The sequence below is a fragment of the Rhizobium sp. BK418 genome (assembly GCF_004341105.1).
Taxonomy (GTDB): domain Bacteria; phylum Pseudomonadota; class Alphaproteobacteria; order Rhizobiales; family Rhizobiaceae; genus Rhizobium.
The window spans coordinates 518,366-631,517 of record NZ_SLZK01000004.1 but is presented as its reverse complement, the minus strand read 5'-3'; the positions used below and the strand labels follow the sequence as shown (position 1 = coordinate 631,517).

Genomic DNA, 113,152 nt, shown 5'->3' with positions numbered 1-113,152 from the left:
ATCGGCGTCATTGGCGGCACGCTCTCTCACGGCCTCCTCGGCCTGTTTCTTGGGCCTGTCGTCCTCAGCGTCTTCTACGAATTGTTGAGAGCCTGGGCCTGGCCGCAGGCGACCACAGAACTCGAAACCGAACACATCGGATAAATACTGGCAGGTTCATCGGCTGGTACAGTAGACGACGACTTCCTGCTCTATTTCGCGGCAGAGCTGCTCATATTCTGAAATCAGCCTGTCTTCCCTCGGTCTTTGAGTCCGGAACCTGTCCAACGCATCGACCGCAAGATCATAGGCCTCGAACATCTCGGCGAGCGTATCGTTGGTTATCTCCGCCAGAAGATGACGGATATCCGGAAGCCGCAACATCAGTTTTCTGCGGCCGCGTTCTCGGCTCATGGGTAGCTCCGTATTCATAGCAAGTCTGCAATACGAAGACGGAAGGGAACCGGATTGTTCCCCGCACGGTAAACTATATGTTCCGGTTTGGGCGCCCAAAATGCCAGATTCGTCTGAGATGACGGGGCGCATTTCAATTCCGGGCCGTTGAAGAGGGCACCCCTTTCAATGAAGATTGGAAGGGTCGCATCGTTGATTTTGCCATGTGCGCCAATGGGTCGGGTGAATGTCCAGCATCTCACCGGTCACGGCGTTGGCCCATCCGCCGGGCAGACGCTGGCAAGGAAAAACCAGGGCATGGGTGCCTTCGTCGTCGATGACGGCGAGTTCTATATCCTCTCCGAACGGAGCTGTAATGACCAGCCGCCACATCACCGAACCCTCCCCGACGATGCACCGACCGGCAAGAGGCCATTGTTTCGGTATGCCAATTGGTCTGCCGACGTGGCTTCTCCTGCCAGCACTCTTCGGATGTTGCATTCCGCTATTCCTGCCTTGGCGTCATACCAGCGATCATGAACTCTCTTCGCAGTGAACCCAGCGTAGCGGGCGATCGCTCATTCAATGTAGAAAGTCAGATTGCCGTTGCGGGCACGCGTCGCCCATTCGATATCGTTTGGTGTCAATTTCCTGGCCTTCAATTGCTGAACGAGCCACGGGTTGGAGCGGATAGCTGCCCGGATTGCCTTCACATGTTCATCACTGCCCGGCGAAGGCACCGAACCGATTTCATGTGCGGTATGATAACTGACGACCGAAAATCGCTTGCGCTGATAGCTGTTGATGTACTCCGGCAGGTTTTCTGCCCAATTCATGCGCCGGTATTCCTTGCGGGCCTCCTCGGCGGCGACGGGCAGCACCAGCGGCGCAGCGGTTGCGATAGCAATAGCAAGCGCAAACTTCCTCATCTTTCAGCTCTCTCAAGTGGCCGTATGGCAATTGTGCCACAGAGTAGCGGAACGAAGAGCCGGAGGCATTGAGCGGGATCAATGGTGAAGGGACCGGGCCAAACGCTGCCCGGTCGATCTTCGGCAGGTCGGGTTGTGGGAAAAGACCAATAGAGCCTACGCGATGCTACTCCGAGCTACCGTCCAAAGGAGGTAAACTCTCGCTATTGTTGAGAAGGAAAAGGTAGTCAAGGCACTGGACCAGTTCTGAAGGGGCGGAGGAGACCATCATGTCCACCAAGATGGAGGCGGCGCCGCATGTTGCCAAATACGGCTCCATCGTTTCAAGCCTGACGGGACGAAAGTCGTTCATCGGATCGCAAATGGCGCGCCACGAACCTGTGCATGCTTTGCCCCAGGAGGAGAACGGGCCACAGATGAACTGGATCCGTCAGCTCTATGAGCACATGCCCGACGCTGTGTTTTTCATGAGTAGCAAGAATAGAATTTCAGCGTGCAACAGGGCTGCGGTGACCCTGTTCGGCTACGAGGAAGAAGAATTGCTCGATGGCAAGATCGACCTCGTCTGGTCCTCGACGCCGGGCGTCCAGCTCAGGGGACGCTGGGCGGACCGGGGTGCGGTGCGCGCTGGCCTAGCAACGACCAAAGCCGGTGTTCAGTTTCCAGCTTCCCTGACCGTTATCCGGGAGCAGGACGAAAGAGAACCCTTTGCTGCGGCGATCTTCGAGGACTTCCGAACGGAGCGCGAAACATTGCAACAGGTTCAGGAGCTTCAAGGTGAATTGGCGCGTCTGGCAAGAATAGTCGCGCTCGGGGAGATGACCGCGACGCTTGCTCACGAATTGTCCCAACCGTTATCTTCGATCACCGCTTACTCGGAGGGCTGCGAGCGCCTTGTGACAGACGACCGCCGCCGGCACGGCGGAGAACTTCGCGAAGCCTTGTCCGAAATTACGCATCACGCCTTGTGGGCAGGAACGATCGTCCAGAATATCAGGGAATTCGCAAGGTACGGCACCGTCGACAAACGACTGGAAGCAATGCACACCTTGATTCCCGACGCAACGACACTTGCGCTCGCCGGAGCATTCCGGAAGGGCCTGCACATCGATCTGCAACTCGAAGCAGAGCGGGACATCGTGCTTGCAGACCGCGTCCAGATCATCCAGGTGTTGACGAACCTTATTCGCAATTCCGTGGAGGCGACCGATGGCGTGGAGCAACCGTCTATCGAGATCCACACCAGAATCGATGATTTCTCGCAACTGATTGTCGACGTGTCCGACAATGGCTGCGGAATTGCCACCGAGATCGAAGAGGCGTTGTTTCGCCCGTTTGTGACTAGTAAACCGCGCGGACTTGGCATGGGCCTGGCGTTGTCCAAACGCATCATCGAAGCGCACGGAGGCCACATAAGGGCGCGCAAGGGATTGCAGTGCGGTGCAATCCTATCGTTTTCGCTTCCGCTGGTGGAGGCTGCAATCAATGGCGAATGACCTTACAATCCATCTCGTCGATGACGAGGAATCGCTCCGGCGATCTTTAACGTTTCTGCTGGTATCGGCAGGCTTTGCGGTTCGCGCACATAGTTGCGCGAAAACTTTTTTGGATCTTCTACCGCTGTCAGGACGAAGCTGCCTCGTTACCGATCTAAGCATGCCCGATATCCATGGCATCGAATTGCTTCGACGATTGAGGCGCGTAAACGCAGACGTGCCGGCGATCATCATTACCGGCCAGGGAGATATCGCGACGGCGGTTCAGGCGATGAAGGTTGGAGCATCCGATTTTCTGGAGAAACCGATCGACGAAGAGACCCTGATTGCAGCCATCAATGGAGCAATGAGGCAAGGGTGGTGCGGCAGCGCCGTGACCGATTGCGAAAATGCTGCGGCGCGACTACGCCAGCTCACGGACCGCGAACGCCAGGTCCTGTCCGGCGTGCTCGATGGCTTACAGAACAAAATGATAGCCTATCATCTCGGCATCAGCTCGCGCACCGTGGAGGTCCATCGCGCCAATGTGATGGCCAAGATGGGCGCGCGCAATCTGGCGGAACTCATGCGAATGGCCATGACCATCGATACCGCGGCGCAACCGTTTGAAACCGCAAAGACTTTGCCGGCCGGCAGTTCGGCCATTTATCTTCGATAATTCTAATACACGCCTTGCAACCTCAGGCTCGTGGGATATGATAGGTTATAAAGGTCTTAAATGATTGCGTGCTCTTGTCGTAGGGGCGGTCATGAGGAGCGCAAAGGTCAGTGCTTTCAGTAGGCTTGGGCCGACGGCTGACGAGATCTGCCGGCAGGTAGAACGGATTCTTACAAGCGAGGAATTTCACGCGCCGAAACGCGGACGAAGTTTCCTGGAATTCGTCGTTAAAGAGACGCTTGCAGGTCGATCAGGCTTCCTGAAGGCATTTACGATCGCAAATGTGGTTTTCGGTCGGGAAGCTTCGTTCGACCCGCAGAACGATCCGGTTGTCCGGATCGAAGCAGGCCGAATACGAAAGGCGCTTGAGCGTTATTATCTCGTCGCAGGCCAAGAGGACGACGTCGTCATCACGGTGCCCAAAGGCGGATATGTCCCGCATTTCGAATATGCGCGGGGTGCCCCGGCCCCACTAGATCCGGTAGAGATCCTGGACAGGGCACATGACGCTGAATACGAAGCTCAGGATCATTCGCTTCCGAAAACGCATCGTCCGGGATTGGTCACCCTTTTGGGTCTCGGGGCTGCGCTCGCAGTCGTGCTGGCTCTTTTTATCCTCGCACTCACGCACGCATTGTCTTGGCGTGACGCTTCGACCGCGGTCGTGACGCCAACACGTCCTGGGCCAAAGGTGTTCATCGAATTTTTCACCGAAAGCAGCTCTGCTGACGCCGGCTTGGATATTGCACGGGGTCTCAGGGACGACATTATCGGGCGGCTTGCCCAGTTCGACGACATCGTCGTGGTCGCCGATCCGCTGCGTGGCGAGCACGGCGCCTCTGCCGATTACGCATTGCAGGGCAATGTCCAGCTCGATGGAAGCAGGCTGCGGGCTGCTGCCAGACTGGTGCGCCAATCGGATGGAGTCGTCATCTGGGCCGATAATTTTGATGCCGATCTTCAAACTCAAAACGAGCTTGCGATTCAAGGCAATGTCGCACGGCTGATCGCCGATGCGATCGCACAGCCCTATGGCGTGATCTTCCAGACCCACACGGATAAGCCAGCGAGACCGGCACAGACGGGAGACCAGACCGCCTATATCTGTATGCCTGCCTATACCAGCTATCGCCAGACCATGACCGCGCAAAGTCACAGTGCGGTACGCGAATGCTTGCAACAAGCGACGCAGCGTTTTCCCGATGACGCAGTGTCCTGGGCGTTGCTGTCCACGGTCTATCTCGACGAGATCAGATTCCGCCACGCGCTGGGTATGTCATCGTCAACCCTGCCTCTCGCACTGGCGAACACTGCGGCGGAGCGAGCGATATCGCTTGCGCCGGGAAATCCCAACGTGCTGCAGGCACAGATGCTAGTGAACTTTTTCAGCGGAGATATCGACGAAGCCCTGAAGGTAGGGACCGCAGCCTACGCCGCAGACCCTGACAATGTAGAACTCGCGGGCGAATACGGTTTTCGCCTGGCGATGTCAGGGAAATGGCAATCGGGCTGCGAGTTGCTGTCGGTCGCCCTCAACAAGGGTATTGGCGCCAGAGGTTATTATGAGATCGGCATGGCTTTGTGCGCCTTCATGAAAGGCGATATCGAAGAGGCTGAGCAATGGTCTAGGCGGTCCGATCTCGACAACAATCCCATGCATCGCCTTGTGCTTCTATCCATCCTCGGAGCAGCCGGGAAGATGGGCGAGGCCATGCAGCAAAAAGATTGGCTCAATATCCACGCGCCCGTTTTGATGGCGAATATCCGTCAGGAGGTTTCGCTCCGACTGCCACGACCAGAGGACCAGGAACGCTTCCTGAACGGACTGCGTGCCGCGGGACTGGTCATCAGCGCTGTGTCGGCAAGATAAAAGCTATTGACCGGCGCCGACGTTATTCAGCCTGTGGCTGCTCGATACCTCCATGGCGATTTGTGCTGCGAGCTCTTCTTCAACATCAAGAATGGCATGGCCGCGCAGGTCTCGATCATATTGATTTGCCCAGACAACTGCACCGTCAGCGCCGTTTATCAGGCGGACATGCAGGTGAAGGATCGCGCCTTCGACGAGCACACTTCCTTGCAGGTTGAAAAGTAAGCCGGACATTTCCACGCTGGACCTGCCCGGAGCAATCACGATAAGATTCTCTATCTTCATGAGCTTTGCAATCAACTGATCGGCCAATCCCTTCACGAAATCAGCTCCCTGCGCAGTGCCCCCAAGGACGGTAAAGGGATCGACAACAATCGTGATCTTGCTCTTCACCGCTGATGTAGCCGGCGCCGGTAATGGTTTTGGTGGAAAGAGATAGGCCTCAAGCGGACGGATAAGGGCGAGTATGGCAATTGCCCCGAACAGCGCGACGACACCGATCGGCAACAGGAGATCCCGATAGCGCACCGGTCGCTCCTGCTTAAGGGACCATCGCTTAGTCTTGTGGTTCTGCGGGATGGAAACTTCGTCTGCAATCGAACTGTCTTCTTCCACTGAAAAGTGCGGCGCATAGCCTCCTTTGGGAATTGTAATCTTAATGTGATCACCACGGCCGCAGACGAGATAGTATCGTTCGAGCGCGCGTCGGATCCGCCCTGCTTCAATGCGGACAACCGGATCACTTTGAGCATCGAAGGAGGCATCGCGTCCAAACACCGCCTGTGCAATCGTATAGGCCTTGAGCTGTTCGCCACGGCCTTCAAGCGTCTCTTCAACAATATATTGCAGGAAACGGCGGCCGCGCTCGGGGGCAAGGAATTCAGGACTGGCGAGGATAAGGTCAAGCTGCGCACGCACGCCCGCAGGATCTTGAAATGCGCGGCTGTCTCCTCCTTCATCCGATGCCATCAGACCTCCCGCGATACATCGTGTCGCTCTCATCAAGGAGAATGGACCTTATACACCGGTCGATGAGCCCGAGCTTCAGTAACACTACGTAAGGGGTATATCGAATACCGGCGCGGCCTGCGATTGCTTATGCTGCGATATGGATTGAGGGCGACGCGTATGCTTCAAAACCAGACGATCGTAAAGCAAACGACAGTTGAGGGCCACCGCCATGGCCACATTGCCGGAGCGGCCAGGGATCAATCAATCCGGCTCAAGCCCGACGAAACGATATATAGCGAAGGCGAACACGCTCTTGCGATCTACCAGGTCGAAGCGGGCGCGGTGCGGATCTACCGCCTCACGGCACGCGGTCAGCGATATATTTTATCCTTTTGCGGCAAGGGCGAATGGTTTGGACTCGAGACAGGTAATGTGCGAACCGATTTTGCAGAAGCCGTCTGCGAAACCTGTATCAGGCCCTTTCGCGCCGATCAGGACACAGTTGTCCCCATAGACCTTCTCCATATTGCTCTGACGAACCTCGCAAAGGCACAGCACAAACAGCTCGTCATCACCGAGCAAAGCGCTCTGAAGCGCGTTGCTGCCTTTGTCAATGAAATGGCCGATCGTCATCCCCGAGATTGCGAATTCGATATGATGATGTCGCGCAGCGATATCGCCGACTATCTTGGGCTTACCGTCGAAACCGTCGCCCGGTGCTTCACGAAACTCCGCGAAAAACGCATCCTCCGCCTGAACGGCAAACTGCAACGCGTCGTTCGCCTTCTCGATCACGATGCACTCATCGCAATGACGATCTAGCGGCAGCAAATTCCAGCAGAATTGATCGTGTAAAAAGAGGAATTGAGCAATGAGTTACGTATCCGGTCGCATTTCAAACGGATTGACCAAAATGCTCCTTGCAGGCCTGGTCTCGCTGGCGGCGGTTCCGCTCACCACCCTCCAGGCGCAGGACAATCCGTTCGATCAATTTCCATTGCTCATCCAATGCAAATACAAAGATACCTATCATGCCTTCTACATATCACGTATCTCCGCGGACGGTGTCGCGACCTATATGGCATCTGAACGGATTGCCGGCACGATCACCCTGGATGGCCACGCGAAGGCAACCGGCGGCGCGGAGGGCGGCAGCTGTGTCGGCAAGACCCTAGAAGAGCTTCGTGCATCCGGCCAGGCCTTTGACTTTAAACGTTAAGTGAGGACGAGGCCTAACGGCAGGTCGCTCGAGCGGATAAGAAACACCGCGCCGGTTCGATCAGTTTAGCCCTTGGTTGCCCCTGCAGTCAGCCCGCCGACGAAAAGGCTCTGGAAGAACAGGAACAAGAGCGCGATCGGGAGCGTCATCACCATGGAGGCGGCCATGACCGCTCCCCAATCGGCCGGCGTCGTATGTGTGAGAATGATACCGTCGACGGCCCCCTCCTCGACCAGATCCCGCACGGTTGCGAGTGGATCATCTGCCTGAAACTGCGGTGCCGCCGTGGTATGATAGTCACTTTGCTTCATCGCGCCACAGTGCGCAGTGTCACCCGCTGCATGCCCCTGCGGGATGCCGCCAGTTTTGTTCGATCCGCCACGCAGTTTTCCTCCAGTTCGCCGGACGACGCCCATTCCGCAACACCGCAATGTCTAGCCTATCATACGAGTTGCGTGCAAAGGGTGTTGCCAGATCCACGCCAGCGGGCGGGATTGGGGAAAACATCAGCGTTGATGGCGACAGCTTCCGCTAGCCACGCAACCGCCGTTCCCGTAGAAGCGGATAACCATTTGGTTATTTCGCAACCGCTGAGGTGTTCACCATGAAATTCTACAAGCTTCCGCAAGCCGACCTCGATGTGTCGAGCATCATCCTCGGAATGATGCGGATCGCCAATATGAGCAACGGCGAAATCCAGCAGCTGGTCGGCGCCGCTCGCGACGCCGGCGTGACGTTTTTCGACCATGCGGACATTTACGGAGGCGCACCGCATCGCTGTGAAGCCCGCTTCGGCGAGGCTATTTCGCTCACCGCCGCCGAGCGCGAAAAACTCCTCATCCAGAGCAAGGTCGGCATCCGCAAGGGATTCTTCGATTTCTCTGCCGAACATATTCTGGCCTCGGTGGATCAATCGCTTGCAGCGCTGAAAACCGATTATCTCGACGTGCTTCTGCTGCATCGGCCGGACACGCTTGTCGAACCCGAGGAAGTCGCGGCAGCCTTCGACACGCTTGAATCTGCCGGTAAGGTCCGGCATTTCGGCGTCTCCAACCACACGCCCGGTCAGGTCGAACTGCTCAAGACCGCAGTCAAGCAGCCGCTCATCGTCAATCAGGTGCAGCTCAGCATCACCCATGCGCCGCTCATTGCCTCAGGCATTGCCGCCAATATGGCCGGGCTCGACCAGTCGGTCGACCGCGACAACGGCCTCCTCGATTATTCCCGTATCAACGGCATGATGCTGCAGGCATGGTCGCCTTTCCAGAAGGGTTTCTTCGATGGCGTATTCCTAGGTGACCGCGAGAATTTTGCCGATTTGAACGACGCCATCGACGAGCTCGCAAAAGCCTATGGCGTAACCCCGACGGGCATTGCCGTCGCGTGGATCACCCGCCATCCTGCAAAGATCCAGGTCGTCCTCGGCACCACGAAGCCGGAGCGTGTCGCCGAAGCCGCCGCCGGCTCTTCTGTCTCGCTCACTCGCGAGGAATGGTATCGGCTGTTCAGGGCTGCAGGGCACACGCTGCCCTGACCTGCCGCTATGATACGGTCGCCTGATAACCAGGCGGCCGCCACTGCAGCTGCCGGCATTACGCTAAGTCGTTTTTAGCGAGACGAGGCAAGCTCAAACGCAGAGCCGCCGCTCGAGGCTGGCGATGTCGGATTGGCTCAAGCCTATCTTCGTGAGATAGGAATCAACGCCGCCGTAACGTCTGGCAAGGTGGCCGAGTGTGCGGGCCATGCTGTGCGGCGCCGACGCAAGGACTGCGTCCGCAAGGTTGGAAGGTATGCCGCGCGCGACCGCCCGTGCGTGGAGGTCTGCAAGCAAGGGAGAGAATATCGATCCGGTCAGCGCGTAATCTTCAATGATAACAGCGTCGTCGACGCCGGCATGTGCGAGCATCAGAGCGGCAATGATACCGGTACGGTCCTTGCCGGCTGTGCAATGGAATAGGACGATCCCTTCCGGCGCATGTGCAATTGTCCTCAGCACTTTGGCGATTGCCGGCTGACAATTATCGAGCGCCTGGCAGTAGCGGTCACCCATATCGAAATGGGGTGATTGCGCCGCCATCATTTCGACTGGCGCCAATGCCGAGAATAGCGCAACATTGTCGTACTGAACCCGCGCATCATTCGTGAAAGGATTGGCCTCCCGGGCCAGTTCCTGCGGGTTGCGCAAATCGATCACAGTCGTCACCCCGTGAGCGATCAGTGCCTCGATATCGGCCGCGCTCAGCGCATGCAGAGCGTCGCCGCGCAGGACCGAGCGCCAGCGCGTCAGTCCACCGTTGCCGGCCGGATAACCGCCAAGGTCGCGCACGTTGCGGGCGCCGGTGAGCGCGATAAGTCTCTCATAATTTTGCATGATCAGCGGATTCCGGATTTCATGAAGGATTCGATGACGTGCCGCTGGAGAACGAGATAGATCAGCAGGATCGGCAGGCTGGCGAGCGCCGCGGCCGCCATCAGCGGCCCCCACAGATTGCCCTCCTGCGTCATGAACATCTGCAGGCCGATCTGCACGACAGAGTTTTCGGGTCTGCGTGACAGCAGGAGCGGCCAGAAATATTCGTTCCAGGCGGAGATGAAGGCGATGATCGAAAGCGAGGCGATCGGCGCCCCCATATTCGGCATAACGACCTGCCAGAGAATGCGAAAGCTTCGTGCCCCATCCATGCGCGCGGCTTCCAGCACTTCGGTCGGGAAAGCCCGTAAGGCATGATAAAGCAGAAGGATGGCAAAGGCGTGTGCCGCGTTCGGCACGACGAGCCCCGTCAGCGTATCGAGCAATCCAAGCCTGGAAGCGAGCACGTAGTTCGGGATCATGGTGACCTGAAACGGCACCAGCCAGGACAAGGCGATCAGACCATGGACAACGGCCGACAGCCGCATGCGCCACTGCACAAGCGCATAGGCGGTCAGCATGCCCGTAGTCACCTGCAGAAGGGCGGTCGCGGCCGCGACGACGGCCGTGTTGAAGAGCATCTGCAGCATCGGTACGCGCGTCAGCACGAACAGGTAATTGTCGAACGTCGGATCGGACGGCCAGAGCGCCGTCGAGAACATCTCGTTTTCCGGCCTCAGCGACGTAACGATCATCCAGTAGACCGGAAAGATCGAGATGAGCGAAAGAAGGATCATGATGGCGTGCACGCCGAACTTGCGGAGGAGCCCGCGGGACGGTGCCGATCGGCCCGGCCGGTGATTGCGGAGGGCTTCAGTTGTCATAGAAGGCAATCCTCTTCGTCAGCCACATGCAGAGAGCCGCAAGCACGGCGAAACCGGCAAAGGCGATCATGCCTGCAGCCGAACTCCAGCCGGTCGAAAGCGTTTGAAAGCCGTATTCCCAAAGCAGATAGAAGATGTTCGTTGTCGATTTGAGCGGACCGCCATTGGTCAGCACGTTGATATAGGCAAAGCTCCATTGCGCTCCGAACAGCACCGTCATCATCGAGAGCAGCAGGATGGTCGGCGACAGCAACGGCAGCCTGATATCGCAGATGATGCGAAGCCGGCCGGCGCCATCGATGCGCGCGGCTTCGATATAGGATGGGTTGATCCCCGCATTCGCGGCAGAAAACAGCAGGGTCGAAAAGCCGATCAGCTTCCATCCGGTGATCCAGGTCAGCGTCGGCAAGGCATAGGCAGGATCGGTCAAGAAGCCGATGCGCCCAAGCCCGAGACGTTCAAGGGCGAGCGTGACGAGCCCCTGGTCCTCGTTCAGAAGCCAGCGCCATAGAATGGCTGCGACAACCGGCGCGATGATCATCGGCACGAAGATCATCGCCCGATAAATCGTTCGGGCGCGGCCTCCGAGATCCTGAGTCCAGATTGCGACGAAAAGGGGAATGATCACCGACATTGGAAACAGGCCGATCGTATAGTAGAGCGTGTTCCAGAGGGCATTACGCATTTCCGGCAGCGCCAGCAGCCGCTGGTAATTCGCGAGCCCCACAAAACGTTGCGGCGATGTCGGCAGCATGTTCCACTGATAGAAAGATAGGCGAAATGTCTCGGCGAGCGGCACGTAGGTCCAAACCATCAGCAGGACGAGCGCGGGCGCCAGGTATAGCCAGGGTGAAATGGTGAAGCGTTCACGGGTGATCTGCGCTCGTGCCGTAGCCTGTTTCGTTGAGGCGGGACCCACCACCTCTGCCTGGATATCCGTCATTGGCGAAAGCTCCGATCGGTTGCCCATAGAGGGCGGCAGGTGTCGCCGCCCCCTCACCTTCCAAAGCAGGTTTACGGCATCAGGTCCTGCCCCTGCTCCTGCGCACCCTTCAGGGCTTCGACCGGATCACCGTTTCCAAAGACGGCTTCACGAACACCGTCCATCATCATCTTTTCGACCTGGCGATAGTTCGGTCCGGGAAAGGCGACATTGGCCGTCAGGCGGTCAAGCTGTTCGAGGTTGGCCCGGAACATCGGGTTCTCATTGACCCAGGGGCCAAGGTAGTTGGGGTCATCGACGATATCGAGGCGCAGCGGCAGATAGCCGATCTTGCTGGTGATGATCGTGTAGGCTTCCTTGCTCGTCAGATATTTGAGGAGCTCATAGGAGGCGCGCTGTTTGCCGGGATCCTTGCTGAAAACGAAAAGGGCGCTGCCGGAATTGGTCGGTGCCGTCGGCTTGTCGCCGAAGGAAGGCATCGGCGCAAGGCGCAGGTCGAATTTGCCCTGGGCTGACTTCTTGACGCTGGAAAGCAAGGCACTCGTATAGAGGAACATGCCCATGTTGCCGGCGGCAAACGTATCGGATGCGCTGGCCGGATCGATCTTGGCATGGGCGCCGCTGTCGACCATGCCACGCAGCATCTTGACGGCATCGGCCGCGTCTTTGTCGGCAAAAGTCAGCTTGTTGCCGTCGCGCACCCTGCCGCCATTCGACATGACGATCGACTGATAGACGAAGGTGCCGTCGGTTGGGCCGTAGGCGCCGGGGAAGAAGCCATTCTTGCCGGTCTTTTCCCTGATTGCCTTGCCGGCAGCGTTGACATCATCCCAGGTTCTGGGCGGTTTGTCCGGATCGAGGCCTGCCTGCTTGAAGAGGTCGGCGTTGTAGAAAAGGATCGGCGTCGAGAATGTATAAGCAAGGCCATAGGTCTTGCCGTCGACCTTGCCAAGCTCCAACCCCTGCGGGATCATGCCGGTAACCTGATCCTTCAGTTCGTTCTCATCGACCATATCTTCAAGGGCATTGGCGCCGAGGTCGCTGGCAATATAGATCAGATCCCTGAAAACCAATTGCGCCACGTCCGGCTGCTTGCCGGCGACGATATCGGCCTGCACGCGCGACATGATCTCATTGGACGGGACGGCGATGGTCTCGACCTTGATGTTGGGGAATTTCTTTTCAAAACCGGCAATCAGTTCCTTGGTCGCATCGGCCCCGGCGCTCGCCGAGGCGAGATTGTAGTTGTAGAAGCTGATCGTCACCGGCTTGTCGACGGATGCGGACATTCCGGCAAAAGCACCTAAAGGTAAGAGCGAGACGGCGGCGAGCGCTGCCGTGAATTTCAATGCAGTTCTGCGCAACATGTCTGTCTCCTGGGACTTATTCGGCGGCGACGGGAACAGCCCGCGCCAGCAGCATTTCAAGCGGATAGGTGTTGAGTTCGGCGCGATCGGACGGCAGCGGCACGAAGGCCATAGTGAGGCCGGACGGGCGGATCGTGCCGATACCAAAAGAGGCGCCGCGCACCATGCGCAAAATGTCGGTGCGCAGAATGTCGGTCGCAGCATGCTGGCCGGTGCCGACGACGACGGGGATGCCGTGCCAGACCGAGACGCGGTCGTGATGGATGTGGCCGCTGAGGATGCCGACGATATTCCGGCCCTTGAGCAGTTCGCGGAACCGTTCCGACTGTGGGAAATGAATGGTGCGCCAATGGGTTGTATCGGGTTCGTCACCCAGAGCCGGCGGATGATGAACGACGATGAGCTTTGGCAGGTCGGAATGGGTATCCAGCGTCGAAGCCAGCCAGTCAAATTGCTCCGGATCGATCGTGCCGCCAATCAGGCCCGGTGTCGAGGAGTCGATCGTGACGATGTGAATGCCGTCGACGACGTCGTCGTGATCATAAGGGGCGTCCGGATCATCCGTCGCGATGCCCATGCCCTCGTAGAAGCCGGGCCGCGTGTCGTGATTGCCAAGCGCATAGATGACGGGCACATCGATCCGCGCATCCATGATTTCTTTCAGACGGCGAAAGCTCTCCGCGTCGCCGCGATTGGTGAGATCACCGCTGGCGATCACGAATTGCGGCTTCGGCGTGACTGTGGCGACCAGATCGAGCACCTGGCTGAGCGTTTCGGTCGTATCGCTATAAAGATGGTCATCATCGGCGGTGCCGATGTGCAGGTCGGTCAGATGAATGAAGGTGGTATCGCGGCGCATCGGAAGGCTCCCTGACGGTTCTCCTAAGGGACCGATAGAGGGAGCGTGTTTCGCAGGCGTGACGGATTTCGAATGCTGTTCGAAACACGTTCGGACCGGATCAGCTGATGTCAGGAAGGCCGCCGGAACATCGGCGCAATGACCTCTACCATTCGCGCGATGACGAGATCGGGATTGTCGAGATCCATCTGATGGTTGGTGAGAACCTCAGTTCTCTGCCGGCTGCGGGTGACCTGTGAGCGAATGCCGAGCGCACAGTTCAGACGCCAGCCGATATCCACCTCGTCGAGCCAGGGCGCGATCCGCTTCAATTGCGGGATGAAGGCGCGGTGATGCTCGACATCCTCGATGATGCGACGGTAGAGAGGCGCGCTGTCACGGTGGGAATGGGCCATGTAGGTGAAGTGCGACAACACAGGATAGCTCGACGTCGGGTCGGTTGCCCAGCGGATCGATGGACCGACGAGAGCTGCTATCACCTCTTCGATATCGGGAGGATTGGGCGCCCGCCGATCGACGGCTTTCTGCAGCAAGCTGAGGCGCTCAGCGTTTAACCGGCGATAGACGCGTTCGGCAACAGCCGTGATCAGCTCCTCCTGGGATCCGAAATGATAGGCGATCGCCGAAGGCGTCGCCTGCGCCTGGATCGCAATCCGGCGCGCTGTCAGCTCTTCCAGGGCGTGCGCCTCGCAAAGCAGCAGCTCGCAAGCATCCATGAGGCGTTTTGCAGTGACGTTCGTTCGATTGGACATGAGGCGAGAACCTCCGCCCAATGGCGTAGGCCGCAAGTGTGTAGTCCAGATGACGCAGAGCGATGAAAATTCGGCGAATGCCGGTGTCGCCCTCAATATGAGGCCAGCAGGTTCTGCCCGAAATCCGGTTCGACGCCCAGGATCGGTGCGACGCGGCTGATAATGTCGTGCACCATCGGAGCTGCCGTATTCGTAGCGAATGTCAGCCCGTGCTGACCGGTCAGCGGTTCGTCTATGAAGGACAGCACCACATATTTCGGCGCATCGATCGGGAAGGCCGCCAGATAGGCGTTGAAGCTCAGCGTGTGCGAATAATGGCCATTCACGACCTTGTTCGCTGTGCCTGTCTTGCCGCCGACATGGAAGCCCGGTACGTCGGCGGTGCGTCCGGAGCCTTGTTCGCCGTTGAGCTTGAAGAGATAACGGATCGTGTCGCTGGTGCTTTTCTTGACGATCTGCTGTTCGGTCTTCGCTGCCTCTTCGGCCGTACGCGGCAGGAAGGTCGGCTCTATGAGCTCACCGCCATCGACAAGGGCGGCACCGGCAACCGCGGTCTGCAGCGGTGTGGTTGCCACGCCATGACCGAAGGAGATCGTAATCGAATTGATCTTCTTCCACACTTTCGGCTGTGTCGGCGTCTTCACCTCCGGCAGTTCGGTTTGCATCTTCGTCAACAGGCCGAACCGGGTGAGATAGTCCTTCTGGCGATCCATACCGACTAGGTCCATCATCCTCGCCGTGCCGATATTGGAGGAATAGCGGAAGATTTCCGGAATGGTCAGCCAGCGGCGCGGCACGTCATGGTCGTCGTGGATGGTGAAGCCGCCGTAGTGCAGCGGTCCGGTGGCGTCGAAACTGTCGGAGAGTTTCACCGTGCCACTGTCTAGCGCCAATGCCATCGAGAAGGTCTTGAAGGTCGAGCCCATTTCGAACGTACCGTTCGACATGCGGTTCAGCCAGCCTTCGCTGCCGGTTGCCTGCGGATCATTCGGATCGAAATCGGGGGCGGACGCCATGGCGAGCACTTCGCCGGTATGGACGTCGAGGATGACGGCGCCGGCAGCCTTGCCCTTGTATGTGGTGATAGCGTCGGTGACGACGTCGTGAACCGCATTCTGCGCTCGGATGTCGATCGACAGGCGCACCGGCTCCAGATTCTCGCGCACCGCAAGTCCGGTGGATTCCAAATCCGAAAGACCCTGCATGTCGAGATACTTCTCCATGCCGGCCATGCCCTTGTTGTCGATATCGACATAGCCGAGGATGTGGGCTGCCGTGCGCCCTCCGGGATAGAAGCGTTTCACCTCCGGGCGGAAGCCGATGGCCGGAAGGCCGAGGGCCAGAACGTCGCTTTGTTGCTTCGGCGTCAGCTGGCGGCGCAGCCACGTGAATTGCGAACGCTTGTCGGACAGCTTCCGATAGAGCGCTTTTTGGTCAAGCTCCGGGAAAAGATGTGTGAGCTTCTCGACCGCTTCATCCACATCGACCATATGGCTCGGCTCGGCAAACATCGAAACCGTGCGGATATCGGTCGCCAGAAGTTCGCCATTGCGATCGAGAATATCTGGCCGGGAGGCCATGATCGGATTTGGCGGAATGCTCGATGTCGTCGTATCGACGGCAAGGCCATAATAGATGAGCTTGCCGAACATTCCGAGGTAGACGATGCTGAGAGCACTCGCGAGCGTGACGATGCGGCTTCTCGCTTGCCGTGCCGTTCCGGTCTTGCGAGCGGCCCGCGTGAAGGGAGCAGATTCGAAGGTGAGCTTCACCAGCCGACCGCTTCTTAAGCTGATACTATGAATGATCGACATCGACACACACCGAGAACAGAACGCACCAGCGCATAATCCACTCGTCTGCATCGGCCATCGAAGGGGACATGTGCGAATTCAAAGTCCTGCTGCGGACCGAATTCTCGCGCCTCAGGCAGAACGTTCAAACCTCTCTCCATCTGGGACCTGGATGGTTAACAACGTCTTATTCTGCTGCGTGCATTTTGTCGCAGTAATCCGATTTGGGCTGCGCCACATTCGGTCGCGGATTTAAAACGATTTTAAAAATCACCTCACGAAACTAATCGATTTTAATTCTATCGTTAAAATTTTCTTGTTGCAGCGCAAAAGGATTCGCGCCTAAATCGCTCCGAAGGTCAATTTGCTCTTTGGAGGAACGCATATGACTGTGGCATTTCCGCTGACTGAAAAGCGCAATGTCGACGAACTTCTGAAGCACCTGATCCAGCACAATCTCTCTTATCCGGGAAACTGTGCCGTTTCGCTCAAGGCTCATGTCGCCCTCGTCACCTCCTCCCACTCCTTCGCGCTGGGTACGGCGCGCACGGCTTGGTAGCAATCAGAAGCCGGCTTATAGATTATCTATGCCGCGAGACCGCTGCGAACTTTAGGTGGCCAACGCACGGTAAGCTCCTTTCCACCCAATAACCATCAAAGCACTTAGGCTGCAGGCGTAATAGCAACTCGTTCTCGATCTTTTGGGGGATGAGAAGAGTTTTATATTGTCCTAAATCAGAAATCTGATTTACTGGCGCCGCGCTGCTTGGCTTTGAGGGGGATATGGCCGATGGTGTGGACCCGCAGGAATATTCTGGCTGGCGGATTGGCGTTACTTGGGGCAGGCGCGGTACAAAGGCCGGCTTTTGCTCAGGCAGCGTCCTATTTCGCTGGTACCGCTGTCGATAATGGCGTCACGTTCCGAGCAACGAACTTTGCCAAAATCGACAGGCAATGGCACCGCCAGGTGGTGAAATATTTCAGCAGCGAACCAATCGGCACCGTAGTTGTCGATACGCGGCACCATTTTCTCTACGTGATCATGGAGAACAAGACGGCCATCCGTTACGGCGTCGGCGTCGGCCGCGAGGGCTTCAAATGGTTCGGCCGCGCCACGATCGACAGCAAATCACTTTGGCCGCGCTGGACACCGCCACCGGAGATGCGCAAGCGCCACCCCGAACTGCCAGAATTCGTGGCGGGTGGCTCACCAAAGAATCCACTTGGGCCCCGTGCCATGTACTTGCACCGGGACGGCGTCGATACAGGCTATCGCTTCCACGGCACACTTGAGCCGTGGAGCATCGGCAAAGATGCCTCCAGCGGCTGTATCCGCATGTTCAATGAAGACGCCATCGATCTTTACCAGCGTTGCCCGATCGGCACCGCGGTACAGGTCTTGCCGCATATTGCCGACCAGGCGCCAGCCGCCGAGGTCAGCCAGGCAACCCCTGTCGAATGAGGAAGATCAACTTGATGTCTGTTAGGATCGGATATGCGAGGCGCCTTTGCGTCGCGGCGGCCATGTTTTTGACGCTCACAGCCTGCACCACCACGGATATCGCCTCCGTGGAAGAGCCTCCCGCGGCGCCGTTGACTGGCCAGACCAATGATCCCGCGCCCGGTTTTGAAAACGTCAAGGCTGGCAGCGAAGAGGACTTCATCCTCAACGTCGGCCGACGAATCTACTTCACGCAAGATTCCGCCAAGCTCGATTCCGTTGCCATGGCGACGCTGGATAATCAGGCTGCCTGGCTCAACAGAAATCCGGCCTGGCTGATCAAGCTGCAGGGATTTGCTGACGATACCGGTTCAACATCGAAGATGAAGACGCTGTCACAACAGCGCGCCGACGCGGCAATGGCCTATCTGGCCTCGAGGGGCGTGGACCCGAAACGGATGTGGGCCAAGGGTTACGGCGAGGACCGAGAAGTCCGCGACTGCACGGAGCGTTCCTGCAGGGTACAGAACCGACGCGTCGTCGCCAATCTGCGCATGGAACGTGATGCGACCTGATCGCCGCTTATAACATCGATCGCTGAGAAACTCCTCCGACCTCCGCCGTCCTTGCACACGTCCGTGGAATGGAAACATGTGTTCCTGCTCGATCGAGGTAAAGCACCCTACTCCGCCTCATCAATATTGATGAAGTGAAGCAGCCGACCTCCATCTTCCTCAAGGCTCCGTCAGACTGCACACTGGTGTTGCGGCGCTGGACTCTGCGTCCGTCGTCCGCGCAACGCCTAAGGCATTGAACTTGTATCCGCTTAAGGATGCTTTGCAGGCTGGACACGTAGATGAAGTTATCGTACCGCGTTCCTCACATCTTCTTTCGTGCGGCGTTTGCCATCAGTGCTCTCGTCCTTCTTGCCGGGCCTGTGTCACCGGCTCTCGCCGACGACACTCCCTTTGCTCCTCAAACGAAAATCCGTCTGACGATTGCCCAGTGGATGCCATCCAAAGGCCAGTTTGAACGATGGGATGCGATCGGCGGCGAATACACCGTCTCGGATGAGGGCGCAGTCTTTTTGCCCTTCCTTGGAGCCCTTCCCGTCGGCAAGCTTGATAATGCCGGCCTCGCAAACCAGATTGCCACGCGTCTGCAGGAAAAGATCGGACTGATGCAGGCACCTGTGGTGATGATCGAAATTCTCGAATATCCGCCGATCTATGTCGTGGGAGACGTAGCCAAGCCGGGAGAGTATAAATTCCGCCCCGGCCTTACCGTCCTGCAATCGCTCGCAATGGGCGGCGGCCCGCTCCGCGCCAAAGGCGAGCAACAAACGCAGTCGATCAGGCTCGCAGGCGAATTACGCGAAACCGATCACTCGATTTTGCGCAGCGCCGCAAAGCTGTCGCGGCTCCAGGCGGAGATGGACGGAGCAAAAGAGATAACCTTCGACCGGACGGATGGCAGCGACCAGCAATATGCGGCGGGGATCTATAACGAGGAACGGGTCATTTTCCGGGCTCGAGCGAGTGCGCTGGAGAGACAGTCAAAGGCACTCGTGGAACTGCGTGACCTTCTGAATACCGAAATTTCGACGTTGGAAGAAAAGCAAGCGGGGGCAGACGAAAATATCAAATCCGTCGAGGACCAACTGGTCAGCGTTAAGACGCTCGTCGAGAAGGGCCTTACGCTCTCGTCGCGGCAAATGGACCTGCAACGGCTGCTGACGACCTATCGCGCTGACAAGCTCGACCTCGTCACTGCGATCATGCGGGGCCGTCAGGCCATCAGCGAGACAACACGGAATCTCGAGGGGCTTGCTGATACGCGCCGAAGCGAAATCGCAACCGAAGCGCAGTCCGAACGGGCAAATCTCGATCAGCTCAAAATGAAACGGGAACTGACGCAGAAGCTGCTCATCGAGGGGCTCGCCACTAGCGCCGACGCTAAAAACCCTGGCGATGAACTCCCGCTTACCTTTACCGTAAGCCGGCGGAATGACGGACAGATCAAACAATTCCCGGCCTCGGAAACGACGGCGTTGGAGCCCGGTGATGTGGTGAGAGTGGTCCAACCTCATATTTTGGAAGGCTCGTCCGATCCTGACTCCGCCGAGTCTTCCGAACAACCTCAAGCGCTTGCGGATCGGGCCAGCCAGTGACCGGCGAAAGCATGTGTTGCAACCAACAACTTTGCTGCCAGCCTATGGCCAGGGATATCTAATGACCTTGCGCATGATACCTCCTCGTGGCCAGACCTATACCCAGATTCTCAAATCGACGATGCTGATGGGCGGCTCCTCGTTGATAAACGTCGCGCTCAGCATCATCAGAAACAAAGCTCTGGCAGTCCTGCTCGGGCCGGAAGGCGTGGGACTTATCGGCCTCTATGGATCGATCATCGATATGGCCCAAGCGATTGCTGGTCTGGGCGTGAGTAGCAGCGGCGTGCGCCAGATCGCCGAAGCTGCCGGCACCAGCGACGCAGACAGGATCGCACGATCGGCGACCGCGCTCAGGCGCATATCGATGGTACTCGGCCTTCTTGGTGCGCTCTTGCTTGCCGCACTGGCCTTTCCGGTCTCGAATTTCACCTTTGGCGACTCCCAGCATGCAGCAGGGATCGCACTCCTCTCTCTAGCCGTATTTTTTCGGGTGGTCTCCGCCGGACAAACCGCATTGATTCAGGGAATGCGGAACATCGGAAGCCTTGCCGTCATCAACGTGCTCTCGGGGCTCTTCGGAACCGTGGTCAGCATCCCGCTGATCTATCTGTTTGGCGCACAGGCCATCGGGCCGTCCCTGGTCGTGGTCGCGGCTGCTTCAATTCTTCCCACCTGGTGGTACAGCCGACGAATCTCCACGCATCGCCCAGCAATGTCGGCGCGCCAGTTCGGCCAGGAAGCGACCGCTCTGCTCCGGCTCGGCTTCGCGTTCATGGCAAGCGGGCTTCTGACCTTCGGGGCGGCATACGCCATCCGCATCATCGTGCTGAAGGAGGGGGGCGTTGCCGCGGCTGGATTGTATCAGGCGGCTTGGGCGCTTGGCGGGCTCTATGCCGGTTTTATCCTGCAGGCGATGAGCACGGACTTCTATCCGCGCTTGACTGCAGCCGCAGACAACAATGCCGAGTGTAATCGGCTGGTCAACGAGCAGGCGGAAATAAGCCTGCTACTGGCCGGGCCTGGTCTGCTCGCCACCTTGATCCTCGCACCGCTCGTGATGAGTTTGTTCTATTCTTCGGAGTTTCATGGCGCCGTGGAGCTTCTGCGGTGGATCTGCCTTGGAATGATGCTCAGGATCGTCGCCTGGCCGATGGGTTTCATCGTCTTGGCGAAGGGTGCGCAGACGATCTTCTTCTGGACGGAGGTCGCAGCAACGCTGGTGCATGTGGGGCTGGCATGGCTCTTTGTGTCAAAATTTGGCACGCCAGGGGCCGGCATGGCTTTTTTCGGCCTATACGTCTGGCACAGTATCCTGATTTACGTCATCGTCCGCCGGTTTACCGGCTTTCGCTGGTCGCCCGCCAACCGGAGGCACGCGCTTCTGTTCCTGCCGACGTCGGGATTGGTATTCGCGGCCTTTTTGATCTTGCCGCCATGGTCGGCGATGGTGATTGGCTGCGTCGCCGTGGCTGCGAGCGGGCTTTACTCGCTACGCATGTTGGTCGAACTGCTTCCACCGGAGTCGGTACCCGCAATTGTCAGAGGATGGATCACGAAATCCGCATAAGAAAAGCGCGCATCAGATGATGCACGCTCCTTCTGATGCGCTATCCATTTCCCGCGGTATGCAGGTATCACTTCAGGCGGGCACGACGTGCTGTTCGGGCTGACGGACGACGCGGCCGGTGCTGACCTCGGCAAGGGCCTGACGCAACGCCTCGACGACCCCGATGATGTCGAGCTCCGTCATCTGGGCATAAAGCGGCAGGATGACGGTTTGCTGCTGCGCTGAGATGCTTCGCGTCAGGCTGGTGGCAGCGCGATGGGAGCCCTGATCGGCATAGGCGCCTTCCAGATGGATGTTCATCACACCGCGTCGGGTCGATATCCCTTGATCGAGCAGGACCTGCATGACCGCCCGTTGGTCGATTTCGTCAGACAATCGCACACAAAAGCTTTGCCAATTGCTGCGAGCCCAGCGGGGTTCGGTCGGGATCGACAGACCGGGGATCGTGGACAGCCGCTCGCAATACTGTTCGGCAAATCGCCGCCGCTGCGAAATCAGTCCCGGCAGCCGCCGCAATTGCTCCCGTCCGACGGCAGCCTGAAGGTCGGTCATGCGGTAATTGTAGCCCAGCTCGTCGTAATCCTCGAAGATAACCTGCTTCGAACCGTGCCGGACGGTATCGGTGACGCTCATTCCATGCTGACGCCAAAGCCGGAATTTCCGGTCGTAATCGGGATTGGCCGTGGTCAACATGCCGCCATCACCGGTCGTGACAACCTTGCGGGGATGGAAGGAGAAGCAGGCAATGTCGCCATGCGGCTTGCCGATCTTTTCCCAACGCCCGTCCCATAGGATTTCGCTTCCCGTCGCGCAGGCCGCATCTTCGATAACCGGAATCGAATGACGCTTGGCGATCTCCACGATCGTGCGGAGGTCGCAAGGCATGCCAAGCTGATGCACGCACAGGATCGCCTTGGTGCGCGGCGTGATTGCCGTCTCGATCAGGCTAGGATCGATATTGTAACCATCCGGCTCGATATCGACGAAAACAGGCACTGCATTGCAGTATCGAACAGCGTTCGCGGTCGCGATAAACGAATGGCTGACCGTAATGACTTCGTCGCCGGCACTGACGCCGACCGCCATCAAGGCGAGATGAAGCGCCGTCGTGCAGTTGGAAACGGCGCAAGCGTGCTCGGCGCCAACGTAGGCCGCGAATTCCTTCTCAAAGGCCGCGACTTCCGGCCCCTGCGTCACCCATCCCGATAGTATGACGCGGCGCGCGGCCTCAGCCTCCTCCTCTCCGAGGACGGGCTTTGCGACGGGAATTGTAGATAGCAGCGGGCTCATGCGGCCTGGCCTCCTGCCGCAGCAGTCTTCGACTGCCACCATGCGACGAGGTCACGAAGCCCCTGCTCCATCGATATCTCCGCCTTGAAGCCCAGGAGCCTTTCGGCCTTGCTGATATCGGCAAGACGACGGGTGACACCGTTGACGGCGCGCGCCTCCTTGTGCTGCGGCTCAAGCGAGGATCCCATGATGTTGCTCAGCATCTGCGCGAGTTCCAGCAGGCTTATTTCCCTGCCGCTCGCGACATTGAACACCTCGTCCGTGACGTCGCTCTTCGCTGCCAGCATGTTTGCCCGGGCGATATCGCGTGCGTCGACGAAGTCCATCGTCTGGCTACCGTCTCCATAGATGAGGGGCGGCATTCCAGCCGCAAGGCGCTCCATCCAACGGATCAGCACTTCGGTATAGGCGCCATAAACATCCATGCGCGGCCCGTAGACGTTGAAATAACGCAGCGCTACGTAGCGCAAGCCATACATTTCCGCGAAGCTGCGCAACAGCCCCTCGTTGAACGTCTTGGCCGCACCATAGATCGTCCTGTTATTGTAGGGATGATGCTGCTCCGTCGTCGGAAAGCTCTCGGCGAGCCCCAGCACGGACGCCGAGGAGGCCGCGACAACCTTTGACACGCCTGCCTTGACGGCAGCTTCAAGGACATTGAACGTGCCTTCGGCCAGAACTTCGAAGGCAAGCCGGGGCTCTTCAGCACATTGCGTGATGCGGATAGCCGCTTGGTGAAAGACGATGTCGACGCCCTCGAAGGTCTTTGCCAGAAGCGCTCTGTCGCGGATATCGCCCTCAATGATGTTAACGGACCCGCTGGCTATTGCCGTGCTGAGATTGTCCCGGCGTCCGCGCACGAAATTGTCGAGGACGATGATCTCCCGCGGCTTTTCCAATGCGACGAGATCGGCGATATGCGACCCGATCAGGCCGGCTCCACCGGTAATGAGTACCCGCTTATTTCTCATGATCTTCCCTCACGCGATATATTCAGCACAGGATCGGCATCCGTGCGCCAGCGTATGAATTTCGCGGGCACGCCGGCGACGACTGAGAATGGCTCGACATCGGAGACGACGACGGCGCCTGCACCGACGATCGCCCCCTTCCCGATGCGCACGCCGGGAAGAATTGTGGCGTTGGTACCGATATCGGCCCAGGCGCCGATGTGGACCGGCTTGATTTCGAGATCCGTGCGAATGATAGGAACATCCACGGGCAATGCCGTGTGGGTCGAACCAAGTACCTTGGCGCCAGGCCCCCAGCCGACAGATTCCTCGATCACCAGGTTGCGCGCGTCGAAGTAGGCCATCGGCCCAATCCAGACATTATCACCGATTACGCAAGTGCCATCGTAACGGCCCTGGATATAGGCTTGAGCGCCGATGAATACCCCATTGCCGATTTCGAACGTTTCCGGATGCTTGAAACCGGCACCGCCTGCGACCTGCAATCCTGTACCGCAGCTTCGCGCAATCGCCTGCCAGATGGCTTTCCGCATCAGGCTGTCTACGACGCCGTCGCCAGCTGCAAAGCGGCCGTAGAGTTCGATCAGACCGGCCCGTCCATACGATTGCTTGAGCTCTTCGGCGAGCCCGGCCTGATAGGCGGGATCTGCCGGCTTCTGGCTGCGGCCGTGAACGGCCTGCACGACGCGCGCCTCGCCTCCACGACTAGCTGACATAGGCATACTCCAGCGCTGCGGCGACCTGATCGACGTGCTGTACGGGCATTTCGGGATAGATCGGCAAGGAGAGAACCTCGCGTGCGGCGGCCTCCGAGACAGGGAAGTCGCCGACTTGGTAACCAAGGTCGGCATGAGCCTTCTGCAGATGAACGGGGATCGGATAGTGCAAGCCCGACGGAATACCTTCCGCTGTGAGCATACGCTGAAGGCCGTCGCGATCGCGGCTTCTGATAGCGTAGACGTGATACACATGCCGGCGGTCGGCGACCTCGACAGGCGTCTTCAGGTGTGACGAACCCGCAAGCAGCGAGGAGTAGCGGCGGCCATGAGAGCGACGTGCTTCTGTCCAGGCTTCGAGGTGCCGCAGCTTGATGCGCAGGATCGCACCTTGAATCGCGTCCATGCGATAATTGAAGCCTTTCAGCAGATGATGATAGCGCTGCTCCTGACCCCAATCGCGCAGCATGCGCATCGTCTTGGCCTGATCGTCGCTGTTCGTGACGACAATCCCGCCCTCGCCGCAAGCGCCGAGATTCTTGCCCGGATAGAAGCTGAAGCAGCCAGAGACGCCGATGCTGCCGGCGCGCGCGCCTTTGTACCGCGCGCCATGTGCCTGGCAGGCATCCTCAATGACCGGGATTCGATGGTGGTCAGCGATTGCCATGATCCCATCCATATCGGCCATCTGGCCATAGAGATGGACAGGAATGATCGCCTTTGTTCGGGAAGTGATCTTCGCCTCGAGCTGAGCCGGATCCATTGTGAGCGTCACAGGCTCTACATCGACGAATACGGGTGTTGCGCCCGTGTAGCAGATCGCCGACACGGTCGCGACAAAGGTAAACGGCACGGTAATGACTTCATCTCCGGGGCCGACGCCCGCGGCAAGCAGGGACAGATGCAGAGCGCTCGTTCCGGTATTGACGGCGATCGCATGCTTGACGTTGCAATAGTCAGCGAATTCCTGCTCGAGACGGGCAACCTCTTCGCCCAGTATGTATTGCCCCGAGGCGAGGACGCCGAGAACCGCAGCGTCTATCTCGCTCTTGATCGATTGATATTGTGCCTTCAGGTCCAGGAACGGGATCATGCAATGCGCCTCGCCTCTTCGAGCTCAATGATACGGCCGCGCTGGGCGAGCGACCGGCTTGCTGCTTCAAGGACGCGAACGACACGCAGCCCGGCATGACCGTCCGTAATCGGCCGTGAATTTTGCTCGATGCACTCGACGAACTGATCCAGCTCGCGCTTCAATGCCTCGGTCATATCGAGCTTAGGCGCCCACATATCGCCGCTGCGGTAGCCGACCAGCATCTGATGCACCTTCTCGCCATAGGCATCAGAATTGGGGCACATAGTGATGCCCTTGTCATAGACCTTGATCTTTTCGCTTGGCTCCAGGTCGTCATAGACGATCATCTTATTGCTGCCGCCGATCAGCGTGCGGCGGACTTTGACAGGGGCCAGCCAATTGACGTGGATATGTGCGATGAGCTTGCTCTCGAAGAAGAGCGTTAGGTAGGCGATATTCTCCGGCTCACCGAGCACATGGCTCATGCCAGTCGCCGACACGGCCACCGGCCGTTCCTGCAGGACATGGTCGAGGATGGAGAGATCATGCACTGCGAGGTCCCAGATGACGCTGACATCATGCTGGAAGAGGCCCAGATTGACCCGAACGGAGTCGTAATAATACATGTCGCCCAGGCCGCTTTCGACCAGTTCGCGCATTTTGCGGACGGCTCCTGTGTGGACGAACGTATGGTCCACGGCCAGCACGAGCCGCCGGCGCGCAGCCTCTTCGACCATCCGCAAGGCTTCTTCCGTCGTCGATGCCATCGGTTTTTCGACAAAGACATGTTTTCCGGCCATCATGGCCTGCATTGCGAGCTTGAAATGGGTCGAGACGGGCGTCGCGATGGCGATCGCATCCACTCGCGGATCGCGCAGGACTTCCTCGAAATCATCGGTGATCGTGACTGCGGGATAACGGCCTCTAACGGCCGCCAACCGCTCGACATTGAGATCGCAGACTGAAATCAGCTGCGCGCCGGCCGCTTCCGAAATGTTACGAACCAGATTTGGGCCCCAATACCCATAGCCAACAACGGCGATACCGATCATCGCACTCCTCCCAACGCAATTATGTCAACTGGACCGTCATTGACGCGACCGATCACCCTTGCCGGAACGCCGGCAACAATCGCGCCATCGGGCACGTCCCTTGTTACAACCGCTCCGGCGCCGACCTGTGCGGCCTCTCCGATGGTCACGCCAGGCAGGATGGTAGCGTTGCTACCGATCGACGCGTGGCGCCTGACCAGTGTCGGGACGACAACCCAGTCGGCCTCCGTTTGCAGACTGCCATCCGGATTGGCGGCACGCGGATATATGTCGTTGGTAAACATGACCCCGTGGCCGATGAAAACGCCGTCTTCCAGCGTCACGCCTTCACAGAGGAAGGAATGGCTGGAGATCTTGCAGTCTTTGCCGACGACGACGTTTTTCTGGATTTCAACGAAGGTGCCGATGCGCGTTCGCGCGCCGATCGTGCAGCCGTAGAGATTCACAAGATCTCGATGATGGATGACGCTGCTGTCATCCAGCTTGACGTTCGATGCAATCATACGCATGCACCCCTACTCTTCAACAAATCCTGATTTATAGATGAAACCGGAAACCCACTGATTGCGCCAAAGATTTCATCTAGACAGGACAAATATTTCTTGCCCCTCAAAGAGAATTGTTTTCGTCTTCTGAGTAAAGAAACAAAACGTCTAAGCTTATTCACCTAAAGGCGTATCTACTTATGACGACGTACCCCAAAATTCATAGCCCACAATCAACATTGGTGGTGGAGCAAGCTCGAATTCGGCTCGAGCGTACGCCACGGGCCATATTGATTTCATGCGTTTAGCGACTCGATTGGTAACTGGGGGACAACGCAATTAACTACTCGGCGATTGGCCTAGTATCGCATAGGTCCATACCAAGAATTAGGACCAATTTACATCTTGCGATGGAACTAATGTTCGTCTTTAGCCTATATTAGCTAGTTTGAGATCGCTGAAACTGTGGTATTTAATTCCCACTTTAGTGCTTCCAAACCCTCATATCTGAAGGGCTTGAGTGTTCGGTTGTTGTTGGGGCGTAGTGAAAACTCGGCTGGGGAGGATGAAGCAGTGAATTCAGCGCTTATACCAAATCTAGACCTAAGGCAGGAAAATGTTACTCTGCCACTTAAGATAGAGAATAATTCGACGGCATCGATCTCGCCGTCAAAGCCAAAGCATTCTCTCGTGATCCTCGATAACCGTGAACTTGATCGGCAATGCCTTGCGCAGTGCATGGCCGCCCACAAGACGGATCTACATGTCCTGGCATTTGGAGAGATTGAAGAGTGGAAGCAGAGACGCGACGAATATCCGCCGCTTTCGGCAATTCTCTTGAACATTGGCGGAAAAAAAATCGATGAACCTGCCGTTTCAGGACAAATCAGAAGCCTTTCGTCGGAATTCGGGACGATACCGGTCATCGTGCTGGCCGATAGCGACGATTTCAACCAAATCGTCAAGGCACTCGAATATGGAGCCAAGGGCTACATACCTGCCTCAGTGAGCGTCAGCGTGTGCATGGAACTCATCGCGCTGTCCGTTGCGGGCGGCGTCTTTGTGCCTGCAAGCACACTATTCGCCATGCGTCACCTGCTGGAGTCCAGCAACTCGACCGCTCGACCGCTGGCCGGCATGTTCACGGACCGTCAGGCCGAAGTCGTAGAGGCGCTCCGCCGAGGAAAGGCGAACAAGATCATCGCCTATGAGCTCAATCTGCGAGAAAGCACCGTCAAAGTGCATGTTCGCAACATCATGAAAAAGGTCAAGGCGACGAACAGAACAGAGGTCGTATTCAAGATCAACGATCTCTTCGACAGTATTACTTCCCGCGAGACAAGCAGAGACAGGATCGACGCTGTCGGACGGACAACTGTTCCGTCACATCACTAGCACAGCCTTCCTTAAAATCGGCCTCGGTGGATGCAGAGAATTGCACCACCGAGCCCAACGTTTGCGCCTGAGCACCTGAGCTCGGATGTGATCCGTTCAGCTTGCCCAAGCCCCACCATGTTTACCGTCACTTCCGGCTCTGCCCCACACGCAGTTGCCCACCATAGTTTTCCGCTCAGGTCTTACAAAGTCTATCGCTCGGCATGAACTGGACACCCGGCTGCAGTCCCGGGGATTGGCGGTCTGCTAAAACTCGTCCTTCTCGATTATTCAGCGAAGGACACCCTTAAGCGGCGCCGGCACTCATGAAGCATGTCTGGAAAGTAGCGCCGTTCGGATCCTGCGCAGCGGGCTTCTCTGCGAACGGGGAACCAGACCCTTTGCAAGATGCCAAAAATATCGGAACTCAGGCATTGGCGGCACATTCGGCCGCAATTGGTTCAAGCGCAGTATGGTGATCAGGTCATCAACGCCCGAGTACAACCTCTGGCGCCAGCCGATACCAGGTCTGAAATGTCGAGATGCTGTACGTTCGCCCGATCCCCCATCTGCGGAGGGACCGTGACGAAGAGCGTTCGCAAGATTCGGCTGCTGACAGCGATCGAGAATATCGGCGAAATATCCAAGCCATTCGGGATCGCTTCGTATGGGAAGCTGGTGAATGCTTTTTCGGCTCGTGCCGGATCCTTCGGAGATAAGCCGATTCTCTTGCTGGCTTCCTTGAGCGAGGACGAAGCGCGCGCGCCTGAGTTCGTCGTGGGACAGAGACGGATAAAAGTCTTGCAACCTTCGCGCTTGCGCGAGCTGGCCTTTACAGGCCAATGCGAGGAGAAAATACGCCCATTCGACCGGATCCGGGTCAGCCGCCCCGTAGTCGATCATCGTCACCTTGACCAAGTTCAACAGAAGCTCGTAGGCGCGATCGGCATTACCCTCATAAAGGGCACAAAGAGCGAGACCGAACTTGGCTTCAGGAAGGTAGGATACATACTCCAAGCAGCGCGCGTAGCAGTCCTTGGCCTCCTCCACGTTGCCCTGCTCAAGGAGCAGATTGCCTTGCTTCAACAAAGCGCGGTCGCTTGCCATTGCGGCGACTTGGATGCTTGCTTGCTCAGAGACGCGTTCAACTTTTATGAGGTCGCCGAAAGGCCCGGACTGAATGATCTTTTCCCCGGATTGCAGGCCCCCATTCAGCATAAACCATTGATATATTTGCGGCCTGTGATTCAGAGTGTGGCGAGAATGGACCAGATTATAGCCCGCCGTCGAAATACGCTGGATCTCGCCAGGGTGGGCAAAGAGATATTCCAATCGTTCAATCACGTCGTGGTGGTCGGCAAAGACACAATTTTCCATGTCGGCAAAGCCAGCCGCCTGCAGTGCTGCCGTCCGTTCTGTCACGAGACAGGAATTCGCCGCCGGGATCTCAAAATGCTTTCGCACCACCTCGCCGGCCATGGTGCCGCATGCCGGTACGACGAGGCTCGCGTTGAGCGCGCGGGCATAGGCCTCTCCCGACAGCAGCTGGGAGGCAAGCTTGCTCTCATAACTATGTTGCGGCGAAACCAGGCAGGGATATCGATCGCGGATTATCGGAAAGACCTTCTGCCGCCAGGGGTAAAGGCCATTGACCTGGCCCGTGAGCGTGACCGGTATGACCTTGTGCTGGTGATAGTCTTGAAAGACTTCCGGATCGATGAAATTTGGCCAGACGAACAGGTTGTCCTTTAGTTCCGGCATATATTCCGGAGCCAAGGTCGCAATCGAGAAATATGTCTCGATGCCCCATTGCTCCATATCGGAAAGAAAGCCGCTGCGCCGATCGCACCATGGATCCGCGTTATGAAGGCCAAGCTTCGGAACGCCGACATAAGCATTGGTATTGGTGATGCTTATCCGTCTTGATCCGTGCGACCGATAGCCGCTCTCAAACAGCGTCAGATCCGGCTCGTATCTCTCACATATCTCTGCGTAGTCGCAGTCGTGATTGACGACGACGACATCAAAGTGTGTGCTGAGGCACTTGACCTGCTGCTGCATGTGCAGCAGCAGGTAACCGGCTGCTTTCGCATTGGGTTGATGATCCCATTGAAAGAAAACGAGCCTCGGTTTGCGATGATTGCCGATGCTATTCATGTTCCTATCGCGTCGCTTCCGAAACAGGAAGGCCGATCGCCGGAATAGGCAGATGCGTATAAGCCGTTTGCGCAGGCCTGACGCCAGGCATGTTCCGCGATCCCCCGGAGAGCTTCCACTCGAAATAGGCGATCGTTCTCTCAAGCCCCTCACGCAGGCTCACCGTCGGCTGCCAGCCCAGTTCTTGCTTTGCGCGGCTGATGTCAGGTTTACGCTGCGTCGGATCGTCGACCGGCAGAGGCTTAAAGACAATGCCTGACCTCGACCCCGTCATTTCTATGACCATTTCGGCCAGCTCCCGAACCTGGAACTCGCCTGGATTGCCGAGATTGATCGGTCCGGTAACCCCGGCCGGCGCGCCCATCAGGCGGATGAAGCCCTCGATCAGATCGTCCACATAGCAGAAGGAGCGCGTCTGCGTGCCATTCCCGAAGATGGTGATCGGCTCGTTTTGAAGCGCCTGAACGATGAAGTTGGAGACGACGCGGCCGTCATTGGTCTGCATGCGCGGCCCGTAGGTGTTGAAAATTCGCGCTACGCGAATTTCCACGCCATATTGGCGGTGGTAATCGAAGAACAGTGTTTCGGCGCACCGCTTGCCTTCGTCGTAGCAGGCACGGGGACCGATCGGATTGACGCTGCCTCGATACTCCTCGGGTTGAGGATGGACTGCCGGGTCGCCGTAAACCTCGCTCGTGGAAGCCTGGAAAATCTTCGCCTTGGTGCGTTTGGCAAGACCGAGCATGTTGATGGCCCCGTGCACATTGGTCTTGATCGTCTGAACGGGATCGAACTGATAATGGACTGGAGATGCCGGGCAGGCGAGGTTGTAGATCTCATCAACCTCTACATAAAGCGGGAAGGTAATGTCGTGGCGAAGGATCTCAAAGCGAGGATCATCAAGAAGATGCAACACGTTGTCGCGCGAACCGGTGTAATAATTGTCCACGCAGAGGACGTCATTGCCTTCTCGCAAAAGTCGCTCGCACAGGAACGATCCCAGGAATCCGGTGCCGCCCGTAACCATAATTCGCTTGTGTCCGTGCATTGAAATGCTCCGTTGTTGATGTTTGCCTCGCAGAGCGAGGGGTCAGGTCAGTAGGCTCCCCTGCGTTTGAAGACCGCAGGGATTGTGCTGAGAAGAATGTGCCAATCGAACCACAGGGACCGATTGTCGATATAGAACTCGTCGAGTTGCTGCTGCAGTTCGAGATCCGCGCTGCTGCGTTCGGATATCTGCCAGAGACCGGTCAGTCCCGGCGTTACAGAGCGGCGCTTGTTTCGAAACTCACTGTCCATCGCCAGGAGGTGATACTCCGGGAACGGCCGCGGTCCGACGAAGGCCATTTCCCCTGCAATGATGTTCACCAGCTGCGGGAGTTCGTCGAAACTCGTCGAGCGAAGCAGATGCCCGATCACAGGCAAGACGCGTGGATCCTCTTTGAGCTTGAAGTGCGTCAGCCACTCGACGCGCATAGCAGGGTTTTCCCGGAACAATGCCTCGAGGCGCTGTTCTGCATCTCTATACATCGTTCGCAGTTTCAGGACGTGCACGGGCTTGCCGGACAGACCCTCCCTCGTGTGCCTGAAGAAGACGGGCCCTGGATCGATGGCGTAGATCGCGGCTGCGGCAACCATAATGAAGGGTGCGATCACGATCGTTGCTGGGATGGCGATTGCGAGATCGATGACCCGACGGATCAGGTCCGAGCTTGCCGAGCTCCCGCTGGAGGCGACACGAATACCGATCTCTCCGCCGACATCGGCAGGTCGCAACCCGTTTATCTTGAGGTTCGGCGTATCGGACAGGAGAATGACTTCGGCGAACTTTTGGCGCATTGCCGCCAGATCGGCGATAAGCGAGCCTGTGTCACCGGCAATCAGGGCAATGGATGGTGCGCTGTCAGGTGATGTTTCCGACGCATCGGGGAAAAAGGGTTCTGGCCTTATGCCGTACTGCCAATGATCCTTGAAATGCGCCGTGAGCGTAGGGGTAAGATTGCGGCCGCCTATGATCACCGCCCGCTCCCCCCAAATTCCAAGTCTCCGGCACAGGCCTCGTGCGAGCCAATGCGTAACAGGCTGAACAATCAGCCCGAGGCCGAGGAAACCGATGACGGAAAGCAGCAGTCGCCCCCCTTCCGGCAGAAGAATTGCTCCGAGCGCCGCGAGGACAGCCACCTTGAAGGCGGCTATCGTGCGGCGCCGCAGGTGTTCGTGGTCATGAAGCCGATACCCGGGATAGAGGCCGGCCGATGCATAGAGAACGATCGTCGCCAATGCTGCGAGGGCGAAAGCACGTTCCAATATCGTGCCCGCCGAACCATCGGGAAGGATGGAAAGGAGAGCAAGATAGACAATCAGATAGGCCGCAACGTCGCCGGCAACCAAGAGTGACGATGTTGCAAGTCGAGGAAATCGGCGCCGGAGCGCAAGCGGCATATTCAGCTCTGACTTCCTCAGGGGATCGGCTGTCCTAACAACTGTTATGGGTGGAACAGAGCTTGCCGAAGCTGCCCGCGATGCCGCGTCATTTGTGGTGGCGACCTTCGACGGACCCGATGTCATTGCTGACGGCGCAAGTAAGGACATGGTGGTTTACTCCTCTACGGCCTTTGTCCTGACGCACCCGATCCAGAAACAGAGTCCTCGATCGGAAACGTCCGAAGCCCCAGCCTCTGAAAGACAGTCAGTGAGATGAAGGTCGGCACGACGAGCGCATAGCGCCGCCACAACCGTCGCGGCTCACATAGAAGGCGAAACGCCCATTCGAAGCCGCTTCTTTGAATGACCCTTGGAGCCTGGCGTTTGAGGCCGGCATGAAAGTCGAAGGCAGCGCCCACTCCGATGAGAACCGAAGCTTCCAGATGATCGCGCATGCGCGCCATCCAAAGCTCCTGTTTGGGACTGCTCAGTCCGACCCAAATGATATCCGCGCCTGACCGATTGATCCGGTCAGCAATATCCCTTTCCTCTTGCAGCGAGAGTTCTCGAAAAGGCGGCGCGTAGGAGTCGACTATCCGTGCTTCCGGGAATTTTGCGATAAGCCGAGCCTGCAGCTGATCCAGCGTCTCGGCCGTCGCGCCATAAAGGAAGTGACGCAAGCCCTTGGATCTACCGGCTTCGAAAACAGCCAACATTAGATCCGGTCCGTAGACCCTGTCGCTTTCCACATGGCCAGCGCGCTTCAGCGCCCATACCAACGGCATACCGTCGGGGGTTACGAGGAATGCACGATTGTGTATGGACCGAAGCTCCGAGTCTTTCTGACACCGCACGACACCGTGCGCGTCGCGAACGCAGACATATTCTTTCCTGCCGTCTTCAATCGCCTTTTCAATCAGTCCGGTCGCGCTTTTGAGATTGACTGCCGAAACTCGAACACCAAGGACATTCGTCCACTCCAGGGTCCCCTTTGGATAAAGGTCTGGAGTTTGGTTTCTGTCTGCTGGTGAATTTCTCATGACCTACGCTTTACCTACGGCTTTTGCCAACTGAACGGTTGACAGAATATGCTGGCAAGGCGCCTGCCTCTAGACTTTCACATCCAGCTATTGGGCGTAGAAACACTTCACATTTCTGCGTCGCGCATAGAAATGCATTACAATATTGGAAGTAAGAACGTATCCGCCGGGTATGCCCCATTGATCTTTTGGATAAGCGTTACCCCGAAAAGGGCTGTTTTGACCCTCACTGGGCCACAGCAGACAGTTCTTTTAGCGCGACAAAAGCTGGGGAGGTTTGAGCCCGGCGATAAAGCCTAAAGAGAGGCAATGGCGAGTTCAGCAGGCGAATTGCCGGTACCTACCGGAGAGCCTCCAGAGGTGCCTGGTACTGCCAACCAACTGCAGAAGGATTTGAGCTCTGATGGCTATACCGTCATCAGGGATGTCCTGACGCCCGAGCAGGTGGAAGGATTGCGGCGGGTTGCCAAACAGTATCTGAGATCTGGTGGCTGTTATCCCTATGGCGGAAAATTCCAGCTTCATGCGATGTATGTCGTAGAGGAGGTCGCTAAGCTTTTAACTTCGAGCACGATCCTCGATCGCCGCAAGGAAATTACGCAACCGCTCGATGTGGTTCTTACAGGTGAATGCGATCTCATGATCAACACGACATCGTCATCGCATAATGACGTCCCTCACCATCCTCGCTGTGCTGATGGAAGTATTTTCTCGGACAAGAGTTTCAGGGTCTATAAGATCGCGTTTTACCTGCAGGACCAGGGCGAAAATTCGCGCGCGACATTGAAGGTTCGACCCGATCCCATCTCAAGGGCCTGACCCAAAGCTTGCCGGCGAAGAGTCTTGGCGCACGCGAGCGATGCTATCATTTTCGACGTGCGTATCGAACATGCCAGCAAATGCCGACACCTGTTGACAGGAGCCTGCTCAAACTATGTGAGCGGGCCGGACCGTGGTTTCGCCTGGATGTTCAGCGCGCTTTCACTTCAGCGCGATCAATCATTCGATGGTTCAGCAGAATGCCTGAGACCTATTCCTATGCCGAAGAAGGCCGCCATCGCCATCCCGACGTTCGGGGCACGCTCAGCGCAAACGTATTGATGCAGCTCGCAGTCAACAACATTGTCCCGCCCATTATCGGGGCCTCCGTATTGCATTGAACCGCCGGCTGCGGTTTTCGCTGAGCAGGAAAGAGCGCATCGTCGCCGTTACCGCATGCCGCGCGCACCCCAGGTCATGCGGCTCCATTACCGGTCATCTCGGCGCTATCAATCATTGGGACGAGTGAAAACACTGTCCTTGTCCGCACCAGCTCTCTGTAGATCGACCAGGCTGCCAAACGCACCCCACCGCATGATCGGCGGATCGATCCGAAAGCTCTTGTTGTTCAGATTGCCGCTGTAGCGGTTGCGCGCGAACTGCACGGATTCAGTCCCGTGGTTAGGCGCGTAGATGAAGGCTGCGACCCCGTTGCTGCTATCGATCGAGATGATATTGTCCTCTATCCGGTTTGGGGCGGCCCACGGTGGATGCCATCCCCAACCAGTGCCATCGTCCACGCGGAAGGCCGCACCCGAGCCGTTTGAGATGGTGTTTCCTGTCACCAGGTTATTCCAGCCGCCGTTGATGCCGATCGCACAGACGTTGCCGGAAAGAGTGTTTCCTTCGATGCGCACACCGCTCGCCTTGCCATCAGTATAAATCGCCCAGCTGATCGGAGACGGCCATTCATTGATATTTTCGTATCCCCGAGGCCAGAAAGTGCCATCGGCCCTGTTCATGAGATGCCCTGTCCCGGTGACGAGATTGTAGCGGATGATGCTATTTAGGAGGTCGGCCTGCTCTCCCATCATCTTGATGGCGCCACCATCGGCCGTCTGCTGATTGGCATTACGCACGATATTGTGTTCGATGATCGCGTCGTGGACTGCGTCCTGGCTGCCCCAAAGGGAGCCGCCGGCGATCCCGAATTGTGCGGTATTTTCGATCAGGTTGTTGGCGATCCGGATACCGTCGCCTGCCTGGAACCATATGCCCGCCGTCTCGAAGTAGACCTTTCCGATGTCATGTATATGGTTCGACAGAATTCTGACACCGTTCGATTTACCGAAACTGCCATAGGTGGTGCCGACATAGATGCCGTTGCCGGCGATATCTCCGATCACATTGCCGGCAATCAGAACGTCGCTGCTCTCAGTTACATGGATGCCGACGCCGACATTTTCGACGAGATTGCCGAGCAGCCTGACACCGTTGGCGTGTTCAAGTCGTATAGCGCCGAACCCTCTGGTGTCGGTATAGAATTTACCGCTGCCTTCGGGCGCTCCATCACGAAACTGGAGTCCTGATACGACCATGTCATCGGCACCCTCCAGCCGAAAGAATGTCGGCAGCACACCGGCCACAGCGGTCGAATTAGGCGAGAACCCCTCGGCAGGGATATAGTCGAGCTGGCCTGCTGCAACATTGTAGCGCCATTCCCCAGGTGCATCGAGAAAGGCCGCTCCTGTCAGGAAATAGCGGCTGCCTTCTGCGGTGAAGAAATAGCTGGTGCCCTTGGTTTGAACGGTCCGCGTTGCAGCGTCGATCGAAACGACCGGCAATGTATCGCTGCCCCATTGGCTTCCAGGCTTGAAACCACCGACGATGTTGACGACGAGCCCTGATGCGCCTTCGAGCGTCGGGATGTCGCCGGCATGATAGCAAAAGCGCGTATTGCCTTCCCATTGGTCAATCGCCGGCTTGCATTTGGCGGCAAACAGCCATCCCTTGCGAGGATCTCCATCGGAAGGAGCGTTCGGAAAGCGGGCCAGGGTCTGGCGAACCCCGTTGACGAAGAGATCGCCGACGGCTTCGCCCGGCGGCAAGCGCAGTGGCGCCGTCCAGCGTCCGGCAGCCTGTAACACCCAGTTATTCACAAGCCGACCGCCGTGCAAGATGGGTGTCTGGTCGCATCTCGCCGTGATAACCAGGCCCTTGTCTCTGGTATCGAAGACAATGGGGCGGGCGAGATAGTAATCTCCACCCTCCATGGCGATCGTGCTCTGGGCGCCCGCCGCCCGCGCAACGTCGCGCGCCCGCTCGATGCTAGCGAAGGGACCGTCTGTACCTTCCTTATTTGGCTCGGGATGACGACCGCTCCAAGTGTCGTTGCCGACGGGCGACACATAGAATATCGCGCGTCCCGCGGCCGTGCCGGTCCCCCCATCGCCACCGAGAATCCCCTTGAGTTCGTCCGATAATGCGCCTGGCGCGGCCTCGGCGCAGGTCGCTGCCTGGATTGTCTTATGCATGATGTCGGGCGCAACCGCGTCCGAACTCACCGGCGCCGAATTGCCCAAACGCGGAGAGAGCGCTGTAAGCAGTACGCAACAGGACAGCGTGAAACAAGGTCTCATGGGATTGATGGATCCGGCCTTGTGATGGGCATTCGCCATCCTTGGTCGACCTCAGCTGAAACGGCGGGCACATATAGCGAGAACATGATGATAGCTGTGCTGAACAGAATGAAAATGGCGTCATTCTGGACTAGAAAAATGCTCTCGGTCAGGTTCATCACCAGGACCATCACGGTGAAGACATTGAGCCAGAGCCAGCCATATTGCGGATTACGGCACTGAAGAATCGCGCCCTGGTGGACTGCGCGCAAAAGCAGCAGGACAAAGAAGGTCGTGCCGATGATGCCGAAACTGAGCATCGCATCGCGGTAGCCATTATGGGCGTGAGGCGCCATCCACAGAACTTCGGACCAGATGGACCATGCTCCAGGGTTAGCTTCCGTCCAAAACGCCTGATAGCCGAAGCCGAACATCAGGTGGCTGGCAATCTGGCGGTCGACCAGCTCCCACAACGGAACGCGGCCCGTCAAGGTAGCGTCCTTGCCGAGCGCTTCGAGGAACGGAACCAGGAACTCGTGAAGCGAGATAAGAAGGCCCGCCGCTAGCTGAACGAACAGCAGCACGAGGACGATGCGGCCGATGCCGCTGCTTCTCTGCAGGGCCGAATAGAATCCGATCAGGCCGAATGCCGAGGCGGTCGCGATTGTCGCGGTCATCGATCCCGAAGCAACAAGACAAATCCCGCTCGCGGCCAGCAGGATAAAAGCGGTCCGCCGCAAGCCGAGAGTCCCGTCGATCAGCACGACGGTCGCCGCCAGGATCATGATGCACGAATACCAGCCGAGGCTGTTCTTGTTGATGAAGATGCCTCGCATCTCGCTGTCCATGGGCATACGGGCAAGATGAGGCGCCACCGCGAACATCGCCAGGCTCAGTACGATACACGTTCCCAAAGTCGCAAAGACGAGCAAAAGCAGCTGTCTCGGCGTAAAGCGCATTGCCAGCACGTAGGCAAGAAGCATGGTAAACAAAAGGCCGACGGCGCGCCGCAGACTCAAGGATGGACTGATTGACCATAAGATGGACAAAAACGGCAGCATGAGCATCAGGGGGAGCAGTAGATTGCGCCTCAACGCCATGAGGAACAGCGGTAAATTTTTTGTCAGGATCAGTACTGTAAATGCATATACGGGCAGACTAACGAGGCGCAGCAGCGACTTGGAGTGATCGCTCAACGCTCCATCCGGATCTGACAGTAAAAGCGGAAAAAGCGCGCCTGTCTGCAGGAACAAGCATGTACCGGCGCCCCAGCATTCTATGCTTCGCCAACTGATGGTCGGCCCGCTTGTCATTCTAAGACCGTATATGCTCATTGTCGGTCCTGGCCGAGCTGATCAAAGGAGCGGCTGCAGTCTGGAAAGGCGTGCATCTCCTTTCACAGCTACGCTGCTACACTCAAGAACAACCATCCAAATATCCGCGCAGTCAACGCACGCAAATGACGGCGCGGCTACGTCGAATGCCGGCACCCACCTCCAAAGGACGTGCTTGCGATTAAGCGGGCGACTGGAACCTACCCCAAAAGATGAGCCCTAAGCCTACGGGATTGCCCATAAGAGCAGATGTTACCCATGTCCATTCGCCGGTAGCTTGCAAAGGTGCAGACAGCAAAGCACGCCACGTCGCGCGCCGCGAGCTTTTGACGAATTGAGCGGTTCCGACGACAGGCTGCAGTCCGCAAGCGATGCTTAGAAGGTTGGGATTGCTATGGTTTCGCGTTATGATCCTGGTTCGGCATGCTCCACGACGAGAGCTTCACCGGTCGCGGCGGCGTCAACGCCTGCCTCACCGTCCCTACCCCGAAAGCAGATCGGGGGCTTAGACGCATCTGATATAGCCATCCGCGAGGCCTCAGGTACTGGAGGCAACGGCGGGGCTGGCCTTCCACACAATATCAGGACCATGCTGCTGCACCGCCTTGCCGTGCTGCAAGCCGCTTGAGGGCGTCATGGAGCAGTCCGGCATCAGCGTTCTCATCAACAATTACAACTATGGTCGTTTCGTCGGACGGGCGATTGACAGTGTCCTGAGTCAGGATGTGCCCAACGTCGAAATCATCATCGTCGATGACGGATCGAGCGACGAATCGCGTTCCGTACTGGAAGCCTATGACGATAGGGTGAAGCTACTCTTCCAGGAAAATTCGGGACAGGCAGCCGCGATCAATGCTGCGGTAAAGCTCAGCAGCGGCGGTATCCTGTGTTTTCTGGACGCAGACGATTGGTGGGCTCCGGGCAAATTGTCGGCGATCCGCGCTGCCTTCCAGTCGGATTCTGCGGTATCGCTTGTCTATCACCGACTTCAGCCGGTTGCGATCGATGGCTCGCCAACTCTCAAGCCGATCCCCCGGACGCTCTGTTCTGGAGACCTCTCGGCGCGACTGACCAGATCGGCCGGCTGGTGGCCCTTCCCGTTGACGTCAGCCATCTCCGTTCGGCGCAGCGCGTGGGATGCTGCAGGGCCTATCCCGGACCAGTTCCGCATTTCGGCCGATGCGTGGCTCACGGGGATATATCCGTTTCTCGGAGATGTTGCTTCCTTGCCGGATGCACTCGGATTCTACCGGATCCACAACAACAACTGGTATCGGCCGGTCGACGATGCCGCGATGCTGCGACGGCGAATGGCCCATTGGCAGCGCACCGTCGAAGCGACGAACAGGTTTCTTGCAATTCACGAGATACCGGCACGGTTGAGCCTGACGGATCATTACCCCTACTGGGTGGCGTCGACGGGATTGGTCGGTGCTGATATGCCTACTCGCGTCAAGCTTGCCTTCGAAGGGCTGTTTTTCGCCGGCGAGCCAAACCTGCTCAGACGCACACGCGACGCATTCCGTTCAGCCCGTGATCTCCCTCGGTTCGGCCGGGACATCGGCTTATCGGAGGCAGCGAAATGAAGGCGCTGCTGCTTGTTTCCGAACTGGAAGATTATACGATCGCCTTCGCCAGCGGCGTCGCACGGCACCTTGATGTCGTCCTCGGCGTTCCGCGCCGACGCTACGCGCATCTGGCGTGCTGGTTCGATCCGGCAATCGATTTGCACCTGCTGGACTGGCCGCGGCACCGTTCGCTCGCCAATCCCTGGTTCCTGCATCAGCTGACCCGGCTCATCCGGCACGAAAAGCCGAGTATTATTCATCTTCTCAGCAATAGCACTCTCTGGCTGAACTTTGCCGCTCCGTTCTGGCGGCCGATCCCGCTCATAACGACGGTCCATGATGTCGATGTACATCCGGGAGATTCCGATACCCGCACCCTGCCCGGCTGGGCGCCGGAATTGATGGCAAGGCAGTCCGGACACCTCGTCGTCCACGGTGAAGCGCTGAAGCGGATGGCGCTCGATCGATATTCGAAATCTCCTGACTGCGTCCATGTCCTGTCGCACCCCGCCATTCAGCGTTACGCAAAACTCGCCCGGCAGCAGAATCTGGCGCGACGCCAAGCCGACGGCACTCTGCGCGTCCTACTCTTCGGACGGATCTTTGCTTACAAGGGCCTGGAGCATCTGATCCGCGCCGAAGCAATGCTCAAGGATGCGCTTCCGAACCTGCGCATTACGGTCGCAGGGCGCGGCGACAATCCCTGGCTGTTCAAGCCACTGATGGGGGACGCGGATCGCTATGATATCCGTAACCGCTATATCGAAGATGCTGAAGTTGCGCAGCTTTTCCTCGATGCGGATATCGTTGTGCTTCCCTATACCGAAGCCTCTCAAAGCGGGGTGCTCAATCTCGCCGCGGCCTTCGGCAAACCAGTCATCGTGACTGACGTCGGTGAGTTACGCACGACAGTTCAGCCGAATGGGCTCGGAATGGTGGTCTCGCCCGGAGATGCGGAAGACCTTGCAAAAGCCATCCGCACATTGGCCGAGAACAGTGAACTCAGAAATAATCTCGGCGCAAACGCGCTTGCCTGGGCCACAGGACCGAACTCACCCGAACAGGTTGGAGCCCAAGCAGCGGCCGTCTATCGCGAGGTCGTTCGATCATGCTGATGAAGACGTCGGCGGAAAGTGCTCAAATGGCAAGTGTACGCCACTATGTCCCGGGCGGCTGCGAGAATGGCGGCGGAATCGGCAGGCTGGTCGGCTATATAACCAGCAGTGCAAGGCAAGCCGGCGCAACGCACTTCGTCACCGACACCAGAGGGCCTCGGTGGTCCGCGGCAACGTCGACCCTGCGTCTGCTGGGCGCCATCCTGACGATGGCTAGGGATCGGGTCGTTGCTCCTACACGTATTCACCATATCCATGTCGCGGGTCGAGGCAGCACGTCACGAAAGCTGATCCTGACGGAGGCCGCCCGTATGCTGGGCTGCTCTCACATATTGCACTTGCATGACTATGATTACGCCAGCGATTTTGCTGCCCGTTCTCCACGCCAACAAGCGCTCATCCGTCGAATGTTTCAAAATGCCGACTGCGTGGTGGCGCTTGGCGAGCGCGATCGCGTGACGCTGACGACCCTCCTCGGCGTAGACGGTCACCGCGTCATCGTTGTCCACAATTGTGTCCCGGATCCCGGCGCACGGCGCAAGCTTCCCGCTGATCAGACGCCACTCATCGTCTTTCTCGGCCGTTTGAGCGAACGCAAGGGCGTGCCGGAGCTGTTGCTGGCGCTCAACCATCCGACAATGAGGAAATTACGATGGCGAGCCGTGCTGGCAGGGGATGGACCGGTTGAAGAATACCGCCGCCAAGCCGCCGCGATGGGGCTGTCCGATCTGGTGGAGATGCCAGGTTGGCTTGGGGCCGACAAGATCAAGAACTTGTGCGCCCGCGCCGACATTCTCGTCCTGCCCTCACATGCCGAAGGCCTGGCTATGGCCGTCATTGAAGGACTAGCCCATGGTCTTGCCGTCGTCACCACGCGGGTTGGAGCGCATGAAGAGGTCATCTCCGACGGCAAAACCGGCGTCTTCGTCCCTGTCGGGGACCAGGATGCACTGGCTGCGGCCCTGGCGGAACTGGTTACGAACCCTGAAATGCGTGCCCAACTCTCCATCAAGGGCCGCGCCCACTACCTCAACCACTTCAGTATGATGGCGTACATGAGGTCGATCGGAAAACTTTACGAGGCCATCTCCACGCAACCTCAGGCAAGGGTTAGCGCATCATGACAATCTCAACTTTCCCGCCAGATCGGAATGTTCCCATCAGAACGATGCACTACGAACCCCAGTTTCAGGCAGAGACGAGATCGGATGATTTCGATTTGGCATCCGGTTTGCGGCTGCTCCGCCGCCGGATGATGATGATTGCATGCCTGGTGGTGCTGATGATGGCCGTTGCTACCATTGTGATCCTGGGGATGCAGCCGAGCTATCATGCCGAGTCCCGGCTTATGATTCACGCGCCGCTGGCAAAGTCGGTGAGCAGCGACGATAGCGGCAATGATCCCTTGAACGTGGCATCGGAAGCGGAGCGGCTGCGGTCCAGGAGCGTGGCCGAACGCGTCATTCGCGATCTGCGGCTCGACGAGCGGCCGGAATTCAATCCGGAACTGCGTCAACCGTCTCTGACCGCCGAGATCAAGGCAAGTCTGCGGCAGTTGATTGACAGCGATAAACCGTCCGGGCCGCCGCAAGACAAGCTCGAGCCGGTTATCGAAGAATATTACAAGGCGCTCCAGGTGGTCCGAGACGGCCCCGGTGGTGTTATCCGAATCGGATTCGATACGTACGATCCCGAATTGGCGGCTGCAGTGCCCAATCGTCTGATCGATATTTACCTGGAAGAGCGCGAAGAGAGCGCTCGTAATCGTCTGGACGCCGCAGGAGGGTGGCTTCGACAGCGTATAGCGGAGCAGCAGGCTCGCACCGATGCGGCGCGCAATGCCGCCGACGAATATCAAAAGGCCACGGGTATCGTTCCAAATGACGACGCTCAGAGCGAACAGATCAAATCCATCATGGAACTGAGCGACCGGCAGGCAAAAATCGAACAGGACCGCGTCGATATAAAAGCAATCATCACCACCCTGGAGGCGGCCGACGACGCCTCGCTTGCCACGCAGAATGACTCCATTCCCGACAGTATCAGCGCAATGGAACGCGACCTTCGGGCACAGCAGCAGGATCTCGAACGTCTTCTCGACATATATGGCAGCGACGCCCAGCCGGTTGTCGATCTGCGTGCAAAGATTGACAAATCGCGGGCCGATCTCGGCACTGCCGTCGATCGCTATGTTCAATCGCTGCGCGCCAAGCTTGCTGCGCTTGATCGTGAAGACAGCACAGTCCGCTCCGCCCTGACGACCGCCTACAATCTGCGGTCTCGTTCCACTCTCGATAAAATCGAGCTGGCGCGGCTGGAGCGCGTCGCCGACAGGGAACAGACGGCCCTGGACAAGCTGGAGGAACAGCGCCGGGTATTTGCGGCGCAAGCCATGCTGCCCGGCGCGGAAGTTGAAGTTCTGTCGCCGGCTGCGGTGCCACTGGCGCCACAAGGACGGGGCCGGCTTTTCTATCTGATCGGCGCTCTCGTGGCTTCGGCCTCGATCGCCGTGACGGTCGCTTTTGCAGTCGAGATGATGGACAAGTCTGTCCGCAGCTTCGACCAGCTCGCCGGGATGGGACGCTTCGTACCTGCCGGTTTCATACCGCGCCTGAAACGGGCAACCAGGCGAAATCCTTCGGTCCTCTTTGGGCACATTCAGGGCGGGATGTTCGACGAAGCAATTCGTACCGTCATGATTTCACTCAAACAAACCAATGGCGGGAAGCTCCCGGCCAGCATTGTCGTCACGTCCGCCCATAGCGGCGAGGGCAAATCGCTTGTCGCCGGATCTCTGGCCATCGAACTCGCAGCCAACGGAACCCCTGTGCTGCTCATTGATTGCGACCTTCGGCGCGGAAAACTCGACTCGCTTTTCAAGTCGGGACTCAAGCGCGGACTGAACGATTTCATGAGCGGACATGCTGAAGTCGACGACATCATCTATCATCACCCAAGTGGTATCGACTTCATCCCCGCCGGCAACCCCAGCCACCTTCGGCACACCCGTCTGGCCGATCTAGCGGAGCTCATCGAAATGGCCCGGGCAAATGGCCAGGTTGTGATCTTCGACAGTGCGCCCGTGCTTGCCTCCACCGATACGGTGCATTTGACCGCAATTGCAGAGAGGACGCTCATGGTTGTCAGATGGGCAAAAACCAGCCGCCGCGCCGTCGATTTTTGCCTTCAACAACTGAGGGCTTCTTCACGAAGCCCGGACATTTCCGTCGCGATAAACGGGGTGAAGCCGAGAAAGCACGCCCTTTATACGTTCGGTGATTCCGAGTTGTTCGCGAGATCGTTGATGAAATACTACAAAACGACGGTTTAAACCCTGGAATAAACGACAGATGGCCAAGGAAATTCATCGGCGTTCGCGCCTTTCCTACACCACCAGCATCCAAAGATAGCGTTAGTATTCGAGTTGGAGAGCGACCATGGATACCGGAATGAGAAATAACAGGAAAGTTGCGCTGATTACCGGTGTGACCGGACAGGACGGTGCATACCTAGCTGAACTGCTCCTGGAAAAGGGTTATACTGTTCACGGCATCAAGCGGCGCTCATCGTCCTTCAATACTAATCGCATCGAGCACCTCTACGAGGATCCTCATGTCGAGAACCCTCGCTTCATTTTGCATTACGGGGATATGACCGATTCAACGAATCTTATCCGGGTCGTCCAGGAAACACAGCCCGACGAGATTTATAATCTCGCCGCCCAGAGCCATGTCCAAGTTTCATTCGAGACGCCGGAATATACTGCAAACGCGGATGGAACCGGCACCCTCCGGTTGCTCGAAGCAATTCGCCTTCTCGGCCTGACCAAGAAGACACGCTTCTATCAGGCATCCACGTCCGAACTCTACGGCAAGGTTCAGGAAGTCCCCCAGAGCGAAACGACGCCCTTCTATCCGCGATCTCCTTATGCGGCCGCCAAGCTTTACGCCTATTGGATCGTGGTCAATTATCGCGAGGCATATGGTATGCACGCCTCGAACGGTATCCTGTTCAACCATGAAAGCCCGATCCGCGGCGAAACATTCGTGACGCGTAAGATCACCCGGGCGGCAGCCGCAATCCATCTTGGCCTGCAGGACCGGCTCTATCTTGGAAATCTGGATGCCAAGCGCGACTGGGGGCATGCACGAGAATATGTCCGCGGCATGTGGCTGATGCTGCAGCAGGACGTACCGGAAGACTACGTTCTTGCGACGGGAGAAACCCACTCGGTTCGCTCCTTTGTCGAGAAGGCCTTTACAAGGGTGGGCATGCCAATCGAGTGGCGCGGCGAAGGTGTCGAGGAAAGAGGGTATGACAAGATATCCGGCCGGTGCGTAGTAGAGATCGACCCGGCCTACTTCCGCCCGACAGAAGTCGATCTTCTACTTGGCGATCCGACAAAGGCGCATACGAAGCTCGGCTGGAAACATGAGACCACTCTTGATCAACTGGTTTCGGAGATGGTTCGCGAGGACCTGAAAGTCATGGCACGGAATGTTCCGTCTGTCGGTGCGAACAAAGGTTTGGTCCATGCCTGAGGTGATCTACAGCCTCGCCGGAAAAAAGGTCTATGTCGCGGGCCACCGCGGCATGGTGGGGTCCGCGATCGTACGGCGTCTCGCTTCCGAGGGCTGCAAGATCTTAACGGCCACGCGCGCTGAGGTCGACCTGACACGGCAAGAGCAGGTGGAGGCCTGGATGGACAAGAACCGCCCCGACGCCATCTTTCTCGCCGCGGCCAAAGTTGGCGGCATTCTCGCCAACGATACTTATCCTGCCGACTTTCTCTACGAGAACCTGATCCTTGAGGCTAACGTCATTCATGCGGCGCATAGTGTTCGTGTCGAAAAGCTGATGTTCCTGGGGTCGTCCTGTATCTATCCGAAATTCGCCGATCAGCCGATCGTTGAGGAATCGCTTCTGAGCGGATCACTCGAGCCCACCAATGAATGGTATGCGATCGCAAAAATTGCCGGACTGAAGCTCTGCGCTGCCTATCGAAAACAGCATGGCGACAATTTCATCTCGGCCATGCCGACCAATCTTTATGGACCAGGCGATAATTTCGACCTCGAGTCAAGTCATGTCATGCCGGCGCTGATCCGTAAGGCGCACGAGGCCAAGATCAGCGACCAAAAGGAAATACGCATCTGGGGCACAGGAACGCCACGGCGCGAGTTCCTGCATGTCGATGATTGCGCCGACGCCTGCGTCTATCTCATGAAAACCTATTCCGACGAAAGTCACGTGAATGTCGGCTCCGGCGAAGACCTTACCATTCTCGAATTAGCTAGGCTTGTTGCGGAGATCGTTGGTTTCGAAGGCGACATCATATGCGATCCCAGCAAACCGGATGGCACGCCACGGAAGCTTATGAGCGCCGACAGATTGCGCAATCTTGGCTGGGCACCAGCGATAGGACTGAAAGAGGGTATCGCGGACGCCTACCGCTCTTTTTTGAATGGCCATTATCTTGAACGCAGCAACGTCGCCGCAGAGTAACGGCAGGCGACGCCTTTAACCCTGCAGAATGTGCTGCCTCACCAGATCCTTCAGGCGCTCCGTATCGCCGGCTTCGATGGCATCAATCATCTGGTGATGCTCCCGGCTCGATTGGTCTACGCGGGCGCGGGTTCGCCATTGCGACACAGGCGCCGATGAGGTTCGCTGGCGAACTTCGGTGATGAGATCGACCATTTCCTGATTGCCTCCAAGGACCAGCAATTGGCGATGGAAGGCAAGATTTGCCTCATAGAGCTCCAGCATGGTGCCGTTCAGCACCATGAAGTCGAAATGCTCGGCAAGCCCGCGCAGAGCGGCAATATCTTCCGGAGACGCATTCTGGACAATCGTTCCCGCGATAGCCGTTTCCAAGATGATGCGGATTTCGCTGACCTCGCGCGCACGCCTGCCATCCGGCTCGTAGACATGATAGCCGCGGTTCGGCACATGTTCGACGAGCCTCTTCTGCGCAAGTCGATCGAGAGCCCGGCGCACTTCCGGCCGTGTGCATTTGTAGCGTCGTTCGAGATCGATCTGTTTCAGCCACGTTCCCGGCAGCAGGACACCAGCGAGAATGTCCTGCAACACGAGATCCGTTACATCGCGCCCATCGGACGTGCCCTGCTCCGAATCTATCATGATATCTGCCATTCGAACGTCCCCTCTCCTTGTTCCTCGATATCACGGGCAGAGGCATTGCCGTAAGTCTGGCCGAATAATTTGCAGTGATGAAAATTTATTCGTGCACATGGATTGCGCATAGATTTTTTGTATCCTAAATTGGCGCCAATTTTGGATACTATGCAAAATGAAGCTGTTTTGGAAGCCATGAAAAACTCGGACGCCGTGTGGGATATCGTCGAAGCTAAGCGTGAAGCCTTCTTCGCGCTCAGCGACCGGATCTGGGATATGCCGGAGACGAATTACGAAGAATATCGCTCCGCCGAAGAGCATGCCCGCCAGCTGGAGGTGGAAGGGTTCCGTGTTGTACGCGGGATTGCGGGCTTACCGACGGCCGTTATGGGGGAAGCCGGCGACGGTGGCCCTGTCATCGCCATCCTCGGCGAATTCGATGCCCTGCCCGGGCTGAGCCAGCAAGCCGGTGTCGCTGAAAAGCATGAGGTAACGGCAAACGGCAATGGCCACGGATGTGGCCACAATATGCTTGGTGCCGGTTCGATGCTGGCCGCCGCCGCGGTCAAGGATTTCCTGGCGGCAAACGGCCTGAAAGGCCGCGTGCGTTACTACGGCTGCCCGGCCGAAGAAGGCGGCTCGTCGAAGGGTTTCATGGTTCGTGCCGGCGTCTTCGACGACGTCGACATTGCCATTTCCTGGCATCCGGCGGCTTTTGCCGGCGTCAACAACCCCGTCTCGCTCGCTTGCAACGAGATCAATTTTCACTTCACTGGCCGCTCCTCCCATGCATCTGCAACGCCACATCTCGGCCGTAGCGCGCTCGATGCCGTCGAACTGATGAATGTCGGCGTCAACTATATGCGCGAGCATATGCCTTCAACGGCGCGTATCCACTATGCGGTTACCGATACCGGCGGCTCGGCACCCAATGTCGTGCAGGCCCGCGCGACGGTGCGCTACCTCATCCGCGCGCGAAATCTTCCTGAACTCCTGTCGCTCGTCGCGCGCGTCAAGAAAGTCGCCGAAGGCGCCGCCCTGATGACGGAGACTTCGGTCCGCAGCGAAGTGATCAGCGGTGACGCCAATCTCGTCGGTAACGTCCCGCTTGAAAACCTGATGTTCGCCAACCTGGAGCGCCTTGGACCGCCTGTCTTCGACGAAGAGGACCGTGCCACTGCGCGCAAGTTCCAGGCAACAATGAGCACCGAGGACATTGCATCTTCCTATGCCCGCTTTGGTCTGAAGCCGAAGAAAGACCAGCCACTCTGCGAAGAGATCTTCCCGCTTTATGCCGGCGACAGCACGATCGTCGGTTCCACCGATGTCGGTAGCGTCAGCTGGGTGGTGCCGACGGTGCAGATGCGCGGCGCGACCTACGCGATCGGCACGCCCGGACATTCCTGGCAGCTCGTCGCGCAGGGCAAGCTGCCTGCGGCTCACAAGGGAACGGAACATGCGGCAAAGGTCATGGCGAGTACTGCCATCGACCTGATTGGCAATCCTGATCTCATCGAGGCGGCCAAAGCGGACCTGAGGGGCCGCCTCGATGGGACGCCATTCGTCAATCCGATCCCGGATGACGTTCAGCCGCCGCTGCCGGAGAAAAAGGCATCATGAACCAGCCCGGAATCCTCGAGCTTATAAGCTTCGGTCCCGATGGTTGGGGCAAGGCGCTGCTGGCCGGCGCGTGGATGACGATCCTGGTAGCACTGGCAGGTTATGCCATCGGCGCGGTAATCGGTACGTTCGGCGCCTGGGCGAAGATAACGGGTGGGCGCGGCATCAGAATCGTGGCCGATACCTATACCACGGTCCTTCGCGGCATACCGGATCTGCTTGTCATCTATCTCTTCTACTTTGGAGGTAGCGCGGCCGTCACGGCCATTGGTCAGTTTTTCGGTGCTGAAGGTTTCCTTGGCTTTCCCGGCTTCCTTGCCGGGTCGCTCGCTGTCGGCGTCACCTCGGGCGCGCAATTTACCGAGGTTTTCCGCGGGGCATTCAAGGCGGTTCACTCGGGCGAGATCGAGGCCGCGATTGCCTGCGGCATGGGCCGGTTGCTAAGGTTCCGTCGCATCGTAGCACCGCTGACGCTTCGCCATGCACTGCCAGGCCTCGGTAATGTCTGGCAGGTTATTCTGAAGGAATCAGCTCTCGTCTCCATCACCGGTGTTGCCGAGCTGCTCCGCCAGACACAGGTCGCGGCGGGATCGACTGGCCTACCTTTCGATTTCTATGTTGTTGCCGGTGCAATTTACCTTGCCATTTCAACCGGTTCTGGCCTTTTCCTGCGGCGGGCTGAAAAGTACTTCGCTCGTGGCGTGAGGAGAAGCTGATGGACTGGCATTTTCTTACCGAGACCTTCGTCAGTCTTGTTTCCGCGATCCCACTGACGCTTCAGCTTGCCGCAACCTCGATCGCACTCGGGGCTGTCCTAGCGCTTGCAATCGCGCTGTGCCGGCTTTCCGGTATTGTGGTCCTCGAATGGTTCGCGCGTAGCTATGTCTTCGTCTTCCGTGGCACTCCACTGCTCGTACAGATCTTCCTGATCTATTATGGGCTCGGTCAGTTTCCCGAGGTCAGGCATTCCATCTTCTGGCCATTCCTGCGCGAAGCCTATTGGTGTGCCGTTCTCGCGCTCACCATGAATACGGCTGCCTATGCCAGTGAGATTATTCGCGGCGGACTCCTGTCGGTGCCTTTCGGCCAGATCGAAGCGGCACGTGCCTGCGGCATGCCGCGTTTCATGCAGTTCCGTCGTATCGTTCTGCCTCTTGCGACAAGACAGGCCCTACCGGCTTACTCGAACGAAATGATCTCCATGGTGAAGGCGACATCGCTCGCCTCGATCATCACCTTGATGGAAGTGACCGGTGTTGCTGCCAGGATCATTTCCGAAAGCTATCGGGCAATCGAAGTTTTCATCGTGGCAGGCGCTATCTATCTGGCGATCAACTTCCTGCTGACGCGCCTTGTTTATCTTATTGAATATTGGCTAAGCCCGCATCTGCGCCAGCCTGCTCCCCATCATCCGGCGGTCACTCCCGGATCCGCCCTTGAAGGAGACGCCCGATGACTGTGGCGAACGTTCCTCTCTCTCCGATCGCGCTCAGCGTGAAGGATCTGCACAAGAGTTTTGGACCTGTGGAAGTTCTCAAGGGCATCTCGCTTGATGCGCATGAAGGCGATGTCGTCTCCATCCTCGGCTCTTCCGGTTCGGGAAAGTCCACCCTCCTGCGCTGCATTAACCTTCTGGAGACACCGAATTCCGGCGAAGTGACTGTCGCTGGCGAGACGATCCGCATGGTTGCTGACGGCAAGGGCGGCAGCCGACCGGCGGAGCGCAGACAGGTCGACCGTATCCGCTCGCAGCTCGGCATGGTCTTTCAGAGCTTCAATCTCTGGTCCTATAAGACCGTGCTCGAAAACGTCATCGAGGCGCCGGTGCATGTGCTAGGCCGTTCCAGAGCGGAGTGCATTGAGGAGGCGGAGACCCTTCTCGCCAAAGTCGGCATCGCCGAGAAGCGCAATTTCTATCCGTCACATCTTTCCGGCGGCCAGCAGCAGCGCGCAGCGATCGCGCGGGCCCTTGCCATGCGACCGAAGGTGATGCTCTTCGACGAACCGACGTCGGCACTCGATCCCGAACTGGTCGGCGAAGTGCTGCGCGTCATGCGCGCGCTCGCGGAAGAAGGCCGCACGATGCTGGTCGTCACCCATGAAATCGGCTTTGCGCGCGACGTCTCCAGCCGCGTCGTCTTCCTGCACAGGGGCGTCGTCGAGGAAGACGGCAGACCACAGGATGTCTTCGCCAACTCCCGGTCGGAACGTTTCCGGCAATTCATCAGCAAATAGTTCTCTCAGCCCAAACAAGAAAAGGGGAGCAAAATATGACATTCTTTTCAAGGGTTCTGATGGCGACATCAGCCGCTGCGATCATTGCAACGGCAGCCGTCGCGCAGGCGGAAGACAAGAAGTGGACGACGGTAACGATCGCCACCGAAGGCGCCTTCAAGCCCTATAACTTCACCAGGCCGGACGGCTCACTCGACGGGTATGAGATAGAGCTGACCAAATATCTCTGCGACCACATGAAGGTCGAATGCAAGATCGTTGTCCAGAACTTCGACGGCATGATTCCGGCGCTGAACGCCGGCAAGTTCGACGCCATCATTTCTGGCATGTCGGCGACGGCCAAGCGCGAAGAGGTGATTGCCTTCAGCGATTCCTACGGCTCCACCGGCCAGGCCTTCGCGACTTCGAAGACCGGCGATCTCGCAAACCTGCCGGACAAGGGCCAGGTCTTCTCGCTTGCCAGCGATGAGGCAGGTGCTGCTGCCGAGATCGAAAAGATCAAGCCTGCGCTCCAGGGTAAGACCATCGGTGTTCAGACAGCCTCCACCGCGGCCGCTTTCGTCGACAAATATCTGAAGGGTGTCGTCGATGTCAGAGAATATAAAACGACGGAAGAACACGACCTCGATCTCAAGGCAGGCCGCGTCGATATCGTCATGGCATCCATGGCCTATCTGACGACGGCCTCCCAGAAACCTGGCAATGAAGATATGACGACGACAGGTCCACGCTTCCAGGGCGGTTTCCTCGGCCGCGGCAGCTCGGTCGGCTTGCGTAAGAGCGATACCGAGCTGAAGGCCATGTTCAACGATGCGATTGCCGCCGCGAAGGCGGACGGCACCATCAAGACGCTTTCGGAGAAGTGGTTCGGCTTCGACGTGACGCCGAAGTGAGTTGATTTCAAAATGATACCCGGCGAGTCGTGCTCGCTGGGTATCGTGAGCTAACGTCACGAGACTTCAAAGATCAACGTGCATTCAGTTGTGCTCGCTCGGGCCAGTCCGAAGGGACGACGGGCGCATATATTCTCTGCTCGCTAAGTGTCGCCGAGATCGCTATTCGTGTGATTGCGGGTGTCGCCATTGGCGAACCCGGCATCGATTTAGACATGACACGATCGCAATGCGAGAGAGAGGGCAGCGATGGCCAATCTTCCCGATATGACGAAGCACCGAGGCTTTCCGTCCGGCATGCCCGGCAGCGGCATTCAGTTCACCATCCGCCGCGCCAACCCCAAGGGCGTGACGCCGATCAAGGCACTGCCTCGTCGCGCCCGGCCCGGCACGGCGGAACACCGTGTCGATGCAGCCTTCCTGCATGCGCTTTGGCATTACTTCGGGGCGGAGCCTTTCGAGCGCGGCAATCTCGACGCCGCGCGGCTCAACCTGCTGTTCGGACGAGAAGTGGTCGCAGTAGACAAGGATTTCGACCCGAAGTCCTATGAGGCGATGCTCGTCATCAACGAGAAGGTGGCGCGTCAGAATTTTCCGGAATCGTTCGAAGACGTTATGGAAGTCTGACAGGAGCGTTCATTGCGCGTTTCTGCCGCCGGACTAATTTTCAGTCTCGATGTTGACTTCATATTCGGCAAGCAAACGCTGTACGGTTTCGTTTCCGGTGTAAAAGCGTTTCAATCTGGCAAGCTCGGCGTCAGTCCCCGTGCAGAGCCGCTTCAGCTCCTCGTCAATCTGTGCGCGCCGTTCGGCATAGGGCGAATCCTCGCCCCGAAAGTGATCGCATCCGTCGCGGCGCTCCATAAAGGCTCGCACATCTTCAGGCAGTTTGAACGTATCGGACTTCCGATCGGCAGCCAGGCTTGCTCCGCAACACGCGCCAGAAAGGCTCAAAAGGAACAGGCCCATAGCGATCTTAGGCCCGACGATCATCATGCCAGCGCCCGTTCTACAGCGATCTGCGCCATCGCAAGAGCGGCCCCTCGCGTCTTTGCGGCTGCAACGAAAAGGCCCTTGTGGCAGAAAGTTGCTCCTTCGACGCCGCAAGCCAATTCCAGATCATGGCCGGTCAACCCTGCCCAGGAGGCAGGCAAATCCGCGCGCAGTTCAAAGCCCTCGTCGGAACGCCGAATGCCGGTGAGGCACCAGTCGTTTTCCCGCGGGTGAACGACGAAAAGCAGCTGATCGGCCTTGGCCTTTACAATCGCGGCGCGGAAGGGCATGCCCATCGGCAGTTCGAGGATCCTGCCCTCGCCTGTCTCATCGATCGCCTTGAGAACAAGGCCTTCGGCACGCAGCTTGGCATCCTGCGCCGCGATACCGGCCTCGACGAAACTGCGGACGATCGAAAGGGCAGCGTGGAACGCCCGGTCGTCGGCATCGGGATCCTTGGCATCGAAAACCGGCTTCAGGGTTTCAAGAAGCGCTGGCAGCGTCAGGCCGGCCAGCTCGCCTGCAATCGAAAGATCAAGCGCGCCATTGTCGGTCAAATCGACCGGCAGCACGAATTTGGCGTCGAAGGATGCATGCACCGCTGCGATATGCGCTTCGGGCACCCCCAAGGCCGCAAGATAATCCGGCCCGTAATGTTTCCAGATGAGGCCGAAGGAACTGTAGGGCCTTCCATCCTCTCGCACTGGCGCGCCGCGCTGATGGTGGTCGAAAATGCCCGCGGCAGGGTCATATTGCCCGCCGACATCATAGATGATGCGATCAGCGGCCGGCGTGGTCCATTCTATGTTCCTGCTTCGGACGATCCGTGCTTCGGGGAAGATTCGGCTGAGGATGACGCTCGAGAGCAGCTCATCAGCGTGAAAGCCGCCGGAATGCGTAACCAGGTATGAAAGGATCATTATCAGATACGCCTCTCGCAGCCGATTGTATTTCCGTCCTGATAGCCCGCGTCCGCTGCCAGCTCAACAGTGCGTGAGGAAAAGGGCGGCACAATTCTTCTGACGACGAACAATCGCACCTTGCCGGCCGCGGCATCCTCAGCTCAGGTTTTTCAGGTAAAGCGAGAGCAGCTGTGTTTGCGAGGAGATGCCGAGCTTGCGATAGACGTTGCGGCGGTGGACCTTCACGGTCCCCGTCGAAATGTTGAGCTTCAGGCCGATCGATTCCGACGAGTGCCCCTGTAACACCAGCTCGACGATCGCCGTTTCGCGACCCGTGAGGTTGAGATCGTGCCAGACCGTATCCGCACGTCGGACGATTTCGCTCTTACGGCGGCTTTTGCCCCTTGCGGCAAGCTGGGCATCGAAGCGTGGCGCGAGCCCGGCCCAGTAATGTTTCACCATGCTGGCCACGAGCGGCTCGACCTTTTTCAGCGTCGAGAATTCGGCGGGTGGAAAGCCGCCGGTCTTTTCCCGCCGCATCAGCGAAAGGACGACGGTAATATCGCCATCGACAGGCACGAAGAAGCCGATTTCCTCTGCAAGTCCGGTTTGAACGTAATAGGTGCGGTAATATTCGCTGGAGAAGAATCTGTCCGGTGCTAGTTCGCGCATCCTGAAGACACCTTCGCGACGTTCCCGAGCGGTATGATAGAAGGGGTCGAGCAGATAGGGACCTGCCTGATAGAGTGTGACGAAAACGACGTGCTCGTCGCGGTCGAAGGTGCTGTAGAGATCGATCGGCCGCTCTTTTGCCCGATAGGCGAAGACGACGACGTAATCGAAGCGCACGAGCGAGGCCATCATCTGGCGATATGTATCGCCAAAACCGGCATCGCTCATGGCGGGCTTGCCGATCGTCGCATTGAAGGCTGCAAACAGCGTCTCCAAGTCGATGCTCACCAGCGTGCTCCTTCCCCCGCTCCGCGCAATCCACGCGGCCGAGATATACACCTTCCACGAAACGTTACGCGCCTAAATACCTCTTTCGGGGTATATACCGTGCAAGAGGCTCAGGCTTACTCTTTCCTTAACGACGGTGGCAATAAGGCAGCGACAGACTGCCATTCCAAACCAACCGCAGGGAACAGACGTGGCATCCGCTTCGACGAACGATATCGAATTCCGTTCAGTCACGAAAAACTATGGCGCCGTGACCGCCGTAACGGACATCAACCTGACTGTGCCCAAAGGAGCGTTTCTAGCGCTGCTCGGCCCTTCCGGCTGCGGCAAGACGACCTGCCTGCGTATGATCGGCGGCTTCGAGCAGCCGAGCGCGGGATCAGTGCTGATTGATGGGCGCGAAATGAACGGCGTTCCCGCCTATCGCCGGCCCGTCAACATGGTCTTCCAGCATTATGCGCTATTTCCGCATTTCAACGTCGAGCAGAATGTCGCCTATGGGCTGAAGCAGATGCGCCCCCGGATCGCGGCGAAAGAGATCGACCGCCGCGTCGCCGAGGCGCTCGAGATGGTTCGGCTCGGCGGCTTCGCCAAGCGGCGGATTCATGAAATGTCGGGCGGCCAGCAGCAACGCGTGGCCCTTGCCCGCGCAATTGTCAACCGCCCCTCGGTCCTGTTGCTCGACGAACCGCTGGCAGCACTCGACAAGAAGCTGCGTTCGGCCATGCAGATCGAGTTGCAGACCCTTCAGCGTGACCTCGGCATCACTTTCGTTCTCGTCACCCATGACCAGGAAGAAGCGCTTTCGATGGCCGATGTCGTCTGCGTCATGAGCGCGGGCCGCATCCGGCAACTCGGCAGCCCGCAGGAGGTCTATGACCGCCCGGCCGATCTTTTCGTCGCCGACTTCGTCGGCAAGACGAACCGTATCACCGCTTCGATGGAGGCCGACGGCACGACGCTCAGGCTGGCGGATGGCTCGGCAATCGCCTCCGGCAAGAAGCTCGAATCAGGCAACGTCATTGCGGCACTCCGACCCGAGGCAATCCATCTGACTCGCAAGGCGGCAGCAGGCACATCATTCAAGGGGACGGTGACGCATCGCATCTTCCTCGGCTCATCGGCGGAATATGCCGTCAGCGTGCCGGGGCTCGGCGATTTCCTGATCACCGCTGATCGACGCAGTATGAACGAGAGTGATCTCGTGGAGCCGGGCGAGGAGGTTTTCCTCGGTTTCGACCCTGCCGCCATCCATGTCTTTCCAGCATCGAATGCATAAACCGAAACAAGGGAACAGCATCATGAGCAAGGATTATAAGGACAATCTTCCCATCTCGGCCGAAGGCCTCATGGATGAATTCATGCGCCTGAAGCGCGGCTCCGTCAGCCGCCGACACTTCCTCGGCGTCACCGGTCTCGGTCTCGCAACCGCCGTGCTGTCGCGCTTCCCGGGCGCGCTTTCGACACCTGCTTATGCGGCAGAAGACTTGGGCACGCAGATGTCGATTGCCACTTGGCCGAACTATCATGACCCGGCGACTTTCGAGAACTTCAAGGCGGCAACGGGCGTTGCCGTCGAGGTCAACGTCTTCGGCTCGAACGAGGAAATGCTTGCCAAGCTGCAGGCCGGCGCCTCCGGCTGGTCGCTCTTCGTGCCGACCAATTATACGATCTCGACCTATCACAAGCTCGGCCTGATCGAGGAACTCGACCTTTCGAAGATTCCGAACTTCAGCCAGGCAAGCGAAAGCCCACGTTTCACCAAGGAAGGCCAAATCGACGGCAAGACCTATGCCGTGCCGAAGAACTGGGGCACAACCGGCTTCTCCGTCAATACGTCGAAGATCAAGACCAAGCTTTCGAGCTGGAAGGACTTTTTCGAGATCGCCCAGACGGAAGCCGACGGTCGTGCCATGGTGCACGACTATCAGCTGACGACGATCGGCAGCGCTCTTGTCTCGCTCGGCTACGATTTCAATTCGATCAAGGCCGACGAGCTCGCCAAAGCGGAAGAGCTGCTGGTCAAGGTCAAACCGCACCTCTTTGCGATCAATTCCGACTACCAGCCGTCGATGCGCTCGACGGATGCGTGGCTGACCATGTGCTGGACCAATGACGGTGCGCAGCTCAACCGCGACATGCCGGAACTCGCCTATATCCTGGGCACCGACGGCGGCGAGATCTGGACTGATTATTACGCGATCCCTAAGGATGCTCCGAACAAGGCCGCCGGCTATGCGCTGCTCAACTACCTGATGGACCCGCAGAATGCGGTGAAGGAGCATATCGCCAACGGTGCACCGACAACCGACAGCCGCGTGATCGCATTGTTGCCGAAGGAGATCACATCGAACAAGATCGTCTATCCGGATGAAGCCGCCCTCACCCCGCTGGAATTCGGCGCTGCCGTGACACTTACCGATCCCGGGCGTGCTGAGCTGATGGCGCGCTTCAAGTCGGCCTGATGCATTCTCCGATTCCCGTTCTCCCGCGGCAAACCGTGGGAGAACGGTTTAGCTCCTCGACCCGGCGAATGAAGACTGAGCCATGTTCCTGACCCACGCCACCAGACGGCGCCTGATCACCGCGGCCCTTGTCGGCCCGGCCAGTATATGGCTGTTCGTCTTTCTGGTACTGCCCTTTATCGCCATCATCGTCTTCGCTTTCGGGGAGCGCGCGCCGGAAGGCGGTTATCAGCCGGCTTTCACGTTCGAGCAGTTCGCCAATCTTGGTGCGCGCTCGGCCGCCTTCATCAATACGCTGATCCTCGCGCCAATCGGGGCAATCGCCTGTCTCATCGTCGCCTATCCGGTTGCCTATTACCTCGCGGTCAAGGCGAGCCCACAGCGCCGGCTGCTGCTCGTCTCGCTGGTCGTCGTTCCCTTCTGGACCAGTCTGCTGGTGCGCACCTATGCATGGATGTATCTGCTCGGCGCGCGCGGTATTCCGCATTTGCTCGAATTTGTCGGCATAGAAAACGTTCGGCTGATCAATACGCCCGGCGCCGTGCTGCTCGGCATCGTCTATGGCTACCTGCCTCTGATGATAATGCCGATCTATGTCAGCCTCGAGAAGCTGGATCGCAGATTGCTGGAAGCCTCGGCCGACCTCGGTGCGAAACCCATCTCGACTTTCTTCGGCATCACCCTGCCATTGTCGCTTCCCGGAGTGATGACCGGCGTTGCGCTGGTGACGATCCTCCTTCTTGGCGAATATCTGATCCCGCAACTTCTCGGCGGCGGCAAGGTCTTCTTCATCGGTAACGCGCTTGTCGATCTCTTTCTGCAATCCCGCAACTGGCCGTTCGGGTCGGCGATCGCCGTCACGCTCGTTGCCGTCGTGGTCATCGTGCTGCTTGTCGCAATGCGCATTGCGTGGCGTGTCGCCGGAACACGGCAGGTGGATCTTATCTGATGCGCGCGCTCGTCACCTTCGTCTATCTATTCCTCTATACGCCGATCGCGCTCGTCGTGCTGTTCTCCTTCAATGCGGGACGCAATGCCAGCGAGTTCACCGGTTTCTCGACGCAATGGTATGGCCGGGCTCTGTCGAATACCTTCCTGATGGAGGCGCTGCGCAATAGCCTGATGATCGCCGTGACCAGCGCGGCACTCGCGGCAATCTTCGGTACCATGGCGGCAATCGGCATGGAGCGGCTCGGCGCGCGGACCCGAGCGATCTTCGACGGGCTGTTTGCTGCTGCAATCGTCGTGCCGGGTGTCGTGATCGGCATTGCCACACTGGTGGCACTGGTCGAAGTCTTCGGCTTCATCAATCCCGTAGTGGCGGCCTTCTGGCCTGGCGATCAGCCGCCGAAACTTACACTCGGCTACGGCTCCATCATTGCCGCCCACGGGCTCTTCACGATGGCGCTGGTGACGATGATCGTGAAGGCGCGTATCGCCGGCCTCGGGCGCGATATCGTCGAAGCCTCCAGCGATCTCTATGCGACGCCATTCACCACGTTCCGGCAAATCGTGCTGCCGCAGATCATGCCGTCAATTCTGGCGGGCTTCTTGCTTGCCTTCACTTTCTCCTTCGATGATTTCATCATCGCTTTCTTTGTGGCGGGCTCGAACACGACGCTGCCGATCTATGTCTTCGCCTCCATCCGCCGTGGCGTGACGCCGGAAATCAATGCGATCGCGACGATGGTGCTGGTCGCCTCGCTCGTCCTTATTTTCATCGCGCGTTTCCTGATGCGCGAAAAGACAACGACAAACTGACCGGGGAAATGCCATGATACTGAGGGATCGCGTTGCAATTGTCACGGGGGCAGGCTCGGGTATCGGGCGGGCCGGTGCGCTGATCATGGCGCGCGAGGGCGCCCATGTGGTTGTTGCCGACATTGATTTCGCGAATGCTGAAGAGACCGTCGGCTTGATTGCCAAGGCGGGCGGCAGTGCCGAAAGTCTCGTCATCGATGTGACCGACGACGGGGCGCTCGAGACCGGCATTGCCGCCATCGCCGCCCGCCACGGCCGCATCGACATTCTCCACAATCATGCAGGCGCGCAAGTCGCCGGCGATCTGGAACAGGTTGCGATCGAAGGCTTCGACAGGTCCTGGAGTCTGAATGTACGGGCGCATTTCATGGCGTCACGTTTTGCCATGCCGATCATGAAAAAGGCCGGCAAAGGCGTGATCCTCAATACGTCATCATCGTCGGGCGTGCTCTACGACCGGGAAATGATCGCCTATACGACGACCAAACATGCTGTCATCGCCATGACCCGGCAAATGGCAGGCGACTATGCAAAGTTCGGTATCCGCGTGAATGCGATTTGCCCCGGATGGGTGGACACCCCGTTCAACGAACCGTTCATCGCGCAGATGGGCGGACGCGAAGCGATTGAAGGTTATATCGCCGAGAAGGTGCCCCTTGGCCGTTGGGCGAATGTCTCGGAGATCGCCGAGCCGATCCTATTTCTGGTCTCGGACCGTTCCTCCTACATGACCGGGCAGATCCTCGTCGTCGATGGCGGCGAGACCATCGTCTAGGGACCTTTGACGCCGTCAAGGCTTATCGAGAGACAGGCGAAACTGCCGGGGTGTGGCGCCGGTTCGTTGCTTGAAAATATCGTAAAAGCGGCTGCTGGAACCGAAACCGCAATCGAGGGCGATTTCCAGGATCGAGTCCTCGGTCTCGGCGAGCCGCTGCATTGCTCTGGCGAGCCGGTAACGCGTCAGATATTCCATTACGGAAATGCCGAGCACGTCGCGAAACGCTCGGTTGGCGGTGGTCGGGTGCACATGGGCACGTTTTCCAAGCTCCGCCAGGCTCAGTTGTTCGGAAAAATGCCGGTTGATCAGGTCGGTCAGCACTTCCGAATGACGAATTGCAGCGCTGACCGGCGTCGCGGCAGCCGCGATCAGCGACCCCTGACCATCGGCATGATCGAGTATGAGCCGGCGCACCCTGAGCTTTGCCTCCTCGGCAATCAGCTGACGCCGCACCGGATCGCCCCTGCCCCATTCCTCGACCCAGGCTGAGACGGTCAGCGATGTCGTTTCCCGCCGGCTGGGCTCGACCACGAATGCTCCCTGCATGATCGCCTGCCTCGCCTTCTTGTCGATGGCGAGCGCGAGAAAATCGACGAGCGGAAGGTAGATGCAGATAAGCGGCGCCTCCGGCGTGACCTGGATCGTCTGATGCGGAATGGCCGCCCAGAACAGGACAAGGCGGCCGGCATCAACCCGCTCCTGGCGCCCATTGAACAGATAGGTCATCGCGCCATCGAGAAGCAGGTTGATCTCGACATGGTCGTGCCAATGCGCAGCGCTCATAGCATCGGCCGTGTGGCGTTCGATCAGAAAGCCGGGCGGCGATCCCGTCCATTCACCACTCCTGTTGACGTGATCGTCGTTCATGGCATTCCTGCGCTCCAATCCGGGAATACTGGCTTCAATAGCAGGAAGAAATTCTGAATTGGAAGAGGCACGACTCTGGCAACTTGATTGGCGGGAGATCGAAATGCCGAAAATTTGCCTTGTGGGTGCGGGAAGCACCGTTTTTGCGCAGAACATTCTGGGAGATGTGCTGTCCACGCCCTCAGGCAGCAACTATACGATCAGCCTGTTCGATATCGATCCCGAGCGGCTGAAAACATCGGAGATCGTCGCGCGGCGCATCTGCGACGCACTCAATCTGCAAAATGTGAAGGTCGAGGCTACCCTTGATCGCCGCCAGGCGCTGAGTGGATCGGATTTTGTCATCCTGATGATGCAGGTTGGCGGCTACAGGCCGGCCACAGTGACGGATTTCGACGTACCGAAGAGGTACGGCCTGCGACAGACCATTGCCGACACGCTCGGCATCGGCGGCATTTTTCGCGGGCTTCGCACGATTCCCGTGCTGGAGGCGATCTGCCACGATATGGAAGAGGTATGCCCCAACGCTCTGCTGATGCAGTATGTGAACCCGATGGCGATCAACTGCTGGGCTGTCAAGGAACTGGCGCCATCCATCCGCACTGTCGGCCTTTGCCATAGCGTTCAGCATACCGCCGCGCATCTCGCCTCATGTCTCGGCGAGAACATTGCCGACATCAACTATATTTCAGCCGGCATCAATCATGTCGCCTTCTTCTTGAAATACGAAAAGCTGCATGGGGATGGCCGGCGCGAGGATCTCTATCCCCGCCTGAAGGCTTTGGCTGGAGAAGGACGCGTACCATCCGACGATCGGGTACGCTTCGATGTGCTCAAGCGGCTCGGTCATTTCGTAACGGAATCCAGCGAGCATTTCTCCGAATATACGTCTTGGTACATCAAGGAACGCCGTCCCGAGCTCATCGACAAGCTGAACATCCCGCTCGATGAATATATCAACCGTTGCGAGAGGCAGATCTCCGAATGGCATGCTCTGCGGCGGGATCTCGAAGGCGACAAGCCGATCGAGGTTTGCCGCAGCAATGAATATGCCGCTGGTATCATCAACGCTGCCGTCACCGGCAATCCGGCGCTGATCTACGGCAATGTTCCCAATAACGGTCTGATCGAGAACCTGCCCGCCGAGTGTATCGTGGAAGTACCCTGCCATGTTGACAGGAACGGCATCCAACCAACTCGCATCGGCAGGATTCCTTCGCAGCTTGCCGCGGTGATGAAGCTCAGCGTCTCGGTCCAGGAACTGACTGTGGAAGCAGCGCTTACGGGCAAGCGCGACCGCATCTATCAAGCCGCCCTGCTTGATCCGCATACATCGGCAGAACTCTCGCCGGACGAGATCTGGGGCTTGGTCGATGATCTGATCGAAGCACATGGCGATCTTTTGCCGAAATACCATTGAGGTCGATCAGAGCCCACTGCTCCCAGCAGATCAACTATCAGCAGGCGTGTCGCCCTTTTGGGCGGCGCGCTTTTTTCTTTGGCCATTTCAATGTTCTGTCAACTTCTCGAAAAAATCATAAACGATCATAATTATGATTGACATTGATCACATCGGGTGTGAACTTGACGCAAATATACGGAATAACCGCAGGGGACGATCGGTGAAGCAGAATGGTGGAGTGAAGACCGATCGGCTCGACGCCATCCGCAGCCACCTCTATGCGAACGGCTTTTCGACCATTCAGGATTTGGCTGAGGCTGTCGGCGCTTCGCTTGCGACCGTGCGGCGCGACCTGCAGGTTCTCGAACAGGATGGCGCCATCGATCGCGTCCATGGCGGGGCCCGCATCGCCGAGGGGTCTTCAGTCGAGCTTGCTTTTCAGGAGCGCGAAAAGCGTCATCTCTCGGCCAAGCGCGCGATCGCCAATGCCGCCTACGAAAAGCTTTTGCCGCGCACGGCGATCTTCCTCGATGCCGGTACGACGGTTCTTCAGCTTGCGAGGCTAATCCGCATCAATCCAATGCCGCTGCGCATCTTCACCAACGGTCTGATCGTCGCGCAGGAATTCCTAAACATTCCGCATCTCGAGGTCGTGCTTCTCGGCGGCCAGCTGCGCAGCGAAAACGCCTCGCTCGTCGGCCCGCAGGCCGAGGCGATGCTGGAAACGATCTGGTTCGATCAGCTGTTTCTCGGCGCCAGCGCCATCAGTCCCGATGGCGCGATCTATAGCGTCGACAGCGCGGAAGCCAGCTTGAACCGACGCATGCTCGCCCGCTCGGCCAACGGCTATGTGCTGGCCGACTCTTCGAAATTCGGAACCATGGCGACTTACAAGGTCGCGCCGCTCAACGCTGCAAAACTGATCACCGACAAGGGCCTGACGCCACAATGGCGCGCTGAGCTCGCCAATTTCGGCGTCGATGCGACCGTTGCTGAGCTTGGAGCAAAAGAATGAGCGAAGAGCTGATCCTCGGTATCGATGGCGGCGGAAGCAAGGTGCTCGTCACCCTGGCCGGCAGAGACGGCCGAGTCCTGCGCAGCGCGCTCGGCGGCGGCGTCAATCCCATGGATAATCCCGATTGGCGCCAGGAACTGGAGCGACATATCGAACCCTTCCGTAGAGAGGCGGGACTGGCCGCCGTCGGCGCTGCCTTGCCGGCCTATGGCGAGGTCGCATATCTCTCGACGCTGCAGAAACAATGCATCGACGAAATTTTCCCGGATGTCAGCAAGGCTGTGCTTAATGATGTCGATGCGGCCCATCTCGGCGCCTTTGCCGGTCGGCCAGGCATCCTCATCCTGTCGGGGACTGGCTCCATGTCCTGGGCGCGCAATGCTGCCGGGGCATCGGCTCGTGCCGGCGGCTGGGGCGATATGATCGGCGACGAGGGCAGCAGCTATTGGATCGGCCGCACAGCCCTGCATCTCATCAGCCAAAGCCTTGATGGGCGTGGCAAGCCAACCGCGCTGGCGACGGCCATCTACGATCATCTCCAGCTCGACATTTCGGATCCGATCAACGCGCTCGGCGGCTGGATCAACGGGCTTGCCATGCCTCGCGCCGGCATTGCCGCCCTCTCCATCCTTGTCGACAGAACCGCACAGCAAGGCGACGAAACGGCGATCGGTTTGATCGAAGAAGCGGCGGATGAGCTTGCCAAGCACCATTCAGCGATAGCAAGCCATTGCGAGGCCGGCACCGACTGGACCTATGCAGGCGGCACCTTTTCCAGCCGTCGCCTGCTCGAAGCGGTCGAGCGGCGGATCGGCCAGCGAGCGATCGCACCTGTACTTCCTCCCATTGGTGGTGCGCTTCTGGCCGCCGCCCAACTTCTCGACTGGCCCCTGGACGAGGGCTGGCTCGGGCAAATCGCGGTCGAGGCTGAAGCCGTGATCGCGCGATCGAGACAATGACTGTCAAAGAAAAAGAGGATGGGAACATGCGTAAATTCATATTGCCTTTGCTTGCCTCAGCTGCCCTTGCGATCGCCCTGCCTGCCATGGCAGACGACGCTAAGCCCCTCGCCGGCCAATCGATCACGGTGCTGATGCCATCGCCGCAGGGAGCCACCGTTGCGGCCGATTTTGAAGCCGAGACCGGCATTCATGTCGATCTCCAGACACTGTCCTGGGACGATATCCGCCCGAAACTGGTCACAGCGCTGGTCGCCGGCACGGCGCCGGCCGATGTCACGGAATTCGACTGGTCCTGGACCGGGCAGTTCAGTGCTGCCGGCTGGTACATGCCGCTGAACGACGTGATCGACAAGGACACGGTCGCCGACATCGGCGTCGCCAAAATCTTCACCGTCGATGGTCAGTTGCTCGGCGTGCCCTATACCAACGACTTCCGCGTCATGCTCATCAATAAGAAGCACTTTACGGATGCCGGCATTACCGAGACGCCGAAGACGCTCGACGAATTGGTCGCCGCGGCGAAGAAGATCAAGGAGAAGGGCATCTCCACCTATCCGATTGGCCTGCCGCTCTCGGCAACGGAAGGCGCTTCCACAAGCTGGTATCTGCTAACCAAGGCTTTCGGCGGCGAACTCTTCGACAAGGACTTCAAGCCGCTTTTCCTGACGCCCGATTCCGCCGGCTACAAGGCGCTCGCCTTCGAACTGGCGCTGCTGAAGGACGGCCTGGTTGACCCCGCTTCGACGGGTCTCAAGGACAGCCAGATCAATGAGAGCATGTTCGCACAGGGGCTGACCAGCATCATGATATCGGGTGAGCCTGGCCGGCTAGGTCAGATGAACGATCCAAAGCAATCCAAGGTCGCCGGCCAGGTCGAAGCGATCCTGGTGCCGACCGCCAGTGGTCAGACGCGCAGCTTCGGTCTTCCGGAAGCGCTCGCTATTCCGAACGTTTCGCAGAACAAGGAAGCGGCGATCGCCTTCGTCAAATGGTTCACCAGCAAGGAGTTTCAGAAGAAGAATGCGGCAAACGGCGCTCTGCCGACCCGTACTTCGGCTCTCTCCGAACTCAATTCTGAAGGCAAGCTGACGAGCGGCGACGCACTTGTTGCACAGTCGAAGACTGTCGAACCGCTGTTCCAGCAGGGTACGCCGCCATGGTATCCGCAGTTTTCCAGCGCGGTAAACACGGCGATCAACAGCGCGGCAAAGGACCAGATGACCGTTGATCAGGCCATGCAGAGCATTGCAGACGCCGCGAAGCAGGCGATGGCGCAATGACAGTCGTCACCGCTGAAGGTGTCGCGGCCAAGCGGAGTGTCGGCCTCAACGCCGACACCATGCTTGGATTGCTGCTGGTGCTGCCGATCCTCGTGACCATGGCAGCACTGGTCTTCTATCCGATGGGGCGAACGGTCTGGGACTCGATGCATCGGGTCAACCCGATGCAGGCGGGAACGCCTTTCGTCGGATTGGAAAATTACATCCGCATGTTGTCAGACGCCCAGCTGGCGTCGACTTGGACGAATACGCTGATCTATGTCGTCCTCGCAGTTGCCGCCGAAACCATTTTCGGCGTGCTCGCCGCAGCGCTCATCAATCAGGTGAGGGTCGGGCGTCAATGGGTGCTGGCAGCCGTCATCCTGCCCTGGGCGCTTCCCGGAGTTGTCAACTCCGTCATCTGGCTGTGGATCTATCAGCCCGGCGCCGGCTTGTTGAACGGCATACTTGTGGCACTTGGCCTGCCCTTTGAAAATCATGTCTGGTTCAACGACAGGACAAGCGCAATCATTGCCGTGACCGTCGTCCATGTCTGGCGCATGATGCCACTAACAATCGTCATCGTGCTCGCCGCCATGCAAAGCATTCCGGCGCATCTCTATGAAGCCGCGCGGATTGACGGAGCAACGCGCGTACAGATGTTCAGCCTGGTCACGCTTCCGCTCGTGCGCAGCGCCATCGCCGTCGCCATGACGAATGCGACCGTCAACGCCTTCAATCTCTTCGACGAGGCCTGGGTGCTTGCCGGTTCGAGCCTCGAAACGCGGCCTATCCTCGTGCAAATTTATCTCGAGACATTCCAGAACCTTCGTTTCTCCTATGGCATGGCGCTTTCGGTCGTCATCACGCTGGTCTCGCTGCTGGTCTCGCTCGTCTACGTCCTGCGCGTCTATCGCAACACACGGTTCGACTGATGAAACCAACCATTCTCTATCGACTGATGATATGGATCGGCCTTGCCGTGCTGCTGATCTGGTCGCTCGGCCCGATCTACTGGACGATCGCAAGCTCGGTGACGCCGACCGAGGACTTTTCCACGCGGCCGATCCACTTCTTCCCGCAACATTTCACACTGGACCATTATTCACGCCTTCTCGGCATCAACATCGCGCGGATCGGCGGAGTGGAAGTCTGGAAGCAGTTCCGCGCAGCACTCCTGAACAGCTTGATCACCTCTACGGCCGCCACACTGCTCTGCGTGGCAATCTCGGCACTCGGCGCTTATGCCTTCACCCGCATGCGCTTTCCCGGACGTCACCTTCTGTTTGGCGCTGTTGTCGCAACGCTTGCCATTCCCGCCTATGCGGTGCTGATCCCGCTTTATCAGATCATGATCAGGATGCACCTCGTCGATACCTATACCGGCGTCTCGCTGATCTATGTCTCGGCCTATCTGCCGCTCTCACTCTGGCTGCTGCGCAGTGTCTTCGAACAGCTTCCGATCGCGCTCGAAGAGGCAGCGCAGCTCGATGGCGCGGGCCGTCTCTACATCTTCTTCAACATCGTGTTGCCACTTGCTGGCCCCGGCCTGACGGCAGCCGCAATCCTCACTTTCCTGGGAGCATGGGGGCAGTACCTCGTTCCTCTCATCTTCTCGCCGCAGGCGACAAAGCCCCTGACGGTTCTCATCCCGGAATTCGTCACCAAGAACTTCATCGACTACGGGCTGATTACGGCAAGCGGATCGATCGCCATCGTCATCCCTGCCCTCGTCGTCATCTTCCTTAACCGGTACCTCGTCAGCGGTTTGCTGGCTGGTTCGGTCAAATAATTGGAGACATTATGAACACGACCGAAAAGGTAATCTTCGAGCAGTTCCCGTACTGGGAGAAAGCCATCGGCTCGAATGCAGCAAGCGGCAAGGCGGAAGATCTTCTCGTCTTCGTCGGCTGCGGCACTTCCTTCAACCTTGCCCTGTCTCTGGCGGCCTACGCCAATAACCTGAAGCGCAAAGCAATCGCGGTCCCCGGCGCGGAATGGCTCAACCGGCCTTCTTATTTCTGGCCGGAATGGCAGAAGACTCATGTGGTCGCGCTCTCACGCAGCGGCGAAACGACGGAAACGGTTGCCGCCGCAAAAGCGAGCCGCGCCGCCGGCGCCTATGTCACAGCCGTCACCGTCGAGCCGGAAAGTGCCCTTGCCAGGAACTGCGACCAGCTGATCTGCTCCCCGACCCATCCGGACGAAGGTATCGTCATGACGGTGTCTGCAAGCCTCATGGTCTTGCTCAGCCTGCAGATGATCGGCACGACCGTACCAGCTTCGGTCGTCGCATCCGCGCGCCAGCTCGCGAATGCGCTTGACGCCGCCCTGCCCGATATCATCAAGGACCGTTCGCACTTCGTTTTCCTGGGCGGCGGCCCACTTTTCGGCATTGCACTGGAAGGTGCCTTGAAGCTGATGGAGATGAGTCAGTTGATGACACAGGCCTTTCATCCGCTCGAATACCGCCACGGGCCGATTAGTCTCGTCGATGAAAAGACGGCCGCCATTATGCTTTACAGCGCGGATCAGAAAGCTGCCGAAGCCAAGCTCGTTGGCGAGTTGCGCGAAAAGGGTGCCGTCGTCATTGGAATCGGCGGTCCCGGCGACCTAGAGCTTGCCGTCGATGTCGATCAGTCATCTGCCGGCCTCGTTGTCCTGCCGGCCTTGCAGATCCTCGGGGAACGTGCTGCGCAGGCGAGGCAGATCGATACCGTTTCGCCGCGTCACCTCACCAAGGTTGTGACACTGGTATGAGTGCTTCGATCGATAAGAACCGGCAGATTGCCCTGGCGAAGCTTTTTGGTGCAAGAGACCTGCCGCTGCCACGTGGCATTACGTCGGTCTGTTCGGCCCATCCGCTGGTCATAGAGGCGACGCTTCGGCGTGCCGTCCGGCAGAAAGAGGCCGTGCTGATCGAGGCGACCTGCAATCAGGTCAATCAGGAAGGCGGCTATACCGGCATGACGCCGGCGGACTTTCGGACTTTCATCGAGCAGATCGCGGCAAGCGTTGGCTTTCCCGCCGAGCGCATCATTCTCGGCGGAGATCATCTCGGCCCAAATCCGTGGCGAAAGTTCGGCGCAGACGAAGCCATGACGCGCGCCGAAGTCATGGTCACGGCCTATGTCGAGGCCGGCTTCGAAAAGCTGCACCTCGACACATCGATGGGCTGCGCCGGCGAGCCTGTCGCACTCGCCGATGAACTGACAGCAGCAAGGGCGGCGCGCCTCGCGCAAGCAGCGGAAGAGGCTGCGCTTCGCACGGGTCGTCATCCGCCGGTTTATGTCATCGGTACCGAGGTGCCGCCACCCGGCGGCGCGACCCACGCGCTGGATGAACTCGAAGTCACGCGGAAGGAAGCCGCTTTGCGGACGCTTGACGTGCACCGCCAGGCGTTTGCCGAGGCCGGCGTCGGTTCGGCGCTGGAGCGTGTGATCGCTGTTGTCGTTCAGCCCGGTGTGGAATTCGGCAATGCCAATTTCGCACTCTACAAACCCGAGCGCGCGCAGACGCTCATTTCAGCGCTCGACGAGATGAACGGGCTGCTCTTCGAAGCCCATTCCACCGACTACCAGCCGGCGAGCTTGCTTTCGGCTCTGGTCGACGGCGGCTTTGCGATCCTGAAAGTTGGGCCTGGTCTGACCTTCGCCTTGCGCGAAGCGCTCTACGGTCTTGATGCGATCGCCGATGTCATCGACGATGCTGCGCAAGGTAGCGGACTCGCGGCGACCATGGAAAAAATCATGCTCGCCGAACCTGGTCATTGGGCAGGTCACTATGGCGGCACGCCGGATGAACAACGACTGCAGCGGCATTTCAGTTATAGCGACCGCATCCGGTATTACTGGCCCGATGAACGCGCGACCGAGGCAGTCGACAAGTTGCTAATCAGATTGCCCGATGCCATTCCGGAAACGTTGATCAGCCAGTATCTCGCCCGCCTCTATCCTGAAGTAGTCGAGAAGCGTATCGCACCGAAGGCGCGCGATCTCTGCCTTGCCGCCATTGATGCGGCGCTCGCCCCCTACGCCACCGCGACGGCGCCTCGATAAGAGGCGCGTCGTATGCCGCTCTTGATGAACGGCCGCAGATTCGAAACCAGATTTCAGCCGGAGACAGTTATGGCGTCCGTAAACGTAGCGAATGTCCGCAAGAGCTATGGTCACTTTGAGGTATTGCACGGGGTAGATATCGACATCGGTGATGGGGAATTCGTCATTCTCGTCGGTCCCTCCGGCTGCGGCAAGTCAACCTTGCTGCGCATGATCGCCGGCCTGGAGGAAATCTCCGGCGGCAATGTCTCGATCGGCAGCAAGGTGGTCAACAATGTCGCTCCAAAAGAGCGCGACATTGCCATGGTCTTCCAGTCCTATGCACTTTATCCGCATATGACTGTCGAAGCGAATATGGGGTTCTCGCTGCGGCTGGCGAAAGCGCCGAAGGAACAGATCAAGGCGCGCGTGCGTGATGCGGCGCAGATTCTCGGCCTCGAACATCTGCTCGACCGTTACCCGAGAAACCTCTCCGGCGGTCAACGTCAGCGCGTTGCCATGGGCCGGGCGATTGTCCGCCAGCCGCAGGTCTTTCTTTTCGACGAACCTCTTTCCAATCTCGATGCCAAGCTTCGCGTGCAGATGCGCTCGGAAATCAAGCAGCTGCACCAGCGGCTGAAGACCACGACGATCTACGTGACGCATGATCAGATCGAAGCCATGACCATGGCAGACCGCATCGTCGTGATGCGTGACGGTTATGTCGAGCAGATCGGTTCACCCCTCGATCTCTACGATCGACCGGCCAATCTCTTCGTCGCCGGCTTTATCGGTTCGCCGGGCATGAATATTATCAGAGGCAGGATCAGCATGTCTGGACCCCTTGAATTTATCGCCGATGGCGGAGCTCGCCTGCCGCTGCCGGAGACCGCTGCGGCAGCGCGCGGCACGGAAGTCGTCTACGGCATTCGCCCGGAGCATCTGATGATAAGCCCACATGGTGTGAGCGCCGAGGTCGTGGTCATCGAGCCAACCGGGGCCGAGACCCAGATCAACGCCAGATTCGGATCGGATCCGCTCGTCACCACAGTGCGGGACCGGCTTTCCCTTCAGGCTGGCGACACCGTCGGCATGTTGCCGGATCTGACGAAGCTGCATCTTTTCGATGCCAAGACCGAAAAGCGGCTATCGGTCGGGTAGCGATACGCCACTTGGTCTCTTCGTCGCCCGCACGAAATGAAGTACGAGAAGGTCATGAATGAAATCCCACCTTCTCGCTCATCGATCAGCTGCGAGATCAGGGATCTGGCGTTGTCAGTTCCGTTTCCTTGGTGTCGACGACAAATACGGCCAGAATTTTTGCCGGTTTCGTCTTGCTGGCATTTGCACTCACCAGATGGTGGTCGCCGGGAACTTCAACCCAGTTCTCACCGGTCTTGAAGACCTTTTCTTTGCCGTCGTTCACCTTGCTTTTGATCTCGCCTTCGATGACCGTCGCATAGATGAAGGCGCTTTTCGCATGAGTATGTGCCGGATTATAACCCCCCGGGCCATATTCTACGAGAACGCCGCGCATGCTTTTTCCAGGCACGTTGGGCAATTCGTGATCGAAGACGACCGTGATCTTTGCATTGTGTGCAGACTGGGCAGCAAAGGCCGGCGCTGCAACGAGGGTTAGTGCCAGCGCGGCAGTAGTCATGGACTTGAACATCGTATCCTTCTCCTATCAGGCTCGCTACGATCCGGGCAGGCTAAGTCCGCCCTGGGCGGAAGGTCAGATATACGATGGTTTGATGTCCGCGCTCACCGTCATCAACAGACAGCCCGCAATTCCGTCACAAACCAGTTAAGGTTGTTGTTGCGGTAATCGTCAACAAGATATATCCCGAGAATGCCACCCGAAATTGTCTTTCGCCGTCGTTTCGACTGAGGTCGAACTTCCAAACCGATCACATCCCGGAGCGATCGAATGCATGTCCAGCCGCAACACCGGATCTATGTCTGCTTCTTTCTCTTCGCTATTTCAATGGGAGCGCTGCTCTCGCGATTGCCTGACCTTCAGGACGCTCTCGGCGTCGACAAGTCCGAACTCGGACTCACGCTGATCGGCGCGGCGATCGGTGCGCTGATTTCCCTTACCTTCGCGTCCCCGCTGATTGCGCAGTTCGGCGCACGCAGGACGGCGTTCCTGACGGTGCTCGGAACATCCGCTCTACTCGCAACAATCCCCTGGGCCAACGCCGCCTGGCTGGTTTTCTTCATTCTTCTCTGCGAAGGCCTCCTCGCAGGCGCACTGGAGATCAATCTCAATGTCGAGATCGACCGTATCGAGGCGCAGCTTGGCCGTGGTGTGATGAACAGGGCGCACGGCTTCTGGAGCCTTGGTTTCTTCCTGACTGCGCTCGTTGGCTCGGCCGTTCGTCAAGCGGGCGTGCCCATGCATCTGCACCTTGCCCTGACATTCACCTTCGTCCTGATCGTCGGCACCGTGGTTATTTCGGGCATCAAGAATGCGCCAGCGCGTGCCGGGGGTGAGCATGTGGAGGGTCCGAGTATTGCGCTGCCGACATGGGGGCTGATGCCGCTCTGCATAATCGGCATCGCCGCCTTTCTCGTGGAAGGCGCCGGTATCGACTGGTCGGCCATCTATATGCGCGACGCCTTCGCAGCCGAGCCCTTTATCGGTGGCCTCGGATTGACGCTCTTTACCTTCTTCATGGCCCTGGCCCGTTTGTTCGTCGACCCGTTTGTCGATCGGTTCGGCGCGCGCGTGGTCGCGACTTTTCTGCTGGTTCTCTCGGTGGCTGGCCTTAGCGCCGTCTGGCTCGCGCCGCACCCCTATGTGGCCCTGTTCGGCTTTGCGCTGATGGGCGCTGGCTGCAGCGCGGTCTATCCGCTCGCCGTTTCCGCGGCGGCACAGCGGACCGATCGGGCGGCGCATTTGAATGTCGCGGCCCTCGGGCAGATGTCCTTCGTCGTTTTCTTCCTGGCGCCGCCGCTCCTCGGCTTTGTCGCTGAACACGCCGGCATCAGGGTCGCATATCTCGTCTGCCTACCCATTATCATTGCGGCTTTGTGCCTCACGAAAGCGCTAAAGCCACGTGGAACCGACTACAAGGCAGGGATCGAGAGTGAAACCAGTCAGGCGGCGCGCGTATAGGTGATCGCCCATGATTGGCTGATCTTAGGATTGGCCGGGTTGGCCAGCAGAACGGCGAACGACGAGCGTACAGGGTAATCTCTCAACACCCGGCTGGACCGTCTCGCCTTTCGACAGGCCGAGGATAGCAAGTCCCGCCCGGTGGCCGAGCTCCTTGAGCTCCATATCGACCGTCGTCAGAGGTGGACGCGTCTGACGTGAGACGACTTCCCAATTATCGAAACCGACGACTGCGATATCGTCGGGGATTGAGATGTTTCTGTCGCGCAACGCATCGATGACGCCGCGGGCGATCTCGTCGCTGCCGCAAAAGATCGCCTCCGGCTTCGGGCCGGAGCGGGAGAAGACGGTTTCGATCGCGGCGTGTCCCCATTCTTCCGACCAGTCGCCGAACATGACCTCGGCCGTCGGCCCGACGAGTTCCTGATAGGCTTCGGCGCGAATACAGGCGGCACGATAATTCTGTTCGCCGGTAATATGCAGGATACGAGACCGGCCAAGGTGCTGGAGATGTCCGACTGCCAGCCGCGCGCCCTGGGCATCATCGGGGTGGAAGCTGACGCTGTGCGACGGTCCCTGCGCGAAAACATAGACTACCGGTATGCGCAGCCTGGTCAATTCGGGGGGCGGCTCCAGATCGATACGCGTCGCCGTAAAGATGATGCCATCGACTTGCCGGTCGAGCAGCGCTTCGAGATGTAGTTTCGCCAATCGTGGGTCGTTGTTGGTCGCACAAAGGAAAAGCGAGACGCCGTGATCGACCAGCACTTCCGATACGCCGCTCGCCATCGGCAAGGTCAAGCGTCCATAAGTATCGTTGGTCAGCATGCCGATCGCATGGCTACGCTTCGTTAACAACCCACGCGCGAGCGCGTTTGGGCGGAATCCAATCTCCTCAGCGATCCGTCTTACCTTTTCGCGCGTCTCGGCATTGGTTCTCCCGGTGCCGTTCAGCGCATTTGAGGCCGTTGAAATGCTCACGCCCGCAGCCTTCGCCACGTCACGGATCGTATGCCGGCCGCTACCAGAGTCCTTCAAATTCGCACCCACTCAACTGGCTTGTTAAAACCTTTTAGCAGAAATAATTTAGTTGCTAAAAGGTTTTAACAAAAACATGACCTTTTAATGCATACAGCCTGTCGACATGAAAAATTTTCTCATCTAACGTCGTCTTTGTCTTGAGGCAGAGGAGCCTCGCATAAGAGAAGGGGAACCGCATGTTACATTTGAAAACCACCATTGCCGCTATTGCGCTGCTGGCGAGCTCTTCTCTCGCCAGTGCCGAAGAAATCACGCTATGGGTGCGGACGTCTTCTGGCGCCGTGCTCCAGGGCCTGGCCGAGAAATACAATGCTTCGCATTCCGACAAGGTTAACGTGACCCAAATCACCGCCGAGCAGATGGTCCCGAAGCTTGGTGCGGCGATTGCGGGTGGTGCAGCGCCCGATGGCGCGGTTCTCGATTTGATCTACCTGCCGACCTTCGCGGCCAATGACAGCCTTGAGGACATCAGCGATTTCGTCAAGAGCCTGCCCTATTCCGCGGCGCTGAGCCCGTCGCATATCCGCCTCGCCACCTATGACGGCAAGGTCTATGGTGTACCGGCGCTGCCCGATGCCTCGATCATCGCCTACAATACCGACCTCTTCAAGAAGGCCGGCCTCGATCCGGACAAGGCACCGGCCTCTCTCGAAGAGATCGCCGCCGACGCCAAGAAGATCCATGCGCTCGACAAGGAAACCTACGGTTTCTACTTCGTCGCCAATTCCGGCAGCTGGTTGATCTATGATTTCCTGCCGCATCTGTGGGCTGCCAACGCCGACGTGCTGAGCGATGACGGCCGCACTGCTACCGTCGACACTCCGGCGATGCGCGACACGATTGCCGCCTATCGCGACATGTGGAAGGAAGGCGCCATCCATCCGACCTCGCGTTCAGGCAATGGCAACAACGCCGTCGAAGCCTTCGCCTCCGGCAAGGTCGGCATTCTCATGACCGGCTCCTATATCGTCAACCTGCTGACCAGCAAGTACCCGGACGTGAAGTTCGCGGTTGCTCCGATCCCTGGCCCGAAGGGCGGCGCATCGAGCTTTGCCGGTGGCGACACCGTGGCGCTCATCAAGGGTATCAGCGAAGGGAAGAAGAAGGTCGCGCTCGACTTCGTGAAATTCTACATGGAGCCCGAGCAGCAGGTCTACATCACCCAGGAATCCGGCATGCCGTCGCGCACGGATCTCGCCAAGGAGGCCTATGCCAAGTTCGACCCACGCAACCTTGTCGCCTATGACATTCTCGCTAAAGCGCGTACGCCCTATACGTTCTCGTCGGATGAATTGTTCGTCAGCCGCACCGGGCCGTTCCTCAACCTGATTCAGGGCACGATCTTCGGCGAAGACGTCGATGGTTCGATCAAGAAGGCGCAGGACGACTTCACCAAAATCCTCGACCGCACCAATCCTTAACTGTGCCCGAAGCGGGGCGGTCTTCCGCCCCGCCGCTTGCGGATTGCCGACGCGCGGTTCTGAAATTTCGAGGAAAAATAGTGGTCGACACGCCGACAACTCATCTCAGACAGCCGGTTTCCGGGGAGCCGGAGCCGAAGGGTTGGCTGGGGCTGGCCTTCATCCTGCCCGGCTTCCTCTTCATCCTGGTGCTGTTTCTCGTCCCACTCGCCATGACTATATGGATGAGCTTCTACAACTGGCCGCTGCTCGGCCGGAAGAAATTCATTGGTTTAGCCAATTACAGCGAACTGCTTGGCGATATGCAGCTCTGGCATTCGCTGGGCTTCACAATGCTCTATACCGTGCTGGTGACGGCGGCTATTTTCGTGGTGGCCTTTCCATTGGCATTACTCGTCGATCGCCCGTTGCGCTCGGCCGGCTTCTTCCGCACCATCTTCTTCATGCCTGTCGTCATCGGCTTTGGTGCCGCCTCCACGCTCTGGATGTGGCTGCTTAATCCCGATAGCGGCGTCTTCACACAGGTTCTGCGCGGCATTGGCCTGATCAGTTCGGCACCGCGTCCGCTCGAAAGCTTCTGGCCGGCGCTGGCCGTGATCATCCTGATGGTTGTCTGGAAGACGGCAGGTTTCACCATGGTCATTCTGCTGACTGGTCTGCAGGGCATTTCCAACGATGTGATCGAGGCCGCCAAGATCGATGGCGCAAGCGTCCTCAGCCGCTTCCGCCGCATTACCCTGCCACTGATGCGCAATTCGCTGGTGCTGGCGCTGGTGCTCAACGTCACCTCCTCCATGCTCGCCTTCGATCAGTTCTTCATCATCACCCAGGGCGGGCCGGAAAACAGCACGATCTCCGCGGTGTTCTCCATCTATCTCGCGTCCTTCTCGTCCTATCGGCTCGGTTATGGTTCAGCACTTTCCTTTGCGCTGTTGGTCGTGCTGGTCGCCATCAGTGCCATCCAATTCGTGCTGCTGCGCGAGCGCCCGGAGGAAGGTTGATGACCCAGCCGACAACAAGCACCAACCCGCGCGGCGGCCAAACGGGCTATCTGCTCTTCCTGCTCGCATCGATCGTGTTTGCGATCTTCTTCATCATGCCGATCGTCTGGTCGCTGGCGAACTCCTTCAAACCAGCCGCAGAAGCGCTCGCTAATCCGGCAGCATTGTTCTCCAAGACTTTCTCGCTGGAGAATTACCGGCGGCTCGAGAATGTCGGCGCCGGTTGGTATGTCTACGCCGCCAACTCGGTGGTGATCGCGATCGGCACGGTCGTGCTGACGGTCGTCGTTTCGGTACCTGCGGGCTACGGCTTCTCAAAGTTCAGATTTCCCGGCCAATCGATCCTCTTCGTGCTGATCATGGCGACGATGATGATCCCATTCCAGTCGATCCTCACACCACTGTTCCTGATCCTGAAGCTCCTCGGGCTGCAGAACAGCCTTGTCGGCTTGGTGCTGATCTATGTCACCTTCCAGCTGCCCTTCTCCGTCTTCATGATGCGCAATGCCTTTGATGCCGTGCCGAAGGCGCTGATCGAAGCGGCTCGCATCGACGGCGCCTCGCAGGCGACGATCCTGCGCCGCATCATGCTGCCGATTGCACTGCCCGGCGTCGCGACGGTGGCGATGTTCGCCTTCCTGAATTCGTGGAACGAGTTTCTGGCCGCCCTCATCTTCCTGTCGGATCAGAACAAGTTCACTCTGCCGATCATGCTGGTAAACGTATCCTCCGGTCTCTACGGCATTATCGACTGGGGCGCATTGCAGGCCGGTATCGCGGTCACCATGATCCCCTGCATCATCCTCTTCCTTCTTCTGCAACGCTATTATGTGCGCGGCCTGACGGCCGGCGCCGTGAAATGAGACGCGGCCCCGTCCGCTCAAGGAGTTTTCATGCCTATCGCCCAGAAATCCCAGTCACGAACCTCGATCGACCGCTACGTTCCAGCCGACCATACACGCGTCGCCTTCAATGGTGGCTTCTGGAAAAGTTGGACAGAAACCGTCCGTGATGTGACGATCCCCACCCAGCATATGCGGCTCGATGAGGAGGGCTTTCTCGAAGTGCTCGACTTCGACAAGCCCGCCGGCCCGCTGGTCCGGCCGATCCAGCCGAGCGGGCTGTCGATGCAGCATTTCTTCGATTCCGATTTCGGCAAATGGATCGAGGCGGCAAGCTACACACTGAAGAACAACCCGAACCCCGATATCGAAGCCAAGATCGACGCGATAGTCGAAAAGCTTGAACACGGCCAGATGGCCGACGGTTACCTGAACAGCTGGTTCATCCGCCGCGAGCCGGAGAAGCGCTGGACCAACTTGCGCGACCTGCATGAAATGTATTCGATGGGCCATCTGCTGGAAGGCGCCGTCGCCTATTACGAAGCAACCGGCAAACGCCGCTTCCTGGACGTAATGATCCGCGCCGTCGATCATATCATCGACACTTTCGGCCGCGAGCCGGGCAAGTTGCGCGGCTATGATGCGCATGAGGAAATCGAGCTGGCGCTGGTCAAACTCTATCGCGTCACCAAAGATCCACGCCACCTCAAGCTCGCCACGTATTTCGTCGACGAGCGCGGTCAGATGCCCTCCTATTATGACGAAGAGGCGCGCAAGCGCGGTGACGATCCGGCCAATTATGTGTTCCACACCTATGCCTACAGCCAGGCGCACATGCCGGTACGCGAGCAGACGCAAGTCGTGGGTCACGCAGTGCGAGCCATGTATTTGTTCTCGGCCATGGCCGATCTCGCCTTCGAAAACGACGACGAAAGCCTGAAAAGTGCTTGCGACCGGCTGTTTGACAATCTGGTGGGACGCCAGCTCTATGTCACCGGCGGCCTTGGCCCGTCGGCGTCGAACGAGGGCTTTACCCGCGAATATGATCTGCCCAACGAAACCGCCTATGCCGAGACCTGTGCGGCTGTGGCGCTCGGCTTCTTCAGCCATCGCATGGCACAGATCGAACTCGACAGCAAGTTCACCGACAAGCTCGAGACAGTTCTCTACAACGGCGCTCTGTCGGGCATCTCGCGAGACGGCGAGCACTATTTCTATGAGAACGTGCTCGAAAGCCACGGCCAGAACCGTCGCTGGAAATGGCACTACTGCCCCTGCTGCCCAACCAATATCGCCCGCTTCATCACCTCGCTGGGTCAATATTTCTACTCGACCAAGGCTGATGGGGTCGCAATTCATCTCTACGGCGAAAACACCGCGGAGCTTTCATTTGGCAATAGCTTCCTGCGCCTGACGCAGAACACGGAATATCCGTGGAACGGTGATGTCAGGATATCGCTTGGTCTAATGCAGCCAAAGCGCTTCACCCTGCGACTGCGCATTCCCGGCTGGTGCCGCGATGCTCACGCTTTCGTCAACGGCGAGGCGGCCAAGCTCGATATTACCAAGGGCTATGCGGCGCTCGAACGCGAATGGAGGGATGGCGACGAGGTTCGCCTCGCCTTCGATATGCCGGTCGATCGTCTCTACGCTCATCCCGCTGCGACAGAGGACAATGGCCGTTTTGCGCTGCGCAGAGGTCCGGTGATTTTCTGCGTCGAGGAAGCCGATCTCGGTACGGAGCCACAACGTCTCAGATTGCCCTCACAGGGGGACATTGTCGCACGCTTCGATGCAACGCTTCTCGGCGGTGCCACGATCCTCGAAGGTGATGCGCTCGAAGCCGATGCATCCGACTGGCAGGAGACGCTCTACCGCACTCAACCGCCGGCGCTGAAGCCGACGCGTTTTCGGGCAATTCCCTACCATCTCTGGGCAAACCGAGAGCCGGGCGCAATGGCCGTCTGGCTGCACGAAAAGTAAGGAGATCACAATGGCACGACTTGAACTGCGCAATGTGATCAAATCCTACGGGATCTACGAAGCTGTGCGCGGCATCAATCTCAACATCGAAGACAACGAATTCGTCGTCTTCGTCGGCCCGTCCGGCTGCGGCAAGTCGACGACCCTGCGCATGATCGCCGGACTGGAACACATCACCGGCGGCGATATCGTCATCGGCGATCAGGTCGTCAACCGGCTTGGCCCAGGAAAACGCGACATTGCAATGGTGTTCCAGAACTATGCGCTCTACCCGCATATGAGTGTCAGGGAAAATATCTCCTTCTGCCTTGAACAGCAGAAACTGCCGAAAGCGGAGATAGACGCGCGCATCAGCCGTGCGGCCGAGACGCTGCATATTACAGAACTCCTGTCGCGACGTCCCGGCCAGTTGTCGGGCGGACAGCGTCAGCGCGTCGCCATGGGCCGTGCCATCGTGCGCAACCCCAAGGTCTTCCTGTTCGACGAGCCGCTGTCCAATCTCGACGCCAAGCTGCGCGTGCAGATGCGCACCGAGATCAAGCGTCTGCACCAATTGCTGCCGACCACAACCGTCTACGTCACCCACGACCAGGTCGAGGCCATGACCATGGCCGACCGCGTTGTCGTGATGAATGGCGGCATCATCGAGCAGGCCGGGCCGCCGCAGGAACTCTATCATCACCCGGTCAGCCAGTTCGTGGCCGGCTTCATCGGCTCGCCGTCGATGAATTTCCTGAATGCAACGCTTGAGGCAGACAGAGACGGACTGATCGTCGTCCTCCAGAACGGCAGCCGCCTTGCCGTTCCGCAGGCACGGGTCTCAGAATATCGGGCGCATGCGGGCAAACCCGTCGTCTTCGGCATCAGACCGGAATCGATTTCAAGCACGACGCCGAAACCAGGTTTTGAAACCTTAGAGGCTAATATCGAGCTGGTGGAGCCGCTCGGACCGGAGACGATGATCTATTTCGACATCGGCCCGGTCAGCATCTGCGCCAATGTCGATCCTGAGAGCAATCCGCGCCCGCGCACGAAAATGCCGCTCTCCTTCAATATGAACCGCATGCATCTTTTCGATCCCGTCGGTGGCAGGTCGCTTTCGGCCTGACGTCCGCGGGTGGCCAAAAGGGGTTCCCTCATTAACCGAGGGGATCGCCGTGATCGCGCACCATTTGTCTCAGACGTGTGAAGACGGCCGGCGACTGGCGCACACCATCATGCTCGAATTCATTCGTCACCCAGGTTCGGACATTTCCGACGTCACGAGCAGTCGCGAGCGACAGTTCGGCATCGACATACATGTCGTCGAAATAGACCGCCGCGGCGACCGGGATCTCGTTCGACACCAGCCGGGCAGGATCGTAAAGCGGCTCGAACCCATCGTAACGTGCCAGCGCTTCAACGGCAGCGCGGAACGGCCGCAATGAACGAATTTCCTCAAACATCCACGGATACATCATCTCGCCGGTGAGATAGAGCGGCCGGCTTGCCTCACTAAATTCGGCGAACTCTGACCGGATGCGTTCCGCCGCCCAACCGGTCGCGCCGTTGCCCTGCCCATAAATGCTCTCCTGCAGGACGACAAACATCGGGTTCCCGTCATAGGACGTCAGCGATGTGATCGAAGCCAGGAATGCATCGGAAAAACGGGTTTCCTCCGGATCGGAAAATGCCTCATCGACCAGCCAGTGCACATTCTCGTATCCTGGTGCCATGCCGAAATCGATGCCGATGGTCTGTAACCGGCGCACTGTCAGGCGATCACCATCCGGAAGCCGTACATCATCGGCGGCAATACGCTCGGCGATACGCGTGATCCGGTTGCGATCAGCCGGATAGCGCTGATAATATTCCCGGTTCTTGGCCGCAACACGCGGATAGGTGCGGCGATAGACATCATCGGCCGTTGCCGAAAGCCCGGCCAATCCGCCGGTGACATAACAGGCGGCCAGTCCCTCCGGCGCCTCGGACAGATAGGTCAGCGTCAGGAAGCCGCCATAGCTCTGACCAAGGGTCTCCCAGCGCACCCCGCCGAACACGGTCTTCCGGATATGCTCGCAATCGGCGATGATGCTGTCGGCGCGAAAATGGCTGAGATACTTAGCACCGGCCTTCCCGTCCGCAAATGCTGCCACGGTGGCGCTCTCGATGCGGGTGCTCCGGCCGGTGCCGCGCTGATCGAGCAGCACGACACGGTAATTTTTAAGTGCTTCACCCAACCAGGACGGTCCACCACCCACCGGACGTGGCGACTTGCCGCCAGGACCGCCCTGCAAAAACAGCAGGAAAGGCAGCTTTTCCTGTTTTCGGGCGGGGTCACAGACCTCGCGTGCGAAGACTTTGATCGCTGTGGCATCAGGCCTTTTCCAGTCGAGCGGCACGTCGACGAGATGGTCGCGGATATGAACGCCGGGGATCGTGTATTCGCTGACGAGCATAATCAAATCCTGTAGATTGTTTGTCGACACAGTGCCTACAATTGCCCTATGCTGGAATCAAGCATTCAATTTCGGCAAAATTTACGGATAGATAGCGTGTCTCTTGCAGCCTGGTCCCATCCCGTCGCAGCCATTACTGACGAAGAACGGCATGCGCGCCTGTCGCGCCTGCGCGAACGCATGCAGGTGAGCGGCATCGCCGCCACTCTGCTCGGCCCAACCGAAAGCTTACGCTATTTCACCGGCCTCGTCTGGCACCTGAGCGAACGGCTGCTTGGCGCGGTCGTGACTGATGACAAGCTGATTTATATCGTTCCCGGTTTCGAGCGCAGCCGCGTCGAAACGCTGCCGCATCTGCCGGGTGATATCGCCGTCTGGGAAGAGGAGGAAAACCCGGCAGCACTCGTCTCGCGGCTCGTCGGGTCGACAGGCAAACTCGCTCTCGACGATGCGTTGCCGCTTGCCTTCTATCATGCCTTCACGGCACAGATGGGCGCAACACGTCTCGTGGATGGCGGGCCTGTCATCCGGGCCCTGCGTGCCATCAAATCGTCAGCGGAAATCGCCCTCATCCGATATGCGATGGGCCTTACGCTGGATATCCACCGCAAGGTCCGCGACACACTCACGCCCGGTACAGCCGCGTCCGACGTGGTGCGCTTCATCGACCAGCAGCATCGCGCGGCAGGCGCGGATGGTGGCTCGAGCTTCTGCATCGTCTCCTTCGGGGGAGCGACCGCGCTGCCGCACGGCGCAGACGGCGAACAGATCCTGCAGGCGGGCGATGTCATTCTCGTCGATACAGGCTGCCGCCTCGATGGCTATCATTCCGATCTGACCCGTACCTACATGCTGGAAGGAGATAATAATGCGTTCGAACGCGCCTGGGCGATCGAGCGCGAGGGGCAGCAGGCCGTATTCGACGCAGCAAAACTCGGCGCGCCCTGCGAAAGCCTTGATGCGGCCGCCCGCGACAAGTTTGCCCACCACGGCCTCGGTCCGGACTACCGCCTGCCCGGCCTGCCGCATCGCGCCGGCCACGGTCTCGGCCTCGACATCCATGAAGCGCCTTACATCGTCCGAGGCAACCAGACGCCGCTGGCACCGGGCATGTGCTTCTCGAACGAGCCTATGATCGTCTTCCCCGGTGCATTCGGCGTCCGCCTCGAAGACCATATTCATATGGGCGAAGACGGCGCGCATTGGTTCACGACACCGGCGGCCAATCCCTACGCGGTCTGAGTCTTTCACGCATAAGCTCGACGAACTCAGCTGACGCCGCCGATCCCTAGGAGCGGACGGTGTCAGGCATCAAGTGCAGCCAATATCTGCCTCGACCACCATAGGTCGATCATGGATGAAACGATTCTGCGGCGGGAACCGCTCGTTATCGCAGGGCCGCTGTTTCGATCCCATTTTCTTCCGCGCCCTGTCATCCCGACATAGCGATTGGTGTCATAAAAATTGCGCCGCTTACACAAAAGCGTCACTGATAACAGCTATGTTAAAGTCATCCGAATGAATTTAGGATTCATCCGAATGATTGAGGAACAACATTCGATCGACGCGAGATCGCGGTCGGGCCAATGGCAGATCGTCGAGAAACAGATCAATAGGGATATTGCTTCGGGTGCCCTTCCACCCGGAAGTCGGCTGCCAACCGAAGCCGAGATCATGGAGCAGTTCAAGGTCGGCCGTCATAGCGTTCGACGGGCGATCGCCGAGTTGGCCTCTGCCGGCAAGGTGCGGGTTGAGCAGGGTCGCGGCACCTTTGTGGAAGAGCATTCAGTCCTCACCTACAATATCGCCCGGCGAACACGTTTCCGCAAAAATCTCCTGGAACAGGGGCGCGTGCCCTCCGGCCAGCCGGTCTCGGAGTCTGAGATCGCTGCGCCACCCGGCGTCGCCGCGGCGCTGAAGCTTCCCGAAGGTGCAAAGGTCTATATGATCGCCCGGCGTGGCTTTGCCGACGATGTGCCGATCAGCCTCAGCCACTCCTACCATCCGGTCGAGCGCTTCCCTAACATGCATCTGCGCCGCCGCGCAGGGGAATCCGTCACCAGCATCTACGCTGCCTTCGGCATCCCCGATTATGTCCGGCAGACCACGATGATCCTCACCCGTCGCGCGATCGGCGATGAAGCGCAGCTTCTCGCCCAGTCGCCGCAGCAGCCGGTGCTGGTCGTCCAAAAGACCGACGTCGACATGGAAGGCCGGCCAATCGCCTATTCTGAGACGGTCTGGGCCGGAGAGCGCGTGCAATTCAGCATTGACAACGGGCCGGAGGATCGCGTCGCGACCACGGCGAAAGGACAGGACGATGAATGACACCATGGAAGCCGGCGCGCCCCCTGCCAGCTTCAGCCATGCAAGCATGCTCGACATACTTGCCAGGGCCGATGCCGAAGGAATCAAGGCAGTTGCAGAGGATTTGCTCGATGAACTCGGGCCGGTGGAGGTTCTCTTGAACCGCACCGGCCTTGCGATGTTGCCCTATATCGACACCGTCCAGAACACCGCTTTCCACCTCGGCGAGGTGCTGATGGCCGAAGCCCATATCCGCCTGCCGGCTCATGGCACAGAGGGTTATGGCGCTGTCGTCGGACGCGATCTCGAACATGCGATGGCCATGGCGGTCATCGATGCGAGCTTCGCGAGTGATATCGGCAAGGCTGGCATCGTGAATTTCCTGACAAGCGAACAGAGCCGTCAGACACAGGATGACGATATCAGGCTGCGCAAGGTCGAGGCGACGCGCGTGCGGATGGAGACCTTCTGATGAACCAGACCTTGCTCCTTCCGACCATTGAAGACATGCGCACCAACGCGACATTCGATGCGCTGATGTGGGCGCTTGCCCGCCCCGGCCGCGCCCAGCCTCTACCCTTTCCGGGTCTGCTCGCGCTGGCCGAAAGCCTGCTCGACCGCGAGTGCAGCTTCTTCTGCTTCGATGAAAGACTGAAGGCCGAGATTGCCAGGACCGGCGCGAATGCCGTTGCCCTGCCGGAGGCCGAATATGTTTTCGCATCGCTCGGTGGTCCTGCAGAGATTTCTACCCTGTCGGTGATGCTGGGTGGCAACCTCCTCTATCCCGATGCCTCGGCGACGATTTTCGCTGAAGCGCAGATCGGCTCGGGGACGATGCTTCGCCTCACCGGCCCTGGCGTCAATGGTTCCATCGATATCATGATTGGCGGCGTCCATTCGGATTTCTGGGCACTGCGCGCCGAAGCCATCCGTTATCCCCTCGGCTGGGACATTTATCTTGCCGACGGCGCAAGCCTTATCGGCATTCCCCGCTCCACGAAGATAGAGGTGCTCTGATGGCCTATGTTGCAACACGTGGCGGCGAACACGCCATTGAACAGTCCGAGCGTCTCTATCGCGAAGAGCTTGGGCAGATCGACAAGACCCGCGTCGACGCGATCGGCGAGAGCCTTCCCTATCTCGTCGACCGCGTCATGGGCGAGGCTTCTCTGTATGCGCCTGAACTTGCCGCACTTGCGCTCGCCCAGTCCGGCGGCGATCTCTATGAGGCGGTATTGCTGCTGCGTGCCTATCGCACGACCCAGCCGCGCCTGACGATCGCCGAGCCGGTTTGCCAGCAGGATCTCTTCACGGTGCGGCGTATTTCGGCCGCCTTCAAGGATATTCCGGGCGGCCAGATCCTGGGACCAACGCTCGACTACTCGCACCGGCTGCTGAATGTCGACGTCTTGAATGGAGCGACTTTTATTCCCGAACCTGTGGAATCTGCGGACAAGCCGGCACCCGCCACGCAGCCCTCGCTGACTGACTGGCAGAAGGCGCAGGGCTTGATCGCCGAAACGCCGACCAAGGACATACCGCTTGACGAGATCCCCGACGTAACGCGTGAGCCGCTACTCTTTCCGGCGAGCCGCGCCCACAAGCTGCAGAGCCTGGCACGCGCCGATACCGGTGGCACGCTGGCGCTCGGCTACTCGACCATGCGCGGTTATGGCAGTGTACATCCGACCGTCAACGAGCTCAGGCTCGGCGAGGCCAAGGTCCGTATCCGCCATCCCCGCGGTACGCTCTTCAGTGCCGGACGCGTGCGCGTCAGCCAGAGCGAGGTCATCTCCAAGAGCAAAGGGCTGGAACTCGGCTTTTCTGCCACCTTCGGCTGGAATGAGGTCAAAGTGATCGCCGCCGCCTCGCTCGATCTTGCCTCCAACCAGCCAAACCCGCATCCGGCGTCGAACGAGGAGTTTATCCTCTACCATACGGAACCCGTCGAAAGCTCGGGCTTCTGCATTCACTTCAAGCTGCCGCATTACGTGACCTTCCAGTCGAGCCTCGATGCGATCAGGCGCGTGAAGGCCGACAAAGCGAATGAAACCAGCGCGCCGCAGGACGGCGCGGTCAAGCAGGCCGAACTCGAAAAGGCAATGCCGTGAAACTCGATCAACTGACAAAACCCTGGGCGGCCTTCACCTACGGCTTCCTGGATGAATCCGCCAAGCGCGAGATGCGCCGCCGCATCCTGAAAGCCATTGCCATTCCCGGTTATCAGGTCCCCTATGCAAGCCGCGAAGTGCCGATCGCTCGTGGCTGGGGAACGGGCGGCCTGCAGGTGACGCTGACGCTCCTGAAACCCACCTCGATCGTCAAGGTCATCGACCAGGGCGCCGACGATTCCGTGAATGCCAGCAGCATCCGCAAATTCCTGCGCCGCGTCAGCTCGGCCAAGGAGACGCTGGACACGCTGGAGGCGGATATCATCCAGTCGCGCCACCGCATTCCGGAGGAGAAGCTGCGTGAGGACCAAATCCTCGTGTTGCAGGTTCCCAATCCCGAACCGTTGCGGCCCGTCCAGCCGGACATGTCGGAAGCGCGCATCATGCATGGCGACGCCGATTATGGTCAGCTCTGGCTGACGCTTTACGAGCAGCTCGTGCGCTCGGGCCGCATCATGCAAGGTTCCAGCTATCCCAGCATGGTCAACGGCCGACATGTCATGACCCCGTCACCGATCCCGCGCTGGGACGTGCCGAAGATGAACCAGGCGGCAAACCTCACCATCCTTTCGGCCGGCCGCGAAAAACGCATCCATGCCGTCCCGCCCTATACGCGCGTCGAGCCGCTCGTCTTCGACGACGTGCCCTACCGGGTCGAGGATCATGCTGACAAGATTTGTCATCGTAGCGGCGTAACAGGCTATTTCATGAACGAGCTGCCGCAGGACGACGGCTCATCGAGTTTCGAAGTCTCCGACAGCCAGTATGGCGTCAAGCATATCCGCAAGCGGGATGGTGAGACCGTTGCTATCGGCGAAACCTATTACAAGCAGGGGAGGATCGAGCAATGACCGCCGTAAATTTCTCCGCCTCCGATCCCTCTGCCTCGATGCGCCAACCACCTCGGCTGATGCTGTCCTCTCCCATCCTGGCGATGAACGGTATCCGCAAGAGCTTCGGCGATGTCCAGGCGCTGCGAGGCGTCGATGTTACCGCCTATCCGGGCGAAGTGCTCGGCATTGTCGGCGAATCCGGTTCCGGCAAGTCGACCCTGCTCAGGATGATGAACCTCGAAGACAGGCCAGATAACGGTGAATACCGGCTAGCGCTTCCCGGCCGTGAGGACCTCAATCTCTTCACGCTCGACCGTTTCGAGCGGCGAATGCTGCGGGCGCGCCATATCGGCATCGTCTACCAAAACCCGCATCTTGGCCTCAGGATGAACCACACGAGCAGCGGCAATGTTGCCGAACGGCTGCTGATTGCCGGCGAGCGGAATTTCGCCATTCTTCGTGCACGCGCGAAAGACGCGCTCGATGCCTCGGAATTTCCGGCCGCGCGCATGGATGCCCGCCCCGCGGAACTCTCCGGCGGCATGCAGCAGCGCGTGCAGCTTGCGAAGGCAATCGCGCTCGAACCTGCGCTCCTGCTGCTCGACGAGCCGACAACAGGCCTCGATGTTAGTGTTCAGGCGCTGGTCCTCGACACGCTGAAGCGTCTGCAGCGCGAGCGCCGTATCACCATCGTCATCGTTTCGCATGATCTCGGTGTTATCCGCACCATGGCGGATCGTGTGATGGTGATGCGCAACGGCGAAGCCGTGGAGGAAGGCCTTGCTGATCAGATCTTCCAGGATCCGCAGCATGAATATACGCAGCAGCTCGTGCATGCGAAGCTTTGACAGGAGACTGACCCGGTGAACATGCATACACATCCTGCCACCGCAGCGCAGACGATCCTTTCAGTTCAGGGATTGGCGAAGCATTTCGAGATGCATCATCTCAAGCGCACGCTCCATGCCTTCGACAAGGTTGATTTCGAACTGCATGAGGGCGAATTCATCCTGCTGACAGGCGAAAACGGCGCAGGCAAATCGACATTGCTGCGCACGCTTTATCGCTCCTACATACCGCGGGCGGGCCACGCCTATTATCACACCCGCGAAGGGGTCATCGACCTGACGGTTGCAGCCGATGTCGATATAGCCTTTCTGCGCAAGCGGGAGATCGGCTTCGTGACGCAGTTCCTGCAGGCGCGTCCGCGTGTGGCTGCCGAAGAGCTGGTCGCTGAGCCGCTGCGGCTTGCCGGTCGGCCTTACGGCGAAGCGATCGACGAGGCCCGCCGATGGCTGTCCGCCTTCGGCGTCAAGCCCGACCTCTGGGCCGCCTACCCCTCCACCTTCTCTGGCGGCGAACAGCAAAAGGTCAATCTGGCGCGTGCGCTCATCCTGCCGCAACGGCTTCTGTTTCTCGACGAGCCGACCGCCTCGCTCGACAAGAATGCCCGCCGCGCCCTCGTTGCCCGCCTCGCTGAGCTGAAAGCTGCTGGCGTTGCGATGATTGGCGTTTTTCACCACCCCGACGACGTCGCGGATCTCATTGACCGCGAAATCAGTCTTCACACCCGACAGATCCAAGATGGAGCATATGATGTGGCTGAGTGATTTCGAAATCGTACTGCGCGATAGAACCATACCGCGCGGCGCAGTCCGGATCGAAGATGGTTTCATCGCCGACGTCAGGGAAGATCCGGTGGCCTCAGCCGATATCAACGGCGGTGGCAGGCTGCTGCTTCCTGGCTTCATCGACATGCACGGCGATATGATCGAACGCGAGATTGAGCCTCGGCCGAATGTGCGCTTCCCACTGGAACTCGGCATCTTCGAACTCGATAAGAAGCTCGCCGGCAACGGCATCACCACCGCATACGCGGCTTTGTCCTTCCATGCCAATAGCGGCTACGGACACATTCGCTCGGAAGAACATTCGCGCTCGATCATCCAGACACTCGTCGAGCTCCGGAAGAACGATCTTCTGATCGACCACAGGGTTCATGCGCGCTTCGAAATCACTTTCACTCATGCCCGAGTCGTGATCGAGGATCTGCTGCGGGCCGGTGCGCTCGATCTCGTCTCGCTGATGGACCATACGCCGGGTCAGGGCCAGTACCGCGATGTCGAGCGGCATATCGAGACGATCGCGCGCAACAACAAGATCACGATCGAACAGGCTGCCCATCGCGTGCGCGAACGCATGGAAAACCGCGCCCAGAACAATGACGCGGTCGACAATCTTGAAGGCATTGCAGCAACGGCCCGAGACCACGGCGTCATCATTGCCTCCCACGACGATGATAGCATCGAGAAAGTCGTGATCGTCGAAGGGCTGGGTGCACGCATCAGCGAATTTCCGGTGACGATGGCCGCAGCACAAGAGGCCCGCAAGCTCGGACTTGCAACGGCCATGGGCGCACCGAACGCGCTTCGCGGTCTGTCCTATTCAGGCAACCTTTCTGCACGCGAGGCCTATGAACGCGGCGTTCTCGATATCCTGGCAAGTGATTATCATCCCTCCGCCATGCTTCCGGCGGCGATCGCGCTCGCCGAAGCTGGATCGGGCGGGTTGGCGGCTTCTGTCGCGCTGGTCAGCGCCAACCCCGCCCGAGCGCTCGGGCTTATGGACCGGGGCGCAATCGAAGTCGGGCTTCGTGCCGATCTCGTCATCGCCGAGCATGGCCGCCTTCCGCGGGTACGAGCCACCTTCTGCCGGGGCAAGCAGGTTTACTCAGACGGAATTGTCCGGCGATTTCAACGGGCTGCGTAAGTGGCCTGATGCAGCAAGGCGTCACGCGCTCTCCTGCGACAAAATACATCCGGAAATTCCGGATGTATTACTTGATAGAAATAGCGTAACTATCGGCAAATATTGAGAAATTACTTAATAAAACTGTCACATTGGAATGTTATATTTTATTTCATAGACTGATATTAAGTATAATTCAGGTTCGTCTTTGGCGTTTCTGACAAGCAGAGGTTTTCCGGTGCTTGAACTTCACTCTCTCAGGAAGAAATTCGGTCAAACACACGCGGTCGACGATGTAAATCTTTCGATCGATGCCGGGCAAATGGTCGGCATTATCGGTCGCAGTGGCGCCGGCAAGTCGACGTTGCTCCGGCTGATCAATCGCCTGGTCGATCCGACATCGGGCACCATCATGTTCGACGGCAAGGACATTACCAAGCTGCGCGGCCGTGAATTGCGCCTCTGGCGCGCCTCCTGCGCCATGGTGTTCCAGCAGTTCAATCTGGTCGAGCGCATGGATGTGCTGACCAATGTGCTGATCGGCCGCGTCGCCCAGCACGGCTTTATCTCTTCCATGCTTCGCCGTTTCACGGACGAGGAAAAGGAGATGGCAATCCGCGCACTCGACCGGCTCGACCTCGTGCCGCAGGCGCTGCAGCGGGCCGGTACCCTGTCGGGCGGACAACAGCAGCGCGTGGCCATCGCCAAGGCGCTGGTACAGAACCCGAAGATCATGCTTGCCGACGAGCCGATCGCCTCGCTCGACCCGGCCAATGCGACGCGGGTCATGGAGGCGCTGCGTAAGATCAACCGCGAGGACGGCATTACCGTTCTGGTCAATCTTCATACGCTCGATACTGCCCGGAACTATTGCGAACGCATCATTGCCATGCGGGCCGGGCGGGTGCGCTTTGACGGCGCGCCGGCGGATCTGACCCAGGAGCGGGTCCGCGAAATTTACGGTACCGACGATTACGACGCAGAAATCGACGAGGCCGTGACATCCACCTCATTCAACGCAGGTCGAGCCACAAAAGAAAAGGTTTACCAGGCGGTATGAGTTTCGCCCGCGGCGGCGCCAGGCCGCGGGCTTCTTTTTGCAACAGGAGAGTTGGAATGAAAAACGTCCTCATGCTTGCGGCCGTAACGGCTGCGCTTGCCCTTTCCAGCGAGGCCCACGCCGACGGCTGGAAAGACCAGTACAAGACGATCCGCCTCGGCGTTCTCTCGGGCGAGAACGAAAAGGACCGTATCGCACGCCGCGTCGGCTTCCAGCAGTATCTTGAAAAGGAACTCGGCGTGAAGGTCGAGATCTTCACCGCCGGCAATTATGACGGCGTCATCCAGGCGCTTGCATCCGACCAGATCGAATTCGCCTTCCTCGGCTCCTCGGCCTATGCTGCCGCCTATACCGAGACCAATGGTGGCGTTGAGCCGCTGCTCGCCGGCCAGGAACAGGACGGCTCGACCGGCTACTATTCCGTCGTCACCGTTCGCTGCGATTCCGGCTACAAGTCGGTCGACGACCTCAAGGGCAAGGTTCTCGCCTTCGCCGATCCGGATTCGACCTCCGGCTACGCCGTGCCCTACTATAACCTCGTTAAGCAAGGCTACGATCCTAAGACCTTCTTCTCTGCCATTCCCTTCTCCGGCGCACACGAGACCGGCGTGATGGCGGTTGCCAACAAGCAGTTCGATGCTGCGGCGACCTATATCAACAACGACATCAGCGGCATACCGCAGCGCATGGAATCCAAGGGCATGATCCCGAAGGGCGAGATCTGCCGCATCTGGCAGTCGCCTGAGATCACCAACGGTCCCTTCACAACCCGCACGAACCTGCCGGCCGACATGATCGCCGAGGTCAAGGCGGCGGTAAAGGCAACGCCTGAAAAGGCGCCCGACGCCTTCAAGGAAATGAGCGGTGGCGACAACTCCACCTCCAAGGGGTATGTCGATGTCAATCACCAGCGTTACCAGTGGATCGTCGACATGCGCGACTGGCTGAAGAAGCAACGCCGCAACGGCTGATATCTTCCACCGACGCCAAACAACGGGAGCGCCGCGCCCTCTGGCGCTCCCACGACCGGGATCAGACATGACGACAGCATCGCCCTCTATCGCCATCCGCCAGTTCGAGGCCGAATACCATCGCATCCGCAGTCGCACCAAAATCATGCAGCTTGTTTCAGTCGCGGTCTTTGCCGCCGCGGTGCTGCTGACGGCCTGGACGGGTGGCTTCTTCGACATGACCGAGGTCAATCTGCCCTCTGGCGAACGCATCACCACCTGGAAATTATGGGCGTCACTACCCCGGCTCGGCGAATATCTCTACAAGACCTTGCCGCACCTGCGCATCGAGACACTCGGCTCTGACCTTGCCGAATGGTTCTGGCGCTGGCCGGTCTGGCTGGAACTGCTCGGCGAAACGATCCTGATCGCCTATGTCGCGACGTTTTTCGGTGTCGTCGGCGCCTTCACCCTGAGCTTCCCGGCTGCTCGCAACCTCAGCCCCAACGGTTTTTTGCTGATCGCTTCCCGTCGTTATCTGGAGGTCATTCGCACGGTTCCGGATATCGTCTGGGCGCTGATCTACGTCTTCTGCTTCGGTGTCGGGCCGCTTGCCGGTGTGCTGGCGATCGCCACGCATGCAACGGGTTCGCTCGGCAAGCTGTATTCAGAGGTCAACGAGAATATTGACATGCGGCCGCTGGAAGGCGTCAAGGCCTCGGGCGGCACCTGGTTCCAGCAGATGCGCTATGGCGTCGTCCCCCAGGTCATCCCCAATATCATCAGCTACACGCTGCTGCGTTTCGAGATCAATGTCCGCTCCTCCTCGATCATCGGCTATGTTGGCGCCGGCGGCCTCGGCCAGGAGATCCGCACGGCTATGTCGCTTCAGGAATATACCGATCTCTCGGCGCTCTTCGTCATCATCCTCGTCACCGTCGTGATCATCGATTTCCTGAGCGAGAAACTGCGCCATCGCATCATCGGCTTTGAAAGCCGGAGTATCTGAGACATGACAGACGCCTCTTCTCTCTCCGAACTTCGGCAGCGCGTACCGGACGCCTTCAAGGTGTCGCCGCGCGTACGGTTGATGCGCTATGCCGGCGCGGCTGCCCTGATCCTGCCGCTCATTGCCGGTTTCTATCTCTTCGACTTCTCGCCTGCACGCATTCTGAATGGCCTATCGCGGCTCGGGATGATCTTCTCTTTCATGTTCCCGCCCTATATCTGGACGACGTGGCAGGAATGGAGCGATGTGCTCGTCGGCCTTGGCCAGACGATCTCGATGGCGTTTCTCGGAACGCTGCTTGGGGCGCTCGTCGCCTTTCCGCTCGCCTTTCTCGGTGCGAAGAACATCATGCCGCTCGGCTGGGTGCGACTGTCGACCCGCCGCGGTTTCGATGCGCTGCGCGCCGTCGAGCAGATCGTGCTCGCGCTGATCTTCATCCGCGCCTTCGGCCTCGGCCCGCTTCCGGGCGTCTTCGCCATCGCCGTCTCGGAAATCGGCACATTCGCCAAGCTCTTTTCGGAAGCGATCGAAAACACCTCGCGCAAACCCGTCGATGGCGTCCTGGCCTCTGGCGGCGGACCGCTGCAGACCATCCGGCTTGCCATCATGCCTCAGGCCATGCCGGTGATCCTGTCGATCATGCTCTATAATTTCGAGTCCAATACCCGCTCCGGGACCATCCTTGGCATCGTCGGCGCCGGCGGCATCGGTTTTCTGCTGGCGGATCGCATTGCCGCCTATCGCTGGCCGGAAGCCTGGACGATCATCTTCCTGATCGTCGCCGTCGTCTACGCTATCGACCTTACCTCCGCCTGGCTGCGCGGCAAGATCATTGGCAAGAACGACAGTGTGCGCTAGGCAACGGAAGAGCGTGGCAAGGGAAATTGAATGGCTAGGGTAATGGTGGTCGGTAACGCCAATGTGGACCGGATCTGGTGGCTCGACCGGCCGCTTGTGCCGGGCGGGAGGCTCTCCTGCCAGTCGATCGAAAAACGCTATGGCGGCGGCGGCTTCAATACCGGACTGGTTCTGCTAGATCTCGGCCACGAAGTCGTTCTAGTTGCCAGCCTCTATGATGATGATGAAGGACGCGCCTATCTGAAGAATCTTGGCAAGCGTGGCTTCAATACCGATTTTGTCGACCTCGTGCCCGGCACGACGCCATCAGTGGAGATCCTTGTCGACATCAATGGCGAACGCACCATCATCGCGCCGGCCGGTCGCCGCAGGCCCGGCATCGAGGCCTTGCCGCAAGTCGATGCCTCGCTGGTCTATCTCAATGCGCGCGCCATGAGTGCCACCGCGCTGCGGCAACTAGATGATTTCGATCGGGTGGTGTCGCAATATCCGCTCTTTGCCGAGCGCCGACCCGCGAATGTTCTCATCGCTTCGCGTTCAGACATGAAAGGTGCAGCACAAGCCGCCTGGCAGACAGCTGCCGAGATAGCAGAGCCGCGGCTCGAAACTCTCGTCCTGACGAGTGGTATGCAACCTATCGAAATCGTCACTGGCCAAGACCAGGTTATCGTCGACGTGCCGCGCGCCGCCCCGGTGCGCGATACGACGGGAGCCGGAGACTATTTTGCCGGCGGTTACATTGATGCCATGATCGGAGGGCTCGATGCCAGCTCGGCAGCATTGGCCGGCTGCAAAGCCGCGGCGGCGCGCCTCGCAGCCTCCGAACATGCCGGCCCTTGAAAGACACGCCTGCAGATCTCACCTGATGATCTCCATTGTTCACCTGTCGAACTGACAGCCCTTTGCCATCAGCAGTCGCTGCCGTTCCTCAACGTCGACGCTTCACGCGTCGGAGGAGATTTCATGGGATTCATTGATCGTGACATCCAGCCGTCGTCCGACGCCGGGCTGCTGGACGCCTATTCTGAAACGGTGTCGAATGCGGTCGATATGGTCGGCCCGGCGGTCAGCCGTATTGAACGCGTTGGCGGGCGGGCGGGGCATGGTTCCGGCTTCGCCATCTCGCCGGATGGCCTCGTCGTCACCAACAATCACGTCGTCGGTGATGCGAAGTCCGTCACCATCAAAACCCCTGATGGTGTCGTCGTCGAAGGCCGCGTGCTTGGACGCGATGAGGATACCGACCTTGCCCTGATCCGAGCCAACGACTGGTCCGGCGCCTGGGCGCATCTTGCCGACTCCAAAAAGTTGAAGCGCGGGCATATTGCAGTCGCCATCGGCAATCCACTCGGCTTCGAATGGACCGTTACGGCCGGCGTCGTTTCTGCGCTCGGGCGCTCCATGCGTGCCGCCAGCGGCCGGCTGATGGAAGATATCATCCAGACCGATGCAGCACTCAATCCTGGCAATTCGGGTGGTCCGCTGGTCTCTTCGACCGGCGAGGTCATCGGCGTCAATACCGCCGTCATCCAAGGTGCTCAAAGCATTGCCTTTGCGGTCGCCTCGAATACCGCCAAGCATGTCGTGTCGGAAATCCTGCGCTTCGGCGAGGTCCGCCGCGGATATATCGGCATTGCCGCCGATACGGTCGACCTGCATCGACGCATTGCGCTTGAGGCCGGCGTTCCGCAGCGCACGACAGTGCGCCTGCGCCGAGTCGAAGACGCGGGTCCTGCTGCGAAAGCCGGCCTTCGCGAAGGCGATTATCTGCTCGCTATTGGTGGTCAACCGGTATCGGGAATTGACGACGTCGTCCGACTTCTGGACGGGTCGACGATCGATACGGACGTCGATGTGCTGATCTTTTCCGTCGCGGGCCGGATCGAACGGCGCACCGTTCGCCCTTCGAAAAGAATACATTAGTATTGACGATCGCCAGACAGAGAAGAGAACGAAGTCGAAGCTCGCCTTCGTTCTCCAGCAGCGGCATTGATCCTGCTGCCTATGCAACGAGCCTCCGCACCTCGATCTCGGCGATAAATTCGGGGCGAACTTGATCCCCATCTTCTCGATGAAGGCATCGAGCTAACGCACACGATCTTCGGAGCGGTAGGCAACGTCCGGTTTGCCCGACTGTCCGAAGCCGGTTTTGGCATGCATTCGTAATACGCACGACCGTATTAATGCCCTGGTTTGTGCGGAAAAACCGCAGAAAAACAAAGGCACCAGCCTGAGGGCGGGTGCCTTGCTCGCTACTTCAGCGACATCGCATCAAATCATGTCACGAAGATCCGGGCACGGTCGATGTCGCCGCAAGCAACCCCTGAAGAGCAGACGGCTCCGTAGAGAAGGCGTCGTAAACACAGGGCGCTGCAAACACAGCCGCTCCCAGAATGCAGATGATGACCCTTTTCATTGAAACCTCCGTGGACGCAGGCAAGCTGCGCTGAGTTCGTATCCGGACCGTTTACACAAGGTTCAGCTCGACATTGATGTTGCCGCGCGTCGCCTTCGAATAGGGGCAAGTCTGGTGCGCCTCGTCGACCAGCGCGCGGGCGACCTCCGGCTCCAGACCCGGCAGGCTGATATTGAGGCGCGCCTGCAGGAAATAGGCGTCGCCGGTCATGCCGAGGTCGACCTCGGCGTCAACAGCCGTATCAGCGGGAAGCCTCAGCTTGCGCTTGCCGGCAGCCAGGCCCATCGCGCCGATGAAGCAGGCCGACCAGCCGGCAGCGAAGAGCTGTTCGGGATTGGTGCCGGCATGGGCACTGCCCGGAGGCGAAAGCTTCACATCGAGCTGCGCATCGCTGCTGCGCGCGGCGCCGTCGCGGCCGCCTGTCGTATGGGTCCTGCCGGTATAGAGAACCTTTTCAATCGTCGTCATGAGAGCACTCCTTGGTTTGCTATCGCTATCTGCGACATCTGGTGACGGAGTGGTTTTTGACAGTCCGACGTATCCCCTATGTTTCTAAAATCGGCCGAACTGTATCAAAGCGTAGCGACAGTCTATGCGGACATTTTCTTATACAAATCAGCGGAAAAATCAGTTGGCGCGAATGGTGACTTCCGCCGCCAGTCCGCCGCCTTCGCGATTATAGAGCCGCACCGACCCACCGATCGCGGCGGCCAATTGCTGGGCGATTGCTAGGCCGAGGCCAGTACCGCCAGTCTCGCGGTTCCGCGACTGCTCCAGCCGGAAGAAAGGCTGCATCGCGGCCTCTAGCATCGCATCCGGAATACCGGGGCCGCGATCCATCACGGTGATGGCAATTGCCTCCTCGCCTTTTTGCTCGACGCTGATTTCAGCGGCACCGGCAAATTTCAACGCATTGTCGACGAAGTTCGTGAGAATGCGCCGAAGCGCATGCGGCTTGGTCGATGCGACGCCCTGGACGAGGCCGACGACGCTGACGGCCTTGCCGGTGTCCTGGTAATCATAGGCGATGCTGTCGATGAAGGACGACAAGTCGATGCGCGAAAACTTCTCGCCATTGCCGTGAGCACTGCGGGCATAGGCAATCCCATCCTGCACCAGCCGTTCGATCTCGCCGAGATCGCGCACCAGCTTGTCCTTCTCGGGAGAATCGTCGGCCATATCGGCACGCAGCCGCATCCGGGTGATCGGCGTCTGCAGGTCATGAGAGATCGCCGCCAGAATCTGCACGCGCTCTTCCAGATAATGCGCAATGCGCTCTCGCATTGCATTGAAGGCCCGTGCCGCATGCGCAACCTCGCTCGGGCCACGCTCGCTGAGCGGTGCATCTTTCTTGGTCGGGTCAAGGGCATCGGCCGCCGCCGCAAGCGCCCCGAGCGGGCGGATCGCCTGACGCACGGCAAACCACGTACAGAGCACCAGCATCAGCATCTGGACGGCAAGCACATAGGGCAGCCATGCTGCAATCGGCATGGGGGGCCGCGGCGTGATATCGATCGTCAGCGGGCTTCCGTCGCTTAGCGTCAAATGCGCCTGCAAACGGCTGATGTCGCCAGGGATGGATTCCATGCGTATCGGATAGGTGCCGCCGATCGCCTCCTCGATCCGGCCGCCAATTTCCCGGCCCTTGCTGGAATTGTCGGGCACGCCGGGAAGGCCCGGTCCGAGCACGAAACGATAATTGCCGCGACTCAAGCGGTCGAGCAGGTCAGGCCGCTGATCTGCCGGTAGCCGATCGAGAACGGCAATCGAGGTTGCGACGTCGCTTTCCAGCGTACCGAGCATAACGGCCTTGGCCGACATGGAGCGCTCGACGAAGAGCACGGTGAAGGACAGGCCATAGGCAATTGCCAGACCCAAAAGCAGGATAAGGAAAAGCCGAGCCCGCAGGGTGCTCGGCCAGAAGCGGGATCGAAGAACCGCACCCGCACTCATGACCTCGCCTCTTCGATCTCCACCGGAACGGAAAAGACGTAACCTTCACTGCGCACAGTCTTGATATAGGTCGGCTCGCGGGCGTCATCCCCCAGCCGCTGGCGCACACGGCTGACGAGGAGATCGATCGAACGGTCGAAGAGCTCCGCATCGCGGCCTTGTGTGAGATTGAGAAGCTGATCGCGGTTGAGCACGCGTTGCGGATGATCGATAAAGACGCGCAGAAGCCGGTATTCGGCACCGCTCAGCGCGATCTCCGTTCCCTGTTTGTCGAGGAGGTGCCTGCCGACCGTATCGAGGCGCCAATCGCCGAAGCGCAGCCATTGACCCGCCTCAGAGATCTGCAGGTTCGGCGGCAAGGCGCGGGTACGCCGCAAGACGGCTTTGATGCGGGCCAGAAGTTCACGCGCGGCAAAAGGCTTCGGCAGATAATCATCTGCACCCATTTCGAGCCCAATGATACGATCCATCTCGTCGCTGCGGGCGGTCAGCATCAGGATCGGCGTCGCCTTGTGTTTTCCGGCGCGCAACTCGCGGCAGAGCACGAGCCCGTCATCGCCGGGCATCATGACATCGAGCACAATGAGGTCGACCGTATTCGCCTCGAGAAAGCTGCGCATCTGGCGGCCATCGGCAGCAACGCTCGTGCGAAGTCCGTTCTTCTTCAGATAGCTTGAAACCAGCTCTCGGATTTCACGGTCGTCATCGACGATCAGAATATGGTCGACATGCTCCATCTTTAGACTTTCGGATCCTCTATCAATCGGGCGCAAACAGATTCGCTACTCCCTTTTGACTCTGAATCGGCTGCCGCGAAACAGGAATTCCGTTCGCGGCAGCCCCGACAGATGTCAGAAGCGATCGACATCCAGAATGGCCTGGGCAAAGGCTTGCGGTGCTTCTTGCGGCAGGTTGTGGCCGATGCCGCCTGATATGGTGCGATGCTCATACCTGCCGGTGAATTTCTTGGCATAGGCCGAAGGTTCCGGATGTGGTGCGCCATTGGCATCGCCTTCCATGGTGATGGTCGGCACGGTGATAACAGGGAAGGCAGCTAGCTTCTTTTCGAGATCGTCATATTTCCGCTCACCGTCCACAATGCCGAGACGCCAGCGATAATTGTGGATGGTGATGGCCACATGGTCAGGGTTTTCGAAAGCCTTGGCCGAGCGATCAAATGTCGCGTCGTCGAAGTTCCACTGCGGCGAGGCAAGCTTCCAGATCAGCTTTGCGAAATCATGGCGGTTAGCCTCATAGCCCTCGCGGCCGCGCTCGGTGGCGAAATAGAACTGGTACCACCAGGAAAGCTCGGCCTGCGGTGGCAACGGCTTCTTGTTGGCTTCCTGGCTGCCGATCAGATAACCGCTGACGGAGACGAGCGCCTTGCAGCGCTCCGGCCATAGGGCGGCCAGGATATCTGCGGTCCGGCCACCCCAATCGTAACCGCCGATGACGGCGCGCTCGATAGCAAGTGCGTCCATGAAGGCGATGATATCGGAAGCGATAGCAGCCTGCTGGCCATTGCGCGGTGTATCGGCGGAGAGGAATTCGGTTGTACCATAGCCGCGCAGATAGGGGATCAATACGCGGTAACCAGCGTCGGCAAGCACAGGCGCCACATCGACGAAGCTGTAGATATCGTAAGGCCAGCCGTGGAGAAGCAGCACGACCGGGCCATTGGCAGGGCCGGCTTCCGCATAGCCGACATTCAGAACGCCGGCCTTGATCTGCTTCAGCGGCGCGAAGGATATATGCGAACCCGCCTTGACGGCAGCGACCTGCGACTGACCGCGTGCGGCGCTCGTCAGGCCGAATTCGACCGCAGCCATGGTCATGGCTGCGACACCGAGGAAACGACGACGCTGAAAATTGATTTCACTGGACATTGGCTCTCTCCATTTCGAGTTGATGGCAGGGAGAAAACAGCCGGCATGTATCCCCGATGTTTCGGGCATCCGCTTCTATTGCATGCGGATGTAGCAGCCGGCGCCCTGGATACGTTCTGATACAATTCGCCGCCGCCTCAATCGGACTTGCGGTGCATGAGGAAATCACGAAGCACGACGGCATTGTTGTGCTCGTCGTCGCGGGCGGCATAAAGCAGGGTGACAGTGCCCCTCTTCACAAAATCCGCCACAAGCTTCACCTCCTCCTCTTTATGTCGAAGCTCGTCCGTGTAGCGCGTTCGGAACTCCTCCCAGCGATCCGGTTGATGATTGAACCAGTGGCGGAGCTCTGCACTTGGAGCCACATCCTTCATCCAGGCATCGAGTGCAGCGCGCTTGTTGCTGAGGCCGCGCGGCCAGATGCGATCGACCAGCAATCTGGCGCCATCCGCAGCAGCCCTGGCCGCATAGGCGCGCTTCAGCTTTATGGCTTCCGCTTTGACCATCTTCGCATCCTCCATGCTAGGCCGACCGTCTCTGCCGGCAATATCCCGGCGATATGGCAGTTATGGAGGAAAGATAGCGCAGCCATGATCCGTGCGCCTCCTACACTTCGGTACATATTGCCACAGAACCGGACACATCCGAGATACATCGCTTCGACCAGATTGGCCCCCGTTGCTGGTCGAGCCGGCATCGCCGTCCAGCCCGATCACCCGGTTTCAAGGAAACGATGATGACCCTTCTTATCATTGCCTATCTCGGAGGGGCGCTGACCATAGTCAGCCCCTGCATCCTCCCCATTCTGCCCTTCGTCTTCGCGCGTGCCGGACAGCCCTTCGTGCGCAGCACGCTGCCGATGCTGATCGGCATGGCTGCCACTTTCGCGCTTGTTGCGACGCTTGCCGCCGTCGGCGGAAGCTGGGCGATCAACGCCAATGAATATGGTCGCCTTGCCGCACTGACTTTGCTTGCCGTCTTCGGCGCCAGCCTGATTTCGCCGCGCATCGCAAGCTTCATCACTCAGCCGGTCGTCGATTTCGGCAATCGGCTGCTGAACGCTTCCGGCAAGGCCGGATCCGCACCGACGGCGGCAAGCGCGCTCATCCTCGGCGTCGCAACCGGCCTGCTCTGGGCGCCCTGCGCCGGGCCGATCCTCGGTTTGGTGTTGACAGGTGCCGCCCTCCAAGGCGCCAATCTGCAGACGACATTCCTGTTGCTTGCCTACGCTGCGGGTGCGGCCACTTCACTGGCCATTGCGCTTTCTGTTGGCGGGAAGATTTTTGCCGGCATGAAGAAGTCGCTCGGCGTCAGCGAGCGCATTCGCCAGGGGCTTGGAGCTGCCGTGCTTGCGGGCGTCACCGTTATCACGCTCGGCCTCGACACCGGCCTGCTCTCGCAGCTTTCCTATGCCAGCACCGCTTCCTTCGAACAAGCCGCGCTCGACAGGCTGAACGTGCGGCCGAGCGGCAGCGCGCCGTCTGAAGTCGCAAGCAACGACAAGATGATTGGCCTTGCCGATGCCAATAAGCCTTTCCACAGCGACCTGCCCGTCGAAGGGCCTGCCCCGTCGCTCGATGGCGCTGTCGAATGGCTGAACTCGCAGCCGTTGACGATGGAACAGCTGCGCGGCAAGGTGGTGCTCGTCGATTTCTGGACTTATTCCTGCATCAACTGCATCCGCACCATTCCCTACGTCCGCGCCTGGGCCGAAAAGTACAAAGACCAGGGCCTGGTGGTGATCGGCGTACACGCCCCGGAATTCGCCTTCGAAAAGAAGGTCGACAATGTCAAAAAAGCGATTGGCGATTTCAAGATCGGCTATCCGGTCGCCATCGACAACGACTACAAGATCTGGCGTGCCTTCGATAACAGCTACTGGCCAGCCCATTACCTGATCGACGCCAAAGGCCAGATCCGTGAACACCACTTCGGCGAAGGCAACTACCGCCAGACCGAACAAGCGATCCAGGACCTGCTGCGCGAAGCCGGCAGCGAAATGGCCGAGAGCGCGCCGGTCACACCGGATGCGACGGGCGCAGAAGCAAGCCCGGACCTGAAGCATATCCGCTCGGGCGAAACCTATATCGGTTATCAGCAGGCCACCAGCTTTGCATCCAACGAAAGCATGCGCGCCGATGCCCCCAGCGATTATTCGATCAAGCAGCCGAGTCTCAATCAGTGGGGTCTGTCAGGCAAGTGGACCGTCGGTGCCGAAGAGGCCACGCTCGATCAGGCAGGCGGTGGCATTGCCTACCGCTTCAGCGCCCGCGACCTGCATCTCGTCCTCGGACCTGACACTGACGGCAAGCCCGTCCGCTTCCAAGTGACAATCGACGGCAAGGCGCCAGGCGCCGATCATGGCAGCGATATCGATGCCGATGGAAACGGCGCCGTGACCTCGACGAAACTCTATCAGCTGGTACGCCAGTCCGGCGAGGTGAAAGCGCGCGACTTCGAGATCCGCTTCCTCGACCCCGGTGTCCAGGCCTATGCCTTCACCTTCGGCTGAACCAATTACCCTCCCATCCCAACCTCAAACGACAGGAGCAAACACCATGAAACGCAGCTATCTTTCCACTCTCGCGCTTGCTTTCGCCACCAGTGTCATCGCCTTCGCGGCCCAGGCAGCCGAGGTGAAAAACATCGTCATCGTCCACGGCGCGCTCGCCGACGGTTCCGGCTGGCGTCAGGCAACCGAAATCCTCGAACGGCGCGGCTTCAACGTCACGATTGTCCAGGAGCCGATCACATCGCTTGCCGATGATGTCGCGGCGACCAATCGGGTGTTGGATCTGGAGGACGGCCCGACCCTGCTTGTCGGCCACAGCTATGGCGGAATGGTGATCAGCGAAGCCGGCAACAGCTCTAATGTCGCGGGCCTCGTCTATGTAGCGGCCTTCCAGCCGGACAAGGGCGAAAGCCTTATCAGCCTCGCCAGCTCGAAGCCTGCCGGTGGCATGAACATTCGCGAGACGAAGGACGGCAAGTACCTCTATCTCGACCCAGCCGCCTTCGCCAACGATTTTGCCGCCGACCTGCCGAAGGACGAGGCCGCGTTCCTGGCAAAGTCGCAGGTCTTTGCCTCGAAGGAAGCATTTTCCGCAAAGGTGAACGATCCGGCCTGGAAGACCAAAAGGAGCTGGACGATCGTTGCCACGGAAGATCGCTCGATCAATCCCGATCTAGAGAGGGATATGGCAAAGCGCGCCGGAAGCAATGTCACCGAGATCAAAGGCAGTCATGCAGTCTTCGCGTCTCAGCCGGAAAAGGTCGCGGATGTAATCGAAAAGGCGGCCAGGGAAGCAGGCAAATAAGCAGGTCGCTGGCGGCAGCCGGAGCCGGTGGATTTCCGCCGGCTCCGTGTCTATGAACACACGGTCATCGCCTTGACGAGGCGAAACGCTGAGTTTTGTTACATCACCTTCTGGCGCCCGTAGAGCAGCAGCATGCCGATGATGACAGCGCCATAGATGAGCTGGCGGCCGGCCTCTTCAATCTGCATGACAGACAGAATGGACTGCAGCAAGGTAATCAGGATGACGCCGGCCACGGTTCCAAGATAGGAGCCCTTGCCGCCCAGCACGTGCGTGCCGCCGAGCACCACAGCAGCAATCGACGGTAACAGGTAAGCATCGCCCATGGATTGGGACGCTTTCGAGGCGTAGCCGGCAAGGAGTACGCCTCCGAGAGCGCTGAGCCCACCCGAGATGACAAAGGCCAGCAAGGTGATCCGACGCGTGTTGATGCCGGACATATAGGCGGCGCGTTCGCGGTTGCCGATCGCATAGAGCGCCCGACCGAAGGTCGTGCGCGTCAAGAGGAAGACGGCAAGCAAGCCGACGGCGAGCCACACCAGAACGCCATTCGGAAGCCCCGGAATGGCGTAGCCGGTCGCCAGGAAGCGCATGGCGGCAGAGGCCGAATCCTGGGGCGAGAAGCCGCCCGTGTAAACGACCATCAAGCCCTGAGCGACAGCATTGGTGGCAAGGGTGATGATCATCGAGGGAATGCGGAGATAAGCAACCGCGACACCGTTGACGAGCCCGATCGCAGCGCCGCAGAGAATGCCGAAAGGGATTGCCAGAATGGCACCAGTCGCCCCGTAGGCGGTGGCAGCACAGGCCATCATCGCCCCTGTCGTCACCACCCAGGGTACCGACAGATCAATCTGCCCAAGCAGGATGACCGCCATCATGCCGGTTGCGATGACGCCGAGAAAGGAGGCCACCTTCAGCTGCTGCAGCAGATAATCCAGCGACAGGAAATTGGAGGAATAGAGCGAACCGCCGAGAAGCAGCAGAATGATGCAGCCAAAGGCGATCGCCACCGCCGGATCGACCCCGCGCAGACGGGCGGGCACAGGAATATGCCGCATTGTGGAAGCGCCCTCACTCATTGGAACCACTCCAGACGATTGCGAACCCGCGACAGGCCGATACAGCCGATGCTGACAGCCAGCATCAGCACGACACCTTGGAAGAGCGGTTGCCAGAGCGGGTCGAGATCGAAGACGAACAGGAGATCGCCGATGGTCCGGAAGGCCAGCGCCCCGAAAACGGCGCCGACGGCGCTTCCCTTACCCCCGGCAAGGGAAACGCCGCCAAGCACTACCGCCGCAATCGAATAGAGCGTATAGGCGTTGCCGCTCGCAAGAGCCGCCTCACCCGTATAGGAAAAGAAGGTCAGGTATAGCCCGCCAATCGCCGACAGCAGGCCAGCCAGTGCGTAAGCCGCAAGCTTTGCCCGCTTCACCGGCATGGCCGACATATAGGCAGCGTTTTCTGCCGACCCGACGGCATAGGCGGTGCGGCCGAACACAGAACGGCTGAACGGCACCCAGATCACTAAGATGACAAGCACGAGTACGACAAGGCTTGCCGGGACGGTGCCAAAAAGCTTCGAGGTGAAGGCATCGGCGAGATCTTCATTGACCGAGCCGCCGGGTGTCGGCCGCAAAAGCAGCGCCAGTCCGTAAAAAACCGCACTCGTCGCAATCGTCGTGACGATCGGCTGCAGACGACCGAAGATGATGATCAGCCCATTGAGAAGACCGCAGCCGAGGCCTGTTGAGAGCACGGCGACAACGCCGAGCGCGGTCTGCAGCGGCGTGCCGACGACGAGCCATGAAGCAAGGCAGTTGCTAAGGATTAGGATCATGCCGACCGAAAGGTCGATACCGGCGGTGATGATCACGAAACACTGCGCCATCGCTACAAAGGCAAGCAATGTCGCCTTGTTGGCTGCGGTCTGCACCACATTGGGTGTAAACCCCGCCGGATGGTTCGAGACATAGATGATGAACATCAGGACGAAGAGGAGCACCGCAAAGAGCGTTCCCTTCTGCTGAACATACCAGTAGCGCCATTCGCCGGTCGCCTGCTTGCTCATTGGGTCATCCTTTGCTGCGCCTGGCCGGCGCCGATATTGAGGGCGGCGCTGACCAGTTCGCGCTCGGTGATCTCGTCTCCCTCGAGGATGCGGATGATGCTGCCATCATACATGACGAGCACCCGGTTGCAGCAGCCGACCAATTCGTCGTAATCGGTCGAATAAAAGATGATGGCTGCACCGGCGTCGGCGAGCTTGCGCAACAGAGCGTAGATTTCCTGCTTGGTGCCGACATCGATGCCCCGGGTCGGATCATTGAGCAGGATGATGCGCGGCCGGTTCATCAGCCATTTGGCGATCACCACCTTCTGCTGGTTGCCTCCCGATAGCAAGGCGACAGGCATATCGATCGTTGCCGCCTTGATCGCCAATAGCTTCAGCAGTTCGTCGATTTCTCGGCCCTCGGCAGCTCTGTCGATGATGCCATGGCGCGAAACGCGGTGAAGCGCTGCGATCGATAGGTTCTCACGCACGGTCATCGGCAGCATGAGCCCTTCCGTCTTGCGATCTTCCGGAATCAGCGCCATGGAGATATCGCCAGATTTCGCCGCGCCAGGACTCTTCAACCTTATCGGTTTGCCATCGATCGCCACCTCGCCCTTGAGGTCGCGCAGCACGCCGAACAGCGCCAGCAGCAGTTCACGCTGCCCCTGTCCATCCAGCCCGCCGAAACCGATGATCTCGCCGGGGCGCACATCGAAATTGATCCCGGAGAGCCGATCCCCCCAAGAGAGGCCGCGGCAGGACAGAACCGGTACGTCTGCCCTCGGCTGCAGCGGCTTGGGCGGAAAGACGTTGGTATATTCGCGGCCGATCATCAGTTCCACGACCTGCTGATCCGACTTGGTGCCGGCGGGATAGGATTCGATGCTGCGGCCGTTTCTAAAGACCGTGCAGTCATCGGCAAGTTCTGCAATCTCATGCATGCGATGCGAAATATAGATCAGCGCCATGCCCTCGGTCCGAAGCTGCTTCAGCACGTTGAAGACCTTCTCGACGTCGGATTGGGTCAGGGCTGAGGTCGCCTCATCCAGGATCATCAGCCGCGGCTTGCGGGCGAGCGCCTTGGCGATCTCCACCATCTGGCGGCGCGAAAGCGGCAGATCCTTCACGAGAGACGAGGGATGAATATCGGCTGCACCGGCGCGGGCAAGCGCTTCCTCGGCAATCTGGCGCTGCCTCTTGCGGTCGATCATGCCAAAACGCAGCGGCGGATTGCTGATGACGATGTTGTCGGCCACCGAAAGATCCGGAATGAGTGACAATTCCTGGAAAACACAGACTATACCGGCGGCATTGGCGGCAGCCGGCGAGACAAAGGAAACTTCATTGCCGTCGAGCAGCATGCGTCCCTCATCAGGCGCCACCACACCGGCCATGATCTTGATGAGCGTCGATTTGCCGGCGCCGTTTTCGCCGAGCACGGCGTGGATTGCGCCCTGCCGCACGGCGATATTGGCTTCCTTCAGCGCAATTGCGCCGCCATAACGTTTCGATATGCCTTCCAGGCGCAGAAGCGGTTCGGAAAGGATCATGCATCCAGCCTCCATTCGGTCGCGTCGAGATCGAGACTGCGGGCGCGAACGCCCGCAGTCAGGTCCGGATGGTGGCTTTTACTGATTTTCCTTGGTCTGCCCCATGATTTCCTGTGCGGAGAAGTTGATGCCGCAGGTCGGGAAGGAATTGCCGACAAAAAAGTTGTCGGATTCCTTGGGATAGTAATCCTGGCCCTCCTTGAAATCGGGATCGGAGACGAGCGCTGTCGGCAGCTTCACGGCCTGGGGGACGACCTGCCCCTCGAGTGCCGCAATGGCCGTCTTGATCGCCACGGCAACCTGCGCCGGGCCGGTTCCGGCCGACGCGCATTTCAGGCCATCCGCCGCATGGGCGGCGCAGAACTTACGGAAGCCGTTCTCCGTCTCACCGCCGAAGGGCACGAAGGGATGCTTCGCATCGATCATCGCTTGCACGACGCCGGTATCACCGCCCTGCGCAGTGATGCCATCAAACGGACCGTTGGTGGCGATTGCATCGGCCGTCGCCTTCTGCGCTACACCATCATCCCACTTGCCGACCACTTCGGTGACGGTAAATTTCTTGCCGGAAGCATCAAGAGTCTCATGAATCCCGGTATGGCGATCGGTATCGACGGAGGTGCCGGCAACGCCGCGCACTTCGAGAATCTTGCCACCCTGCGGCAGGTGTTTCACCAGCCAATTGGCCCAGATGACGCCAAGGCCCTTCTGGTCGACGTTGACGTTGATCGCATCCTTGGTGTCGAGGATATTGTCGAAGGCGACGAGGACGACGCCGGCTTCCTTGGCGCGCTTGATGACGGGACCGAAGGCCGTCGGGTTCTGAGCGTTGACGACGATGGCATCATAACCGGCGTCGATGAAGTTGTTGATCGCGGAAATCTGGGCCGGAACGTCCTCGCCGGTCGATACGACCTTGAATTCTTTCAGCTTGGCGGCAACATCCGGCTGGGCGGCATAGGCTTTTGCCGTCTGAACCATCTGGATACGCCACGTATTGGCGATATAACCGTTGGCAAGTGCGATGCGGTAAGGACCTTCCTTCTTCGGATATTGCAGGAACTGGGTTTCGGCCGACCATGGAACCATGCAGTTCGGATCGGCGGCGGGGCCGGACACGACCTTTGGCGCTGCCATGGCCGTGCCGCAGAGCAGGACAAACGCCGACGCGGAAAACGCGGCGAGACGGGTCACCTTTGCTTTCTTCACCTTGAACATTGAATATCTCCTCCTCAGGCGGACCGGGCCGCTCCTCCTTAAAATCTTATTGGCATGTTGATTCCGGCAGGCTCCATCCCAACCTTTTCCGGCGCAATTTCAACGTAACACAGTTGACAGCGCTGTCAAATCGGATTTGCTAGCGCTGTCAACTGCAACCGCTCAAGAAAAATATTTCGCAACTGCGAGATAAATTACGAAGATGCATAACTTTACGTATGAAGCGAGGCAGACATGCGAAGAGTAACTTTGGACGATGTTGCGAACCTCGCGGGCGTCAGTCCGATCACAGTCTCACGCGCGCTCCGTAAACCCGACGCCGTATCGGAGGCGCTGCGACGGCGGGTCAATGCGGCCGTCCATGAGCTCGGCTATGTACCCAATATTGCGGCCAGCCGGCTTGCCTCATCACGAACGCATGCGATCGGCGTCATTGTGCCGACCCTCTACAATGTCATCTTTGCCGAATATCTTTTTGCGCTGCATGAAGTGCTTGTCAGCGCGGGCTTCCAGGTGATCGTCGTCAATAGCCGGTATTCAGAGCAGGAGGAAGAGAATGCCATCAAAGTACTTCTCGGGCAGCGGGTCGAAGCGATCATCATCGCCGGCATTCATCATACGCCACTTGCTCATCAGCTTCTGACGCGGGCACATCTGCCTGTCGTGGAGACATTCGAGCTGTCATCCCATCCAATCGACATCAATATTGGCATGTTGCAGGATCGCGCCGGGCAGGCAGCGACAACGCATCTCATCGACCGGGGCTTCACCCGTATTGCCTTTTTGGCAGGAAACCTTGACCATCGTTCTCAGTCCCGCTTCGACGGTTATCGTCTGGCGATGCAGGAAGCTGGCCTCCAGAACCTGGAGATCGTCACCCAGAGGCCGCGGCACAGCTCGGTCGCGCTCGGCGCCGACCTCCTGGCCCTCATGCACGAGCGAGGCAACCATCCGGAAGCAATCTTCTGCACTGACGACAACGTGGCACTCGGAGCCATGCAGGAGTGCCGCAAACGCGGCATTCGTGTGCCTGACGATATCGCCATCATCGGATTTCACGATCTCGAATTTTCCGCCTGCGCGTCCCCGTCCCTATCGTCGATCATGACGAGGCGTTTCGAGACGGGCAAACTTGCCGCCGAAAAGGTGCTGGCAGCTCTCGATTCCACGAACCGCCAGCCGCCGAACCAGATCGATCTTGGCTTCGAAGTCATCGCCCGCGAGAGTACGGGCGAGACCATCGCGATCTCCAGCTAAGCCGCAGCCCGATCCTCGCTCCTGGCGATCATGACGGGAACGCCCTTGTAACTTGGCGTGCCCGATTTGTGATCATAATGATCGAGGGCGATCACCGCGTTCATTTCCGGATAATAGCCGGCCACTGAACCGACTGGGATATTATACTCGACAGCCGTGAAACCCGTGACGGTTTTCCCGCCGCCATTGGTTGTGGCGGAGCGGATATCGATCCTATCTCCGTCTTGCAAGCCCCGTTCCGCAAGATCCTGGCGGCTCATGAAGATGACATCACGACGGCCAAAGATGCCGCGATAGCGGTCGTCGAGACCATAGACCGTCGTATTATACTGGTCGTGGCTGCGCAGCGTCGTCAGCACCAGAGTCGTGGGATCCTTCAAACGAGGATCTTCGTCGAGACCAGGAGCGACGAGGAAGTTTGCCTTTCCGCTCGCCGTCTTCCAGACGCGGTAGGAGGCAGGCACATCCAGGCGGAAGCCACCGCGGACACGCACACGGCTGTTGAACTCGTGAAAATCCGGGAAGACCACTTCGATCTTGTCGCGGATGCGATCGTAATTGGCGATCAGCCCGGTCCAGTCGATGCCGTATTTGCTGCCTAACGTCGCCATTGCGATACCGGCGATGATAGCTGGTTCGGATTTCAGCAATTCGCTCGGTGGCTTTAGAAAACCGCGCGAGGCGTGCACCATGGACATGGAATCTTCTACCGTTACCGACTGCGGGCCAGAGGCCTGGGTATCGAGGTCGGTCCGCCCGAGGCAGGGAAGAATGATCGAGGTCTTCGCAGTCAACAAATGCGAGCGATTGAGCTTGGTGGCGATGTGGACGGCAAGATCGAGCTTGCGCATGGCCTCGAATGTCACATCCGGATCGGACATGGCGACAGCCAGATTGCCGCCGAGGCAGATCAGCGCCTTGGACTGACCGGCGGCGATCGCCTCGATGGACTCGATCGCGTTGTGGCCCTTCTTGTCGGCAGGACGAAAGCCGAAGGCGCGCTCCATGCCATCGATCAGCGCCGTGGTCGGAATTTCGGTGATCCCGACGGTCCTGTCGCCCTGTACGTTGGAATGACCGCGCAGCGGGCAGAGGCCGGCGCCTGGGCGACCAACATTGCCGCGCAGCATCAGGAAATTGGCAAGCTGCTGGACATTTGCCGTGCCGTTGGCGTGCTGCGTGATGCCCATGCCGTAACACAGGATCACATTGCGAGCGTTGAGATAGACGTCGACAGCGCTGTTCAGCGCTTCCATAGTGAGGCCGGAAACGCTCAGGATCGCCGCCCAGTTGGTATTGACGAGGTCCTGCTTCAGGGCGTCGATGCCGACGGTATGTTCGGCAATGAAGGCTCGGTCGAGTACACCCTTGCCCCCAGCGGCGAGATCTGCCTCATCCCGTTCGAAAATCAGCTTCATCAGCCCCTTGAGCGCGGCAAGATCCCCGCCGGTGCGAACCTGATGATAGGCAGACGCAATGCGCGTCGAGGAGAAGGTCATCATTTCCACGGGGTTCTGCGGCGCGGCGAAGCGCTCCAGCGCGCGCTCCTTCAGTGGGTTGAAGACGATGATGGGCACGCCGCGGCGCGACGCCTCATGCAACGTGGTCATCATGCGAGGATGGTTGGTTCCCGGATTGTGGCCGAAGCTGAAAATCGCATCGGCATGGTCGAAATCCTCAAGGGTAACAGTACCCTTGCCAACGCCGAGTGACAGCGGCAGGCCGACACTGGTCGCCTCATGGCACATGTTCGAGCAATCGGGGAAATTGTTGGTACCGTAGGCACGAACGAAAAGCTGAAAGAGGAATGCGGCTTCATTGGACGCGCGGCCCGACGTATAGAACTCAGCCTCGTCGGGGCTTGCGAGCTTATTCAGTTCTGCACCGATCAGACTGAAGGCATCGTCCCATTCGACGGCTTCGTATTTGTCGGTGGCGCTATTGTATTTCAATGGATGCGTCAGACGGCCCTGGTCTTCGAGCTTATGATCGATCCAATCCCAAAGCTCCGAAACCCGATGTTCGGCAAAGAATTCCGGCGTGACACGACGGGCGGTTGACTCCCAGGTAATAGCTTTTGCACCGTTTTCGCAGAATTCAAACGAGGACGTGTGCTTCGGATCGGGCCAGGCGCAGCCGGGACAATCGAAACCTTCCGGCTGATTTGCCTTGAGCAGCGTGGCGCTCCCCTGTGCGATGATCTGCTGATGTTTCAGCGTCTTCGCCACTGCTTTCAGCGCATCCCATCCGCCGGCAGGATGTCCGTATTCCTCAACGCCTTTGGGACGTTCGTCGCTCATGTCAGCTCTCCGTCTTCAAAAATTACCCAACGATAACAGCAATGGACCGGGCCGTGCATCATACTGAGGCATAGGTAGCGTTGCTGCCGGCAAGGCGGATGTCGCCATCTCTTTCGAAGCCTCTCACTCGGATCAGACACTGCGCATACACAAAGCAGAATGGTGATTATTTAATCATTTCATGATTTGCCTAAAAATTTGACTCTCCTGCTTGTTCACTCTGCTGCATTGCGTCATAAATAAAGCATGAGCCGGCTCGACCTGACCATTCTCGTGATTGATGAAAACGCCATTCGCGCCTCCATTATCGAAGAGGGGCTGCGAGAGGCAGGCCATGCGCGCGTGACTGTCATTCACGAGGTTCAGGGCGTGGCGCGGATCATCGAGACACTGCGACCCGACGTGATCATCATCGATATCGAGAACCCCAACCGAGACATGATGGAGCATCTGTTCCAGCTTACCCGCACCGTCGGCCGGCCGATCGCCATGTTCGTCGATCGTTCTGACACGGCCTCGATCGAGGCCGCAGTGGATGCCGGCGTCTCGGCTTACATCGTCGACGGGTTGAAGAAAGAGCGCGTCAAACCCATTCTTGATATGGCGGTTAGCCGCTTCAATGCCTTCAGCCGACTACAGCGCGAACTTGCCGACGCCAAATCGGCGCTCGAAGAACGCAAAGTGGTGGAACGCGCCAAAGGCATATTGATGAAGATGCGTGGGCTGTCGGAGGAAGAGGCATTCACGCTGCTGCGCCAGACCGCGATGAACGAGAAGAAGAAGATATCCGACATCGCCCAGAGCGTCGTCACCGCGGCGGGGCTCCTGATGTGATGGCGGCTTCGTATGCTGATATCAGGAGGAAGCCGGAGTGAATATGATGATGACAAATCTCGACCCCGGCGCTGGCCTCCCCGCCCCTGCGCGTCTCAACGGCGAAGGTGACAGAACACTAAGAGCCGGTTTCATCCCGCTTGTGGATGCTTCCGTGCTGATCGCCGTCTCCGAATTCGGCTTCGCCCGCAAGGAAGGCCTGACGCTCGATCTCGTCAAGGATGTCTCCTGGGCCAATGTCCGCGATCGCCTTGCCTTCCGGCAATTCGATATCGCCCACATGCTCTCGCCAATGCCCGTTGCCTCGATGCTCGGCCTCGGCTCGAACCCGTCACCGACGATCACGCCCTTCTCTCTTGGGCGCGGCGGCAACGCGATCACGCTTTCAACCCGGCTGTTCGACAGAATGCGGGATACCGCCGGCCTTTCCGAGGCGGCGAGTGCGCTGGAAAACACCAAGGCACTTGCCAAGGTTCTGGCCGAGATGAAGGCGCGCAGCGAACCCTTGCCAACCTTCGGCGTCACCTATCCCTTCTCCTCGCACAATTACGAGTTCCGCTACTGGCTCGCCGCCGGCGGCATCGATCCGGACAAGGACGTCAAACTTGTCGTCGTGCCGCCGCCGTTGACATCGGATGCACTGGCGGCCGGGGCGATCGATGGGTTCTGCGTGGGAGCACCATGGAACAT

The 113,152-nt window shown here is 58.9% G+C and carries 109 protein-coding genes (2 of these 109 cut by a window edge); 67 read left to right on the top strand and 42 right to left on the bottom strand.

Annotated features, from left to right (window positions below):
• Positions 1-144: the 3' end of an AI-2E family transporter gene (locus EV281_RS19785; protein ID WP_132655387.1), read on the top strand. The gene continues 972 nt to the left of window position 1, outside the view; the window shows 144 of its 1,116 coding nt (coding positions 973-1,116); the start codon falls outside the window, past its left edge; the stop codon is at positions 142-144.
• Positions 145-156: 12 nt separating this feature from the next.
• Here EV281_RS19785 and EV281_RS19780 read toward each other — a convergent pair whose 3' ends face one another.
• The 3 genes from EV281_RS19780 to EV281_RS19770 form a co-directional block, all read right to left on the bottom strand.
• A complete protein-coding gene (locus EV281_RS19780) occupies positions 157-393 on the bottom strand; it encodes a hypothetical protein (RefSeq protein WP_132655385.1) in 237 nt (78 codons plus the stop codon).
• A 165-nt stretch (positions 394-558) separates the two neighbouring features.
• Entirely contained in the window at positions 559-873 is a 315-nt protein-coding gene (locus EV281_RS19775) for a hypothetical protein (protein ID WP_165911928.1), read from the bottom strand.
• 77 nt (positions 874-950) lie between these two features.
• Positions 951-1,301 (bottom strand): hypothetical protein, encoded by a 351-nt coding sequence (locus tag EV281_RS19770; RefSeq protein WP_132655383.1) that lies wholly within the window; start codon positions 1,299-1,301, stop codon positions 951-953.
• A gap of 269 nt (positions 1,302-1,570) precedes the next feature.
• Between EV281_RS19770 and EV281_RS19765 the strand changes: the two genes are divergently transcribed.
• From EV281_RS19765 to EV281_RS19755, 3 genes are all read left to right on the top strand, one after another.
• Positions 1,571-2,797, top strand: a complete 1,227-nt coding sequence (locus EV281_RS19765; protein WP_132655381.1) for an ATP-binding protein — start codon at positions 1,571-1,573, stop codon at positions 2,795-2,797.
• Positions 2,787-3,455, top strand: a complete 669-nt coding sequence (locus EV281_RS19760; RefSeq protein WP_132655379.1) for a response regulator — start codon at positions 2,787-2,789, stop codon at positions 3,453-3,455. The genes EV281_RS19765 and EV281_RS19760 overlap by 11 nt, the downstream gene beginning before the upstream one ends.
• Before the next feature lie 91 nt (positions 3,456-3,546).
• Positions 3,547-5,325 carry a hypothetical protein gene (locus tag EV281_RS19755; protein ID WP_132655377.1) on the top strand — a complete coding sequence of 593 codons (1,779 nt, stop codon included), beginning with the start codon at positions 3,547-3,549 and terminating at the stop codon, positions 5,323-5,325.
• Between the two features lie 3 nt (positions 5,326-5,328).
• Here the strand turns inward: EV281_RS19755 and EV281_RS19750 are convergent, their stop codons facing one another.
• Complete coding sequence (locus EV281_RS19750) at positions 5,329-6,294, bottom strand: hypothetical protein (RefSeq protein WP_132655375.1); 966 nt, start codon at positions 6,292-6,294, stop codon at positions 5,329-5,331.
• Positions 6,295-6,453: 159 nt separating this feature from the next.
• Here EV281_RS19750 and EV281_RS19745 point away from each other — a divergent pair, with 159 nt between their 5' ends.
• Both EV281_RS19745 and EV281_RS19740 read left to right on the top strand, forming a co-directional pair.
• On the top strand, positions 6,454-7,098 hold the full coding sequence (locus EV281_RS19745) for a helix-turn-helix domain-containing protein (RefSeq protein ID WP_132655373.1): 645 nt from the start codon (positions 6,454-6,456) through the stop codon (positions 7,096-7,098).
• Positions 7,099-7,147: 49 nt separating this feature from the next.
• Positions 7,148-7,495: a hypothetical protein gene (locus EV281_RS19740; protein ID WP_132655371.1), complete on the top strand. Its 348-nt coding sequence runs from the start codon at positions 7,148-7,150 to the stop codon at positions 7,493-7,495.
• Between the two features lie 65 nt (positions 7,496-7,560).
• On the opposite strand, the gene EV281_RS31735 is transcribed toward EV281_RS19740, so the two are convergent.
• Positions 7,561-7,806, bottom strand: coding sequence for a hypothetical protein (locus tag EV281_RS31735; protein WP_245508315.1), 246 nt, complete (start codon positions 7,804-7,806; stop codon positions 7,561-7,563).
• Positions 7,807-8,099: 293 nt separating this feature from the next.
• On the opposite strand from EV281_RS31735, the gene EV281_RS19730 reads away from it, so the two are divergent.
• The gene (locus EV281_RS19730; RefSeq protein WP_132655369.1) at positions 8,100-9,029 is read left to right on the top strand and encodes an aldo/keto reductase; all 930 of its coding nucleotides are present in this window, start codon (positions 8,100-8,102) and stop codon (positions 9,027-9,029) included.
• 93 nt (positions 9,030-9,122) lie between these two features.
• Here the strand turns inward: EV281_RS19730 and EV281_RS19725 are convergent, their stop codons facing one another.
• From EV281_RS19725 to EV281_RS19695, 7 genes are all read right to left on the bottom strand, one after another.
• Positions 9,123-9,866 carry a tyrosine-protein phosphatase gene (locus EV281_RS19725; RefSeq protein WP_132655367.1) on the bottom strand — a complete coding sequence of 248 codons (744 nt, stop codon included), beginning with the start codon at positions 9,864-9,866 and terminating at the stop codon, positions 9,123-9,125.
• Positions 9,867-9,868: 2 nt separating this feature from the next.
• Positions 9,869-10,729 (bottom strand): carbohydrate ABC transporter permease, encoded by an 861-nt coding sequence (locus EV281_RS19720; protein ID WP_132655365.1) that lies wholly within the window; start codon positions 10,727-10,729, stop codon positions 9,869-9,871.
• A complete protein-coding gene (locus EV281_RS19715) occupies positions 10,719-11,672 on the bottom strand; it encodes a sugar ABC transporter permease (RefSeq protein ID WP_132655363.1) in 954 nt (317 codons plus the stop codon). Before EV281_RS19715 ends, EV281_RS19720 begins: the two co-directional genes overlap by 11 nt.
• Positions 11,673-11,743: 71 nt before the next feature.
• The gene (locus tag EV281_RS19710) at positions 11,744-13,039 is read right to left on the bottom strand and encodes an ABC transporter substrate-binding protein (RefSeq protein ID WP_132655361.1); all 1,296 of its coding nucleotides are present in this window, start codon (positions 13,037-13,039) and stop codon (positions 11,744-11,746) included.
• A 16-nt stretch (positions 13,040-13,055) separates the two neighbouring features.
• Complete coding sequence (locus EV281_RS19705) at positions 13,056-13,898, bottom strand: metallophosphoesterase (protein WP_132655359.1); 843 nt, start codon at positions 13,896-13,898, stop codon at positions 13,056-13,058.
• Between the two features lie 110 nt (positions 13,899-14,008).
• Positions 14,009-14,650 (bottom strand): TetR family transcriptional regulator, encoded by a 642-nt coding sequence (locus EV281_RS19700; protein WP_132655357.1) that lies wholly within the window; start codon positions 14,648-14,650, stop codon positions 14,009-14,011.
• Positions 14,651-14,742: 92 nt separating this feature from the next.
• A complete protein-coding gene (locus EV281_RS19695; protein ID WP_132655355.1) occupies positions 14,743-16,464 on the bottom strand; it encodes a penicillin-binding protein 2 in 1,722 nt (573 codons plus the stop codon).
• Between the two features lie 364 nt (positions 16,465-16,828).
• Here EV281_RS19695 and EV281_RS31225 point away from each other — a divergent pair, with 364 nt between their 5' ends.
• From EV281_RS31225 to EV281_RS19675, 5 genes are all read left to right on the top strand, one after another.
• Positions 16,829-17,002, top strand: coding sequence for a hypothetical protein (locus tag EV281_RS31225; protein WP_165911927.1), 174 nt, complete (start codon positions 16,829-16,831; stop codon positions 17,000-17,002).
• A 231-nt stretch (positions 17,003-17,233) separates the two neighbouring features.
• Positions 17,234-17,905 carry a L,D-transpeptidase gene (locus tag EV281_RS19690; RefSeq protein WP_132655353.1) on the top strand — a complete coding sequence of 224 codons (672 nt, stop codon included), beginning with the start codon at positions 17,234-17,236 and terminating at the stop codon, positions 17,903-17,905.
• A complete protein-coding gene (locus EV281_RS19685) occupies positions 17,902-18,459 on the top strand; it encodes an OmpA family protein (RefSeq protein ID WP_132655351.1) in 558 nt (185 codons plus the stop codon). The genes EV281_RS19690 and EV281_RS19685 overlap by 4 nt, the downstream gene beginning before the upstream one ends.
• Positions 18,460-18,740: 281 nt before the next feature.
• Positions 18,741-20,054 carry an SLBB domain-containing protein gene (locus tag EV281_RS19680; RefSeq protein WP_132655349.1) on the top strand — a complete coding sequence of 438 codons (1,314 nt, stop codon included), beginning with the start codon at positions 18,741-18,743 and terminating at the stop codon, positions 20,052-20,054.
• Positions 20,055-20,115: 61 nt separating this feature from the next.
• Entirely contained in the window at positions 20,116-21,624 is a 1,509-nt protein-coding gene (locus EV281_RS19675; RefSeq protein WP_132655347.1) for an O-antigen translocase, read from the top strand.
• Between the two features lie 72 nt (positions 21,625-21,696).
• Here the strand turns inward: EV281_RS19675 and EV281_RS19670 are convergent, their stop codons facing one another.
• The 6 genes from EV281_RS19670 to EV281_RS19645 are packed head-to-tail and all read right to left on the bottom strand — an operon-like array spanning position 21,697 to position 27,231.
• Positions 21,697-22,914, bottom strand: a complete 1,218-nt coding sequence (locus tag EV281_RS19670) for a DegT/DnrJ/EryC1/StrS family aminotransferase (protein ID WP_132655345.1) — start codon at positions 22,912-22,914, stop codon at positions 21,697-21,699.
• Positions 22,911-23,885 (bottom strand): NAD-dependent epimerase/dehydratase family protein, encoded by a 975-nt coding sequence (locus EV281_RS19665; RefSeq protein WP_132655343.1) that lies wholly within the window; start codon positions 23,883-23,885, stop codon positions 22,911-22,913. The genes EV281_RS19670 and EV281_RS19665 overlap by 4 nt, the downstream gene beginning before the upstream one ends.
• A complete protein-coding gene (locus EV281_RS19660; protein WP_132655341.1) occupies positions 23,882-24,601 on the bottom strand; it encodes an acyltransferase in 720 nt (239 codons plus the stop codon). Before EV281_RS19660 ends, EV281_RS19665 begins: the two co-directional genes overlap by 4 nt.
• Positions 24,591-25,694 carry a DegT/DnrJ/EryC1/StrS family aminotransferase gene (locus tag EV281_RS19655; protein ID WP_132655339.1) on the bottom strand — a complete coding sequence of 368 codons (1,104 nt, stop codon included), beginning with the start codon at positions 25,692-25,694 and terminating at the stop codon, positions 24,591-24,593. The genes EV281_RS19660 and EV281_RS19655 overlap by 11 nt, the downstream gene beginning before the upstream one ends.
• On the bottom strand, positions 25,691-26,728 hold the full coding sequence (locus tag EV281_RS19650; protein ID WP_132655337.1) for a Gfo/Idh/MocA family oxidoreductase: 1,038 nt from the start codon (positions 26,726-26,728) through the stop codon (positions 25,691-25,693). The genes EV281_RS19655 and EV281_RS19650 overlap by 4 nt, the downstream gene beginning before the upstream one ends.
• Positions 26,725-27,231 (bottom strand): acyltransferase, encoded by a 507-nt coding sequence (locus EV281_RS19645; protein ID WP_132655460.1) that lies wholly within the window; start codon positions 27,229-27,231, stop codon positions 26,725-26,727. Before EV281_RS19645 ends, EV281_RS19650 begins: the two co-directional genes overlap by 4 nt.
• Before the next feature lie 555 nt (positions 27,232-27,786).
• Here EV281_RS19645 and EV281_RS19640 point away from each other — a divergent pair.
• Positions 27,787-28,608 (top strand): response regulator transcription factor, encoded by an 822-nt coding sequence (locus EV281_RS19640; protein WP_132655458.1) that lies wholly within the window; start codon positions 27,787-27,789, stop codon positions 28,606-28,608.
• Positions 28,609-28,911: 303 nt separating this feature from the next.
• On the opposite strand, the gene EV281_RS19635 is transcribed toward EV281_RS19640, so the two are convergent.
• The 4 genes from EV281_RS19635 to EV281_RS19620 are packed head-to-tail and all read right to left on the bottom strand — an operon-like array spanning position 28,912 to position 34,208.
• Positions 28,912-30,744: a glycosyltransferase gene (locus EV281_RS19635; RefSeq protein ID WP_132655335.1), complete on the bottom strand. Its 1,833-nt coding sequence runs from the start codon at positions 30,742-30,744 to the stop codon at positions 28,912-28,914.
• A gap of 4 nt (positions 30,745-30,748) precedes the next feature.
• Positions 30,749-31,792, bottom strand: coding sequence for a UDP-glucuronic acid decarboxylase family protein (locus tag EV281_RS19630; protein WP_132655333.1), 1,044 nt, complete (start codon positions 31,790-31,792; stop codon positions 30,749-30,751).
• A 47-nt stretch (positions 31,793-31,839) separates the two neighbouring features.
• Entirely contained in the window at positions 31,840-33,336 is a 1,497-nt protein-coding gene (locus EV281_RS19625; RefSeq protein ID WP_132655331.1) for a sugar transferase, read from the bottom strand.
• 14 nt (positions 33,337-33,350) lie between these two features.
• Positions 33,351-34,208: a WecB/TagA/CpsF family glycosyltransferase gene (locus EV281_RS19620; protein WP_132655329.1), complete on the bottom strand. Its 858-nt coding sequence runs from the start codon at positions 34,206-34,208 to the stop codon at positions 33,351-33,353.
• A 309-nt stretch (positions 34,209-34,517) separates the two neighbouring features.
• Here EV281_RS19620 and EV281_RS31730 point away from each other — a divergent pair, with 309 nt between their 5' ends.
• Both EV281_RS31730 and EV281_RS31725 read left to right on the top strand, forming a co-directional pair.
• Entirely contained in the window at positions 34,518-35,027 is a 510-nt protein-coding gene (locus tag EV281_RS31730) for a hypothetical protein (RefSeq protein ID WP_245508314.1), read from the top strand.
• 200 nt (positions 35,028-35,227) lie between these two features.
• Entirely contained in the window at positions 35,228-35,368 is a 141-nt protein-coding gene (locus EV281_RS31725; protein WP_245508313.1) for a hypothetical protein, read from the top strand.
• A gap of 108 nt (positions 35,369-35,476) precedes the next feature.
• Here EV281_RS31725 and EV281_RS19610 read toward each other — a convergent pair whose 3' ends face one another.
• A complete protein-coding gene (locus EV281_RS19610) occupies positions 35,477-37,606 on the bottom strand; it encodes a right-handed parallel beta-helix repeat-containing protein (protein ID WP_132655327.1) in 2,130 nt (709 codons plus the stop codon).
• On the bottom strand, positions 37,603-38,919 hold the full coding sequence (locus tag EV281_RS19605) for an O-antigen ligase family protein (protein WP_132655325.1): 1,317 nt from the start codon (positions 38,917-38,919) through the stop codon (positions 37,603-37,605). Before EV281_RS19605 ends, EV281_RS19610 begins: the two co-directional genes overlap by 4 nt.
• Before the next feature lie 635 nt (positions 38,920-39,554).
• Here EV281_RS19605 and EV281_RS19600 point away from each other — a divergent pair.
• From EV281_RS19600 to EV281_RS19575, 6 genes are all read left to right on the top strand, one after another.
• Entirely contained in the window at positions 39,555-40,505 is a 951-nt protein-coding gene (locus EV281_RS19600) for a glycosyltransferase (RefSeq protein WP_132655323.1), read from the top strand.
• Positions 40,502-41,602 (top strand): glycosyltransferase family 4 protein, encoded by a 1,101-nt coding sequence (locus tag EV281_RS19595; protein ID WP_132655321.1) that lies wholly within the window; start codon positions 40,502-40,504, stop codon positions 41,600-41,602. The genes EV281_RS19600 and EV281_RS19595 overlap by 4 nt, the downstream gene beginning before the upstream one ends.
• A complete protein-coding gene (locus EV281_RS19590) occupies positions 41,596-42,726 on the top strand; it encodes a glycosyltransferase family 4 protein (protein ID WP_132655319.1) in 1,131 nt (376 codons plus the stop codon). The genes EV281_RS19595 and EV281_RS19590 overlap by 7 nt, the downstream gene beginning before the upstream one ends.
• Positions 42,723-44,933: a polysaccharide biosynthesis tyrosine autokinase gene (locus EV281_RS19585; protein ID WP_132655317.1), complete on the top strand. Its 2,211-nt coding sequence runs from the start codon at positions 42,723-42,725 to the stop codon at positions 44,931-44,933. Before EV281_RS19590 ends, EV281_RS19585 begins: the two co-directional genes overlap by 4 nt.
• Positions 44,934-45,039: 106 nt before the next feature.
• Positions 45,040-46,143, top strand: a complete 1,104-nt coding sequence (gmd, locus tag EV281_RS19580; RefSeq protein ID WP_132655315.1) for a GDP-mannose 4,6-dehydratase — start codon at positions 45,040-45,042, stop codon at positions 46,141-46,143.
• Entirely contained in the window at positions 46,136-47,107 is a 972-nt protein-coding gene (locus EV281_RS19575; protein ID WP_132655313.1) for a GDP-L-fucose synthase, read from the top strand. Before gmd ends, EV281_RS19575 begins: the two co-directional genes overlap by 8 nt.
• Before the next feature lie 15 nt (positions 47,108-47,122).
• Here the strand turns inward: EV281_RS19575 and EV281_RS19570 are convergent, their stop codons facing one another.
• A complete protein-coding gene (locus tag EV281_RS19570) occupies positions 47,123-47,758 on the bottom strand; it encodes a GntR family transcriptional regulator (protein WP_132655311.1) in 636 nt (211 codons plus the stop codon).
• Between the two features lie 177 nt (positions 47,759-47,935).
• On the opposite strand from EV281_RS19570, the gene EV281_RS19565 reads away from it, so the two are divergent.
• The 6 genes from EV281_RS19565 (at position 47,936) to EV281_RS19540 (ending at position 53,115) form a co-directional block, all read left to right on the top strand.
• The gene (locus EV281_RS19565) at positions 47,936-49,360 is read left to right on the top strand and encodes a M20 family metallopeptidase (RefSeq protein WP_184327577.1); all 1,425 of its coding nucleotides are present in this window, start codon (positions 47,936-47,938) and stop codon (positions 49,358-49,360) included.
• Positions 49,357-50,076: an ABC transporter permease subunit gene (locus EV281_RS19560; protein ID WP_132655307.1), complete on the top strand. Its 720-nt coding sequence runs from the start codon at positions 49,357-49,359 to the stop codon at positions 50,074-50,076. Before EV281_RS19565 ends, EV281_RS19560 begins: the two co-directional genes overlap by 4 nt.
• Complete coding sequence (locus tag EV281_RS19555) at positions 50,076-50,816, top strand: ABC transporter permease (RefSeq protein WP_132655305.1); 741 nt, start codon at positions 50,076-50,078, stop codon at positions 50,814-50,816. The genes EV281_RS19560 and EV281_RS19555 overlap by 1 nt, the downstream gene beginning before the upstream one ends.
• Positions 50,813-51,595 (top strand): ATP-binding cassette domain-containing protein, encoded by a 783-nt coding sequence (locus EV281_RS19550; RefSeq protein ID WP_132655303.1) that lies wholly within the window; start codon positions 50,813-50,815, stop codon positions 51,593-51,595. Before EV281_RS19555 ends, EV281_RS19550 begins: the two co-directional genes overlap by 4 nt.
• A 35-nt stretch (positions 51,596-51,630) precedes the next feature.
• Complete coding sequence (locus EV281_RS19545) at positions 51,631-52,488, top strand: transporter substrate-binding domain-containing protein (RefSeq protein WP_132655301.1); 858 nt, start codon at positions 51,631-51,633, stop codon at positions 52,486-52,488.
• 249 nt (positions 52,489-52,737) lie between these two features.
• Positions 52,738-53,115 carry a hypothetical protein gene (locus tag EV281_RS19540; RefSeq protein ID WP_132655299.1) on the top strand — a complete coding sequence of 126 codons (378 nt, stop codon included), beginning with the start codon at positions 52,738-52,740 and terminating at the stop codon, positions 53,113-53,115.
• A 33-nt stretch (positions 53,116-53,148) separates the two neighbouring features.
• Here the strand turns inward: EV281_RS19540 and EV281_RS19535 are convergent, their stop codons facing one another.
• The 3 genes from EV281_RS19535 to EV281_RS19525 form a co-directional block, all read right to left on the bottom strand.
• The gene (locus EV281_RS19535) at positions 53,149-53,484 is read right to left on the bottom strand and encodes a hypothetical protein (RefSeq protein ID WP_132655297.1); all 336 of its coding nucleotides are present in this window, start codon (positions 53,482-53,484) and stop codon (positions 53,149-53,151) included.
• Complete coding sequence (locus EV281_RS19530; RefSeq protein ID WP_132655295.1) at positions 53,481-54,401, bottom strand: MYG1 family protein; 921 nt, start codon at positions 54,399-54,401, stop codon at positions 53,481-53,483. The genes EV281_RS19535 and EV281_RS19530 overlap by 4 nt, the downstream gene beginning before the upstream one ends.
• A gap of 138 nt (positions 54,402-54,539) precedes the next feature.
• Positions 54,540-55,343, bottom strand: coding sequence for a helix-turn-helix transcriptional regulator (locus tag EV281_RS19525; RefSeq protein ID WP_132655293.1), 804 nt, complete (start codon positions 55,341-55,343; stop codon positions 54,540-54,542).
• A 190-nt stretch (positions 55,344-55,533) separates the two neighbouring features.
• Between EV281_RS19525 and EV281_RS19520 the strand changes: the two genes are divergently transcribed.
• The 5 genes from EV281_RS19520 (at position 55,534) to EV281_RS19500 (ending at position 60,344) form a co-directional block, all read left to right on the top strand.
• Positions 55,534-56,622 carry an ABC transporter ATP-binding protein gene (locus EV281_RS19520; protein ID WP_132655291.1) on the top strand — a complete coding sequence of 363 codons (1,089 nt, stop codon included), beginning with the start codon at positions 55,534-55,536 and terminating at the stop codon, positions 56,620-56,622.
• A gap of 22 nt (positions 56,623-56,644) precedes the next feature.
• Positions 56,645-57,808, top strand: a complete 1,164-nt coding sequence (locus tag EV281_RS19515) for a spermidine/putrescine ABC transporter substrate-binding protein (RefSeq protein ID WP_132655289.1) — start codon at positions 56,645-56,647, stop codon at positions 57,806-57,808.
• Positions 57,809-57,890: 82 nt separating this feature from the next.
• On the top strand, positions 57,891-58,757 hold the full coding sequence (locus EV281_RS19510; protein ID WP_132655287.1) for an ABC transporter permease: 867 nt from the start codon (positions 57,891-57,893) through the stop codon (positions 58,755-58,757).
• Positions 58,757-59,569: an ABC transporter permease gene (locus EV281_RS19505; protein WP_132655285.1), complete on the top strand. Its 813-nt coding sequence runs from the start codon at positions 58,757-58,759 to the stop codon at positions 59,567-59,569. The genes EV281_RS19510 and EV281_RS19505 overlap by 1 nt, the downstream gene beginning before the upstream one ends.
• 13 nt (positions 59,570-59,582) lie before the next feature.
• Positions 59,583-60,344, top strand: coding sequence for an SDR family oxidoreductase (locus EV281_RS19500; RefSeq protein ID WP_132655283.1), 762 nt, complete (start codon positions 59,583-59,585; stop codon positions 60,342-60,344).
• 15 nt (positions 60,345-60,359) lie between these two features.
• On the opposite strand, the gene EV281_RS19495 is transcribed toward EV281_RS19500, so the two are convergent.
• The gene (locus EV281_RS19495; RefSeq protein ID WP_132655281.1) at positions 60,360-61,214 is read right to left on the bottom strand and encodes a helix-turn-helix domain-containing protein; all 855 of its coding nucleotides are present in this window, start codon (positions 61,212-61,214) and stop codon (positions 60,360-60,362) included.
• A 103-nt stretch (positions 61,215-61,317) separates the two neighbouring features.
• On the opposite strand from EV281_RS19495, the gene EV281_RS19490 reads away from it, so the two are divergent.
• From EV281_RS19490 to ugpC (EV281_RS19450), 9 genes are all read left to right on the top strand, one after another.
• On the top strand, positions 61,318-62,634 hold the full coding sequence (locus EV281_RS19490) for an alpha-glucosidase/alpha-galactosidase (RefSeq protein WP_132655279.1): 1,317 nt from the start codon (positions 61,318-61,320) through the stop codon (positions 62,632-62,634).
• A gap of 202 nt (positions 62,635-62,836) precedes the next feature.
• Positions 62,837-63,631 carry a DeoR/GlpR family DNA-binding transcription regulator gene (locus EV281_RS19485; protein ID WP_132655277.1) on the top strand — a complete coding sequence of 265 codons (795 nt, stop codon included), beginning with the start codon at positions 62,837-62,839 and terminating at the stop codon, positions 63,629-63,631.
• On the top strand, positions 63,628-64,590 hold the full coding sequence (locus EV281_RS19480; protein ID WP_132655275.1) for a BadF/BadG/BcrA/BcrD ATPase family protein: 963 nt from the start codon (positions 63,628-63,630) through the stop codon (positions 64,588-64,590). The genes EV281_RS19485 and EV281_RS19480 overlap by 4 nt, the downstream gene beginning before the upstream one ends.
• Complete coding sequence (locus EV281_RS19475) at positions 64,587-65,873, top strand: sugar ABC transporter substrate-binding protein (RefSeq protein ID WP_184327574.1); 1,287 nt, start codon at positions 64,587-64,589, stop codon at positions 65,871-65,873. The genes EV281_RS19480 and EV281_RS19475 overlap by 4 nt, the downstream gene beginning before the upstream one ends.
• A complete protein-coding gene (locus tag EV281_RS19470) occupies positions 65,870-66,787 on the top strand; it encodes a sugar ABC transporter permease (protein WP_132655271.1) in 918 nt (305 codons plus the stop codon). The genes EV281_RS19475 and EV281_RS19470 overlap by 4 nt, the downstream gene beginning before the upstream one ends.
• Complete coding sequence (locus EV281_RS19465; RefSeq protein WP_132655269.1) at positions 66,787-67,644, top strand: carbohydrate ABC transporter permease; 858 nt, start codon at positions 66,787-66,789, stop codon at positions 67,642-67,644. Before EV281_RS19470 ends, EV281_RS19465 begins: the two co-directional genes overlap by 1 nt.
• 11 nt (positions 67,645-67,655) lie before the next feature.
• Complete coding sequence (locus tag EV281_RS19460; RefSeq protein ID WP_132655267.1) at positions 67,656-68,612, top strand: SIS domain-containing protein; 957 nt, start codon at positions 67,656-67,658, stop codon at positions 68,610-68,612.
• Positions 68,609-69,910: a D-tagatose-bisphosphate aldolase, class II, non-catalytic subunit gene (locus tag EV281_RS19455; RefSeq protein ID WP_132655265.1), complete on the top strand. Its 1,302-nt coding sequence runs from the start codon at positions 68,609-68,611 to the stop codon at positions 69,908-69,910. The genes EV281_RS19460 and EV281_RS19455 overlap by 4 nt, the downstream gene beginning before the upstream one ends.
• Positions 69,911-69,979: 69 nt before the next feature.
• On the top strand, positions 69,980-71,050 hold the full coding sequence (gene ugpC / locus EV281_RS19450; RefSeq protein ID WP_132655263.1) for a sn-glycerol-3-phosphate ABC transporter ATP-binding protein UgpC: 1,071 nt from the start codon (positions 69,980-69,982) through the stop codon (positions 71,048-71,050).
• Positions 71,051-71,147: 97 nt separating this feature from the next.
• Here ugpC (EV281_RS19450) and EV281_RS19445 read toward each other — a convergent pair whose 3' ends face one another.
• On the bottom strand, positions 71,148-71,561 hold the full coding sequence (locus EV281_RS19445) for a cupin domain-containing protein (protein ID WP_132655261.1): 414 nt from the start codon (positions 71,559-71,561) through the stop codon (positions 71,148-71,150).
• Between the two features lie 258 nt (positions 71,562-71,819).
• Between EV281_RS19445 and EV281_RS19440 the strand changes: the two genes are divergently transcribed.
• Positions 71,820-73,010, top strand: coding sequence for an MFS transporter (locus EV281_RS19440; protein WP_132655259.1), 1,191 nt, complete (start codon positions 71,820-71,822; stop codon positions 73,008-73,010).
• Between the two features lie 24 nt (positions 73,011-73,034).
• On the opposite strand, the gene EV281_RS19435 is transcribed toward EV281_RS19440, so the two are convergent.
• Positions 73,035-74,048, bottom strand: a complete 1,014-nt coding sequence (locus tag EV281_RS19435) for a LacI family DNA-binding transcriptional regulator (RefSeq protein WP_132655257.1) — start codon at positions 74,046-74,048, stop codon at positions 73,035-73,037.
• 179 nt (positions 74,049-74,227) lie between these two features.
• On the opposite strand from EV281_RS19435, the gene EV281_RS19430 reads away from it, so the two are divergent.
• The 5 genes from EV281_RS19430 to ugpC (EV281_RS19410) all read left to right on the top strand — a co-directional run bounded on the left by EV281_RS19430 (position 74,228) and on the right by ugpC (EV281_RS19410) (position 80,406).
• Positions 74,228-75,472, top strand: coding sequence for a sugar ABC transporter substrate-binding protein (locus EV281_RS19430; protein WP_132655255.1), 1,245 nt, complete (start codon positions 74,228-74,230; stop codon positions 75,470-75,472).
• A gap of 80 nt (positions 75,473-75,552) precedes the next feature.
• The gene (locus tag EV281_RS19425; RefSeq protein WP_132655253.1) at positions 75,553-76,473 is read left to right on the top strand and encodes a sugar ABC transporter permease; all 921 of its coding nucleotides are present in this window, start codon (positions 75,553-75,555) and stop codon (positions 76,471-76,473) included.
• Entirely contained in the window at positions 76,473-77,336 is an 864-nt protein-coding gene (locus EV281_RS19420) for a carbohydrate ABC transporter permease (protein ID WP_132655251.1), read from the top strand. The genes EV281_RS19425 and EV281_RS19420 overlap by 1 nt, the downstream gene beginning before the upstream one ends.
• 30 nt (positions 77,337-77,366) lie before the next feature.
• Positions 77,367-79,298 (top strand): beta-L-arabinofuranosidase domain-containing protein, encoded by a 1,932-nt coding sequence (locus EV281_RS19415; protein ID WP_132655249.1) that lies wholly within the window; start codon positions 77,367-77,369, stop codon positions 79,296-79,298.
• Positions 79,299-79,308: 10 nt separating this feature from the next.
• On the top strand, positions 79,309-80,406 hold the full coding sequence (gene ugpC / locus EV281_RS19410; protein ID WP_132655247.1) for a sn-glycerol-3-phosphate ABC transporter ATP-binding protein UgpC: 1,098 nt from the start codon (positions 79,309-79,311) through the stop codon (positions 80,404-80,406).
• Between the two features lie 31 nt (positions 80,407-80,437).
• Here ugpC (EV281_RS19410) and EV281_RS19405 read toward each other — a convergent pair whose 3' ends face one another.
• Positions 80,438-81,736, bottom strand: coding sequence for an alpha/beta fold hydrolase (locus EV281_RS19405; protein WP_132655245.1), 1,299 nt, complete (start codon positions 81,734-81,736; stop codon positions 80,438-80,440).
• A 96-nt stretch (positions 81,737-81,832) separates the two neighbouring features.
• Between EV281_RS19405 and EV281_RS19400 the strand changes: the two genes are divergently transcribed.
• The 15 genes from EV281_RS19400 (at position 81,833) to EV281_RS19330 (ending at position 95,595) form a co-directional block, all read left to right on the top strand.
• Entirely contained in the window at positions 81,833-82,978 is a 1,146-nt protein-coding gene (locus tag EV281_RS19400) for a Xaa-Pro peptidase family protein (protein WP_245508312.1), read from the top strand.
• A gap of 297 nt (positions 82,979-83,275) precedes the next feature.
• Positions 83,276-84,064 carry a phosphonate metabolism transcriptional regulator PhnF gene (gene phnF, locus EV281_RS19395; RefSeq protein ID WP_132655241.1) on the top strand — a complete coding sequence of 263 codons (789 nt, stop codon included), beginning with the start codon at positions 83,276-83,278 and terminating at the stop codon, positions 84,062-84,064.
• Positions 84,057-84,515 carry a phosphonate C-P lyase system protein PhnG gene (locus EV281_RS19390; protein WP_132655239.1) on the top strand — a complete coding sequence of 153 codons (459 nt, stop codon included), beginning with the start codon at positions 84,057-84,059 and terminating at the stop codon, positions 84,513-84,515. Before phnF ends, EV281_RS19390 begins: the two co-directional genes overlap by 8 nt.
• Entirely contained in the window at positions 84,515-85,060 is a 546-nt protein-coding gene (gene phnH, locus EV281_RS19385; RefSeq protein WP_132655237.1) for a phosphonate C-P lyase system protein PhnH, read from the top strand. Before EV281_RS19390 ends, phnH begins: the two co-directional genes overlap by 1 nt.
• A complete protein-coding gene (locus EV281_RS19380; RefSeq protein ID WP_132655235.1) occupies positions 85,060-86,154 on the top strand; it encodes a carbon-phosphorus lyase complex subunit PhnI in 1,095 nt (364 codons plus the stop codon). Before phnH ends, EV281_RS19380 begins: the two co-directional genes overlap by 1 nt.
• Complete coding sequence (locus tag EV281_RS19375; RefSeq protein WP_132655233.1) at positions 86,151-87,065, top strand: alpha-D-ribose 1-methylphosphonate 5-phosphate C-P-lyase PhnJ; 915 nt, start codon at positions 86,151-86,153, stop codon at positions 87,063-87,065. The genes EV281_RS19380 and EV281_RS19375 overlap by 4 nt, the downstream gene beginning before the upstream one ends.
• A complete protein-coding gene (locus tag EV281_RS19370) occupies positions 87,062-87,895 on the top strand; it encodes an ATP-binding cassette domain-containing protein (RefSeq protein WP_132655231.1) in 834 nt (277 codons plus the stop codon). The genes EV281_RS19375 and EV281_RS19370 overlap by 4 nt, the downstream gene beginning before the upstream one ends.
• A gap of 21 nt (positions 87,896-87,916) precedes the next feature.
• On the top strand, positions 87,917-88,657 hold the full coding sequence (locus tag EV281_RS19365) for an ATP-binding cassette domain-containing protein (RefSeq protein ID WP_132655456.1): 741 nt from the start codon (positions 87,917-87,919) through the stop codon (positions 88,655-88,657).
• Positions 88,644-89,816, top strand: coding sequence for an alpha-D-ribose 1-methylphosphonate 5-triphosphate diphosphatase (locus EV281_RS19360; RefSeq protein WP_132655454.1), 1,173 nt, complete (start codon positions 88,644-88,646; stop codon positions 89,814-89,816). Before EV281_RS19365 ends, EV281_RS19360 begins: the two co-directional genes overlap by 14 nt.
• Before the next feature lie 217 nt (positions 89,817-90,033).
• A complete protein-coding gene (gene phnC, locus EV281_RS19355; protein WP_132655229.1) occupies positions 90,034-90,855 on the top strand; it encodes a phosphonate ABC transporter ATP-binding protein in 822 nt (273 codons plus the stop codon).
• Positions 90,856-90,911: 56 nt separating this feature from the next.
• Positions 90,912-91,826 carry a phosphonate ABC transporter substrate-binding protein gene (phnD, locus tag EV281_RS19350; RefSeq protein WP_132655227.1) on the top strand — a complete coding sequence of 305 codons (915 nt, stop codon included), beginning with the start codon at positions 90,912-90,914 and terminating at the stop codon, positions 91,824-91,826.
• Between the two features lie 67 nt (positions 91,827-91,893).
• Positions 91,894-92,814, top strand: coding sequence for a phosphonate ABC transporter, permease protein PhnE (phnE, locus tag EV281_RS19345; protein ID WP_132655225.1), 921 nt, complete (start codon positions 91,894-91,896; stop codon positions 92,812-92,814).
• A gap of 3 nt (positions 92,815-92,817) precedes the next feature.
• Positions 92,818-93,672, top strand: a complete 855-nt coding sequence (gene phnE, locus EV281_RS19340; RefSeq protein ID WP_132655223.1) for a phosphonate ABC transporter, permease protein PhnE — start codon at positions 92,818-92,820, stop codon at positions 93,670-93,672.
• A 30-nt stretch (positions 93,673-93,702) separates the two neighbouring features.
• Positions 93,703-94,512 carry a PfkB family carbohydrate kinase gene (locus EV281_RS19335; RefSeq protein WP_132655221.1) on the top strand — a complete coding sequence of 270 codons (810 nt, stop codon included), beginning with the start codon at positions 93,703-93,705 and terminating at the stop codon, positions 94,510-94,512.
• Positions 94,513-94,635: 123 nt separating this feature from the next.
• Positions 94,636-95,595, top strand: a complete 960-nt coding sequence (locus EV281_RS19330) for a trypsin-like peptidase domain-containing protein (protein ID WP_132655219.1) — start codon at positions 94,636-94,638, stop codon at positions 95,593-95,595.
• A 544-nt stretch (positions 95,596-96,139) separates the two neighbouring features.
• Here the strand turns inward: EV281_RS19330 and EV281_RS19325 are convergent.
• The 5 genes from EV281_RS19325 to EV281_RS19305 form a co-directional block, all read right to left on the bottom strand.
• Entirely contained in the window at positions 96,140-96,556 is a 417-nt protein-coding gene (locus EV281_RS19325) for an organic hydroperoxide resistance protein (RefSeq protein WP_132655217.1), read from the bottom strand.
• Between the two features lie 159 nt (positions 96,557-96,715).
• Positions 96,716-98,041 carry a HAMP domain-containing sensor histidine kinase gene (locus EV281_RS19320; RefSeq protein WP_132655215.1) on the bottom strand — a complete coding sequence of 442 codons (1,326 nt, stop codon included), beginning with the start codon at positions 98,039-98,041 and terminating at the stop codon, positions 96,716-96,718.
• Positions 98,038-98,778, bottom strand: coding sequence for a response regulator (locus tag EV281_RS19315; protein ID WP_132655213.1), 741 nt, complete (start codon positions 98,776-98,778; stop codon positions 98,038-98,040). Before EV281_RS19315 ends, EV281_RS19320 begins: the two co-directional genes overlap by 4 nt.
• A 114-nt stretch (positions 98,779-98,892) precedes the next feature.
• The gene (locus EV281_RS19310; RefSeq protein ID WP_132655211.1) at positions 98,893-99,927 is read right to left on the bottom strand and encodes an alpha/beta hydrolase; all 1,035 of its coding nucleotides are present in this window, start codon (positions 99,925-99,927) and stop codon (positions 98,893-98,895) included.
• Positions 99,928-100,064: 137 nt separating this feature from the next.
• Positions 100,065-100,433: a DUF488 family protein gene (locus EV281_RS19305; protein WP_245508311.1), complete on the bottom strand. Its 369-nt coding sequence runs from the start codon at positions 100,431-100,433 to the stop codon at positions 100,065-100,067.
• A gap of 230 nt (positions 100,434-100,663) precedes the next feature.
• Between EV281_RS19305 and EV281_RS19300 the strand changes: the two genes are divergently transcribed.
• Both EV281_RS19300 and EV281_RS19295 read left to right on the top strand, forming a co-directional pair.
• Complete coding sequence (locus tag EV281_RS19300; protein WP_132655452.1) at positions 100,664-102,439, top strand: cytochrome c biogenesis protein DipZ; 1,776 nt, start codon at positions 100,664-100,666, stop codon at positions 102,437-102,439.
• A gap of 46 nt (positions 102,440-102,485) precedes the next feature.
• Complete coding sequence (locus tag EV281_RS19295; protein ID WP_132655207.1) at positions 102,486-103,244, top strand: alpha/beta hydrolase; 759 nt, start codon at positions 102,486-102,488, stop codon at positions 103,242-103,244.
• Between the two features lie 98 nt (positions 103,245-103,342).
• Here the strand turns inward: EV281_RS19295 and EV281_RS19290 are convergent, their stop codons facing one another.
• The 4 genes from EV281_RS19290 to EV281_RS19275 form a co-directional block, all read right to left on the bottom strand.
• Positions 103,343-104,326, bottom strand: a complete 984-nt coding sequence (locus tag EV281_RS19290) for an ABC transporter permease (RefSeq protein ID WP_132655205.1) — start codon at positions 104,324-104,326, stop codon at positions 103,343-103,345.
• Complete coding sequence (locus tag EV281_RS19285) at positions 104,323-105,318, bottom strand: ABC transporter permease (RefSeq protein WP_132655203.1); 996 nt, start codon at positions 105,316-105,318, stop codon at positions 104,323-104,325. Before EV281_RS19285 ends, EV281_RS19290 begins: the two co-directional genes overlap by 4 nt.
• Positions 105,315-106,853 carry a sugar ABC transporter ATP-binding protein gene (locus EV281_RS19280; RefSeq protein WP_132655201.1) on the bottom strand — a complete coding sequence of 513 codons (1,539 nt, stop codon included), beginning with the start codon at positions 106,851-106,853 and terminating at the stop codon, positions 105,315-105,317. Before EV281_RS19280 ends, EV281_RS19285 begins: the two co-directional genes overlap by 4 nt.
• Positions 106,854-106,931: 78 nt before the next feature.
• Positions 106,932-108,071: a sugar ABC transporter substrate-binding protein gene (locus tag EV281_RS19275; RefSeq protein ID WP_132655199.1), complete on the bottom strand. Its 1,140-nt coding sequence runs from the start codon at positions 108,069-108,071 to the stop codon at positions 106,932-106,934.
• A gap of 234 nt (positions 108,072-108,305) precedes the next feature.
• On the opposite strand from EV281_RS19275, the gene EV281_RS19270 reads away from it, so the two are divergent.
• Complete coding sequence (locus EV281_RS19270; protein WP_132655197.1) at positions 108,306-109,328, top strand: LacI family DNA-binding transcriptional regulator; 1,023 nt, start codon at positions 108,306-108,308, stop codon at positions 109,326-109,328.
• Here EV281_RS19270 and EV281_RS19265 read toward each other — a convergent pair.
• Positions 109,325-111,628: an FdhF/YdeP family oxidoreductase gene (locus tag EV281_RS19265; protein WP_132655195.1), complete on the bottom strand. Its 2,304-nt coding sequence runs from the start codon at positions 111,626-111,628 to the stop codon at positions 109,325-109,327. The genes EV281_RS19270 and EV281_RS19265 overlap by 4 nt on opposite strands.
• Positions 111,629-111,874: 246 nt before the next feature.
• On the opposite strand from EV281_RS19265, the gene EV281_RS19260 reads away from it, so the two are divergent.
• Together EV281_RS19260 and EV281_RS19255 are read left to right on the top strand one after the other, a co-directional pair.
• On the top strand, positions 111,875-112,462 hold the full coding sequence (locus EV281_RS19260) for an ANTAR domain-containing response regulator (RefSeq protein WP_132655193.1): 588 nt from the start codon (positions 111,875-111,877) through the stop codon (positions 112,460-112,462).
• Between the two features lie 46 nt (positions 112,463-112,508).
• Positions 112,509-113,152, top strand: the 5' portion of a protein-coding gene (locus tag EV281_RS19255) for a CmpA/NrtA family ABC transporter substrate-binding protein (RefSeq protein ID WP_132655449.1). Its footprint extends 631 nt past the window's final position; only the first 644 of its 1,275 coding nucleotides appear in the window; its start codon is at positions 112,509-112,511; the stop codon falls past the right edge of the window.

What these genes read in the sequence shown, in the direction of transcription:
- EV281_RS19780 (WP_132655385.1), bottom strand. Translation starts at nt 393, where the DNA reads ATGAGCCGAGAACGCGGCCGCAGAAAACTGATGTTGCGGCTTCCGGAT.
- EV281_RS19775 (WP_165911928.1), bottom strand. Translation starts at nt 873, where the DNA reads ATGCAACATCCGAAGAGTGCTGGCAGGAGAAGCCACGTCGGCAGACCA.
- EV281_RS19770 (WP_132655383.1), bottom strand. Translation starts at nt 1,301, where the DNA reads ATGAGGAAGTTTGCGCTTGCTATTGCTATCGCAACCGCTGCGCCGCTG.
- EV281_RS19765 (WP_132655381.1), top strand. Translation starts at nt 1,571, where the DNA reads ATGTCCACCAAGATGGAGGCGGCGCCGCATGTTGCCAAATACGGCTCC.
- EV281_RS19760 (WP_132655379.1), top strand. Translation starts at nt 2,787, where the DNA reads ATGGCGAATGACCTTACAATCCATCTCGTCGATGACGAGGAATCGCTC.
- EV281_RS19755 (WP_132655377.1), top strand. Translation starts at nt 3,547, where the DNA reads ATGAGGAGCGCAAAGGTCAGTGCTTTCAGTAGGCTTGGGCCGACGGCT.
- EV281_RS19750 (WP_132655375.1), bottom strand. Translation starts at nt 6,294, where the DNA reads ATGGCATCGGATGAAGGAGGAGACAGCCGCGCATTTCAAGATCCTGCG.
- EV281_RS19745 (WP_132655373.1), top strand. Translation starts at nt 6,454, where the DNA reads ATGCTTCAAAACCAGACGATCGTAAAGCAAACGACAGTTGAGGGCCAC.
- EV281_RS19740 (WP_132655371.1), top strand. Translation starts at nt 7,148, where the DNA reads ATGAGTTACGTATCCGGTCGCATTTCAAACGGATTGACCAAAATGCTC.
- EV281_RS31735 (WP_245508315.1), bottom strand. Translation starts at nt 7,806, where the DNA reads ATGAAGCAAAGTGACTATCATACCACGGCGGCACCGCAGTTTCAGGCA.
- EV281_RS19730 (WP_132655369.1), top strand. Translation starts at nt 8,100, where the DNA reads ATGAAATTCTACAAGCTTCCGCAAGCCGACCTCGATGTGTCGAGCATC.
- EV281_RS19725 (WP_132655367.1), bottom strand. Translation starts at nt 9,866, where the DNA reads ATGCAAAATTATGAGAGACTTATCGCGCTCACCGGCGCCCGCAACGTG.
- EV281_RS19720 (WP_132655365.1), bottom strand. Translation starts at nt 10,729, where the DNA reads ATGACAACTGAAGCCCTCCGCAATCACCGGCCGGGCCGATCGGCACCG.
- EV281_RS19715 (WP_132655363.1), bottom strand. Translation starts at nt 11,672, where the DNA reads ATGACGGATATCCAGGCAGAGGTGGTGGGTCCCGCCTCAACGAAACAG.
- EV281_RS19710 (WP_132655361.1), bottom strand. Translation starts at nt 13,039, where the DNA reads ATGTTGCGCAGAACTGCATTGAAATTCACGGCAGCGCTCGCCGCCGTC.
- EV281_RS19705 (WP_132655359.1), bottom strand. Translation starts at nt 13,898, where the DNA reads ATGCGCCGCGATACCACCTTCATTCATCTGACCGACCTGCACATCGGC.
- EV281_RS19700 (WP_132655357.1), bottom strand. Translation starts at nt 14,650, where the DNA reads ATGTCCAATCGAACGAACGTCACTGCAAAACGCCTCATGGATGCTTGC.
- EV281_RS19695 (WP_132655355.1), bottom strand. Translation starts at nt 16,464, where the DNA reads ATGTCGATCATTCATAGTATCAGCTTAAGAAGCGGTCGGCTGGTGAAG.
- EV281_RS31225 (WP_165911927.1), top strand. Translation starts at nt 16,829, where the DNA reads ATGACTGTGGCATTTCCGCTGACTGAAAAGCGCAATGTCGACGAACTT.
- EV281_RS19690 (WP_132655353.1), top strand. Translation starts at nt 17,234, where the DNA reads ATGGTGTGGACCCGCAGGAATATTCTGGCTGGCGGATTGGCGTTACTT.
- EV281_RS19685 (WP_132655351.1), top strand. Translation starts at nt 17,902, where the DNA reads ATGAGGAAGATCAACTTGATGTCTGTTAGGATCGGATATGCGAGGCGC.
- EV281_RS19680 (WP_132655349.1), top strand. Translation starts at nt 18,741, where the DNA reads ATGAAGTTATCGTACCGCGTTCCTCACATCTTCTTTCGTGCGGCGTTT.
- EV281_RS19675 (WP_132655347.1), top strand. Translation starts at nt 20,116, where the DNA reads ATGACCTTGCGCATGATACCTCCTCGTGGCCAGACCTATACCCAGATT.
- EV281_RS19670 (WP_132655345.1), bottom strand. Translation starts at nt 22,914, where the DNA reads ATGAGCCCGCTGCTATCTACAATTCCCGTCGCAAAGCCCGTCCTCGGA.
- EV281_RS19665 (WP_132655343.1), bottom strand. Translation starts at nt 23,885, where the DNA reads ATGAGAAATAAGCGGGTACTCATTACCGGTGGAGCCGGCCTGATCGGG.
- EV281_RS19660 (WP_132655341.1), bottom strand. Translation starts at nt 24,601, where the DNA reads ATGTCAGCTAGTCGTGGAGGCGAGGCGCGCGTCGTGCAGGCCGTTCAC.
- EV281_RS19655 (WP_132655339.1), bottom strand. Translation starts at nt 25,694, where the DNA reads ATGATCCCGTTCCTGGACCTGAAGGCACAATATCAATCGATCAAGAGC.
- EV281_RS19650 (WP_132655337.1), bottom strand. Translation starts at nt 26,728, where the DNA reads ATGATCGGTATCGCCGTTGTTGGCTATGGGTATTGGGGCCCAAATCTG.
- EV281_RS19645 (WP_132655460.1), bottom strand. Translation starts at nt 27,231, where the DNA reads ATGATTGCATCGAACGTCAAGCTGGATGACAGCAGCGTCATCCATCAT.
- EV281_RS19635 (WP_132655335.1), bottom strand. Translation starts at nt 30,744, where the DNA reads ATGAATAGCATCGGCAATCATCGCAAACCGAGGCTCGTTTTCTTTCAA.
- EV281_RS19630 (WP_132655333.1), bottom strand. Translation starts at nt 31,792, where the DNA reads ATGCACGGACACAAGCGAATTATGGTTACGGGCGGCACCGGATTCCTG.
- EV281_RS19625 (WP_132655331.1), bottom strand. Translation starts at nt 33,336, where the DNA reads ATGTCCTTACTTGCGCCGTCAGCAATGACATCGGGTCCGTCGAAGGTC.
- EV281_RS19620 (WP_132655329.1), bottom strand. Translation starts at nt 34,208, where the DNA reads ATGAGAAATTCACCAGCAGACAGAAACCAAACTCCAGACCTTTATCCA.
- EV281_RS31730 (WP_245508314.1), top strand. Translation starts at nt 34,518, where the DNA reads ATGGCGAGTTCAGCAGGCGAATTGCCGGTACCTACCGGAGAGCCTCCA.
- EV281_RS31725 (WP_245508313.1), top strand. Translation starts at nt 35,228, where the DNA reads ATGCCTGAGACCTATTCCTATGCCGAAGAAGGCCGCCATCGCCATCCC.
- EV281_RS19610 (WP_132655327.1), bottom strand. Translation starts at nt 37,606, where the DNA reads ATGAGACCTTGTTTCACGCTGTCCTGTTGCGTACTGCTTACAGCGCTC.
- EV281_RS19605 (WP_132655325.1), bottom strand. Translation starts at nt 38,919, where the DNA reads ATGAGCATATACGGTCTTAGAATGACAAGCGGGCCGACCATCAGTTGG.
- EV281_RS19600 (WP_132655323.1), top strand. Translation starts at nt 39,555, where the DNA reads ATGGAGCAGTCCGGCATCAGCGTTCTCATCAACAATTACAACTATGGT.
- EV281_RS19595 (WP_132655321.1), top strand. Translation starts at nt 40,502, where the DNA reads ATGAAGGCGCTGCTGCTTGTTTCCGAACTGGAAGATTATACGATCGCC.
- EV281_RS19590 (WP_132655319.1), top strand. Translation starts at nt 41,596, where the DNA reads ATGCTGATGAAGACGTCGGCGGAAAGTGCTCAAATGGCAAGTGTACGC.
- EV281_RS19585 (WP_132655317.1), top strand. Translation starts at nt 42,723, where the DNA reads ATGACAATCTCAACTTTCCCGCCAGATCGGAATGTTCCCATCAGAACG.
- gmd (WP_132655315.1), top strand. Translation starts at nt 45,040, where the DNA reads ATGGATACCGGAATGAGAAATAACAGGAAAGTTGCGCTGATTACCGGT.
- EV281_RS19575 (WP_132655313.1), top strand. Translation starts at nt 46,136, where the DNA reads ATGCCTGAGGTGATCTACAGCCTCGCCGGAAAAAAGGTCTATGTCGCG.
- EV281_RS19570 (WP_132655311.1), bottom strand. Translation starts at nt 47,758, where the DNA reads ATGGCAGATATCATGATAGATTCGGAGCAGGGCACGTCCGATGGGCGC.
- EV281_RS19565 (WP_184327577.1), top strand. Translation starts at nt 47,936, where the DNA reads ATGAAAAACTCGGACGCCGTGTGGGATATCGTCGAAGCTAAGCGTGAA.
- EV281_RS19560 (WP_132655307.1), top strand. Translation starts at nt 49,357, where the DNA reads ATGAACCAGCCCGGAATCCTCGAGCTTATAAGCTTCGGTCCCGATGGT.
- EV281_RS19555 (WP_132655305.1), top strand. Translation starts at nt 50,076, where the DNA reads ATGGACTGGCATTTTCTTACCGAGACCTTCGTCAGTCTTGTTTCCGCG.
- EV281_RS19550 (WP_132655303.1), top strand. Translation starts at nt 50,813, where the DNA reads ATGACTGTGGCGAACGTTCCTCTCTCTCCGATCGCGCTCAGCGTGAAG.
- EV281_RS19545 (WP_132655301.1), top strand. Translation starts at nt 51,631, where the DNA reads ATGACATTCTTTTCAAGGGTTCTGATGGCGACATCAGCCGCTGCGATC.
- EV281_RS19540 (WP_132655299.1), top strand. Translation starts at nt 52,738, where the DNA reads ATGGCCAATCTTCCCGATATGACGAAGCACCGAGGCTTTCCGTCCGGC.
- EV281_RS19535 (WP_132655297.1), bottom strand. Translation starts at nt 53,484, where the DNA reads ATGATGATCGTCGGGCCTAAGATCGCTATGGGCCTGTTCCTTTTGAGC.
- EV281_RS19530 (WP_132655295.1), bottom strand. Translation starts at nt 54,401, where the DNA reads ATGATCCTTTCATACCTGGTTACGCATTCCGGCGGCTTTCACGCTGAT.
- EV281_RS19515 (WP_132655289.1), top strand. Translation starts at nt 56,645, where the DNA reads ATGAGCAAGGATTATAAGGACAATCTTCCCATCTCGGCCGAAGGCCTC.
- EV281_RS19510 (WP_132655287.1), top strand. Translation starts at nt 57,891, where the DNA reads ATGTTCCTGACCCACGCCACCAGACGGCGCCTGATCACCGCGGCCCTT.
- EV281_RS19505 (WP_132655285.1), top strand. Translation starts at nt 58,757, where the DNA reads ATGCGCGCGCTCGTCACCTTCGTCTATCTATTCCTCTATACGCCGATC.
- EV281_RS19500 (WP_132655283.1), top strand. Translation starts at nt 59,583, where the DNA reads ATGATACTGAGGGATCGCGTTGCAATTGTCACGGGGGCAGGCTCGGGT.
- EV281_RS19495 (WP_132655281.1), bottom strand. Translation starts at nt 61,214, where the DNA reads ATGAACGACGATCACGTCAACAGGAGTGGTGAATGGACGGGATCGCCG.
- EV281_RS19490 (WP_132655279.1), top strand. Translation starts at nt 61,318, where the DNA reads ATGCCGAAAATTTGCCTTGTGGGTGCGGGAAGCACCGTTTTTGCGCAG.
- EV281_RS19480 (WP_132655275.1), top strand. Translation starts at nt 63,628, where the DNA reads ATGAGCGAAGAGCTGATCCTCGGTATCGATGGCGGCGGAAGCAAGGTG.
- EV281_RS19475 (WP_184327574.1), top strand. Translation starts at nt 64,587, where the DNA reads ATGACTGTCAAAGAAAAAGAGGATGGGAACATGCGTAAATTCATATTG.
- EV281_RS19470 (WP_132655271.1), top strand. Translation starts at nt 65,870, where the DNA reads ATGACAGTCGTCACCGCTGAAGGTGTCGCGGCCAAGCGGAGTGTCGGC.
- EV281_RS19465 (WP_132655269.1), top strand. Translation starts at nt 66,787, where the DNA reads ATGAAACCAACCATTCTCTATCGACTGATGATATGGATCGGCCTTGCC.
- EV281_RS19460 (WP_132655267.1), top strand. Translation starts at nt 67,656, where the DNA reads ATGAACACGACCGAAAAGGTAATCTTCGAGCAGTTCCCGTACTGGGAG.
- EV281_RS19455 (WP_132655265.1), top strand. Translation starts at nt 68,609, where the DNA reads ATGAGTGCTTCGATCGATAAGAACCGGCAGATTGCCCTGGCGAAGCTT.
- ugpC (WP_132655263.1), top strand. Translation starts at nt 69,980, where the DNA reads ATGGCGTCCGTAAACGTAGCGAATGTCCGCAAGAGCTATGGTCACTTT.
- EV281_RS19445 (WP_132655261.1), bottom strand. Translation starts at nt 71,561, where the DNA reads ATGTTCAAGTCCATGACTACTGCCGCGCTGGCACTAACCCTCGTTGCA.
- EV281_RS19440 (WP_132655259.1), top strand. Translation starts at nt 71,820, where the DNA reads ATGCATGTCCAGCCGCAACACCGGATCTATGTCTGCTTCTTTCTCTTC.
- EV281_RS19430 (WP_132655255.1), top strand. Translation starts at nt 74,228, where the DNA reads ATGTTACATTTGAAAACCACCATTGCCGCTATTGCGCTGCTGGCGAGC.
- EV281_RS19420 (WP_132655251.1), top strand. Translation starts at nt 76,473, where the DNA reads ATGACCCAGCCGACAACAAGCACCAACCCGCGCGGCGGCCAAACGGGC.
- EV281_RS19415 (WP_132655249.1), top strand. Translation starts at nt 77,367, where the DNA reads ATGCCTATCGCCCAGAAATCCCAGTCACGAACCTCGATCGACCGCTAC.
- ugpC (WP_132655247.1), top strand. Translation starts at nt 79,309, where the DNA reads ATGGCACGACTTGAACTGCGCAATGTGATCAAATCCTACGGGATCTAC.
- EV281_RS19405 (WP_132655245.1), bottom strand. Translation starts at nt 81,736, where the DNA reads ATGCTCGTCAGCGAATACACGATCCCCGGCGTTCATATCCGCGACCAT.
- phnF (WP_132655241.1), top strand. Translation starts at nt 83,276, where the DNA reads ATGATTGAGGAACAACATTCGATCGACGCGAGATCGCGGTCGGGCCAA.
- EV281_RS19390 (WP_132655239.1), top strand. Translation starts at nt 84,057, where the DNA reads ATGAATGACACCATGGAAGCCGGCGCGCCCCCTGCCAGCTTCAGCCAT.
- phnH (WP_132655237.1), top strand. Translation starts at nt 84,515, where the DNA reads ATGAACCAGACCTTGCTCCTTCCGACCATTGAAGACATGCGCACCAAC.
- EV281_RS19380 (WP_132655235.1), top strand. Translation starts at nt 85,060, where the DNA reads ATGGCCTATGTTGCAACACGTGGCGGCGAACACGCCATTGAACAGTCC.
- EV281_RS19370 (WP_132655231.1), top strand. Translation starts at nt 87,062, where the DNA reads ATGACCGCCGTAAATTTCTCCGCCTCCGATCCCTCTGCCTCGATGCGC.
- EV281_RS19365 (WP_132655456.1), top strand. Translation starts at nt 87,917, where the DNA reads ATGCATACACATCCTGCCACCGCAGCGCAGACGATCCTTTCAGTTCAG.
- EV281_RS19360 (WP_132655454.1), top strand. Translation starts at nt 88,644, where the DNA reads ATGTGGCTGAGTGATTTCGAAATCGTACTGCGCGATAGAACCATACCG.
- phnD (WP_132655227.1), top strand. Translation starts at nt 90,912, where the DNA reads ATGAAAAACGTCCTCATGCTTGCGGCCGTAACGGCTGCGCTTGCCCTT.
- phnE (WP_132655225.1), top strand. Translation starts at nt 91,894, where the DNA reads ATGACGACAGCATCGCCCTCTATCGCCATCCGCCAGTTCGAGGCCGAA.
- phnE (WP_132655223.1), top strand. Translation starts at nt 92,818, where the DNA reads ATGACAGACGCCTCTTCTCTCTCCGAACTTCGGCAGCGCGTACCGGAC.
- EV281_RS19335 (WP_132655221.1), top strand. Translation starts at nt 93,703, where the DNA reads ATGGCTAGGGTAATGGTGGTCGGTAACGCCAATGTGGACCGGATCTGG.
- EV281_RS19330 (WP_132655219.1), top strand. Translation starts at nt 94,636, where the DNA reads ATGGGATTCATTGATCGTGACATCCAGCCGTCGTCCGACGCCGGGCTG.
- EV281_RS19325 (WP_132655217.1), bottom strand. Translation starts at nt 96,556, where the DNA reads ATGACGACGATTGAAAAGGTTCTCTATACCGGCAGGACCCATACGACA.
- EV281_RS19320 (WP_132655215.1), bottom strand. Translation starts at nt 98,041, where the DNA reads ATGAGTGCGGGTGCGGTTCTTCGATCCCGCTTCTGGCCGAGCACCCTG.
- EV281_RS19315 (WP_132655213.1), bottom strand. Translation starts at nt 98,778, where the DNA reads ATGGAGCATGTCGACCATATTCTGATCGTCGATGACGACCGTGAAATC.
- EV281_RS19310 (WP_132655211.1), bottom strand. Translation starts at nt 99,927, where the DNA reads ATGTCCAGTGAAATCAATTTTCAGCGTCGTCGTTTCCTCGGTGTCGCA.
- EV281_RS19305 (WP_245508311.1), bottom strand. Translation starts at nt 100,433, where the DNA reads ATGGTCAAAGCGGAAGCCATAAAGCTGAAGCGCGCCTATGCGGCCAGG.
- EV281_RS19300 (WP_132655452.1), top strand. Translation starts at nt 100,664, where the DNA reads ATGACCCTTCTTATCATTGCCTATCTCGGAGGGGCGCTGACCATAGTC.
- EV281_RS19295 (WP_132655207.1), top strand. Translation starts at nt 102,486, where the DNA reads ATGAAACGCAGCTATCTTTCCACTCTCGCGCTTGCTTTCGCCACCAGT.
- EV281_RS19290 (WP_132655205.1), bottom strand. Translation starts at nt 104,326, where the DNA reads ATGAGTGAGGGCGCTTCCACAATGCGGCATATTCCTGTGCCCGCCCGT.
- EV281_RS19285 (WP_132655203.1), bottom strand. Translation starts at nt 105,318, where the DNA reads ATGAGCAAGCAGGCGACCGGCGAATGGCGCTACTGGTATGTTCAGCAG.
- EV281_RS19280 (WP_132655201.1), bottom strand. Translation starts at nt 106,853, where the DNA reads ATGATCCTTTCCGAACCGCTTCTGCGCCTGGAAGGCATATCGAAACGT.
- EV281_RS19275 (WP_132655199.1), bottom strand. Translation starts at nt 108,071, where the DNA reads ATGTTCAAGGTGAAGAAAGCAAAGGTGACCCGTCTCGCCGCGTTTTCC.
- EV281_RS19270 (WP_132655197.1), top strand. Translation starts at nt 108,306, where the DNA reads ATGCGAAGAGTAACTTTGGACGATGTTGCGAACCTCGCGGGCGTCAGT.
- EV281_RS19265 (WP_132655195.1), bottom strand. Translation starts at nt 111,628, where the DNA reads ATGAGCGACGAACGTCCCAAAGGCGTTGAGGAATACGGACATCCTGCC.
- EV281_RS19260 (WP_132655193.1), top strand. Translation starts at nt 111,875, where the DNA reads ATGAGCCGGCTCGACCTGACCATTCTCGTGATTGATGAAAACGCCATT.